This window comes from Altericroceibacterium spongiae (assembly GCF_003610805.1).
GTDB classification, from domain to species: domain Bacteria; phylum Pseudomonadota; class Alphaproteobacteria; order Sphingomonadales; family Sphingomonadaceae; genus Altericroceibacterium; species Altericroceibacterium spongiae.
The window spans coordinates 288,358-402,450 of the sequence record NZ_RAPF01000001.1; the positions used below are offsets into that span (position 1 = coordinate 288,358).

Annotated in this window: 107 protein-coding genes, 4 tRNA genes, 1 other RNA gene, 3 pseudogenes and 1 riboswitch (2 of these 116 cut by a window edge); of the genes and pseudogenes, 66 read left to right on the plus strand and 49 right to left on the minus strand. The window is 55.8% G+C overall.

Going from position 1 to position 114,093, the window contains the following annotated elements; all coding sequences use genetic code 11:
* Positions 1-496: the 3' portion of a TonB-dependent receptor domain-containing protein gene (locus D6851_RS01295; RefSeq protein ID WP_120323061.1), read on the plus strand. It extends 2,189 nt beyond the left edge of the window; 496 of the gene's 2,685 nt are visible here — the last part of the coding sequence; its start codon lies beyond the left edge, outside the window; its stop codon occupies positions 494-496.
* 118 nt (positions 497-614) lie between these two features.
* Here D6851_RS01295 and D6851_RS01300 read toward each other — a convergent pair whose 3' ends face one another.
* Positions 615-1,289, minus strand: a complete 675-nt coding sequence (locus D6851_RS01300; protein WP_120323062.1) for a response regulator transcription factor — start codon at positions 1,287-1,289, stop codon at positions 615-617.
* Between the two features lie 128 nt (positions 1,290-1,417).
* Entirely contained in the window at positions 1,418-2,053 is a 636-nt protein-coding gene (locus tag D6851_RS01305) for a queuosine precursor transporter (RefSeq protein ID WP_120323063.1), read from the minus strand.
* 123 nt (positions 2,054-2,176) lie between these two features.
* Between D6851_RS01305 and D6851_RS01310 the strand changes: the two genes are divergently transcribed.
* Both D6851_RS01310 and D6851_RS01315 read left to right on the plus strand, forming a co-directional pair.
* Entirely contained in the window at positions 2,177-3,502 is a 1,326-nt protein-coding gene (locus D6851_RS01310) for a NupC/NupG family nucleoside CNT transporter (RefSeq protein ID WP_120323064.1), read from the plus strand.
* A gap of 11 nt (positions 3,503-3,513) precedes the next feature.
* Positions 3,514-4,440, plus strand: a complete 927-nt coding sequence (locus D6851_RS01315) for an isopenicillin N synthase family dioxygenase (RefSeq protein WP_120323065.1) — start codon at positions 3,514-3,516, stop codon at positions 4,438-4,440.
* An 80-nt stretch (positions 4,441-4,520) separates the two neighbouring features.
* Here the strand turns inward: D6851_RS01315 and D6851_RS01320 are convergent, their stop codons facing one another.
* Genes D6851_RS01320 through D6851_RS01340 form a run of 5 tightly spaced genes read right to left on the minus strand, consistent with a single transcriptional unit; the run spans position 4,521 to position 8,184 of the window.
* Positions 4,521-5,438: a ketopantoate reductase family protein gene (locus D6851_RS01320; RefSeq protein ID WP_120323066.1), complete on the minus strand. Its 918-nt coding sequence runs from the start codon at positions 5,436-5,438 to the stop codon at positions 4,521-4,523.
* Positions 5,439-5,442: 4 nt separating this feature from the next.
* Positions 5,443-5,982 (minus strand): NUDIX hydrolase, encoded by a 540-nt coding sequence (locus tag D6851_RS01325; protein ID WP_120323067.1) that lies wholly within the window; start codon positions 5,980-5,982, stop codon positions 5,443-5,445.
* Positions 5,979-6,653 (minus strand): TPM domain-containing protein, encoded by a 675-nt coding sequence (locus tag D6851_RS01330; protein WP_120323068.1) that lies wholly within the window; start codon positions 6,651-6,653, stop codon positions 5,979-5,981. Before D6851_RS01330 ends, D6851_RS01325 begins: the two co-directional genes overlap by 4 nt.
* The gene (locus D6851_RS01335) at positions 6,653-7,528 is read right to left on the minus strand and encodes a TPM domain-containing protein (protein ID WP_238473881.1); all 876 of its coding nucleotides are present in this window, start codon (positions 7,526-7,528) and stop codon (positions 6,653-6,655) included. The genes D6851_RS01330 and D6851_RS01335 overlap by 1 nt, the downstream gene beginning before the upstream one ends.
* A complete protein-coding gene (locus D6851_RS01340; protein ID WP_120323070.1) occupies positions 7,525-8,184 on the minus strand; it encodes a LemA family protein in 660 nt (219 codons plus the stop codon). The genes D6851_RS01335 and D6851_RS01340 overlap by 4 nt, the downstream gene beginning before the upstream one ends.
* Before the next feature lie 138 nt (positions 8,185-8,322).
* Here D6851_RS01340 and mscL point away from each other — a divergent pair, with 138 nt between their 5' ends.
* Both mscL and ssrA read left to right on the plus strand, forming a co-directional pair.
* Positions 8,323-8,802, plus strand: coding sequence for a large conductance mechanosensitive channel protein MscL (gene mscL, locus D6851_RS01345; protein ID WP_120323071.1), 480 nt, complete (start codon positions 8,323-8,325; stop codon positions 8,800-8,802).
* Positions 8,803-8,828: 26 nt separating this feature from the next.
* Positions 8,829-9,171: a transfer-messenger RNA gene (ssrA, locus tag D6851_RS01350) on the plus strand.
* Positions 9,172-9,227: 56 nt separating this feature from the next.
* On the opposite strand, the gene D6851_RS01355 is transcribed toward ssrA, so the two are convergent.
* The 7 genes from D6851_RS01355 to D6851_RS01385 form a co-directional block, all read right to left on the minus strand.
* Positions 9,228-9,491, minus strand: coding sequence for a hypothetical protein (locus D6851_RS01355; RefSeq protein WP_120323072.1), 264 nt, complete (start codon positions 9,489-9,491; stop codon positions 9,228-9,230).
* Between the two features lie 243 nt (positions 9,492-9,734).
* Positions 9,735-10,748 carry an arginine N-succinyltransferase gene (locus tag D6851_RS01360; protein WP_120323073.1) on the minus strand — a complete coding sequence of 338 codons (1,014 nt, stop codon included), beginning with the start codon at positions 10,746-10,748 and terminating at the stop codon, positions 9,735-9,737.
* A complete protein-coding gene (locus D6851_RS01365) occupies positions 10,745-11,956 on the minus strand; it encodes a hydrolase (protein WP_120323074.1) in 1,212 nt (403 codons plus the stop codon). Before D6851_RS01365 ends, D6851_RS01360 begins: the two co-directional genes overlap by 4 nt.
* A 74-nt stretch (positions 11,957-12,030) precedes the next feature.
* Positions 12,031-12,858 carry a 16S rRNA (adenine(1518)-N(6)/adenine(1519)-N(6))-dimethyltransferase RsmA gene (rsmA, locus tag D6851_RS01370; RefSeq protein WP_120323075.1) on the minus strand — a complete coding sequence of 276 codons (828 nt, stop codon included), beginning with the start codon at positions 12,856-12,858 and terminating at the stop codon, positions 12,031-12,033.
* Positions 12,855-13,907, minus strand: coding sequence for a 4-hydroxythreonine-4-phosphate dehydrogenase PdxA (pdxA, locus tag D6851_RS01375; protein ID WP_120323076.1), 1,053 nt, complete (start codon positions 13,905-13,907; stop codon positions 12,855-12,857). The genes rsmA and pdxA overlap by 4 nt, the downstream gene beginning before the upstream one ends.
* Positions 13,908-13,922: 15 nt before the next feature.
* Positions 13,923-15,278 carry a peptidylprolyl isomerase gene (locus tag D6851_RS01380; RefSeq protein WP_238473882.1) on the minus strand — a complete coding sequence of 452 codons (1,356 nt, stop codon included), beginning with the start codon at positions 15,276-15,278 and terminating at the stop codon, positions 13,923-13,925.
* Between the two features lie 161 nt (positions 15,279-15,439).
* Positions 15,440-17,698 (minus strand): LPS-assembly protein LptD, encoded by a 2,259-nt coding sequence (locus D6851_RS01385; protein ID WP_238473883.1) that lies wholly within the window; start codon positions 17,696-17,698, stop codon positions 15,440-15,442.
* Positions 17,699-17,939: 241 nt separating this feature from the next.
* Between D6851_RS01385 and D6851_RS01390 the strand changes: the two genes are divergently transcribed.
* From D6851_RS01390 to ndk, 3 genes are all read left to right on the plus strand, one after another.
* Complete coding sequence (locus tag D6851_RS01390; protein WP_120323078.1) at positions 17,940-19,403, plus strand: leucyl aminopeptidase; 1,464 nt, start codon at positions 17,940-17,942, stop codon at positions 19,401-19,403.
* Positions 19,403-19,840 (plus strand): DNA polymerase III subunit chi, encoded by a 438-nt coding sequence (locus D6851_RS01395; protein ID WP_120323079.1) that lies wholly within the window; start codon positions 19,403-19,405, stop codon positions 19,838-19,840. The genes D6851_RS01390 and D6851_RS01395 overlap by 1 nt, the downstream gene beginning before the upstream one ends.
* A gap of 121 nt (positions 19,841-19,961) precedes the next feature.
* On the plus strand, positions 19,962-20,384 hold the full coding sequence (gene ndk / locus D6851_RS01400) for a nucleoside-diphosphate kinase (protein ID WP_120323080.1): 423 nt from the start codon (positions 19,962-19,964) through the stop codon (positions 20,382-20,384).
* A 75-nt stretch (positions 20,385-20,459) separates the two neighbouring features.
* On the opposite strand, the pseudogene purN reads toward ndk, so the two are convergent.
* Together purN and purM are read right to left on the minus strand one after the other, a co-directional pair.
* Positions 20,460-21,035 (minus strand): annotated as a pseudogene (gene purN, locus D6851_RS01405) (phosphoribosylglycinamide formyltransferase); the annotation flags it as partial.
* Entirely contained in the window at positions 21,028-22,146 is a 1,119-nt protein-coding gene (purM, locus tag D6851_RS01410; protein ID WP_120323082.1) for a phosphoribosylformylglycinamidine cyclo-ligase, read from the minus strand. The pseudogene purN and the gene purM, both read right to left, overlap by 8 nt.
* A 72-nt stretch (positions 22,147-22,218) precedes the next feature.
* Between purM and D6851_RS01415 the strand changes: the two genes are divergently transcribed.
* The 4 genes from D6851_RS01415 (at position 22,219) to D6851_RS01430 (ending at position 25,226) form a co-directional block, all read left to right on the plus strand.
* On the plus strand, positions 22,219-23,499 hold the full coding sequence (locus tag D6851_RS01415; RefSeq protein ID WP_120323083.1) for a heavy-metal-associated domain-containing protein: 1,281 nt from the start codon (positions 22,219-22,221) through the stop codon (positions 23,497-23,499).
* 10 nt (positions 23,500-23,509) lie between these two features.
* Entirely contained in the window at positions 23,510-24,109 is a 600-nt protein-coding gene (locus tag D6851_RS01420; protein ID WP_120323084.1) for a P-loop NTPase family protein, read from the plus strand.
* 62 nt (positions 24,110-24,171) lie between these two features.
* On the plus strand, positions 24,172-24,870 hold the full coding sequence (gene epsC, locus D6851_RS01425) for a serine O-acetyltransferase EpsC (protein WP_120323085.1): 699 nt from the start codon (positions 24,172-24,174) through the stop codon (positions 24,868-24,870).
* A complete protein-coding gene (locus D6851_RS01430; protein ID WP_120323086.1) occupies positions 24,870-25,226 on the plus strand; it encodes a DUF2794 domain-containing protein in 357 nt (118 codons plus the stop codon). Before epsC ends, D6851_RS01430 begins: the two co-directional genes overlap by 1 nt.
* A gap of 23 nt (positions 25,227-25,249) precedes the next feature.
* On the opposite strand, the gene D6851_RS01435 is transcribed toward D6851_RS01430, so the two are convergent.
* Complete coding sequence (locus D6851_RS01435) at positions 25,250-26,155, minus strand: SDR family NAD(P)-dependent oxidoreductase (protein ID WP_120323087.1); 906 nt, start codon at positions 26,153-26,155, stop codon at positions 25,250-25,252.
* Positions 26,156-26,326: 171 nt separating this feature from the next.
* Here D6851_RS01435 and D6851_RS01440 point away from each other — a divergent pair, with 171 nt between their 5' ends.
* Complete coding sequence (locus tag D6851_RS01440) at positions 26,327-27,697, plus strand: porin (protein WP_120323088.1); 1,371 nt, start codon at positions 26,327-26,329, stop codon at positions 27,695-27,697.
* 16 nt (positions 27,698-27,713) lie between these two features.
* Here the strand turns inward: D6851_RS01440 and D6851_RS01445 are convergent, their stop codons facing one another.
* A complete protein-coding gene (locus D6851_RS01445) occupies positions 27,714-28,388 on the minus strand; it encodes an HAD-IA family hydrolase (RefSeq protein ID WP_120323477.1) in 675 nt (224 codons plus the stop codon).
* Positions 28,389-28,449: 61 nt separating this feature from the next.
* Here D6851_RS01445 and glmU point away from each other — a divergent pair, with 61 nt between their 5' ends.
* The 3 genes from glmU to glmS all read left to right on the plus strand — a co-directional run bounded on the left by glmU (position 28,450) and on the right by glmS (position 32,392).
* Positions 28,450-29,811, plus strand: coding sequence for a bifunctional UDP-N-acetylglucosamine diphosphorylase/glucosamine-1-phosphate N-acetyltransferase GlmU (glmU, locus tag D6851_RS01450; RefSeq protein ID WP_120323478.1), 1,362 nt, complete (start codon positions 28,450-28,452; stop codon positions 29,809-29,811).
* Positions 29,808-30,464, plus strand: a complete 657-nt coding sequence (locus D6851_RS01455; RefSeq protein WP_120323089.1) for a hypothetical protein — start codon at positions 29,808-29,810, stop codon at positions 30,462-30,464. Before glmU ends, D6851_RS01455 begins: the two co-directional genes overlap by 4 nt.
* 104 nt (positions 30,465-30,568) lie before the next feature.
* Positions 30,569-32,392 (plus strand): glutamine--fructose-6-phosphate transaminase (isomerizing), encoded by a 1,824-nt coding sequence (gene glmS / locus D6851_RS01460; protein WP_120323479.1) that lies wholly within the window; start codon positions 30,569-30,571, stop codon positions 32,390-32,392.
* A gap of 80 nt (positions 32,393-32,472) precedes the next feature.
* Here glmS and D6851_RS01465 read toward each other — a convergent pair whose 3' ends face one another.
* Both D6851_RS01465 and D6851_RS17645 read right to left on the minus strand, forming a co-directional pair.
* Complete coding sequence (locus tag D6851_RS01465; protein ID WP_120323090.1) at positions 32,473-33,510, minus strand: threonine aldolase family protein; 1,038 nt, start codon at positions 33,508-33,510, stop codon at positions 32,473-32,475.
* A 57-nt stretch (positions 33,511-33,567) separates the two neighbouring features.
* A riboswitch (SAM-I-IV-variant riboswitch) is annotated at positions 33,568-33,674 on the minus strand.
* A gap of 52 nt (positions 33,675-33,726) precedes the next feature.
* Entirely contained in the window at positions 33,727-33,903 is a 177-nt protein-coding gene (locus tag D6851_RS17645; RefSeq protein WP_183029940.1) for a hypothetical protein, read from the minus strand.
* A 240-nt stretch (positions 33,904-34,143) separates the two neighbouring features.
* Here D6851_RS17645 and D6851_RS01470 point away from each other — a divergent pair, with 240 nt between their 5' ends.
* From D6851_RS01470 to D6851_RS17970, 3 genes are all read left to right on the plus strand, one after another.
* The gene (locus D6851_RS01470) at positions 34,144-34,827 is read left to right on the plus strand and encodes a Fe2+-dependent dioxygenase (RefSeq protein WP_120323480.1); all 684 of its coding nucleotides are present in this window, start codon (positions 34,144-34,146) and stop codon (positions 34,825-34,827) included.
* Between the two features lie 107 nt (positions 34,828-34,934).
* A complete protein-coding gene (locus D6851_RS01475; RefSeq protein WP_120323091.1) occupies positions 34,935-37,112 on the plus strand; it encodes a TonB-dependent receptor in 2,178 nt (725 codons plus the stop codon).
* A 20-nt stretch (positions 37,113-37,132) separates the two neighbouring features.
* The gene (locus tag D6851_RS17970; RefSeq protein ID WP_238473884.1) at positions 37,133-37,978 is read left to right on the plus strand and encodes an energy transducer TonB; all 846 of its coding nucleotides are present in this window, start codon (positions 37,133-37,135) and stop codon (positions 37,976-37,978) included.
* 124 nt (positions 37,979-38,102) lie between these two features.
* Here D6851_RS17970 and D6851_RS01485 read toward each other — a convergent pair.
* Both D6851_RS01485 and D6851_RS01490 read right to left on the minus strand, forming a co-directional pair.
* Positions 38,103-38,683: pseudogene (locus D6851_RS01485) on the minus strand (transposase); the annotation flags it as partial.
* Positions 38,684-38,829: 146 nt separating this feature from the next.
* Positions 38,830-39,624, minus strand: coding sequence for a Crp/Fnr family transcriptional regulator (locus D6851_RS01490; protein ID WP_183029941.1), 795 nt, complete (start codon positions 39,622-39,624; stop codon positions 38,830-38,832).
* A 900-nt stretch (positions 39,625-40,524) separates the two neighbouring features.
* Here D6851_RS01490 and D6851_RS01495 point away from each other — a divergent pair.
* A pseudogene (locus D6851_RS01495) lies at positions 40,525-40,911 on the plus strand (transposase); the annotation flags it as partial.
* A 51-nt stretch (positions 40,912-40,962) separates the two neighbouring features.
* Positions 40,963-41,139: a hypothetical protein gene (locus D6851_RS17650; RefSeq protein WP_183029942.1), complete on the plus strand. Its 177-nt coding sequence runs from the start codon at positions 40,963-40,965 to the stop codon at positions 41,137-41,139.
* Between the two features lie 394 nt (positions 41,140-41,533).
* Here D6851_RS17650 and D6851_RS01500 read toward each other — a convergent pair.
* A tRNA-Pro gene (locus D6851_RS01500) sits at positions 41,534-41,610 on the minus strand.
* A gap of 195 nt (positions 41,611-41,805) precedes the next feature.
* Here D6851_RS01500 and D6851_RS01505 point away from each other — a divergent pair.
* The 7 genes from D6851_RS01505 (at position 41,806) to D6851_RS01535 (ending at position 47,555) form a co-directional block, all read left to right on the plus strand.
* Positions 41,806-42,780, plus strand: coding sequence for a thymidylate synthase (locus tag D6851_RS01505; protein ID WP_147395401.1), 975 nt, complete (start codon positions 41,806-41,808; stop codon positions 42,778-42,780).
* A 129-nt stretch (positions 42,781-42,909) separates the two neighbouring features.
* The gene (locus D6851_RS01510; protein WP_120323094.1) at positions 42,910-44,190 is read left to right on the plus strand and encodes a 3-methyl-2-oxobutanoate dehydrogenase (2-methylpropanoyl-transferring) subunit alpha; all 1,281 of its coding nucleotides are present in this window, start codon (positions 42,910-42,912) and stop codon (positions 44,188-44,190) included.
* A complete protein-coding gene (locus tag D6851_RS01515) occupies positions 44,187-45,245 on the plus strand; it encodes an alpha-ketoacid dehydrogenase subunit beta (protein ID WP_120323482.1) in 1,059 nt (352 codons plus the stop codon). The genes D6851_RS01510 and D6851_RS01515 overlap by 4 nt, the downstream gene beginning before the upstream one ends.
* 4 nt (positions 45,246-45,249) lie before the next feature.
* Positions 45,250-46,644 carry a dihydrolipoamide acetyltransferase family protein gene (locus D6851_RS01520; RefSeq protein ID WP_120323095.1) on the plus strand — a complete coding sequence of 465 codons (1,395 nt, stop codon included), beginning with the start codon at positions 45,250-45,252 and terminating at the stop codon, positions 46,642-46,644.
* 235 nt (positions 46,645-46,879) lie between these two features.
* Positions 46,880-46,956, plus strand: a tRNA-Asp gene (locus D6851_RS01525).
* A gap of 85 nt (positions 46,957-47,041) precedes the next feature.
* Positions 47,042-47,118, plus strand: a tRNA-Asp gene (locus D6851_RS01530).
* A 107-nt stretch (positions 47,119-47,225) separates the two neighbouring features.
* The gene (locus D6851_RS01535; protein WP_120323096.1) at positions 47,226-47,555 is read left to right on the plus strand and encodes a hypothetical protein; all 330 of its coding nucleotides are present in this window, start codon (positions 47,226-47,228) and stop codon (positions 47,553-47,555) included.
* 63 nt (positions 47,556-47,618) lie between these two features.
* Here the strand turns inward: D6851_RS01535 and D6851_RS01540 are convergent, their stop codons facing one another.
* The 4 genes from D6851_RS01540 to D6851_RS01555 form a co-directional block, all read right to left on the minus strand.
* On the minus strand, positions 47,619-47,831 hold the full coding sequence (locus D6851_RS01540; RefSeq protein ID WP_120323097.1) for a DUF2842 domain-containing protein: 213 nt from the start codon (positions 47,829-47,831) through the stop codon (positions 47,619-47,621).
* On the minus strand, positions 47,831-48,415 hold the full coding sequence (locus D6851_RS01545) for a 5-formyltetrahydrofolate cyclo-ligase (protein ID WP_120323098.1): 585 nt from the start codon (positions 48,413-48,415) through the stop codon (positions 47,831-47,833). Before D6851_RS01545 ends, D6851_RS01540 begins: the two co-directional genes overlap by 1 nt.
* Before the next feature lie 240 nt (positions 48,416-48,655).
* A complete protein-coding gene (locus D6851_RS01550) occupies positions 48,656-49,003 on the minus strand; it encodes a cell division protein ZapA (protein ID WP_120323099.1) in 348 nt (115 codons plus the stop codon).
* Complete coding sequence (locus D6851_RS01555) at positions 49,000-49,203, minus strand: hypothetical protein (protein ID WP_120323100.1); 204 nt, start codon at positions 49,201-49,203, stop codon at positions 49,000-49,002. The genes D6851_RS01550 and D6851_RS01555 overlap by 4 nt, the downstream gene beginning before the upstream one ends.
* 212 nt (positions 49,204-49,415) lie before the next feature.
* Between D6851_RS01555 and tkt the strand changes: the two genes are divergently transcribed.
* Genes tkt through D6851_RS01580 form a run of 5 tightly spaced genes read left to right on the plus strand, consistent with a single transcriptional unit; the run spans position 49,416 to position 55,038 of the window.
* Positions 49,416-51,404, plus strand: a complete 1,989-nt coding sequence (gene tkt / locus D6851_RS01560; protein WP_120323101.1) for a transketolase — start codon at positions 49,416-49,418, stop codon at positions 51,402-51,404.
* A gap of 15 nt (positions 51,405-51,419) precedes the next feature.
* Positions 51,420-52,427: a type I glyceraldehyde-3-phosphate dehydrogenase gene (gene gap / locus D6851_RS01565; protein WP_120323102.1), complete on the plus strand. Its 1,008-nt coding sequence runs from the start codon at positions 51,420-51,422 to the stop codon at positions 52,425-52,427.
* 17 nt (positions 52,428-52,444) lie between these two features.
* Positions 52,445-52,900, plus strand: a complete 456-nt coding sequence (locus D6851_RS01570; protein WP_120323103.1) for an MOSC domain-containing protein — start codon at positions 52,445-52,447, stop codon at positions 52,898-52,900.
* Positions 52,897-54,096: a phosphoglycerate kinase gene (locus tag D6851_RS01575; protein ID WP_120323104.1), complete on the plus strand. Its 1,200-nt coding sequence runs from the start codon at positions 52,897-52,899 to the stop codon at positions 54,094-54,096. Before D6851_RS01570 ends, D6851_RS01575 begins: the two co-directional genes overlap by 4 nt.
* 42 nt (positions 54,097-54,138) lie before the next feature.
* On the plus strand, positions 54,139-55,038 hold the full coding sequence (locus tag D6851_RS01580; protein ID WP_120323105.1) for a fructose bisphosphate aldolase: 900 nt from the start codon (positions 54,139-54,141) through the stop codon (positions 55,036-55,038).
* Between the two features lie 78 nt (positions 55,039-55,116).
* Here D6851_RS01580 and D6851_RS01585 read toward each other — a convergent pair whose 3' ends face one another.
* On the minus strand, positions 55,117-55,545 hold the full coding sequence (locus D6851_RS01585; protein WP_147395402.1) for a hypothetical protein: 429 nt from the start codon (positions 55,543-55,545) through the stop codon (positions 55,117-55,119).
* Between the two features lie 74 nt (positions 55,546-55,619).
* On the opposite strand from D6851_RS01585, the gene thiE reads away from it, so the two are divergent.
* Both thiE and D6851_RS01595 read left to right on the plus strand, forming a co-directional pair.
* Positions 55,620-56,228, plus strand: coding sequence for a thiamine phosphate synthase (thiE, locus tag D6851_RS01590; protein WP_238473886.1), 609 nt, complete (start codon positions 55,620-55,622; stop codon positions 56,226-56,228).
* 67 nt (positions 56,229-56,295) lie between these two features.
* Positions 56,296-57,009: a M23 family metallopeptidase gene (locus tag D6851_RS01595; RefSeq protein ID WP_120323108.1), complete on the plus strand. Its 714-nt coding sequence runs from the start codon at positions 56,296-56,298 to the stop codon at positions 57,007-57,009.
* Positions 57,010-57,028: 19 nt separating this feature from the next.
* On the opposite strand, the gene D6851_RS01600 is transcribed toward D6851_RS01595, so the two are convergent.
* On the minus strand, positions 57,029-57,409 hold the full coding sequence (locus tag D6851_RS01600) for an elongation factor P (protein ID WP_120323109.1): 381 nt from the start codon (positions 57,407-57,409) through the stop codon (positions 57,029-57,031).
* 159 nt (positions 57,410-57,568) lie between these two features.
* Here D6851_RS01600 and efp point away from each other — a divergent pair, with 159 nt between their 5' ends.
* From efp to D6851_RS01640, 8 genes are all read left to right on the plus strand, one after another.
* Positions 57,569-58,132 (plus strand): elongation factor P, encoded by a 564-nt coding sequence (gene efp, locus D6851_RS01605; RefSeq protein WP_120323110.1) that lies wholly within the window; start codon positions 57,569-57,571, stop codon positions 58,130-58,132.
* A gap of 2 nt (positions 58,133-58,134) precedes the next feature.
* The gene (locus tag D6851_RS01610; RefSeq protein ID WP_120323111.1) at positions 58,135-58,530 is read left to right on the plus strand and encodes a hypothetical protein; all 396 of its coding nucleotides are present in this window, start codon (positions 58,135-58,137) and stop codon (positions 58,528-58,530) included.
* A 26-nt stretch (positions 58,531-58,556) separates the two neighbouring features.
* Complete coding sequence (locus D6851_RS01615) at positions 58,557-59,387, plus strand: inositol monophosphatase family protein (RefSeq protein ID WP_120323112.1); 831 nt, start codon at positions 58,557-58,559, stop codon at positions 59,385-59,387.
* Positions 59,388-59,455: 68 nt separating this feature from the next.
* Positions 59,456-59,540: transfer RNA gene (locus D6851_RS01620), tRNA-Leu, on the plus strand.
* A gap of 55 nt (positions 59,541-59,595) precedes the next feature.
* Positions 59,596-61,383: an SLC13 family permease gene (locus D6851_RS01625; protein WP_338014719.1), complete on the plus strand. Its 1,788-nt coding sequence runs from the start codon at positions 59,596-59,598 to the stop codon at positions 61,381-61,383.
* 79 nt (positions 61,384-61,462) lie between these two features.
* A complete protein-coding gene (locus D6851_RS01630; protein WP_120323113.1) occupies positions 61,463-61,741 on the plus strand; it encodes a hypothetical protein in 279 nt (92 codons plus the stop codon).
* A gap of 147 nt (positions 61,742-61,888) precedes the next feature.
* Positions 61,889-63,274 carry a TIGR03013 family XrtA/PEP-CTERM system glycosyltransferase gene (locus tag D6851_RS01635; RefSeq protein WP_120323114.1) on the plus strand — a complete coding sequence of 462 codons (1,386 nt, stop codon included), beginning with the start codon at positions 61,889-61,891 and terminating at the stop codon, positions 63,272-63,274.
* 197 nt (positions 63,275-63,471) lie between these two features.
* Complete coding sequence (locus D6851_RS01640; RefSeq protein ID WP_120323115.1) at positions 63,472-65,292, plus strand: tetratricopeptide repeat protein; 1,821 nt, start codon at positions 63,472-63,474, stop codon at positions 65,290-65,292.
* On the opposite strand, the gene D6851_RS01645 is transcribed toward D6851_RS01640, so the two are convergent.
* The gene (locus D6851_RS01645) at positions 65,277-66,326 is read right to left on the minus strand and encodes a DUF475 domain-containing protein (RefSeq protein WP_120323116.1); all 1,050 of its coding nucleotides are present in this window, start codon (positions 66,324-66,326) and stop codon (positions 65,277-65,279) included. The genes D6851_RS01640 and D6851_RS01645 overlap by 16 nt on opposite strands.
* 109 nt (positions 66,327-66,435) lie before the next feature.
* Positions 66,436-67,305 (minus strand): 3-methyl-2-oxobutanoate hydroxymethyltransferase, encoded by an 870-nt coding sequence (panB, locus tag D6851_RS01650; protein WP_120323117.1) that lies wholly within the window; start codon positions 67,303-67,305, stop codon positions 66,436-66,438.
* A gap of 170 nt (positions 67,306-67,475) precedes the next feature.
* Between panB and D6851_RS01655 the strand changes: the two genes are divergently transcribed.
* Positions 67,476-68,894, plus strand: a complete 1,419-nt coding sequence (locus D6851_RS01655; RefSeq protein WP_338014720.1) for a sodium-dependent transporter — start codon at positions 67,476-67,478, stop codon at positions 68,892-68,894.
* A gap of 95 nt (positions 68,895-68,989) precedes the next feature.
* Here D6851_RS01655 and nusB read toward each other — a convergent pair whose 3' ends face one another.
* Genes nusB through hisG form a run of 3 tightly spaced genes read right to left on the minus strand, consistent with a single transcriptional unit; the run spans position 68,990 to position 71,381 of the window.
* Complete coding sequence (gene nusB / locus D6851_RS01660; protein ID WP_120323119.1) at positions 68,990-69,436, minus strand: transcription antitermination factor NusB; 447 nt, start codon at positions 69,434-69,436, stop codon at positions 68,990-68,992.
* Positions 69,433-70,722 (minus strand): histidinol dehydrogenase, encoded by a 1,290-nt coding sequence (hisD, locus tag D6851_RS01665; RefSeq protein ID WP_120323120.1) that lies wholly within the window; start codon positions 70,720-70,722, stop codon positions 69,433-69,435. The genes nusB and hisD overlap by 4 nt, the downstream gene beginning before the upstream one ends.
* The gene (gene hisG, locus D6851_RS01670) at positions 70,722-71,381 is read right to left on the minus strand and encodes an ATP phosphoribosyltransferase (RefSeq protein ID WP_120323121.1); all 660 of its coding nucleotides are present in this window, start codon (positions 71,379-71,381) and stop codon (positions 70,722-70,724) included. Before hisG ends, hisD begins: the two co-directional genes overlap by 1 nt.
* 41 nt (positions 71,382-71,422) lie before the next feature.
* On the opposite strand from hisG, the gene D6851_RS01675 reads away from it, so the two are divergent.
* Positions 71,423-72,484 carry a DUF2332 domain-containing protein gene (locus D6851_RS01675; RefSeq protein WP_238473887.1) on the plus strand — a complete coding sequence of 354 codons (1,062 nt, stop codon included), beginning with the start codon at positions 71,423-71,425 and terminating at the stop codon, positions 72,482-72,484.
* Positions 72,485-72,606: 122 nt separating this feature from the next.
* On the opposite strand, the gene D6851_RS01680 is transcribed toward D6851_RS01675, so the two are convergent.
* On the minus strand, positions 72,607-74,034 hold the full coding sequence (locus D6851_RS01680; protein WP_120323122.1) for an aldehyde dehydrogenase family protein: 1,428 nt from the start codon (positions 74,032-74,034) through the stop codon (positions 72,607-72,609).
* A 100-nt stretch (positions 74,035-74,134) separates the two neighbouring features.
* A complete protein-coding gene (gene recG / locus D6851_RS01685; RefSeq protein WP_120323123.1) occupies positions 74,135-76,192 on the minus strand; it encodes an ATP-dependent DNA helicase RecG in 2,058 nt (685 codons plus the stop codon).
* Positions 76,193-76,253: 61 nt separating this feature from the next.
* Here recG and D6851_RS01690 point away from each other — a divergent pair, with 61 nt between their 5' ends.
* Complete coding sequence (locus D6851_RS01690; RefSeq protein ID WP_120323485.1) at positions 76,254-76,532, plus strand: FAD assembly factor SdhE; 279 nt, start codon at positions 76,254-76,256, stop codon at positions 76,530-76,532.
* A gap of 103 nt (positions 76,533-76,635) precedes the next feature.
* Here D6851_RS01690 and D6851_RS01695 read toward each other — a convergent pair whose 3' ends face one another.
* The 4 genes from D6851_RS01695 to D6851_RS01710 form a co-directional block, all read right to left on the minus strand.
* Positions 76,636-78,825, minus strand: coding sequence for a M3 family metallopeptidase (locus D6851_RS01695; RefSeq protein ID WP_120323124.1), 2,190 nt, complete (start codon positions 78,823-78,825; stop codon positions 76,636-76,638).
* 158 nt (positions 78,826-78,983) lie between these two features.
* A complete protein-coding gene (locus D6851_RS01700) occupies positions 78,984-79,646 on the minus strand; it encodes an HdeD family acid-resistance protein (RefSeq protein WP_120323125.1) in 663 nt (220 codons plus the stop codon).
* A gap of 137 nt (positions 79,647-79,783) precedes the next feature.
* Positions 79,784-80,326 (minus strand): RNA 2',3'-cyclic phosphodiesterase, encoded by a 543-nt coding sequence (gene thpR / locus D6851_RS01705; protein WP_120323126.1) that lies wholly within the window; start codon positions 80,324-80,326, stop codon positions 79,784-79,786.
* Positions 80,327-80,455: 129 nt separating this feature from the next.
* On the minus strand, positions 80,456-80,803 hold the full coding sequence (locus D6851_RS01710; RefSeq protein ID WP_120323127.1) for a DUF4168 domain-containing protein: 348 nt from the start codon (positions 80,801-80,803) through the stop codon (positions 80,456-80,458).
* Between the two features lie 274 nt (positions 80,804-81,077).
* Here D6851_RS01710 and uvrA point away from each other — a divergent pair, with 274 nt between their 5' ends.
* On the plus strand, positions 81,078-83,972 hold the full coding sequence (uvrA, locus tag D6851_RS01715; protein WP_120323128.1) for an excinuclease ABC subunit UvrA: 2,895 nt from the start codon (positions 81,078-81,080) through the stop codon (positions 83,970-83,972).
* Between the two features lie 43 nt (positions 83,973-84,015).
* On the opposite strand, the gene moaB is transcribed toward uvrA, so the two are convergent.
* From moaB to D6851_RS01730, 3 genes are read right to left on the minus strand one after another with little or no spacing between them, the layout of a single operon-like run.
* The gene (gene moaB, locus D6851_RS01720) at positions 84,016-84,543 is read right to left on the minus strand and encodes a molybdenum cofactor biosynthesis protein B (protein ID WP_120323129.1); all 528 of its coding nucleotides are present in this window, start codon (positions 84,541-84,543) and stop codon (positions 84,016-84,018) included.
* Positions 84,544-86,349, minus strand: coding sequence for a lytic transglycosylase domain-containing protein (locus D6851_RS01725; RefSeq protein ID WP_238473888.1), 1,806 nt, complete (start codon positions 86,347-86,349; stop codon positions 84,544-84,546).
* Positions 86,346-87,116, minus strand: a complete 771-nt coding sequence (locus D6851_RS01730) for a uracil-DNA glycosylase family protein (protein WP_120323131.1) — start codon at positions 87,114-87,116, stop codon at positions 86,346-86,348. The genes D6851_RS01725 and D6851_RS01730 overlap by 4 nt, the downstream gene beginning before the upstream one ends.
* Positions 87,117-87,194: 78 nt before the next feature.
* On the opposite strand from D6851_RS01730, the gene D6851_RS01735 reads away from it, so the two are divergent.
* From D6851_RS01735 to D6851_RS01760, 6 genes are read left to right on the plus strand one after another with little or no spacing between them, the layout of a single operon-like run.
* Entirely contained in the window at positions 87,195-88,841 is a 1,647-nt protein-coding gene (locus tag D6851_RS01735) for an electron transfer flavoprotein-ubiquinone oxidoreductase (protein ID WP_120323132.1), read from the plus strand.
* Between the two features lie 14 nt (positions 88,842-88,855).
* The gene (locus tag D6851_RS01740) at positions 88,856-89,668 is read left to right on the plus strand and encodes a 4-(cytidine 5'-diphospho)-2-C-methyl-D-erythritol kinase (RefSeq protein ID WP_120323486.1); all 813 of its coding nucleotides are present in this window, start codon (positions 88,856-88,858) and stop codon (positions 89,666-89,668) included.
* Positions 89,665-90,384, plus strand: a complete 720-nt coding sequence (locus D6851_RS01745; RefSeq protein ID WP_120323133.1) for an N-formylglutamate amidohydrolase — start codon at positions 89,665-89,667, stop codon at positions 90,382-90,384. The genes D6851_RS01740 and D6851_RS01745 overlap by 4 nt, the downstream gene beginning before the upstream one ends.
* Before the next feature lie 16 nt (positions 90,385-90,400).
* Positions 90,401-90,760, plus strand: a complete 360-nt coding sequence (locus D6851_RS01750; RefSeq protein WP_147395403.1) for a hypothetical protein — start codon at positions 90,401-90,403, stop codon at positions 90,758-90,760.
* On the plus strand, positions 90,744-92,135 hold the full coding sequence (locus tag D6851_RS01755; RefSeq protein WP_120323135.1) for an NAD(P)H-hydrate dehydratase: 1,392 nt from the start codon (positions 90,744-90,746) through the stop codon (positions 92,133-92,135). Before D6851_RS01750 ends, D6851_RS01755 begins: the two co-directional genes overlap by 17 nt.
* On the plus strand, positions 92,132-93,337 hold the full coding sequence (locus D6851_RS01760; protein WP_120323136.1) for a class I SAM-dependent RNA methyltransferase: 1,206 nt from the start codon (positions 92,132-92,134) through the stop codon (positions 93,335-93,337). Before D6851_RS01755 ends, D6851_RS01760 begins: the two co-directional genes overlap by 4 nt.
* Here D6851_RS01760 and D6851_RS01765 read toward each other — a convergent pair.
* From D6851_RS01765 to D6851_RS01780, 4 genes are read right to left on the minus strand one after another with little or no spacing between them, the layout of a single operon-like run.
* Positions 93,290-94,090: a hydrolase 1, exosortase A system-associated gene (locus tag D6851_RS01765; protein WP_120323137.1), complete on the minus strand. Its 801-nt coding sequence runs from the start codon at positions 94,088-94,090 to the stop codon at positions 93,290-93,292. The genes D6851_RS01760 and D6851_RS01765 overlap by 48 nt on opposite strands.
* A complete protein-coding gene (locus tag D6851_RS01770; RefSeq protein ID WP_238473889.1) occupies positions 94,087-94,752 on the minus strand; it encodes an alpha/beta hydrolase family protein in 666 nt (221 codons plus the stop codon). Before D6851_RS01770 ends, D6851_RS01765 begins: the two co-directional genes overlap by 4 nt.
* Before the next feature lie 15 nt (positions 94,753-94,767).
* Positions 94,768-95,070 carry an acyl carrier protein gene (locus tag D6851_RS01775; RefSeq protein WP_120323138.1) on the minus strand — a complete coding sequence of 101 codons (303 nt, stop codon included), beginning with the start codon at positions 95,068-95,070 and terminating at the stop codon, positions 94,768-94,770.
* A 25-nt stretch (positions 95,071-95,095) separates the two neighbouring features.
* Positions 95,096-96,082 (minus strand): GNAT family N-acetyltransferase, encoded by a 987-nt coding sequence (locus D6851_RS01780; protein WP_120323139.1) that lies wholly within the window; start codon positions 96,080-96,082, stop codon positions 95,096-95,098.
* Between the two features lie 26 nt (positions 96,083-96,108).
* On the opposite strand from D6851_RS01780, the gene D6851_RS01785 reads away from it, so the two are divergent.
* From D6851_RS01785 to D6851_RS01845, 13 genes are all read left to right on the plus strand, one after another.
* Entirely contained in the window at positions 96,109-97,629 is a 1,521-nt protein-coding gene (locus tag D6851_RS01785) for an acyl-CoA ligase (AMP-forming), exosortase A system-associated (RefSeq protein ID WP_120323140.1), read from the plus strand.
* Positions 97,626-98,852 (plus strand): pyridoxal-dependent decarboxylase, exosortase A system-associated, encoded by a 1,227-nt coding sequence (locus D6851_RS01790; RefSeq protein ID WP_120323141.1) that lies wholly within the window; start codon positions 97,626-97,628, stop codon positions 98,850-98,852. Before D6851_RS01785 ends, D6851_RS01790 begins: the two co-directional genes overlap by 4 nt.
* Before the next feature lie 183 nt (positions 98,853-99,035).
* Positions 99,036-99,677, plus strand: coding sequence for an XrtA/PEP-CTERM system exopolysaccharide export protein (locus D6851_RS01795; RefSeq protein WP_120323142.1), 642 nt, complete (start codon positions 99,036-99,038; stop codon positions 99,675-99,677).
* Positions 99,678-99,679: 2 nt separating this feature from the next.
* A complete protein-coding gene (locus tag D6851_RS01800) occupies positions 99,680-101,209 on the plus strand; it encodes an XrtA system polysaccharide chain length determinant (protein ID WP_120323143.1) in 1,530 nt (509 codons plus the stop codon).
* 9 nt (positions 101,210-101,218) lie between these two features.
* Positions 101,219-102,196, plus strand: a complete 978-nt coding sequence (locus D6851_RS01805) for a P-loop NTPase family protein (protein WP_120323144.1) — start codon at positions 101,219-101,221, stop codon at positions 102,194-102,196.
* Between the two features lie 10 nt (positions 102,197-102,206).
* Positions 102,207-103,880 (plus strand): TonB-dependent receptor, encoded by a 1,674-nt coding sequence (locus D6851_RS01810; protein ID WP_147395404.1) that lies wholly within the window; start codon positions 102,207-102,209, stop codon positions 103,878-103,880.
* Positions 103,881-103,900: 20 nt separating this feature from the next.
* Positions 103,901-105,040, plus strand: a complete 1,140-nt coding sequence (locus D6851_RS01815) for an XrtA/PEP-CTERM system-associated ATPase (protein WP_120323146.1) — start codon at positions 103,901-103,903, stop codon at positions 105,038-105,040.
* Positions 105,041-105,120: 80 nt separating this feature from the next.
* The gene (locus tag D6851_RS01820; protein ID WP_238473920.1) at positions 105,121-105,966 is read left to right on the plus strand and encodes an XrtA system polysaccharide deacetylase; all 846 of its coding nucleotides are present in this window, start codon (positions 105,121-105,123) and stop codon (positions 105,964-105,966) included.
* Positions 105,963-107,018: a FemAB family XrtA/PEP-CTERM system-associated protein gene (locus D6851_RS01825; RefSeq protein WP_420797072.1), complete on the plus strand. Its 1,056-nt coding sequence runs from the start codon at positions 105,963-105,965 to the stop codon at positions 107,016-107,018. Before D6851_RS01820 ends, D6851_RS01825 begins: the two co-directional genes overlap by 4 nt.
* Positions 107,015-108,247, plus strand: a complete 1,233-nt coding sequence (locus tag D6851_RS01830) for a TIGR03087 family PEP-CTERM/XrtA system glycosyltransferase (RefSeq protein ID WP_120323148.1) — start codon at positions 107,015-107,017, stop codon at positions 108,245-108,247. Before D6851_RS01825 ends, D6851_RS01830 begins: the two co-directional genes overlap by 4 nt.
* A 3-nt stretch (positions 108,248-108,250) precedes the next feature.
* A complete protein-coding gene (xrtA, locus tag D6851_RS01835; RefSeq protein WP_120323149.1) occupies positions 108,251-109,810 on the plus strand; it encodes an exosortase A in 1,560 nt (519 codons plus the stop codon).
* Between the two features lie 11 nt (positions 109,811-109,821).
* Positions 109,822-111,714 carry an XrtA/PEP-CTERM system amidotransferase gene (locus D6851_RS01840; RefSeq protein WP_120323150.1) on the plus strand — a complete coding sequence of 631 codons (1,893 nt, stop codon included), beginning with the start codon at positions 109,822-109,824 and terminating at the stop codon, positions 111,712-111,714.
* A gap of 231 nt (positions 111,715-111,945) precedes the next feature.
* On the plus strand, positions 111,946-112,911 hold the full coding sequence (locus D6851_RS01845; RefSeq protein ID WP_120323151.1) for a crotonase/enoyl-CoA hydratase family protein: 966 nt from the start codon (positions 111,946-111,948) through the stop codon (positions 112,909-112,911).
* A 49-nt stretch (positions 112,912-112,960) separates the two neighbouring features.
* On the opposite strand, the gene D6851_RS01850 is transcribed toward D6851_RS01845, so the two are convergent.
* Positions 112,961-113,662, minus strand: a complete 702-nt coding sequence (locus D6851_RS01850) for a pirin family protein (RefSeq protein WP_120323152.1) — start codon at positions 113,660-113,662, stop codon at positions 112,961-112,963.
* Between the two features lie 68 nt (positions 113,663-113,730).
* A protein-coding gene (gene zapE, locus D6851_RS01855) for a cell division protein ZapE (RefSeq protein ID WP_120323153.1) crosses the window boundary here: on the minus strand, positions 113,731-114,093 show its end. It continues 765 nt past the right edge of the window; 363 of the gene's 1,128 nt are visible here — the last part of the coding sequence; its start codon lies beyond the right edge, outside the window; the stop codon is at positions 113,731-113,733.

Sequence of the window (114,093 nt, forward strand, 5' to 3'; positions counted from 1 at the left end):
TAATATGGGGGGAATATTTACGAGCCGTCGTTTGTTCACGATAGCCAATTACACTTTTACCGATTCCAAGTTGAAAGTCGGACCGGATGATGTCGTTGTTCGTTATGGTTATGGCGAAACAGCAGCGTCCAATGTTTTTACTGACGGTACGCCCATGACCGGTCAGTCGGACCATCTGGCTAACCTGCAGTTCGGTATGGAAAGCACTGAAAAACTGTCACAGCAAACCATTTTACTGCGTTATTCCAGTGAGCGTGTGGTTGGCCGTGGTGATGGCACTTTTCCGGATATCGTAGAAAATCCGGGTTTGCAGGTCGATTTTGTCTGGCGCGAAGGAATAAATCTTCTAGGAGTGGATACCGAATGGAAGTTTCAGGCCCGGAATATTTTCGGCCAGAATCATGAGGAGTATCAGGCTAACGATCAGAATCGTATCGAGATCAACACATATGATCTTGGCACGGAGTTGAGCCTGTCCGTTTCCGCCAATTTTTAAGAGCCACCCACTTGGCCCGGCCGTTTCGTAGCGGTCGGGCCTTTTTGGGCTTATGGTAGCAAAAAAGGCCTCGCTATATGGCGAGGCCTTTGGGTTTAGTGATGACTGATAGAGATAGTCAGCCTGCGTCTAATACATAGCCCTTTGCATGGACTGTGCGTAGCAATTGTCCTGCTCCTACAGCCTTGAGGCCACTGCGCAGACGTTTGATCCAAACATCAACCGTCCGCAGATCAATCGGTTCGCCCTTTTTACCAAGCCCTTCTATCAGTTCTTCTCGTGAAAGAACGCGATCGGGATTTTCCAGCATGTAGCGAAGCAAACGGAATTCATTCGGGCGCAGTGAAATCGGATGCGATTGCCACCGTGCTTGCTCTGCCCCCAGATCGATCACGAAATCGCCCACCGAAATGACATGATGCGGATTGCGGAGATGACTCTGGGCATGAAGCGCCATTACCCGGTCGAGCAGCGTGTTCCTGTCTACCGGACCGATCATGTAATCATCTGCACCGGCTTTCAATGCGCGGCGACGATCCTCGGCGTTGTCTTGTTCCAGCACCATGGTGATATGAACGTCGCTCAGGCGCTGGTCCGCTCGCAGACGGCGACACATTTCCAGACCGGACAATTCCGGCAGAACCCAGTCGATAAATATCCATATCGGGCCTTCGATCAGCCCGCCTGGCCCTTCCGGCAGAAGCTCAGCAAAACTGAAATTCACATCATTATGAGTGAAGTTCGCGAAGTCCGCGCCACCCTTATCAGTCGTGTAGATTGTTACGCATTCCATCGAAGCATGCCCCCGGTATTACCCGGTGGGTCCTGCCGTGCCGATGTGACTGCTCTATGACTATTGTGGCCTTCCTGCGCGGCTTTTTGTCATTTCGCCTTTAAAGTTCAAGCGATCAGTGAACGGGGTTAGCTTAGCCGGCGGCCGAGACGGACGCACAAAGCGATAAGCGGCGGCACCAAGATGAGTGACAGCACTACTTTGGCAAGTGCCTGCCCGGCAATCAGATTTCCGATAGGGCGCACGCCGTAAAAGGCGACAGTGATAAAGATCAGTGTATCGACTACCTGGCTGAACATCGAAGCGACAGCGCCGGGCAAGGCCACGAACCGATTTTTGCCGGCGGTCAACTTGTCGAAAATATAGACGTTCAATGTCATGGACACGCCATAGGCGATAATCCCAGCGATCATCAGACGCCAGCTTTGTCCCAGCACGATGGGAAAAGCGTCCTTTGCGGGTTCATACATACCTTCATCGGTGGGAAGTTGCAGAACAATCCAGGTCAGGACGATGGCGGTGCCCAAAGGGATGAAACCGAAGCGGACCAGCCTGTTAGCAGTGTCACGGCCATATAATTGGGCGATCGAACTCGAGAGGGTGACAAGCAGCAAAAATGGGAAAATGCCTGCTTCTACGGCCAACGGCCCCAACGATACCTGCTTCGAGCCAAGGACGCCCGCGATGCAGGTCATGCCGCCGTAAAGGAGCGAATAGATGAACAGAGGGAGCGGGATCGCCGGAGCGGCATTCGAGTCGTGCATGGCCGCTCTGCTATTGTGTAGAAGCAAAAAAGGGAAGAACCCGTTAAAAAACGGGCCTTATCCTTTGACCTTAGCGTCGGACTGCGCAATGTGGCGCTTTACTAAGATTATCATCGGATTTTCATGCCGCCTCTGCTTGTCAACATTTTCGGCATTGCCGTGATCCTTTTGATCGCCTTTGCCCTTTCCACCGGGCGCCGCCGGATCAGCTTACGCATTACCGGGGCAGCTTTTCTTCTTCAGATATTAATGGCCGGGCTGGTTCTGCGAACGCCCTGGGGACGGGCAGCTATTCAGGCCATGGCTTACGGTGTAGCGGAGCTGCTGTCTTACGCCGATCAGGGCACGCAATTCCTGTTCGGTGCTAATGACGGCAATCCGCTGGCCAACAGCTTTGCGCTGGGGGCTTTGCCGGTGATCGTCTTCTTCGCGGCGCTGGTATCGATTTTCTATCATCTTGGAGTTATGCAGCGCGTAGTGCGCTGGGTGGGCGGCGCTATTGGCTGGATCACCGGCGTTTCGCGAGTTGAATCGCTGGGAGCGGCGGCCAATATTTTCGTTGGCCAGTCGGAAAGTCCGCTTGTGGTGCGTCCCTATCTTGCCGGGCTTGCGCCTTCGCGCCTGTTCACGCTGATGACTGTGGGCATGGCAGGTGTCGCCGGAACGATTTTGGCTGCCTATGCAAGCCTCCTGGGGCCAGCCTATCTGCCATATTTGCTGGCTGCTGCTTTCATGTCCGCACCGGGCGGCATTCTGATGGCGAAGATTATCATGCCCGATGAGACAGAAGCATCCGCGGCGGCGGAGGGAGATGTCGTCAATTTGCCTGAAAGCCGCATTAGCGGCGAAGGGCCGGCAGCTTTGCATGAAGCCGGTCAGCCGTCCCGTGAAGTGGAAATGGCGGAAACCTTCGAAGAAGGGCAGAAACCGGCCAATATCATTGAAGCGGCAGCCCAGGGGGCGCAGACGGGAGTCAAGCTGGCTGTTTCGGTAGGTGCCATGCTGCTGGCCTTTGTTGCGCTGGTAGCGCTGGCTAATGGTTTGCTGGGCTGGGTGGGAAGCTGGTTTGGCTATCCCGACCTGTCCTTTCAGCTCATTGTCGGATGGGTTTTTGCGCCCGTTATGTATCTTTTAGGCATCCCCTGGCAGGAAGCTCAGATCGCTGGTGGAATGTTTGGTACGAAGGTTGTTCTCAACGAATTCGTTGCTTTCATTCAACTCGGTCAGACTGGTGCGGATATATTGAGCGAGCGTAGCCGGGCGATTATCACATTCGCGCTATGCGGTTTTGCCAATTTCAGTTCCATCGCCATTCAAATGGCTGTAACGGGCGGTCTTGCACCTAACCAGCGTCCGGTTATTGCTAAATTAGGTCTCAGAGCACTCGCGGCCGGTTCGCTCGCCAATTTGATGAGCGCTGCTCTGGCCGGCATTTTCCTTCAGATATAAGATTTAAAACCATGTCCGATATTGCATCCGTTTCCCTTAAACGTTCGCTGGAAGAGATGGCTGACGAACTGGGCCATTCTTTCGGAGAATATGGTTTCGCTATCGTTCGCGACCATGGAATTCCCGGTGAACTGATTGATCGGGCCTGGGCAAAATGTACTGAATTTTTCGCACTGCCGGATAACGTTAAACAACGTTACTCCCTTGCAGGGCAGGGCGGTGCCCGGGGCTATACCCCGTTCGGAACGGAGCGGGCGAAGGATGCTGCGATCAACGATCTCAAGGAGTTCTGGCATGTCGGGCGCAGCTTGCCGAAGGGCGATCCTCTGGAAGAGTTCATGCCGCCCAACATCTGGCCGAGTGAAGTAGATGGTTTTCAGGAAACGTTCGAAGAGCTTTATCGGGCCTTCGAACAGACCGGGGAGCATATCCTCTCGGCCATTGCACTACATCTTGGTCTGGAGCGGAACTTTTTTGACCCGACGATCGCGAACGGTAATTCGGTAATGCGTCTGTTGCATTATCCACCAGTTCCGCAAAGCGCCGAAGGGGCTATTCGGGCTGCGGCGCATGAAGATATCAACACGATTACGCTGCTGCTAGGAGCGGAAGAGTCGGGGCTGGAGTTGCTTTCAAAAGAAGGCAAGTGGGTGCCGGTTCGGCCACCCGAAGGTGCACTGGCAGTTAATATTGGCGATATGTTGCAGCGTCTGACCAATGGCAAAATGCGCTCAACGACTCATCGTGTGGTTAATCCGGTAGGCGAAGCTGCGCAGCGATCAAGGTATTCCATGCCTTTCTTCCTGCATTTCCGGCCAGACTATCTGATCGATCCGCTGGAAAGCTGTATCGATCCGGAGAATCCCGAGGAACGTGAGGAAGCTATCACGGCGCATGACTATCTCATGCAGCGTCTGCGGGAAATTAATCTAATCTGATTCCTGGCGTTTTTGTTGGGAAAAGGGCGCGTGGATTATCGAATTTGCAGGCCCTTTTGCGTGTCGTCACACTTGTTGTGTCAGAGCTTGGCCTCTTCTAATTTTACCATGCGCCACAGAAATTCTGTCGCGGGAGCGGTGAGGCCGGTCTTGCGTGCAGCACGGACAATAGCGCCATCAATCGCATCGACTTCGGTGCGACGACCCGCTTTTATATCCTGCAACATGGATGGTTCGTGATCGGCATGATCTCTTGCGGAAAGCTCTGTCAGTTCGAGAATGGGTTCAGGCTCGATCAACACGCCATTGGCATTGGCTGTGGCGACTCCTTCGAGGACCACATCGCGAATGATAGCCCGACTTTCTTCATGTTCTCCAAGAAAGCCCGGTGTACGGCGAGTCAGGGTGCAGAGCGGATTCATGGCTGCGTTAAAGATTGCTTTTGACCAGATGGCTGCAGCGATGTCTGTATCGAGTTCTGCAGGCAATCCACCCTTTGTCAGCGCTTCGGCTACTTTGCCTGCAAAAGTGGTATCCGTGGAAAATGCGGGATAGAATTTCGAACGGCCTTCCCCATGCGAGCGAATGCGGCCGGGACCAAGCATATCGGACGGCAGCATGCTAACGCCGACGAGCACTTTGTCCTGCAGGATATATCTGGCAATAGTCTCATCGTTGCCGAGCCCATTCTGAAGGCTGAGAATGAAGGTCTCCGGCCCGATATGGTGAGCTATACCTTTCAGAGCGGCGTCCGTCTGGAAGGTCTTGGTGAAGATGACCACCAGATCCGCAATTCCGTCTACATCGGTTGGTTGTACCGCACGCAAAGGGAGCATTTCGATTCCGGAGCGCGTATCGACTTCAAGGCCATTGGCATTGATGGCGTCGATATGCTCCTTGTTCACATCCACCAGCAGGACGTTCCAGCCAGCCCGATGAAGGGCTGCACCGTAAAGGCAGCCCATGGCACCTGCACCCAAAATCGTTACATTCGTCATCGGATCATTTTGACAGCAAATAAGGGGCAAGCAAGAGCAACAGCTTCACGTCTATCGCGACATTGTCCTTGCGCTTTTCGGTAATAAACTCGCGAATATTCGTGAGGGGTACGCGATGGACTGTAATATTCTCACCCTCGACACCACCGCCTTCGCTAACTTTTTTGAGACCGGTCGCTTTGAGAAGCGTGAAACTCTCGCTTACCATGCCTGGAGAAGAGAAAAACTCTCCGCAATTCTCCCAATGTTCGGCATGGTAGCCAGTCTCTTCTTCGAGTTCTCTTGTCGCAGCGAGATCTGCACTTTCATCGCCATTCTCATGTGAGTCACCAACCAGCCCGGCAGGCAGCTCAAGGCAATTGCGTGAAAGCGGAATGCGGTATTGCTCGACGAGAATGACATCGCCATTGTCTATTGGCAGAATAACCGCTGCACGGATACCACGTGCGCGGCTCACATATTCCCAGCGCCCTCGTGTTTTGGCTGTGATCCAGTCCCCCTGCCATGCGATTTCTTCGGGAGCGTCGTGGTCGGGTGGCATCATAGTTCGATAAGCCGGTCGGGTAATTCATTTTCATCGTCATCAGCGCGCGGAAAATGCCGGGCCAGAATATCGCCCACACGATCAATTGCGGCGACCATACCTTCGGCAAGACGGCCGTTTTTCAGTTCCGCTAGCATGGCATTCATCGCATCGCCCCATACTTCGGCGTCTACCTTGGAGGCAATCGCTTCATCGGCAAGAATTTCCGCGCGGCGCTCGCTCATGGAGAGATAGATCAAAATGCCTGTGCGGCCCTGAGTACGCTTCTCGGCGCCGACCTTGAAGAGATCGATAGCCCGGTCCTGTACGCGCGCATCTTTGACCCGACCTGGAACCAGCGCAAAGCGCAGCGGCGTCCATAACTGAGCCAGCCAGACGAGCAGAAAGGACAGGATGCCGATTCCAGCAGCTATGGCGAAGACTTCATAGGGCAGCCATTCGGCATTCCATTCTCCATGCAAAGCTCCATACCAATGCAATACCGGTTCAGGGATAAAAATCAGTATAGTTATGAGTGCGAAGCTGACAATTGCAGCCCAAACCAGTGCGATATCGCTATAGCTATCCGATTGCTGCGTAGTGATTGTCACGATTTCGCCAGAACTTTTCAATTCTGCTGCGGCAACTGCTGAGGAAACCTGTTTGTGCTGTTTCTCGTCGAGAAAGATCATCACCAGCTCCCTCCGGCACCACCGCCGTTAAAGCCACCGCCTCCGCCGCCAAAGCCGCCGAAGCCACCGCCTCCGCCAAAACCACCTCCGCCGGAAAAGCCGCCAAAGCCACTACTTCTGCCAGAATGGCGGGCGATTTCACTGGCGCCCCAGATGGTAATGGGCAGGGCCGCTCCTCCACCACTGCGGTAGCGTCGACCGCGACCGCCACGCCCGAAGATAAGAGCAAACACGGTAATCAGGATGATCCAGAAGATGGCGCTGACAATTGTCCCGCCAGTGCTGCTTTCCGTTTTCTCACGCGCTGCCGCTTCTGCTTCGGCGATGGCTTCGGCTTGTGCAGGGTCCATATTGAGCACCTGAATGATGCTGTCGACGCCTGTTATGATTCCACCTGCCATATCACCGGCCCTGAAGCGGGGAACGATATCGTTGCGGATAATTCGTCCTGTCATCACGTCTGTCAGTGTCGTTTGTACACCGCGTGCTGTGGTAATCCATAATTCGCGCTCATTCGGGGCAACGAGAAAGAGAACTCCTTCTTCGGTTTTAGCGCCGCCAATATCCCAGTTCTCAGCCAATTGCCGCGTATAGGTGTCGATCGGCTGGCCATTGAGCGAAGGCACTGTAGCGACGATTACAGCCCGCCCGGTTGCTACATTATAATCGCGAAGCTTTTTTTCGAGTTCCTGTTCTTGCGCAGGGGCCAATACATTGGCTGAATCCAGAATCGGTCCGTCGGGGCGGGCAGGATAATCCTGTGCCCGGGCACTGACAGACATAAACAGTGCAGCCGAGGCTGCCAGGAGAACGGCGAGGCCAAACCGGAAAAAGCGAGTATCGAGTTTTTTACCGAGCATATTCAGGCGGCTCAATTTGCAGCCGTATCTGTATCAGTCGATGACGTGTCACCCGGCGTGTCTGCCCCAAAATCGAAATTCACACTAGGTGCTGTCTGCGCAGAAGGTTCGGCCGTAAAAGGTTCCATCGGTTCCGCACCATGAATCAGCTTGGCGCCGATAATGGACGGAAAAGTACGAATTTCCGTGTTATAATCCTGCACTGCTTCATTATATTTGGTGCGGGCATTGTCGATCCGGTTTTCCGTGCCTTCAAGCTGAGTCATCAGATCGGCGAACCGGGCCTGGCTTTGCAGCTGAGGATAATTTTCAACCACTGTGCGGAGCTGCCCAAGCGCCTGAGTGAGTTGGTTTTGTGCGTCCTGGAATTTCCGGAACTCTTCAGGGTTCGAAAGATCGTCCGTTGTGACATTGATTGAGGTGGCGCGTGCGCGCGCCTCGGTCACATTAGTCAGTATCTGGGTTTCTGACTGCGCTGCGGCTTTAACTGTAGCGACAAGATTGGGAACGAGATCGGCGCGGCGCTGATAAGCGCTCTGAACATCCGCCCAGCGCGCTTTGGCTTCTTCCTGCGCGGTGGGTACCGAGTTAATCCCGCAAGCCGAAAGACTGATCGCGGCAATGCAGATAGTCGCATAACGCATGACGCGTGTGAGCGGCGAACTGGCCATGATAATCGTAATCCTCCTGTCAACGGCATAATGCCGCAAAGTGTATTGTTGAAATAGCACACCAGTCATGGCTTTCAAGCGCTTGGCGACAAGGTCTTTCCGTGGCATCGGTTTGGAAGTGAGCGGGAGGTAGCGAAAGTGGGTCTTTTCAACGAGTTCAAGAAATTCATCGCCCGGGGGAATGTTCTCGATCTGGCGGTCGGCGTGATGATCGGTGCGGCTTTCGGCAAAATCGTGACGTCTTTGACGCAGAGCGTGCTGATGCCGGTGATTGGCTGGATTTTCGGAGATATCGATTTTACCAATTGGTTTATTCTTCTTGGGAATATTCCGGAGAGCTTCTCGGGGAATGCAGACAATTATGCCGAACTGAAGGAGGCCGGGGTGCCGATGATCGGTTACGGCGATTTCCTGACACAGCTTCTCGACTTCTTGATTGTCGCTCTTGTCCTGTTCATGTTGGTTAAAGCCGTCAATCGTATTCTTGATGAAATGCTGGAAAAACAGAAGGAAACAGAGGATAGTGCGAAATCTTCTGAAGTTCCGACCGATCCGCAGCTCGATGTTCTAAAAGAGATTCTGCATGCGGTGAAAGAGCGAAATCCCAAAACGGACTGAGATGCGGGGCAGGAAGCGATGTACGATCTCTTCACATCTCTGTCGTAATCCCTATATAGGGCTCGCTGGCTTCGGCTGGCTATGGCGATAAAGTGTGGTGTGCAATAGGCGCAGCGGACCCGGGGGCAGTACCCGGCGGCTCCACCAGAAACCCCGCTTTGGCGGGTGTCCTGACGGGGCCGAACCAGGATCGACGTGTGTTGAAAGACATCGCTTTCGCCCGGGCTGAGTAACCCGTTAAAGGCTCATAACACACAAGTGCCAACGATAACGAAGCACTCGCAATCGCTGCGTAATTTTACGTCCTAACGGACCGAATTTACAAAGCTAAAGCGCGGTTGGACCCACCGGGCAACAGAAGGGATACCAGGGGCTCGGGGTGAGCCTGGCAACAGAATCACCCCACTTCTCAAACACAGTTATTGTCAGGTACTCGGGTGCGTTTGCTTTTTCTGAGGCTGATTGCTGTCTGTCTGCATTCTTTCATAACGCACGCAATCGAGGATCTTGGCTCCGGCCATGAAGACGGCTGCTGTGCAGGCGAGGAATAGCAATCGTCCACCCCATCCGGGAAATTCGCTCAGATAAGCAGTGCCACGCTCTACAGCGCCGAGCGCAAGCGCATAGATAATAAGAAAAGCTTCGAAACGAGTTTTAATGATGAAAAGTCGTCGGATCTTTTCAAACACGCCAGCCTCCTTAATCCCTTACTTAGCAACTCCTATGCCGCCGATATCAGTACGCCGTTTTAAACGTTAAGAAAAGAACGGTTGTAGTTTTCAAATACTGAGAGTGAGTATTTACGGCAATCCTGCCATATATGCGGCATCAGCAATTTCTCACGTGTTTCTGACAGGTTGAGGAGAGCAGTACCGCTAAGGTTTAAGGTCCTATAAGTTAAAACGATTTGTTAAAATCCACTTTCACCAAGCTCATCGCGGAATATTCCAGATCATGTCACCTTGATTGACCTGTAATAGTTCAGCCGACAGTGAATCGATGGAGATACCTTTGTCATCCACTTCATATGCCCCATAGCAGCAGCGGAAATCTGCCAGATGTCCTGTGGCGAGCAGTGCTTTTTCGCCGCGTTTGCAGTCCATTTCTGTGACAGGTCGCGACTTGGCATTCTGGATGCTGCGAACATTGTCGACCCGTGCTGTCATGGTCGGCCCACCATCAAAGATGTCTACATAACCTTCATAGCTGAAGCCTTCGTTCTCCAGCATACGCATAGCAGCACGCCCGTTCGGATGAGGCAGGCCAATGACCTTGCGGGCACTTTCATCCAGCATTGCCGTGTAAACAGGGTGTTTGGGCATTAGATCTGCGATAAACTGGTTGCCGTGAATAGCGTTGAAATAATCTGCTTCCTGAAAGCTCATTCCGAAGAAGCAGCCCCCTACAGCGTCCCAGAAAGGCGATCCGCCCCGTTCATCGATAATCCCGCGCAATTCTGCGAGTATTTTGTCCGCAAAACGAGGTCTGTGCGCGGCGATGAATAGATAACGGCTACGGGCCAGTAACAGACCCAGTCCGCCAGCGCGTTCATTGGGATGGAGGAACAGTCCGCCCACTTCGCTTGACCCTTCGAGATCTGTTGTCAGGCTTAGTAATTCGGCGCGTACAGTCCGGTCCAGCTCCTTTGAATGCTGTGTCAGCATAGTCAGGCGATAGGAATAGAAGGGCCAATTCTGTCCGACTTTGGTGAAAAGTTGTGATGTGCCCCGAACTTCGCCGGTTTTTGTGTTTTCGAGCACGAGGACAAAGAGATCGTCACCCAGAGTGTCATCTTCACGCGCGTAAGCTGCTGCTGAACGGTCCAGCTTGGCCTGAAGTGAATTGCGGTCGGGCGGAAGATTCGTGAATCCTCCGCCAGTTAGCTTTGCCATTTCATAAAGAGCCTGAAGATCGGATGGCTTTGCGGCGCGAATAATGAAGCTCATACCAAGGCTCCTATGGCAAGGCGGTGGAGAACGAGAGCGGAAAGGGAGGCCCTTTCGGCGAGAGACGATACGATGAGGAATTCATCAGATGAGTGAATCGAACCGCCGCGCACACCCATCGTATCGACCACCGGCACGCCACAGGCTGCGATATTGTTTCCATCGCAAACACCGCCCGTATCGCGCCAGCCAAGATCCTGGCCAAGCCCGGCAGCCGTATCCTTCACCAGATTAAATAGCTGTGCGGTTCGTTGATCGACTGGTTTGGGAGGGCGGGAAATACCGCCATGGCACTTTATAGCCACGTCATGTTCTTTGCTAACTGACTCAATCAACGCCTTTAGATTGTTCGGAAAGGAGGAGGCAACATCACTGGTTTTCGGGCGTATGTTGAAACGAAGAACTGCGTGATCCGGTACGACATTATTGGCACTGCCGCCTTCAATGCGTGCCGGATTGATAGCGATGGCATCGCTCTGCATCTCTTTTAGGGAAAGAGCCAATGCAGCCGCCGCCACTATCGCGTTGCGCCCATCCTGCGGATTTCGCCCGGCATGGGCGGAGCGACCGGTAACAATCAGGCTGTAATTCCCGCTTCCTCCCCTTGCATGAGCGAGTGTGCCATCTGGCAGAGCTGAAGGCTCATAAGTTAGAGCGGCGTGGTTGCCCTGTGCCAGTTCGGCGATCAGGTCTGAGGAAGCCAGAGAGCCAGTTTCCTCATCTGAGTTTATCATCACATCATAACCCAGCGACGCTGCCACTTCACTGGTTTCAAACGCTTTGAGCGCGGCGATAATAACTGCGATGCCGCCTTTCATATCGGCGACCCCTGGTCCGTTCAAAGTATCCTCATCGAGCCAGCGCTGGTCCTGAAAGGAATGATCTGCTGGAAACACCGTATCCATATGGCCGGTCAGAAGAACACGGCGAGACACTTCCGGTCGCACATTCAGAACCAGATGATGGCCATGTGGCTTTTCAAATTCATGGCCATCCGCATCGATCGCGGTAACCGGTGCCGGATCGATAAAGCGCAAAGAGCCAGGCAGGTCATCAAAGGCTGCGGCGAGTTCTTCTGCCTGACGGGCCAGCCCCTCGAGATTGCCCGTACCGCTGTTGATAGCACTCCAGCGCTGGACTTGCGCCAGCATTTCGGATGAGTCGATCGGCTCGATCAGAGCCTGTTCCTGAGTGTTGAGCTTTTTCATGTGTAACCAACCTAGCCCGCCATTGTCGACGCTCCAAGCCTGCCTATGGTGCGGCAGGTGGATTAGTCGGGTATTCAGCGGGAAAGCTGGCGAGCGATGGCAATAAACTCATCGACCGACAACGTTTCGGCGCGACGTTGCGGGTCTATTCCAAGCGTTGTCAGTGCTTCGACTGCGCCATTGAGTGATTTGAGGCTTTGTCGGAGCATTTTCCGGCGCTGACCGAAAGCGGCTTCGGTAATGCGCTCCAGCATGCGGGCTGAGACATGTTCAGGCATGGTTCCAGGTGTGACATGGACTATGGCGCTCATGACCTTGGGGGGCGGCGTAAAGGCGCTGCGATGCACTTTCATGGCCAAATGCGCTTGTGATCGCCACTGAGCCAGTACAGCGAGACGGCCATAGGTTCCGTTGCCGGGACGGGCGACGATACGCTGAGCAACTTCCTGCTGGAACATCAATGTCAATGAACGCCATTGAGGAGGCCAGTTCTCGCCGGACAACCAGCCGATAAAGAGGGCTGTCCCCACATTATAGGGCAAATTGGCAACTATGTCGTAGGGTGCATCGAACAGCCCCGCAGGATCGATAGTAAGGGCATCACCCTCGATCACCGTCAACCGGGCGGGAAATGCCTCAGACACTTCGGCGAGGGCTGGAAGGCATCGCGGATCGCGTTCGATAGCAGTCACTCTGGCACCAGCCCTCAGCAGAGCGCGAGTGAGACCGCCCGGCCCAGGACCGATCTCGAGTACATTGCGTCCTGCCAGATCTCCCGGAATAGCGGCGATGCGATCGAGCAACTTCTCATCGAAAAGGAAATTTTGTCCCAATGCTTTCGACGCGCTCAGGCCGTGTCTGGCGATTACTTCACGCAAAGGGGGAAGCGCAGGCGACACTATGCGAGACTTTGCTCGGCGCGCCGCAGTGCGGCTTCTCCCGCCAGGCTGATAGCTGCCACGGTGGCTCCGGCATGGGCTTTGCCCCTCGCGGCGATATCGAATGCGGTCCCGTGATCGGGCGAAGTACGGACGATCGGCAAGCCAAGCGTCATATTGACACCAGCATCGAAATCGAGTGCCTTAATCGGGACCAGTGCCTGATCGTGATACATAGCGATTGCGACATCGTAACCGTCACGCGCATGAGGAGCAAAAAGCGAATCAGCCGGATGAGGGCCGGTCACATCGATACCTTCGGCACGTAATGTGGCAATAGCAGGGCTGATCGTTTGCTGTTCTTCCAGCCCCATACGACCATTTTCCCCGGCATGGGGGTTAAGGGCAGCGATTGCGATGCGTGGAGCTGGTAGGCCGAAATCGCGTTGCATCGCCCGATGCACGATACGGGTCCGGCGGCAGAGCAGCTCCTGCGTAATGCGTCCGGGAACTTCTGCCAGCGCGCAATGCACCGTCAGTGGAACGGTGCGCAATTGAGGTCCGGCAAGCATCATCACGGCGTCCTCCGCGGCTATGCCACAGGCATTTGCAACGAATTCGGTCTGGCCGGCATGAACGAAGCCGACTTCGGCGAGCAGTGACTTTGCGATAGGGCCTGTCACCACTGCGCTAGCCTCACCGGATTTTGCCAGAGCAGTGGCTTGTTCAAGCGAATGCAGCGCCAGTCTGGCCCCTTCGGGTTCCGGAATGCCGGGACGATATTTACCGTCTACTCCCGTCAATACGGGCAGGGCCTGAGCAAAACAATCAGCGGCTTCGGAAGGATAGGTAATCTGCTGTATCGGGATGTCCAGATCCCGCATTCGGGCTGCCTGCTGGAGCAATTCAAAGCCACCTACTGCGAAAAAGGGGGGTAATCGATCTGCTTCGCGTGCGGCCCAGGCAGCGCAGATCAGTTCGGGACCGATGCCGGCAGGATCGCCAAGCGAAAGGGCCAGCGGTGCAATTCTCCCGCCAGCCCTGTAAATTCCTGCCTTGTCAGATGGCCTCATTACAGCCCTATCGCTTTAGTTATAATCGATGACAGCGTCACGACGAAGGTCACGCAAATAGCGCTGGGCTCGACGATTGACGCGCTCATTTTCCATCTGGTTCATCAGTTGATCACGCGTTGGGCCGGAATCGACCTGAGGATCGTCGCGTCCGCATAGCATCAATACACGAACGCCTTCTTCAACCGAGCCGAAAGGCGGTGTGGCTTCGCCCACATTGAGCTTCAGGAGAGCTTGTTGCAGCGCATCGGGAAGCGACCGGACCCGAATCTGGTCGTTGGTGACCACATCGGCCCCGATCTTGGCTGCTGCGGCGTCCGCTTCGCCACAGCCCCGGATGGCGTCAACAGCTTTGGAGAACGCATCGACCTTTGCTTTTGCCTGAGCCTGAGTGGCATCCTTGGCCAGCGTGATGGAAATTTGTTTAAGACTCATCACAGCATCGCGAGGATCGGCCATGCCGACCTGCCGCTTGTCAATCAGATACAGGATCGAGAAACCGCCGGGAATTTCGATTGGCCCGACAAGCTGCCCGGGGCTCATATCCTTCGCTACGGTTTCAAGCTGAGGATTCTGAAGCTGGGCGAGGCGAATCCAGCCGAGGTCTCCGCCGACCGCTGCGGTAGAAGCTTCGGAATATTGCCGGGCATAACCCACAAAGCTGCCGCCCTGCTGCAATTGCTCAACAATTTGCCGCGCATTGTTGAAAACCTGCTGCTTGTTAGCTGGCGTGGCGGACAGATAGATTTCACCAAGGCGGTATTCAGCCGTTCCACGTGACTCCTGAAGCCTGTCATATAGATCGTCCACTTCTTCCGAAGCGACGTTGATGAAAGGTTCGACATTACGGCTCAACAGCCGGTCCCAGGCAAGTTCACCTTCAATCTGGCGCTTGAGCGAAGCCGGAGAAGAACCTATCGAAGCGAGATAGGTCTTCATTTCTTCTGGCGTTCGGCCAAAGCGTTGCGTGGCCAGACGGTTATAGGTCTGATCTACTTCATCTTGCGTGACCGTCATTTCCTGTGCTGCAGCTTCCTGAATCTGCAGAGTCTCGTCAATCAGATTGCGCAGAATCTGAAGGCGCAGGCGTTGTTCTTCCTCTGGCGAAATTTTTTGTTCATTGGCTGCCAGAATAAGCGCCAGACGCTGATCGACATCCGTACCGGTGATGACGGCGCCATTGACGGTGGCCGTTGCCCGGCGCACATTCGGGTCGCTATTCCCCAGCATCGTGATGTTCTCGGGAATGTTGAAAATATCTGCGCCAGAATCCGCCGAACTTTGTGCCTCCACCGGAATGGAACTGAGACATAAAGTAGAAATCAGGGCTATCGACCCGACTTTCCAGAGATTCTTGGATGTTTCGATCACACGTTCATTCCTGTAAGCGATGCCGCTTGCGCATCTGTTTCATTGGTGTCTGACTGCCTGTTTCCAGCTTAACCAATACTGAGTGCCGTCGGATAGCGCGATCAGGCTATGCTGCCAACCATAGGAAAAACAATGGGCATGATTCCGCCAAAATTTCAATTTCAACGGAAGCCCAGATTGCGCAAAGAGAAGTAAACCTGAAATGTGTTGCCGCTTCGCGCATCGGCCACCCTGACATAATCGCGCCGCCAGGTTACACCGAGTTCGAGGCAATCATCCGAATAAGCGATGCCGAGCCGGGTGCGCAAGGGTTCGAACCCGTCAGAAGCAAGGGTCGGATCTTCGCGTCTATCGGTCAGATTGATGACTGCAGAGCCGAAAACCGACCAGTAATTGGCGAAAGCGATCCGGCCCGCTGCACGCAGCTCCTCACGATCCTGAAGGTCTTCATTGCTTTCGATGTTCCGATCGAGGCGCAGATAGCCGATCTCAGCATAAGTGCGGTCTGTACCGACAGTGGCGTCCACCTCGTTGCGCCGGACTGCAAGACTGTCTTTGTCCAGCCGGAAACGATGAGTGAACTTCACGAAATCCCGCAAGCGGACTTCCGTGCGGCCGACGAAATCGGAAAACCGATTGGAAAGTCCGGTTCCGTTAGGGAAGAGGCTCGGCTTGTCCGTCAGGCGATAGGATTGGCCCACCGTGGTGCTGATTTGCAAACCGGGGCGCTGGAATTGCCAGTCGAAACCATAAGTAAAGCGCACCCCGTCTTCCACCCGGTCATAGCCAGGGAAGCGGTTAAGCGAAAACAGATTGCTGTCTTCAAGCTCGATAGCACGCGCGTCCTCATTCGGAATATCGAGATTCTTTACGTTAGGGCTGGCAACAAGTTGCGCTCGCGGCGTGAAAATCTGCGATCCATCGAGAAATTTGCCTATCAGCGGCCATTTGACATCCACCGCTGCCAGAGCAATACCGCGTGTTTCCCAGCCTTCCAGCCCACGATAGCTTGCCGTTTCGGTCGTCAGGTTTTCATCTGAGTGATAGACATCCCCGCGCACGAGACCAGTCAGGGTAATTTCCTGTCCCATGCTGGTAACGGTTCGCATATCCCATTGGGCTTTTGCGAAAGCGCGCTGGGTATCCTGCCCGGCTGTGCGTGTGATGGCGAGGCTGTTCGCCTGCAATTGCAGCTTGCCCCCGGCAATCGGGTCTTTGAAGCGATAGCGGTAATCGATCAGCGGGAGAGCGATCGGAACCAGGTCCTGATCCTGATCGGTCAGCAGGACCTGCGTCGCCCAGCCGGAAATCGACAGATAAGAATTGTCGTCAATCCGCTCAACGTCAATATTGGAGCGCAACCGATCATCGCGGCTGATATCGTAACGCCGCAGAAATGTCCGGTCAGTAGCTCTCCGAAGCGAGCCGGTTACGGACCAGTATTCATCCAGCTGAAAACGTCCGTTCGCCGCGACATATCCACGCCAGTCGCGTTCTCGCACATCGCTGTCTGAATTGACCTGCATACGTGATGAGCGGGTCAGATAGCCGGTCACTTGCAAAGCACCGGCATCGGTCAGCAGGCGATATTGCGCTGACCCCATTGGCGGTGCATCGCTATATATGAAACCTTTCAGTTTCAGATCCTGATTTTCCGCGAGGCTGAGATAATAACTGTCGCTTACTTCTACGCCATTGGAAGCGGTGACGCCGAAATCGGGCAACAGGAGGCCGGATACGGCTCGATTATCTGTTGTGACCGCCATCCCGGGCAGAGGTAGCAGGCGCACACCGAACAATTCCAGATGCGCCCCCTTGAAGCGGATTCGCTTTTCATTCTGATCGTAGATCACGCGCTTTGCGGTAATCCGCCAGCTAGGTTTCTTCGGGCATCCATCTGGTGTTTCGACACTACAGGCCGAATAAGCCGCGCTGGTGAGAAGAACATCGCCGGATTCATCGCGCTGGCCCTCCCGAGCCGCGAGCCGGCCGCCTTCACGCAGAGCCAGCAGCAGATTCTCCATTGCACCAGTCTGTAATTCGTCGGTGAGTTCGAGCCTGTCTGTAAAGAGCTGATTCCCGTCTTCATCGACAAAGCGAATATTGCCTGTGGCTACGATTTGTCCTGTTGTGCGATCCCAGGTGACATTGTCTGCCCGTACCGACTGGCCTTCGGACCGCATAATAACATTGCCGCCAGCTGTGACGGTATCGGTGTCGCTGTTATATTCGAGCGTATTGGCTTCAAAGCCGATCTCGCGCCCGTCCGCAGTATTGTCAGGAAGGGTATCGGTTGTGTCTTGTTTCTCTTCCTTGGCATTGACCGGAGGAAGCGATTTTTCCGGCAGCTCATTTGCCCGTTTTTCCAGCGAAGCAGGAGGCGGTGTTTCCTGTGTTGACGGATCGTCCCTCCCTGGCATCGCGGAACTGCCTGTTCCATCTTGCGCAAATGCCGAAAAAGGGCAGGTGCTGACCGCGAGAGCAAGCACGGCTCCGCCAGAGCGGAGGCTGCGAATAAGATACTGACTGATAGGCAGCATTGGCCGCGAAAGAGGGTGCATGACTTGCCTATCGCATCGCCCGCTCCTAACTGCAACGGGAGCCATCGCTAATGCACGGCATTTCAGCCGGACAGCGACATTCAGATCACTCGGAGCTATCATGAAGATTACCTTCCAGAACAATGCCAGCACCTCTCCCTCGCATTTGCTTGTGCGAATCGTAAGCGAACAGGATTTGCCTGCTGGACTGGAACGGAGCTTTGTTGAAGGGGCAAAAGCGGCGCGGTTCGAAGGCAAGGCCGGTCAGCTTTTTGAAAGCTTCGTGGAGCGCGATAGTAATGTGTTTCGCGCAGCCCTTGTCGGAACCGGCAAAAGCGACAATGCAGATCGCATCGCCAATCTGGAAAAAGCGGGTGCCGCTGTTGCTGCCAAATATCTTACTTCGGGAGAGCAGGAGCTTACACTCGATCTGAGCGATAGCGGACTGTCGGCCGAGGAGGTCGTTGCGTTGCTGACCGGTCTGCGCCTACGCTCCTGGCGCTATGACATCTATCGTACCAAGCTGAAAGATGCGCAGAAAGTATCGCTTGCCGAAGCTGTCATTCTCAATGCACCCGCTGGCACGGATGAAGCATGGCAGCGCGAATCCGCCGTTGCCAAAGGTGTCGAGTTTACGCGCGAGCTGGTGACGGAACCGGCCAATATTCTCTATCCGGAAAGCTTCGTGGAACGATGCCGCGAACGGTTTGCCGGTATGGATGTAGAAATTACGGTGCTCGACGAAAACGACATGCGTGAACTGGGGATGGGTGCATTCCTCGGTGTGGCCCAGGGTGCAACACGTCCGCCGCGCTTGCTGGCGCTGCGCTGGGCAGGCGGTGCGTCGGATGAGGCCCCAACAGTGTTTGTGGGCAAAGGCGTGACATTCGATAGTGGCGGCATTTCGATCAAGCCTGCCGCCGGTATGGAAGATATGAAATGGGATATGGGCGGTGCAGGCGCCGTTGCCGGGGCTATGCTGGCTATTGCCGGGCGCAAAGCAAAAGCCAACGTCGTCGGTATTTGTGGCCTGACCGAGAATATGCCGGACGGCAATGCTCAGCGTCCGGGAGATGTCGTAACTTCTATGTCAGGTCAGACTATCGAGGTTATTAATACCGATGCGGAAGGTCGTCTGGTGCTGTGCGATGCGCTGACCTGGGCTCAGAAAGAATATAAACCTGCGCGGATCGTCGATCTCGCTACGCTGACTGGTGCAATGATCATTGCCCTTGGTCATGAACAGGGCGGCCTTTTCTCCAATAACGATGAACTGGCCGGTCAACTTGATTCGGCTGGCAAAGTCAGCGGCGACAAACTGTGGCGCCTGCCGCTCGGTCCTGCTTATGACAAGCTGCTCGACAGTCCGATTGCAGATATGAAGAATGTCGGAACGCGGGCCGCCGGTTCGATTACAGCCGCTCAGTTCCTGCAGCGCTTCATTGAAAACGACACGCCCTGGGCGCATCTCGATATTGCCGGCATGGCATGGTCTGCATCTGCAGGCGCGACTTGGGACAAGGGGGCCACCGGTTTCGGCGTCCGGGTTCTGGATCGTTTAATCCGGGATGTTGCTGAAGTCTGATGCAGGTCGACTTCTGGCAGCTTAGTGAAGATCCGGTGGAACGGGTCATACCGCTGATCGCCCGCCGTACCAGACAGGCGGGCGAAAAGCTGCTGGTTGTATCCTCCATGGGAGAGCAACTCGAAAAGATTGACAGGTCCTTGTGGGAAATGATTCCTGATGCTTTTCTCGCCCATGGCTATGCACATGCCTCACATGCCGCCCGTCAACCGCTTTTGCTATCGCAAGAATGCACGGCGCCTAATGCCGCACAGTTCATCGCTTTTGCCGATGGGCAGTGGCGCGAAGAAGCTTTGCAGTTTGACCGGGCTTTTCTGCTTTTTGGGGATGAACAGCTCGAGCATGCCCGTGATTGCTGGCGCATGTTGGGGAAGCGGAAAGAGCTTCAACGCCGGTTCTGGAAGCAGGAAAACGGGAAATGGCGGGAGGGACCGTGAACATAACGGCCTGAGATACTAAACAGCGATAAGCACTCTTGCCCGAGGACGATCATCCCGCTAGTTGCGCGCGCAGAATTTTTCCAAAAACCCCTATCATTCATTCGCAAGGAAACGTCCCATGGCGGTTACCCGTACCTTTTCGATCATCAAACCCGATGCCACCCGTCGTAATCTGACCGGCGCGGTCACCAAAAAACTGGAAGATGCCGGTCTGCGTGTTGTGGCTTCAAAGCGCATTCAGATGACGAAGGAGCAGGCTGAAGGTTTCTATGCCGTCCATAAGGAACGCCCCTTCTTTAATGATCTCGTTTCCTTCATGATCTCCGGACCGGTCGTGGTACAGGTTCTTGAAGGTGAAGATGCCGTCAAAGCCAATCGCGACGTGATGGGTGCGACGAATCCAGCCGATGCTGCTGAAGGCACGATCCGCAAGGAATTCGCTGAAAGCATCGAAGCGAACTCGGTCCACGGTTCGGATAGCGACGAAAATGCCAAGATCGAAATCGACTTCTTCTTCAATGAAGACGAAATTGTCGGCTGATCGGCACGATCTTTTCGTAAGACGAAAGGCCGCCTTCCGAGGCGGCCTTTTGTTTACCATCTTCAGCGCAAATCAGCGGGTTACGAAATCTCGCAGCATTTGCGGGTAAAGCTGATATTCTGCCAGTAGAACTCTTGCAGCGAGGCTTTCTGGCGTATCATCAGGCATAATCCTGACTGGTATCTGGCCGAGAATGGGGCCGTCATCGAGCTCGGGGGTTACTTCGTGAACGGTGCAGCCGCCATAACAGTCGCCTGCTTCCAGCGCCCGCTTATGGGTTTCAAGACCCTTGAATTTTGGCAGAAGGGAAGGGTGCGTGTTAATCATCCTTCCCTGCCAGCGGCTCACAAAAGAGGCGCTGAGAATGCGCATATAGCCGCATAAAGCGACATAATCGACGCTAACCCCGCGTAGAGCGGCATCCATAAGCTCTTCATGATCTTCGCGCTTCAAACCCCGATGCGGATGAGCGAAGGTTTCGATGCCTTCGGCTCGGGCAATTGCCAGGCCGCGCGCATCGGGTTTGTTGCTGGCCACCAGAACGATCTCATACGGGCAGTCCGGCAGACGGGACGCATAGAGCAGGGCAGACATGGTCGTGCCATTGCCCGATAGCATCACGGCAACGCGCGCCTTTTTCGTATCAGGCATCGTGACGGGCTTCCCAGCTTTGCGAAACGTTCCAGCAGCCGGCAGAGCCGCGCACAGTGCAGCCGCGATTGCCTTCTTCGATCTGTCCGATCGGAACGGCCCGTTCTCCGGCTTCAGCGAGGGCGGCAATCACATCCTCGGCATATTGCGGCTGAACAGCCAGCACCATACCAATGCCGCAATTGAAAGTGCGGGCCATTTCTCCCGGTTCGATAGCGCCCTGTTCCTGAAGAAAGCCCATCAGACCCGGTTGTTCCCAAGCATCGGCATCGATGACGGCGTGGGTACCCTCGGGCAAAACGCGTGGAATATTCTCGAGCAGCCCGCCACCGGTAATATGCGCCAGCGCATCGATTTGCCCGGTGCGGATGACCGGGAGCAAGGTGCGGACATAGATGCGTGTCGGCTCCATCAATGCGTCGATAAGGCTTCGCGACGTATCGAAGGGGGCAGGCTCATCGAGCTTCCAGTTCATATCGTGTGCCAGACGACGTACCAGAGAAAAGCCGTTGGAATGAACGCCTGAGCTGGTCAACCCGAGCAGCATATGGCCGGCTGCGACTTTTTCGCCCGTGAGCTGCTCGCCCCGCTCGACCGCACCGACGCAGAAACCGGCCAGATCGTAGTCGCCCGGTGCATACATGCCGGGCATTTCCGCTGTTTCTCCGCCGATCAGAGCGCAATGGGCAATCTTGCAACCTTCAGCTATTCCGGCCACAACGCTCTCAGCCACACCGTTATCGAGTTTTCCGGTGGCGAAATAATCGAGGAAAAAAAGCGGTTCGGCGCCCTGAACGATCAGATCGTTGACGCACATGGCGACAAGATCGATTCCCACGCCGTCATGGCGGTCATGATCGATAGCGAGCTTGAGCTTCGTGCCTACCCCGTCATTTCCGGCTACCAGCAACGGATCCTTATAACCGGCAGCTTTGGGATCGAAGAAGCCGCCAAAACCGCCAATCTCGCCATCTGCACCTGGCCGCCTTGTGGCCTTCACTAATGGGCCGATCGCTTTGACCAGCGCATTGCCGGCATCAATGGAAACACCCGCCTGAGAATAGGTGTAGGGTGTCTTTTCGTTAGTGGGAGGGGATGTGTCTGAAGCCATAGATTACGCTCTTTAGTCTTTCCCGCTTGGATTTCCACTCGCCTTTAGGCAAAAGGCAATCGGTTTTCCCCGATGATGACAATAACACTCCCTCTCTCCCGCTCGCTTTCCCGCTCCCGTATGATGGGTGCCGGACTTGGTGCAATCGCTCTCGCGGCCGTGGCCGGAACTGCTCTCTTTGCGCAGGTTTCCGGTGATCGCGGCATCGCGCCGGTGGCTTCCAGCACCGATATCGTGGCCAATAACATCACGGTAGATGTTCATGGTAAGACGGCGGAGGAAGCCCGTCAGACCGGCTGGCGCGAAGCGCAGCGTAAGGCATGGGAAAAGCTGGGTGGCCCCGATCTTCCGGATTCGCGAATCGAATCGATGGTGGCTGCTGTGGTCATCGACCATGAGCAGCTCGGCCCGCGTCGTTATATTGCAACGCTTGATATTATCTTCGATCGTTCGCGGGCAGGATCTATGCTGGGCGGTGGAGGCAAACAGTCTCATTCCGCACCTATGCTTACTCTGCCTGTGCTGATCGACGGTGGCGCTGCCACCATGTTCGAAACGCGCAACCCCTGGCAGCGGGTCTGGGCTAATTTCCAGGCCGGTGGCAGCGCTATCGATTATGTACGTCCGGCCGGTGCCGGCGGCGAATCCCTGTTGCTTACCTATGGACAGACCGGTCGTCGCAGTCGTTTATGGTGGAACACTATTCTGTCCGAATTCGGAGCAGCGGACGTCATTATCCCTATTGCTCGTTTGCAGCATGAATGGCCGGGCGGACCGATTACCGGCACTTTTACAGCACGATATGGCCCCGATAACCGTTTGCTTGGTGAATTTACCTTGCGGGCAGAGAATGACTCCGAACTGGAGCCTATGCTGGAAAGGGCAGTGCACCGTTTCGATGATCTCTTCGCGAGCGGTCTTGCAGAGGGCAAATTGAAACCCGATCCCACGCTGGAAAGCGAAAGGATTGAAATCTCGCCCGAAATCCGGCGTCTGATCGAGGTGTCGCGTCAGGCAGAGGCTGCTGAACAGCAAGAACGCACCGAGCAGGCCGAGGCAGAGAATCCTGCCGATCTGGAATCTTCCACCGCACCGCAGCAGACAGAGCAGCAGGCTGTTTCAAACTTTGCGGTGCAATTCACAACGCCTAATGCCGCAGCGGTCGATGCGGCTTTGGCGGCGGTGCGTAGTGCACCGGGGGTACGCGGAGCTGCGACCAGCAGTATCGCTATTGGCGGCACATCGGTCATGCGGGTAAGTTATGCCGGTGATCTTTCCGCGCTTGCTGCAACTCTGCGCGCTCGCGGCTGGAACGTGACCGAAGGCAGCAACGCTCTCAGTATTTCACGTTAGACGGGGCACCATGTTCCAGTTCGCGCTGCCATTTCGCCCTGGGAGCGGGGAAGGCCCGCCCCGTATCGTGATCGGCGATGCTAATGCTTCTGTCGCTGAAGCTTTGCACAAAACCGAAGACTGGCCTTTCCGTACCGCAATCCTCACTGGCCCGCGATTATCGGGTAAATCGCTATTCGCTCGCTGGTTCGAAGAAAGCGGACGAGGGGAGGCGATCGACGATGCGCCGCAAATGGATGAGCATTTGCTGTTCCATCGCTGGAATCGGGCGCAGGAATTGGAACAGCCGCTTTTGTTGATCGCCGGGCCTGAGCCATGGAATATCGCGCTGCCCGACCTCAGATCTCGCCTCGGTGCAGCTATGCAGCTTGAAATCCAGCCGCCAGACGACAACATGGCAGCGGAACTGCTATTGTCTCTTGCTCAGGAAAGGAGCCTGCCCTTGGGCCCCGATGCAGCGGCTTATCTGGTTCCTCGCGCACCGCGGGGCTATGCTGAACTGGTGGATCTGGTCGCTGCGATTGACCGCATCAGCCTGGAACGCAAGGCTGCTCCAACGCTTGCCATATGGCGGGCTGCTCTTGAAGAGTTGCATGGCAGAGCGGGCTGAACTTGCCTCCGGGCTGGTTTGGTGAGACAATACAATATGACGATGATGCGGGAATATACGCCATGATGAACGGGCTGGTATCCTATCTCGACTCTATTAGAGCGCGCGACCCTGCGCCGCGTTCGCGTTGGGAAATATTGCTTTATCCGGGCGTATGGGCGCTGTTTTTCCATCGCATTGCCCATTGGCTGTTTAACGGGCAGATGTTTTTCTTCGCCCGTTTCGTGAACCATTTGTCCCGCTGGCTGACTGCGATTGACATCCATCCGGGCGCCAGGATCGGCAAGAACTTCTTTGTCGACCATGGATTTACCGTTATCGGGGAAACCTCGCTTATCGGCGATAACGTTACGATTTATCAATGCGTGACACTGGGCGGTTCCAATCCGACTAATGGCAAAGGCGGCAAGCGCCACCCAACATTGGAGGATAATGTCATTATCGGGTCCGGTGCGCAGGTGATCGGGCCGATTACCGTGGGGGAAAGAGCGCGCGTCGGCGCCAATGCTGTGGTGACCGACGATGTGCCTGAAGGGGCGACCATGATCGGTCTCAAAGCGCGCTCTACTCTGGTGCCTGCCGAAACCTGGCTGCGCGAATTTATTCCCTATGGCACACCTTGTGACGAACCGTGCGAGCCTACCGGCAATATTGAACGGATTGACAGCCTTGAAGAAGAACTGGCGAATCTGCGTGCTGAATTGGATGCTTTGCGCGTCGAGCGTGAAACTGTCAGCAAGAAGAGTGGTACGGATAATTGATGAAGCCAAACGAGGTCACGGGAAACATCGTCGCCTTTCCGGGCAAGAAACCGCAGCAAATCGGCTTCGACCGGATGGAATTACAGCGCATTCTCGATCTCTATGGCCGAATGGTCGCAGCTGGTGAATGGCGTGATTACGCTATGAATTTCACCAGAGAGTGCGCTACCTTTGCAGCTTTCCGCCGGACGGCCGATGTGCCGCAAATGCGCCTCGAAAAACGGCCTGCTCTGCGTAACCGGCAAGGTATGTGGGCTTTATTCGGGGAACAGGGGCAAATCCTCAAGCGTGGCCATGAACTGGCCGGGGTTCTCGCCCCGATTGAAAGGCGGCTGGTCAAGGCTGTCGATGACTGACGCCCGAGGCGTTTCTGGCTTTGTCAAACCCGCGGATTGCCGAGGGCGGAGAGGAGCGCTGCACTTTGTTCCGCACTCGATTTAGGAGAGCGCGTATCGCGCCTTTCAGCTATGCGTTTCCATGCGGCTGCAAAACCTTCTACACTCATATTGTCCGGTGCCAAAGTAACCGGTTCGTTCATGACCATCCAGGCGCTGTGAAAAGCCCCAGCCCCAGCCCCGACAATCGCGCCGCCCGGTGCATCTTCGCTGACGAGAAAAAGTGCAGCGGGCAAAATTTTCTCAGGCGTAAACTGCCGAAAAGCTTCCTCCGGCAAGATATCTTCCGTCATCCGCGTCGAAGCGAGCGGCGCTAGCGTATTCACCCGGATATTATATTTCGCCCCTTCAAGCTGGAGCGTTTTGGCCAAGCCGACAAGACCCAGCTTGGCTGCGGCATAATTGGCCTGCCCAAAATTTCCGAAAAGCCCGGTTGAGCTGGATGTGACCAGAATGCGGCCATAGGCCTGTTCACGCATGACGCCCCAGACGGCATGCGAGATATTAGCGGTTCCGATCAGGTGAGTCTGGATTACATCGCTGAAATCCTCAATCGCCATTTTGCCGAAGCTCTTGTCGCGCAATACCCCTGCACTGTTCATGAGAATATCGATTCTGCCCCAGCGGGCTTTGGCTTCGACGACGAGAGCCTGCATGGCAGCGTAGTCAGTTACCGACGCGCAATTGGCGAGGGCTTCCCCTCCTGCTGCCTCGATTTCCGCGGCAACCGTCTCAGCAATATTGCATTGCCCGGTGCCATCGCGCTGGCTGCCAATATCATTGACCACCACGCGCGCACCGCGTCGTGCCAGTTCAAGTGCATACACCCGACCTAGTCCGTTTCCGGCTCCGGTCACAATGGCAACCCGGTCTTTAAAGGAAATGCTCATTGTTCGACATCCCATCGCATTGTGCAGCGATGCCACTGGCAGACGTCTCATACAAGGTGAAGAAAATCGAATGCTGACGGGTTTTGTCACATAAAAGTCATTTAATGGACCTAAAGGCGTCACCCAATTGACATAAAGTCTTCAATTTGTCGTATTGGTAAAGGGTCGGGAATGAAGAAGCATTATTTGACAAGCGCGGCGGTTGCCCTGTCGCTCCCGTTCGGCTGGGCACCGGATGCTTTCGGGCAAGATGCTGCCGATGAGCAAGATCAGCTCCGCGCCGAACTGACCCAGATGCGTGCGCAGATGGCTGCCATGGCGGATCGTATCGATTCGCTGGAAGACCAGCTCGAAGCTGCCGATGCTAAAGCCGAACAAGCTGTTGCGCAGGCTGGTGAAGCACAGGTGGCGGTTCAGGCCACCACCGTTTCGCAGGTTCCCGAACTGACCAAAAAGGACGGTGTGACCTTCACACCTTTCGGTCGTTTGCAAGTCGATGCCGGTATTGTGAACGGACCCGATGAAATTAACGATCCCGGTCTTGGTTTCGCGCATGAAATCCGTCGTGTACGGATCGGCTTCAAGGGCGATATTCCTGGCGGCTTCGGTTATAAGATGGAAGTCGATTTCGCGAGCGGCGATCTCGATCTCTATGACGCTTACATGGAATATGCTGCAGGGGACGCGACCTTTAAGCTGGGGCAGCACAATAATTTCCAAGGGCTTGAAGAGCTGACCAGTTCGCGGTTCACTTCTTTCATGGAGCGTGCTGCTTTTACCGATGCTTTCGGCTTTGAGCGCAAAGTCGGCCTGTCTGCCGAATATGCGAAAGCCGACTGGATGGTGCAGGGCGGTGTTTTCAGCGACAATCTCGAAAATCTTCAGCTAGATGAGAACAATAGCTGGAGCGCGGACGCTCGTACGGTTTACGCTCCTAAAATTGGCGAAGCGCAGTTGCATATTGGCGGCTCGGTTCATTATCGTGAATTCAACGATGCCAGCGATGTGACACGCTATCGCCAGCGCCCTGAATTGCATGTGACCGATACGCGCTTCATGGATACGGGTAATTTCTCCGCTACCAGCGAACTGGGATACGGGCTTGAAGCGGCGGCCGTTCTCGGTCGTTTCCATTTTGAAGGCGAAACTTTCTGGCAGCATGTCGGCCGTCCCGCCGCACTGGCGGATCCGACCTTTTTTGGCGGTTCGGCAGAGATGGGTCTGTTTCTCACCAGCGGCGATAAGCGAAGCTATAAAGGGTTCAAATTTGACCGGGTGAAACCGGCTCATCCATTGGATCAAGGCGGTTTCGGTGCATTGCAGGTCAATCTGCGCTACGACTATCTCGATCTGAACGATGCGGACATTCGGGGCGGTATCCAGAATGCCTATGCCGCTTCACTTGTCTGGACGCCGACCGATTTCACACGCCTGATGCTTGAATATAGCCGGATGGAATATGATGACATGCCTATTCTGGCCGGCACGCAGGATGATTATGGGGTCGATTCAATAGGTATGCGTGCGCAGGTTGATTTTTGAACCAGACAGGAGGGGCTCACAGCCCCTCCAGCGCAGGTATCAATTCGTCATAATGGTCGATCACGCGGTCGGCACCGAGCTGATCGGCCGGTGCATCATTATATCCGAAACTGAGGGCGATGCTGGGTACTCTGGCAGCAGCGGCAGCGCGCGTGTCGTAAGTCGAATCGCCGATCATCGCGAAACGCCCGCTACCCTGGCAGCGTGAAATGGTTTCCTCGATCATATCGGGAGCCGGTTTCGAACGGCCCGGCTCAAGTGTGTCGCCACCCATAATGCTGGCGAAGCGCCGGGTCATGCCAAGTTGATCGAGCAGCTTGCGTGCCAGATCTTCGGCTTTGTTTGTAATGACAGCCAATGTGCAACCACGTTCCGCAAGCTGATCGAGCGCGGGAAGACACCCTTCAAAAGGGACGGTGTGATCTGCAATATGAGCCTGATAATATTCGATATAATGGCTGTACAGACGTTCAATTTCATCTTCTTCAACCGGATCTCCGGTCAGCTCCATGGCGCGCGCCAGCATCAGTCTGGCTCCGCCTCCGATGAGCTGGCGTGTGGCTTCCGCAGTCACCGGTTCGCGTCCCGCAATATGGAGTGTATGATTGAGTGCGGGGAACAGGTCGCGATTGCTGTCTACCAGCGTTCCGTCGAGGTCGAAGCCGATTATGGCGAAAGGAAAATCAGTCATGATGCGCTTCGATGCCGGAGCCGTATGGAAACCGCAATGAAATGATGGCATGGCCAAAGACATGACAGACGCGCGACCAATTGCCGCCATAGTCCTTGCTGCGGGCAAGGGTACCCGAATGAAGAGCCAGCGCCACAAGGTGCTGCATCCAATAGCCGGGAGGCCAATGATCGAGCATCTGCTCGAATCGCTTGCTCAGTTGCAGCCAGAACGGATGGTCGTGATAGTCGGTGACGGGCGCGATCAGCTCGAAGCGCAATTGGGCAATCGCGCCGAGTTGGCCTTGCAGGATCCGCAATTGGGAACTGGCCATGCCGTGCAACAGGCTCAGGCTGTGCTGGGCGATTTCTCTGGCGATATTCTGATCCTGTACGGTGACGTGCCTTTTGTTCGGCCGGAAACCATGCAGGCGATGATCGAGCGTTTGCATAGGGATGATGATCCGGATGTGGTCGTGCTGGGCTTCGAACCTGAAGACGGTCTTCAATATGGCCGGATCATCGCCGAGGATGGCCGCATTGCTAAAATGGTCGAATTCAGGGATGCCGATGCGGCGGAGAAAGCCTGTCGTCTGTGCAATTCGGGCCTGATGGCTGTACGAGGAACCGCTTTGTTCGATTTACTGGACAAGGTTGGCAACGATAATGCGCAAGGCGAATATTACCTTGTGGACATCGTTAATGTGGCCAATCGTGAAGGCCGGTATTGCGCAGTCATTTCAACCGATGACGAACATGAAGTGGCTGGAATTAATTCACGGATAGAGCTGGCGAGTGCGGAAAGGCGCTGGCAGGGTCGGCGGCGTGCACAGGTCATGGCGGAGGGTGCCACGCTGACGGCGCCTGAAACGGTGTTCTTTTCCTGGGATACTGCACTTGGCCAGGATGTGCTGATCGAACCGAATGTGGTTTTCGGGCCGGGTGTCTCAGTAGCCGATAATGTGACGATCAAGGCATTTTCGCATGTGGAGGGAGCGCGTCTCGCCCAGGGTGTGGAGATCGGACCCTATGCACGTTTGCGACCGGGGTCGGTATTGGAAGAAGATGCCAGAGTCGGCAATTTCGTCGAGATGAAGAAAGCGGTTCTGGGCAAGGGAGCCAAGGCCAATCATCTGACCTATCTGGGCGATGCCGAAGTCGGCGCCGGGGCCAACATCGGTGCTGGCACGATCACCTGTAATTATGATGGCTATTTCAAACACAAAACCCGGATTGGCGCACGGGCCTTTATCGGTTCTAACAGTGCTTTGATCGCTCCGGTGAATATCGGGGCCGATGCCATTGTTGCAGCGGGTAGTGCGGTGAGCCGCGATGTCGGTGACGGTGAATTGCGTCTTGTCCGGGCCGAGCAGCTCGTCAAGCCGGGCTGGGCCGATCGCTTCCACGATGCGATGAAGAAAAAGAAAAAGCTGGAAGGGCAATGATCCGTAAGGCCTGCCTCGCGGCGCTGATTTTCTGGACCGTCTCCGGATGTTCAGAAAATGGTCAGTCCTACACTGACAGTGTAGTGGAAACAGGTGGCGATAATGCAGCCGCAGAGGCGGCACATGAAGACACCGCGTTAAATACGGGGCCAGATCAGGGTGTCGAGCATGACGGGGCAACAGGGCAACGAGCGGAATGCAGCGTCGATGAAGAGCCGCTTTTCGCCTGTCCGCTGGAGAACGGGAAAAAGGTTGCCGTCTGTCTGGTTGACCGGCCAGACGGGCAAAGCTTTGTCCAATATCGCTATGGTGAAGCCTGTAAGACAGCGGAGCTGGCCTGGCCGGAGAAACCGGGCACAGAGCAACTGCGTTTTGCGTCTACTCCCTATTCGGGGGGAGGAGAAGCGCAGCTTTCCTTCGCGCGTGGCCACACACGTTATGTCATCTATAGTCGCGTGGTGCGTACCAATTTCAAAGCGGGTGAACCCAATAACCCGAAATTCGAAGATGGCGTCATGGTGCTGCGCGACAGCAGGTTGCAAGCGGACTATAAATGCCGGGACGGCGAAGCGCCCATACCGGTCGATTATAATCTCGCTGATGAACATTTGCCTGAAAATGCAGATGGCATTTTTTATCCCGACGAGGATTGATCTCCTGGGAAAAACAGCCGGACGGCACGAAAGACGAAGGATTTTGTGGCATCACTTCTGCCTGTTTAAATCCCTTATATGTATGCATTGAGGAAGTTGGCTATATGTGCGGAATTATCGGCATTGTCGGAACACAGGCCGTAGCGGATCGACTGGTGGATGGTCTGCGCCGGATGGAATATCGTGGCTATGATAGTGCTGGTATCTGTACGCTCGATAACAATGAAATGATCCGCCGTCGGGCCGAAGGCAAGCTGAACAATCTTGTTAGCGAAGTGGCGAGCCATCCCGCTCCGGGGATGACCGGCATCGCGCATACGCGCTGGGCCACGCATGGCGCACCGACCCAGAATAATGCTCACCCTCATGCGACGGACGAAGTTGCGTTGGTCCATAATGGCATTATCGAGAATTTCCGCAGCCTTCGTAAAGAGCTGGAAGCGCGCGGTCGGCATTTCGAAAGCGAGACCGATACCGAAGTGGTCGCCCATCTTATTTCCGAACAGATAGAAGCAGGCAAATTGCCGCAGGATGCTGTGCAGACCGTTCTGCCGCAATTGCGTGGTGCTTTTGCGCTGGCCATTGCATTTCGCAAATATCCCGATCTGCTTATCGGTGCGCGTCTCGGTTCTCCGCTGGTACTCGGTTATGGCGAAGGGGAAACTTTTCTTGGTTCCGATGCGCTTGCGCTGGCCCCGCTGACGCAAAGGATATCCTATCTCGAAGAAGGGGACTGGGTTGTCGTCACGCGAGATAGTGCGACGATCTATGATAAAGACAATCGGGAAGTGATCCGGGATATCACAATGTCCGGTGCTTCGGCCGCGGCTATCGAAAAGGGCAATTATCGCCACTTCATGCAGAAGGAGATTTTCGAGCAGCCCACCGTCGTTGCACAGACGCTGCAGTCCTATATTCGTCCCTTGGAACAGACTGTCGCCCTGCCGCAGATCGATTTTGATATTTCGGCAGTCAACCGGGTGACCGTCGTGGCTTGCGGGACCAGCTATTATGCCGCAATGGTGGCCAAATACTGGTTCGAACAATTTGCCCGCGTACCAGCCGATATCGATTATGCCAGCGAATTTCGTTATCGCGAACCAGTGCTGGAAAAGGGCGGGCTGGCGCTGTTCATTTCGCAAAGCGGTGAGACGGCCGATACACTGGCAGCGTTGCGCCATTGCAAGGCTGAAGGGCAGACTATTGCAGTGGTGGTCAATGTGCCGACCAGCTCTATGGCACGTGAAGCGGATCTTTTATTACCGACTCATGCAGGCCCGGAAATCGGTGTCGCATCGACCAAGGCTTTTACCTGTCAGCTCGCGGTTCTGGCCGCGCTGGCGGCTCATTTTGCCGTTCGTAAGGGCTGCCTTGATCCCGCAGAAGAGGCCGATATTGTCCGCCATTTGCTCGAAGCACCAGCTTGCCTCAATGCTGCACTCGACCATGACGATGAAATTGCGGCTATGGCCCATCTGATAGCTCCGGCACGCGATGTGCTATATCTGGGACGTGGGCCTGACTTCCCACTGGCACTGGAAGGCGCGCTAAAGCTCAAGGAAATCAGCTATATTCATGCCGAAGGCTATGCTTCGGGCGAAATGAAGCACGGGCCGATTGCACTGATCGATGAATCGGTGCCGGTGATCGTTCTGGCGCCTTCCGGGCCATTGTTCGAAAAAACCGTTTCCAACATGCAGGAAGTGCGCGCTCGGGGCGGTAAGATCGTGCTGATATCCGATGCGGAAGGTCTGGCCGAAGCGGGCGAGGGATGTATGGCGACGATTGAGATGCCCAAAGTTCACCCGCTCATCGCACCGCTGGTTTATGCCGTGCCGGTACAATTGCTTGCTTATCATACGGCGTGTGTAAAAGGCACCGATGTGGATCAGCCACGCAATCTCGCCAAGAGCGTGACAGTGGAATAAAGGCTGGCAGTCGGCTTGTAGCGGCAAGGCTGGTCTGGCTGGAGCTGGAGAAAAGCGTCGCCCCTCGTTGACCGATCGTCTTATCCGGACACGGCCTGGCGAATATCGTTGGCTAGTTCCTGCACACCTGCCGGGTCTGTGTCCCAGGCGAACATGAAGCGCGCACCGCCGCCGATGAAGGTGTAAAAACGCCATTCTTTGGCGCGTAAAACATCCAGCATTTGCTCGGGGGCGTTAAGGAAAACGGCATTGGATTGCACAGGAAATAGCAGGTCCACCTCAGGCAGGTCCTGAATCTGCCGGTAAAGCTGCAAGGCGCAGGCATTGGCGTGGCGCGCATTTTTGAGCCATGCGCCGCTTTCCAGCATGCCAATCCACGGAGCGGTGAGGAAGCGCATTTTGGAAGCGAGCTGACCTGCCTGCTTACACCGATAGGCGAAATCCTCAGCCATGGCCCGGTCGAAAAACAGGATTGCTTCGCCAGCGGCCATGCCATTCTTGGTCCCGCCGAAACACAGTACGTCTACCCCTGCTTTCCATGTGATGTCAGCGGGGTTGCAATCGAGTGTTGCACAGGCATGCGCGAAGCGGGCGCCATCCATATGCAGGCGCAGGCCAAGCTCGCGACAAGTGGCGGACAGCGCTTTGATTTCCGCTATCGTATAGACTTGTCCTGTCTCGGTCGGCTGGGTGATCGTTACCACGCGCGCTTTAGGGAAATGGATATCGGACCGTCCGGTGGCGAGCCGATGTACCGCTTCAGGCGTAAGTTTGCCATCGTTAGAAGGAGCTACCAGCAGTTTGGAACCGTTGGAAAAAAATTCCGGTGAGCCGCATTCATCGGTTTCGACATGCGCGGCGGAAGAGCAGATGACACTGTGATAAGAGTGGCAAAGCGATGCAAGCGCGAGCGAATTGGCTGCTGTGCCGTTAAAGGCGAAATAGACATCGCAATCGGTGCCGAACAGTGTGCGGAGACTGTCGGCTGCCAGCTGGGTCCACCGATCCTCTCCATAGGCAATGGCAGAGCCGCTATTGGCCCTTTCCATGGCGGCCCATGCTTCGGGGCAGATACCCGCATAATTGTCGCTGGCGAATTGCTGGCTGTGCTGCGTCATGTCTGTCGGCCTTGTCGATTCTTGTTTGTTTGCAAGAAGTCAGGTCGACACGTGGCGTTTCATCCCGTTGGTTGCCGGTCCGGCCACATCCCCTCGCGAAAAGGGCACCACCTTGCTCGGGAGCAGGTTGGTGTCAGGCGTCTGCCCGACTCTTGATGATGGGCGTGCAGGTAGATCCACCCGGCTGTTGAGTCAAATCGGGAATGAAGTTCTTTTTTACCGACGGAAGTGACCCGATGTATCGAGCAGAGGAGCATGGCCGAGGCGGCGAAGAGACAAAGCGAGACCGGCGCAGGCCGGCAGGGCATGGCGACTGGCGCCGTCCTTTTGGGCGAGTCTTTCGGCACATCCCGAGCTTTCATATCGCCGGTTGAAAAAGGGTATCGCTGACATGACGATCTCTCCGATTCATCGCTAATGAGAATAATTATCATATAATGGCTGAGCCTTCTCATGCGTATTGTCAAGTGGTTAGGGTGATTTGTGCTATTGATCTTTATTCGCAATGTGAGCAGAAGCATGGCCCGAAAAGAAAGGGGGGAGGCGCTGCTTCTCGGCAGTTTAGCTACGGCTGTCCCGTGTCGGCGCCTGAGAAAGATGCGGCCCGGTATGGCCGAAAGGATACAATCAGCGATGATGCTTAAAGTCGAACAGGTGCTCGATGCCGATAATGTCTCAAAATTGCGGAGAATTATCGATTCTGGCCCATGGATAGACGGGAATGAGACATCGGGCCATCAGTCGCGCCTGGCGAAACGCAATCAACAGCTGAAGCAGGGGTGCGATGAAGCTGCACAAGCTGGGCGGCTGGTGCTTGAAGCATTGGGGCAAGCACCCGAATTCGTGGCAGCGGCTCTACCGCTCAAAGTGTTTCCGCCGTTATTCAACCGTTATGAAGGCGGGGAGGAATTCGGCATTCATGTGGATAACAGCATCCGCCGGATCGCAGGGACTGAATTTCGTATTCGCAGCGATTTGTCCTGCACATTATTTCTCGAAGAACCCGAAGATTATGACGGCGGTGAACTGATCGTGGAGGACCTCTTCGGGGAACATCGTGTGAAACTGGCGGCGGGCGATATGGTGCTCTATCCCAGTTCCAGCCTGCACCGGGTTACTCCGGTAACGCGCGGGGCCCGCACAGCGTGTTTTTTCTGGCTGCAAAGTATGGTGCGCGACGATGGCGACCGGGAAAAACTCTATCGTCTTGACCGGAGCATCCGCAGCTTGAGCGCCGAACGCGGCGGCACCGATGATGTCGTGATGGAACTGACCAATCTTTATCATAATTTAATGCGCCGATGGGCGGACGCTTAACACGCCATGCAGAAATGCGAATGGTTTGCATTATTCTTGACACGGTGCGAATGATTCCTAATAGCGTCGCTTGATTCTACATTAATCAGAACCAAGCAGGGGGAATCATGACGTCCAACCGTTCGAGAACCGCTCAGCGCGGTGCAGCCAGTTTTGTCGCGCTGGGCTGTGTCGGCTTTATCGCCAGTGCGCCTGCCATGGCGCAGGATCAGGAACCGACGCGCCTGCAGGGCGTGACCGTGACAGATACCGCCGTGGAAGACAGCTATACTGTCGAAGAAGTGTCTTCGCCGAAATATACCGCGCCGCTGGTGGATACGCCGCGAACGGTCAATATCATCACAGAAGATGTGCTGAAGGATACCGCTTCATTCTCTTTGCAGGACGCGTTTCGTAACGTCCCCGGTATCACACTCGGTGCCGGCGAAGGTGGAACGGCCAGTGCCGATATTCCCTTTATTCGCGGCGTTGATGCCACCGGCGATGTATTTGTCGACGGCGTGCGCGATGTTGGCTCGCAGACTCGTGAAGTCTTTGCGCTTGAATCCGTGGAAGTAGCGAAAGGGCCGAATATGGATTTCGGCGGGCGTGGTGCTGCTGCCGGTGCGATCAATCTTGTAACCAAGGCTGCACGGGCCGGGAATTTCGGTTCCGTTTCCGCCACTGGCGGCACCTCGGATCTGGTTCGTATCGTTGGTGACATCAACCGTGAAGTGAACGATCAGGTCGCTGTGCGTCTCGTCGGCATGTATCATGATTCTAAGACGCCGGGCCGCGATCATGTTCATGATGATCGCTGGGGGATCAATCCCTCTGTAAGCTGGGGGCTCAACAGTCCGGTCAGTCTGACGCTCGACTATTACCATCTCGAGGGTGACAAGATCCCGGATTACGGTCTGCCACTGACCGGCAGTTTCGGCACGGAGCGTCATCCTGCCGATGTCGACCCGGACAATTTTTACGGACTGCTGTCGCGCGATTTTCAGAAGACTAATGTCGATGCCTTCACGGCTAAATTCGAAGCGGATCTTTCAGACAGCGTCACGCTGTCCAACATCACCCGCTACAGCGATACGACCAATCGCTATATCGTTACCAATCCCGATGACAGTCGCGGGAATGTGGCGGATGGCTATGTCTGGCGAAACACGAAAAGCCGCGGATCGCATCAATATGGCATCGTCAGTAACACTAATCTGAGTGCGATTTTCAATACCGGTTCGATACAGCACAGTCTGGCAACCGGCTTCGAATTTAATGATACCGATTCACGCAATGCCAATTACAGCGTCGATACCGGCAGCAGTGATTGTGCAACTGCCGGTCTTGGCGATTATAACTGTACCGATCTCTATAACCCCGATCCGACCGACCCCTGGGCCGGCGAAGTTAGCCGGAATACCAGCCCGAGTAAGGCCGGGGCGACCGAATACAGTCTCTATGCCTTTGACACGATTACCATTGTGCCTGCTTTCATGCTGAATGGCGGTGTGCGCTGGACAAGCTTTAAAGCAAGTGGCTCTGGCAGCGGTCGCGGCGGTCCTTACGACGTTTCGAATAAGAGCGATTTCTGGTCCTGGCAGGGCGGGGCGGTGTTCAAGCCCACCGAGAATACAAGCCTGTATTTCTCCTATGCCGATTCCAAAACACCGCCGGGCACATCGGTAGGAGAAGGATCGGATAATATCGGCTCAAACAATGCGCTTTACGAACCCCAAAGCACGGAAAACTGGGAAGTCGGGGCCAAGGCCGAATTGTTCGAACGGGCACTGCTTCTTTCCGCAGCGGCCTTCCGTGTCAATCGCAGCAATATTCAGCAGCGCGATCCGACGGGCGATGTAACTGAAATTTTCGATTCAGCGCGTCTGGAAGGTTTCGAAGTGAGTGCGACTGGCACGGCGGGACCAGTCTCGATGATGATCGGTTACACTTATGTGGATAGCGAATTGCGTGATGAGTCGGTCAATTCGGGCAATTATTTGCCACAGACGGCCAAGCATAATTTTGCCGGGACGATCGACTGGCAGGTTACGCCGCAATTCAGCATTGGCGGCGGTGCCAATGGCGTATCCAAGAGGTATGCCGATGCCGGCAATCTGGTTAGTGCCGATGGCTATGTCCGTTTCGATGCGCATGCGGAATATGAGATCAATGATACATTTGGCGTGCGGGTGAATGTGAACAACATCACAGACAAGCGCTATATCGTGAAGCTGCGCAATCCGCATTTTGCGGTGCCGGCAGCCGGTCGTCAGGCAATTGTGACCCTGACGGCACGCTATTGATCTGAAATGAAGCAGGTCTCGTGAACGCCTTCAAAACGATTGATTTTGACTTGCAACATCAATCGCATGAGCGGATGATGAAGCTTATGGATCAGGGGGCAATAGCGAGACCTGCAGACTGGAACGAGTCGGGTGCGGATGTATCTGGCCCGTCTGCTGATGCTTCGCCGCGCCTGGCATTGCTTGAAGGCGGCGCGGTGTATGAGCGTTCCGCTTACGGAGCTGACCGGCGGCTGCGCTGGCCAGTTCTCGTGGGTATTGTGGTTGCCCATATCGCCGTTATCGTCATTCTGCTGACCGTGCATTATGAAGTGCAGCGGCGCGACAGGGTCGATCAGATTACCACCTTTTCGATCAGCGAGCCTCTACCGGCCGCACCGCCTCAGCCTGATCCTGAACCGGTTAGCGAAGCGCAGCCTGTTACAACGCCGCAAATTGTGCCCGAGCCACGCATTCAGCTCGACAGGAACCGTGAAACACTTGCCATTTCGGATGTTTCGCCGGCCCCGGTTGATATGCCGATCATGCATGTAGTGGTCGACGCGCCGACTATGGCGGCCAAGTCGCCGCCCGCTCCGGTCCCTGTCACCCCGCCCGATTTCTCTGCCGCCCAGCTCAACAATCCTGGGCCGTCCTACCCCTATCTTTCACGCAAGGCGAAAGAGGAAGGTGTGGTTGTGTTGCGTGTGCTGGTTAGTGCAGAGGGACGGGCGAAGTCTCTTCGGATCGAAGAGACGAGTGGGTTTGACCGGCTGGACAAGGCTGCGCTGAAAACGGTTAAGAAATGGCGCTTTGTGCCGGCCAGTCAGGCCGGTAATCCTCGCGAAGCCTGGGTGCTGGTCCCGATTACCTTTTCTCTCGGGTAAAATGCGCCGGTTGGAACGTCGCATTGGTTCTATGAACTTGATTCACCGGTATATGGACTATGGGCTGGTCTCAGAGTCGGTTTCGGTTGATCCGTGCGAAGAAGTGTTCGAGGATCCAGTGTCATGGCAGAACGACGAAGCCGGTCTGTCCGGTGATCTTGTTGACGATCTCGACCTTGATGCTGGTGGCCTGGATGATGCGCTTGTGGTTGTAGCCGCAATCGGCCCAGACCTTCCCGATGAACGGGAACCGGCTGCGCGAGATTTGCAGCACTGCGTCGCCGCCGTTACAATCTTGGACATCAGCGGTGTGAGTTCAATCAACAGCGTCCTGCCATCGGTATCGAATAGGTCCTTGATCTTCTTGCCCGCGGCATAGCCCCGTGGGTCGTCGCTTTCCGTGGTTTTGGCGCTCTGGCTGTCGATAATAGCTGCCCTCGGACTGGCTTCGCATCCCACGCGTTGACGATCCGCCATAACCAACGGTTCATCCGCTCGAACACGGTCTTGTCGCGCAGGCGGGCAAGCCAGCGATACACCGTCTGTATGCGGAAAGTCTCTCGGCAGCAACTGCCAAGCGATCCTGCCGCGCAGAACGTAAAAAATAGCGTTTACGATCTCGCGGATCGGCCATTCGTGTCGTCGTCCAGTTGAACCGGGCAGCGGCAGAAAAGCCATAATCAACCGCCACTCCGCGTTGCTCAAATCCGTCTGGTATCACTTTGAACCCCGCCTATGCTGCGCGGTTGGCTGGGGTTCACATGGCTGTCTTCGAGATGTCTGCAAACTCCCGGAATACATGTGTCTCAGCCGGTTACCCCCTTTCGAAACGGCCTTCAAAGTTGTAATCATCAAAAATTACGACATAAAAATATGTTGTTATTTAAAGTTTTATGATTCAAATCGAGATAGTTAGGGTCGAATCCAACATAGTTAGATAATTTATGTATGTCTTCTATAAATACTCTTCGTCCAGAAATTTCCAACATACTCATTGACTTTAATATTTTTAAGCTTCTGTTTGTGTGAACTGGGCTTAATCCTACTGTGTCGGCTAAATCTATTTGAGTAAGAGGCAAACGAAACTCGACATTTCGAGCGTCGGTAATGGCTTTGGAGCGGATAGCAATTTCCAACAAGAGATTGCCTATCTGTTCGACCCCGGTCCGTTGTCCTAAATTAATGAGCCATTCCTGAGCGATGGCAAACTCCTGAGCAAACTCTTGCCACAAAATATGCGCCCATTCCGGGCAGCTCTTTGCAAGAGTTGCCAGCTCGGAGGTCTGAAAACTTAGTGCAATACAATTTGTATGAGTATGCAATTCATATTCACCTGAATCCGAAAAAAGGCTTGATAAATTTACAAATTCATTTGGAAAATAAAATGAAGTTATATGCCTTTTTCCATCTCGACTAAGTCTAAATTTACTAATCAACCCATCGATTATAATTAGACACTTTCGATTTAATTCTTTTCTAGTCGATAGATTTTTATTAGCTCTAAAGAAAATCAAATCAACATTTAAACTTTCGAATGCGTATTTAGATTTATTTGATAAAGAAAATCTATTAGAAATTTTTTCGCATATTATCTTATGCTCTTTAACAGGATCAACAAGTTGATAGTCATTTTCTCTTCGATGCACTGTATTATTTTCCAAAAATTTGAAAAATACTGAAATTTAATATTATTTTATATTTTTAATTTAAAATAATATTAGCGGTTTAATATGTTTGAGATCCTGAGTCACAATATATGATTGCTTTTCTTTTTATATTAACAAAAGATATGAGAAAAAAAGTTTTCGATATACAAATGTTAATGGCTTAAATTTTTAATTTAAATATCAAAAACATTCTATTGTTAAATTTTATGTTAATTATTTTAGCTTTAAAGGATCATGATTATGGCAAGAAGGTTTCTTTGCCTTTTAAAAAAGCATAAAGTAAATAGGAGGAAGGTTTGGTTTGATGGAATTAATTACCGTACAAAATGTAATAATTGTCATGTAATGTTGATAAGAGATCTACATGGTTGGCGCGAGTTCTCAGAGGAAATTGATCATAACACATTAAGAAAAGAAATTTCTCTCATGAAAAACAAGAGTAGCTGACTTAAATGTTAATTAATTTTATTTTTATTATAAAAACTTTTTGATCATTGTCTGAAATATCGTCAATGCTAAGCGACTATGCTGTTCCATTTAGAGATTTTTGTCGAAAAGTAGTTGATTTTTAATCAAATATATTTAATATTTGTTAGATTTATTGTGCAATTTTAGTTGTGAGTTTCCTGTTTTCATATATATATTACAAGTACTTAGCTACTATATATTCGTGCGATTTTGTTTGAGCGATCTGTTTGCGCGCGGGGCTCAATAAACTCTGTAGGTCGGCTGAATTTGGCGCTACTTTGGCAGAGGTATAATTTTTGTGTTTCCCATATCGGTGATTGCATGATCGGCCTCCGTGCAGCTTCGCTTTTATGGAGGCTGGCGATGGAAGAGGGCTGGCAGGCGGATCTTGAGCGGTGACTCGCGCCGTATCTGGAAGGCCTGGGTAACAAAACGCGGCGCCGGATGTGCCCAGCCTATATCGTATATCGTAGGCCTGAAGGACGCCGGTGATCGATTGCAAGAGCATCCAGCCCATGGTCGCCCGCTCGAATGCGATCTCTTATGACCGGCTTCATCATTTCATTGGGGTGGGTCTGTGGGACTGCGTCCCGCTGGAAGCGACCTTGTGGAAGAAGGCGGACGAATTGGCTGGCGGTGACGGAGCCTGGTTGATCATCGGCGATACCGCTCTGTCCAAGAAGGGCAAGGCTTCGGTTGGCATTCCCCTTCCCATACGCCACAGCGCTGAACAAAAATGCGAACTGTCAGACACTGATGTCGGTGACGCTGGCCTTAGGCGAAGTTCCCTTCATGCTGTGAGCTAGCGGCTGATGCTGCGTGCACGGACGAGGCGGGTGCCCTACCTATTTGCAGGAATACCGCATCAAGCCCGAAATTGCGATTTCAGCACCTGTGCTGATGAAGGAGGTCGGCATGGATGGCTCTTTCAATGGATTTGCGCACTCGGATCTTGGCAGCGGTGGATATGCGGCCACTCTGGACCTGACGTGGGATCGTGTGGATTTCACTACGCTGGCAAATTGATTTTACGCCTGAGGGCCATGTGCGAACGGTAAAGCGCCGACTGTGGTTGCAGTGGGAGAAACGCTGCTGGCTGCACTTCAGGAGGCATATGCTGGACGGACCAGCAATTAGGTGATTGAGCGCGGGGCAGCCCGTAAAATCTGTGAAGAAAGCGTTTCACGCAGTGTCGCAAAGGAGTGCTGTCTATGCGACACCTTACACACTGTGCACAGGTGCGGTTTGGGCTGCGGAAGTGGGCGTAAAAATGTCAGAATTGGCGCAAATAATAGTTCGGATCATCTGCGTGCGGTGGCTGAAGCAATCGAATTACGTGCCTTAGGTTCAATATGAACCTCGGAGTGCTGTAGCTTGACCAACAATTGTCGTATAAATGGCTAAATTCAAGGGAACTTAGTGGTCGGGGAGAGAGGATTCGAACCTCCGGCCCCTGCCTCCCGAAGACAGTGCTCTACCAGGCTGAGCTACTCCCCGACCGGTGCTGCCGCCCGACCCGAAAGTCATGGCGGCGCGAGGCAGGTGGGCCCTATAGGAGGGGCTTCGCGCTCTGGCAAGCACCCTTTTGCAGCAGATGGGAAGATTGTGGATAAGAAGCGCGCCAATGGCGTGTTTTGGCTACTTTTTTGGCAGAAGCGAAGTCTGTTCAAACACTCTTCCGCAGGATTTCCCATGGTCAGTGCAGCATCGACTCCTGAAAATCATCGGTCCGCGCCTGATCATTTTGAATGGCAATACCTCGATCTGATGCAACGAATCCGGGAAAACGGAAGTGAACGGCGGGACCGGACCGGAGTGGGAACACGCTCGCTTTTTGGGGCGATGATGCGGTTCGATCTGTCGGACGGACGGATGCCGCTGATTACGACTAAGCGGGTCTATTGGAAAACCGCCACGCGGGAAATGCTGTGGTTTCTGACAGGCGATACGAATATCCGGGTTTTGCTGGAGCAGGGAGTGCGGATCTGGAGCGACTGGCCGCTGGCGCATTACCGGGAAGTGACGGGTCTGGAGATTTCTCAGGATGCGTTTGAACGACGCATTGTGGAGGATACGGCTTTTGCTGCGAAATGGGGCGATCTGGGGCCGGTTTATGGCAAGCAGTGGGTGGACTGGCCAAGTTTCGAACCGGTCGATGAGTCGTCTGGAGAAGGGCTGTTCCGGCGCGGAAACGGTATCAATCAGGTTGCGCAAGTTGTTGAAAGTTTAAAGAATAATCCCGGAAGCCGGCGCCATATTATCGAGGGCTGGAATGTCGCCGAGCTGGAGCGGATGGCGCTGCCGCCCTGCCACAAGACCTATCAGTTCCATGTTGCCGAAGGACGTCTCAACGGGCTGCTTTATCAACGCTCCTGCGATGTCGCTCTGGGGCTTCCTTTCAATTTGTGGTCAGCGGCTCTGTTGCAAAGGATGCTGGCGCAGCAGACCGGGCTGGAACCGGGCGAATTCGTGTGGATGGGCGGCGATGTGCATCTCTATCTCAACCACGAAGCGCTTGTGAAAGAACAGCTTTCCCGGGAACCGGCGGGCATTCCACGGCTTGAGATAAAGAGACAGCCAGAGTCGATTTTCGACTATCGGATCGAGGATTTCGAAGTGACCGGTTATGAGCCTAAGGGGGCCATAAAGGCCCCTATCGCGGTCTGACAGGAGCCGAACAGAGCCATAAAGCGGCCGAACAGAACCTTACCATCCGAATAATTGACTGTTTCGCTAAAGAGCAATAATATGTCTTTCTAATAAAGATATATTCCATAGCGAGCGGGAGAGACTCGAATGGCGAAGGAAGGCCACGGAGCCGGGAGCAATCGTCCGCGATTGTCTCTTCACGTGCCCGAACCGAAAGGCAGGCCGGGCGATCCGGCCAATTTTTCCGATCTCAAAATCCCGGAGGCCGGTGCGCAGCCGCGGCCCGACGAGCATTGCGCCCCGAAAGAGACCTTTCCGCTCTGCGACGATCTGATCCGCGTGCTGGGTGACGATAATTTTGCGCACGGCCTATGGGACCCGCAGCTCCACCCTGACAAGCTCCGCGCAATCCTGCGCGATATGGCGCTGGTGCGGGCCTTCGACGACCGGCTTTATCGCAGCCAACGTCAGGGCAAGACCAGCTTCTATATGAAATGTATCGGGGAGGAAGCAACCTCGGTAGCGGCGACACATGCGCTCGATTTCGAGGATATGACATTCCCTTCCTATCGCCAGCAGGGCATTTTGATTGCGCGCGGCTACCCGCTGGTCGAAATGGTCAATCAGATCTATTCGAACCGCGCCGATAAGCTGAAAGGGCGCCAGCTTCCGATCCTTTATTCGAGCCGCGAATACGGTTTCTTCACCGTGTCGGGCAATCTGACGACGCAGGTGCCGCAGGCGGTGGGCTGGGCGATGGCCAGTGCCATTCGCAATGACAGCCGTATTTCGGCGAGCTGGACGGGTGAGGGCTCAACGGCGGAAGGCGATTTCCATTCTGCTATGACTTTCGCCACCGTCTATAATGCGCCGACGATCTTCAACATCGTCAACAATCAATGGGCGATTTCGAGCTTCTCGGGCTTTGCCGGAAGCGAACGGGCGACATTTGCCGCACGCGCCATCGGCTATGGCGTGGCGGGGTTGCGCGTCGATGGCAACGATCCGCTGGCGGTTTATGCGGCCGAACGCTGGGCGGCGGACCGGGCGCGCAGCAATCACGGCCCCACGCTGATCGAATTCTTCACCTATCGCGCCGAAGGCCATTCCACTTCGGACGACCCATCTGCCTATCGTTCCGCGCAGGAGCGCGAGGAATGGCCGCTGGGCGATCCGGTCATGCGGTTGAAAGACCATCTTATCGCGATTGGCGAATGGTCCGAAGAGCAGCAGGAAGCGATGGATAAAGAGCTGGCCGAACAGGTCCGCATGGCGACGAAGGAAGCCGAAAAGAACGGGATTCTGGGCCATGGCCTGCATCACCCCTTCCACACCATGTTCGAAGATGTGTTCGAAGAACTGCCGTGGAATCTGAAAGAACAGAGCGAAGCGGCTCTGCGCGAGAGGAAGCTGAAATGGCCGGAATGATCCATGAAGAAGACGATCCGGTAAGTCTGGCCGATGCGCCCACCCGGCGGCTCAATATGATCGAAGCGATCAACGATGCGCTCGACATCATGCTGGCGCGTGATCCCGATGTGGTGATTATGGGCCAGGATGTCGGTTATTTCGGAGGTGTCTTTCGGGCCACTGCCGGTTTGCAGGAGAAGCATGGCAAGACCCGTGTGTTCGATACGCCGATCACCGAATGCGGCATTATCGGCGCGGCTGTGGGGATGGGCGCTTACGGGTTACGCCCGGTGCCCGAAATCCAGTTCGCCGACTATATATATCCCGGTCTCGATCAACTGGTGAGCGAAGCGGCAAGACTGCGCTATCGTTCGGCAGGAGAGTTTATTTCCCCGATGACCGTGCGCACACCCTTTGGCGGTGGTATTTTCGGCGGGCAGACGCATAGTCAGAGCCCGGAAGCGCTCTTCGCCCATGTTTCGGGGCTGAAAACGGTGGTGCCTTCCACGCCCTACGATGCCAAAGGGCTGCTGATTGCGGCAATCGAAGATAACGATCCGGTGATCTTCTTCGAGCCCAAGCGGATCTATAACGGCCCGTTTGACGGGTATTATGACCGGCCCAGTAAGCCGTGGAAGGCCCACGACGCTTCCGAAGTGCCTGAAGGCTATTACACTATCCCGCTCGGCAAGGCACGCATGGTCCGTGAAGGCGAGACGCTGACCGTGCTGGCCTATGGCACGATGGTACATGTGGTGGAATCGGTCTGCCGGGAAAAGGGCGTCGATGCCGAAGTGCTCGATCTGCGCACGCTGGTGCCGCTCGACATAGAGGCTGTGGAAAAATCTGTGAAGAAGACGGGGAAATGTCTCGTCGTGCATGAGGCGACCCGCACAGCCGGTTTCGGAGCGGAGCTTTCGGCGCTGGTGCAGGAGCGATGCTTCTATCATCTCGAAGCCCCGGTCCAGCGTGTGACCGGTTTCGACACACCCTATCCGCATAGTCTCGAATGGGCCTTCTTTCCCGGCCCGATCCGCATCGGCGAGGCAATCGATATGTTGTTGAGCGAGTAAGCCCATGGCCCGATTTACATTCAACCTGCCCGATATTGGCGAAGGCATTGCCGAGGCTGAAATTGTCGCCTGGCATGTGAAAGTGGGCGACATGGTGGAGGAAGACGGCCGCCTTGCCGATATGATGACCGATAAGGCCACGGTGGAGATGGAAAGCCCGGTGGCTGGCCGAATTCTCGAAGTGGCGGGGGACGCGGGCGATGTGGTCGCCATCGGTTCTCCGCTGGTGGTGATCGAAGTGGAAGGCGCCGTGCCCGAAGATGTGGCGGAGGCGAATGCCGAGACGGCGGAAGAGGCCGCACCGGCTCCGATGCCGAAAGATCCCGAAATGGAACAACGGATCGAGGCTGAAGCACCTGAACTTTCCAATGTCAGGGATGCCGTGGACGCTGCCGGGCAGACAGAACCGGCACCAGAGCCTGCTTCCGCGCCTGTGCCAAAGCCGGCACCTGCTCCGAAACCGGTTCCGAAAAGTGCCAGTCCGGCTCATCGTCCGGCTCCCAGCGCACCCGTTGCCAGTTCGCGCAAAGTGCAGGCCAGCCCGGCTGTGCGCCAGCGGGCGAAGGATCTGGGGATCGACCTCGCTGATATCCGCCCCGCTCAGGACGGGCGGATCCGCCATGGCGATCTCGATGCCTTTATCTCTTACGGCGATAGCGAGGGCTATGCGCCGGTTGGCGGCGGGACACGAGACGACGATGTGGTGCGGGTGATCGGTATGCGGCGGCGCATTGCCGAGAATATGGCTGCATCGAAGCGGAATATCCCGCATTTCTCCTATGTCGAGGAATGCGATGTCACCGATTTCGAAAAGCTGCGCAGCGATCTGAACGGCGATCGGGGGGAGCGCCCCAAACTGACCATGCTGCCGTTGCTCATCGCCGCTATCTGCCGGGTGTTGCCCGATTATCCGATGATAAATGCCCGCTATGACGATGAGGCCAACACCGTTACGCGCCATGGCGAAGTGCATATGGGCATGGCCGTGCAAACCGACGCCGGGCTGATGGTGCCGGTGATCCGTAATGCCGAAAGCCGCAATCTGTGGCAGCTTGCCAAGGATATTGCGCGACTGGCCGATGCAGCGCGTAATGGCACGGCCCGGTCCGAAGAATTATCCGGTTCGACTATGACGATCACTTCGCTCGGGCCGCTGGGCGGTGTGGCGAGCACACCGGTTATCAATCGGCCCGAAGTGGCGATTATTGGCCCCAACCGGATCGTGGAGCGGCCCATGTTCATGCCTGACGGGATCGGCGGGGAACGGATTGAAAAGCGCAAGCTGATGAACCTGTCGATTTCCTGCGATCACCGGGTGGTCGATGGTTATGATGCGGCGAGCTTTGTGCAGGCTGTCAAACGGCTGATCGAAACCCCGGCGCTGATTCTGGCGCGCTGAGGAGAGGGCGTTCATCACCGCAGACGCGCCTGCCGGGGCGCCAGGGTTTTGGTGCCCGGGTTTGGTGACAGTTTCGGACAGGGGAAGAAAAGGCACAAACCCACGTAATTGCACGAGTCCGGCCGGTACTGTGGATAGTTTTTCAGAGAAAATGTCACTTTGCATTTCTGCGCCGTTGACAGCTTCTCTTTGCTGACATAGAGGCGCTGCACCCAAGCGGACAACACGCTATTCAGCGGGTGTAGCTCAGTTGGTTAGAGCGCCGGCCTGTCACGCCGGAGGTCGCGGGTTCGAGTCCCGTCACTCGCGCCACTTGGGGATCGAGCAATCGATCAGGGGGAGCCGGTTCCCAGGTCCGGTTTTTCCCGATTGCCCGAATTTAGCGCAAACACCTTAAGCGGGTGTAGCTCAGTTGGTTAGAGCGCCGGCCTGTCACGCCGGAGGTCGCGGGTTCGAGTCCCGTCACTCGCGCCACTTGGGATCAGATAAAGCAAGTGAAAGCGGCGCCCCTGAGGCGCCGTTTTTCGTATGTTCATACGTAGTGTGACACAAGTCTCTTCAGGATGTTGAAGAGGTTTCCGATGACGCGTTATTGTCTGTTACTGGCCAGTACTCTGACCCTTGCCGCCTGTTCCGCCAATACCGGGCTGGAGCAATCGGTGACCGATATGGGTGGCAAATGCGACGCGGTCATGACCTATGATATCGACTTCGATCGTTTCGATGAAACCGCGCAGCAGATCGCTCATGGAACGGGCTGTCATATCACCGCAGACCTTGCCGATCTGGGGGCGGTGGAACCGCAACCCGTCAAGGGCGTGATGACCCCGCGCGCCGCACTGGCCGAAGCGATCAAGGGAACACGGATTGCGGTTGTCGAGCAGAAACCCGATGAAATTGTCGTGAAGTGAAGGCTGGTATTGTGCCGGCATCGCGCCGGCATCGCGTCGGTTCAGGGCCGGGCGGGCGCTATATTACCCCCAGCGCCCGGTCTCCATCCAGATAAGGAAGCGCCGCAGGGGCAGCAGCCAGGCGATACCCAGCACGATATAGACCACGGTCTGCACCAGAACGGGCAGGGCTCCGATCCAGGGGGACAGCATCATCACTGCCAGCGCATAGATTGTCAGGAAGGCCAGCAGACCCAGAATCCCGAGCGGAATGCGCAGGGTCGGCTTCCGGCGCATCAAAAAGGCCCGTAAAGCCGGGTCGGGGTGATGATGGCGCGGAGCGGCCGGTCATGCGGCTCGGTCGGCAACTGGTCCACTTTCTGCACATCCCAGGCCATGCCGATGGCGATCGTATCGGGATGGTTTTCCAGCCAGCGGTCGTAATGTCCGGCGCCCTGTCCCATCCGGTCGCCATCCTCGGTAAAGCCGACCAGCGGAACCATCAGCACTTGCGGGGTAACCTGTTCGGCATCGGCCAGAGGCTGTTCGCCGAAGGGGCCGCTTTCGAGGTAGTCTTCAATATGCGGATTATCCCAGAGGCGAAATTCCATCGGCGCCATCGCATCGGCGAAATAGGGCAGGGCAATGCTGTAGCCATTCTCGAAAAACCAGGAGGCATAGCGCGATGTGGGCGCTTCTCCGGGGATCGAATGATACAGCCCGATCGTCGCGCCGATCGGCAGCAGATCGACGATCGCGGCCGGCGGGCGGTTGAAGACGAGACCCTGCATGGCCGGTGGCAGCGCTGCGGCATGGTCGATACGCCGGGCACGCAATTCGCGCCGGAGCTGTTTCTTTTCCTCGATCACCTTGTCGCCCATCGCCGTTGCCCTCCTTTTCGGCCAGCGGCGCATAGAGCGCCGTTTTGTCGGGGTGACGGGACCACCATGGGTCGTTTGCCGGGAAATCCTCTGACGCCTCAACGTCAGGTGGGCGCCGTAAATGCATCAGGCCGCAGGACGAACCTACCAGCCCGGGCAGGGACAGCTCCCTTGGATTGCTTATAGCCTCAGGGATATTCTCTAACAGCTCGTACCGGGCAGTACCCGTCGCATTCCTATCTAGGCGATCGGTTCGGCTTCCTCAAGATGGCTTGCAGCGCTTTCCAGTCTTTGGGCCAGCTTTTCCAGAGCTTCGGCAATCTCCGCTTCCAGTTGGGGCGGCATATCCGCAGCGGGCGGTGCAGGCTGCGTTTCCGCCTCGGCGAGGCGTTTATGCAGTTCCTGCACCTGATCGGCGAGAATAAGCGACGCATAGAGGAAGGCGCGCGCCTCGGACTGGCCTGAAATCGCCACCTGTGACAGCGCTTCGTCGATCAGCAGGCCGAGCTTGCGGATATGGCCTTCCTGCCCCGGTGCACAGGCGATCCGCTGCGGACGGCCACCGATTGTCAGCTCGATATTGCTCACTTTTCGAGGCCTTCTATCAACCGGTCGAGATCGCCGAGCGTTGACGCGACATCCGACCGCAAGGTTTCATATTTCTCTGCCAGAACCGAATCCTGCGACGGTGCACCGGCTATCCCGGAACGATTATGCGCAGCGTTCTCCAGCCGGGCAGCGGCCTGGTCGATGCGGGCAAGAGCCTGTGTGATGCGCTGTGTGGTCATTGGTCCCTTAAATATGGAAAAGAGTCAGTTCGGGCAAAGGCTTGGCCATCAAAGCTGTTAACATATGTTGAATAGAGGGTGATATGCTGTCTGACAGCGCAATCAGTCGGGTGGGCTGCTTGACGTATCGAAGTGGGTCCGCAAGAGAGGCGACGCGCCGATTCGCCACCCAGAAAACCTCGTAACCCGGCGCCACGCAGGAGCCTACATTCATGAGCCTTGATCCCGCCCGCCTCGCGCCCATGGCCAACGCCATTCGAGCGCTGGCGATGGATGCGGTGCAGGCCGCTAATTCCGGTCATCCCGGCATGCCGATGGGCATGGCCGACGTCGCCACCGTTCTCTGGTCCAAATATCTCAAATTCGATCCTGCCGCGCCGCATTGGCCGGATCGTGACCGTTTCGTGCTGTCTGCCGGTCACGGCTCGATGCTAATTTATGCATTGCTGCATCTGTCGGGTTACGAAAAGCCGACCATGGATGACATCCGCAATTTCCGTCAGCTCGGCAGCCCTTGCGCCGGCCATCCGGAAAATTTCATGCTCGATGCTGTCGAATGCACCACCGGCCCGCTGGGGCAGGGGCTGGCGATGGCGGTCGGCATGGCGATTGCGGAACGCCACCTCAACGCCGAATTCGGCAGCGAACTGGTCGACCACCATACCTGGGTGATTGCCGGGGACGGCTGCCTGATGGAAGGTATCAATCACGAAGCGATCGGCCTCGCCGGACATCTCAAGCTCGGCCATATGATCGTGCTGTGGGACGATAACCGGATCACGATCGATGGCAGCACCGATCTGTCCACCAGCGAAGATATCAAGACGCGTTACGAAGCGACCGGCTGGCATGTGGTGAGCTGTGACGGGCATGACCCGGCTGATATCGAACGCGCTATCGATGAAGCGGTAGCCGATAGCCGCCCCTCGCTGGTGGCCTGCCGCACGATTATTGGCAAGGGCTCACCCAATAAGCAGGGCACCTCGGCCACGCATGGTGCAGCGCTTGGCGACGATGAAGTCGCTGCGGCACGTAAGGAACTGGGCTGGACAGCCGCACCTTTCGAAATTCCCGAGGATATTCTCGCTGACTGGCGCGCCACGGGTGAAAAGGGCCGTCTGGCACATGCCGCCTGGCAGGAACGTCTCGCCGGCGATGCTCGTGGCGCCGATTTCACCGCACGCATGACCGGCGATCTGCCCGCGCTCGCCAACTGGGCGGATTACAAGAACGGCCTTGCCAGTGAACAGCCCAAGGTAGCCAGCCGCAAGGCCAGCGAAAATGCCTTGCAGGTTCTGACTGCTGATGTTCCCGCGATGGTGGGCGGCTCGGCCGACCTGACCGGTTCGAACAACACCAAGGCCAAGGCGACCACGCCACTGAGCGCGGAGGATTATTCCGGTCGCTACATCTATTACGGCATTCGCGAATTCGGCATGTCGGCTGCGATGAACGGCATGGCGCTGCATGGCGGTGTGATCCCCTATGGCGGGACCTTCATGGTCTTTTCCGATTATTGCCGCCCGGCCATTCGTCTGTCCGCCTTGCAGGAAATCCGTGTCGTTTATGTGATGACGCATGATTCCATCGGGCTGGGTGAAGATGGTCCGACCCATCAGCCGGTCGAGCATCTTCAGTCTTTGCGCGCGATGCCCAACCTGCTGGTTTTTCGTCCGGCCGATGCGCTGGAAACGGCAGAAGCGTGGGAAATCGCGCTGCGCGAAACGAGCCGCCCCTCGCTTTTGGCTCTTTCCCGTCAGGGGCTGCCCGCCATTCGCGACGATGCAAGCGAAAATCTTTCTGCCAAGGGCGCCTATCGCGTCAAATCCGCATCCGCCGGTCGCAAGGTCATCCTGCTGGCCACCGGGTCGGAAGTGTCGCTCGCTCTCGAAGTGGCGGCGGTACTGGAAGAACAGGGCATTGGCAGCGATGTGGTTTCCATGCCATGTACTGAATTGTTCGATGAACAGGATGCAGATTACCGCGCTGATATTCTGGGCGATAATTCGTCCGACGCGATTTTGCGTGTATCCATCGAAGCGGGCACGACATTTGGCTGGGAACGCTACACCATGACTCATGGCCTTAATATCGGGCTCGATCGTTTCGGAGCCTCGGCGCCGGCAGGCGACCTGTTCAAGCGCTTTGGTTTCACCGTGGACGCGATCGTTCCGCAAATTCTCGAAAAATTAGGACGTTAAGAGGAGTTTGTTACAATGACGACGAAGGTTTCGATCAACGGTTTCGGTCGTATTGGGCGTCTTGTGGCGCGTGCTATCCTCGAACGTGACGATCACGATCTGGAACTGGTGGCGATTAATGACCTCGCCGATGCGAAAGAAAATGCACTCCTTTTCCAGTATGACTCCACTCATGGCCGCTTCCCTGGCGAAGTGACTGCCGATGCCAGCTCTATTACCGTAAACGGCAAGACCATTGCTGTGACCTCGGAGCGTAATCCGGGCGATCTGCCGCATAAGGAAATGGGTATCGACATCGTGCTCGAATGCACGGGTTTCTTCCAGTCCAAGGAAGCCTGCCAGCCGCATCTCGATGCCGGTGCAAAGCGCGTACTGATTTCCGCGCCGGGCAAGGGGGCTGATCGCACAGTCGTGTTCGGCGTGAACCACAAGGATCTGACAGCGGAAGACATCGTCGTTTCCAATGCCAGCTGCACCACCAACTGCCTTGCGCCTGTGGCCAAGGTTCTCAACGACACATTCGGTATCGAACGTGGTATGATGACCACGATCCATAGCTATACCAATGACCAGCGCATGCTCGACCAGATGCATAAGGATATGCGCCGGGCCCGCGGCGGTGCGCAAAATATCATTCCGACCACCACCGGCGCTGCCCGTGCGGTTGGTCTGGTTCTGCCCGAACTCAACGGCAAGCTGGACGGCAGCTCGGTTCGCGTGCCGACACCGAATGTCAGCCTTGTGGATCTCACTTTCGTTCCTGCGAAGGAAACCTCTGTCGAGGCTATCAATGCTGCGCTCAAGGCGGCTGCCGACGGGCCTATGAAGGGTGTGCTCGATTATACCGATCAGCCGCTGGTTAGCTCGGATTTCAACCATTATCCGGCCAGTTCGACGGTAGACAGCCTTGAGACCGCCGTAATGGAAGGAAAGCTTGGCCGGGTTGTTTCCTGGTACGACAATGAATGGGGCTTCTCCAACCGGATGATCGACACAGCCGGAGTGATGGCTGGCCTGCTTTAAGGCGCGGGAGGCAGCCGATGCACGGCAGCCTTCAGGGAATTGCGCGGCATTCTGAGCCGCGCGGCGAAATCGAGGTGCTTTCGAGCGCCTCGATCTCTCCCGAAACCGGAATTTCAGGGGATTTTCGCGGTGGCCTCAAACCGGGGCGCAATCGCCGCCAGGTCTCTCTTATCAGAGCGGAAGACTGGCGCAGCGCCACCGGAGAGCTGGGTGTTTCTCTTCCCTGGTGGAAGCGCCGCGCCAATCTTCTCGTTGAAAATCTCGACATACCGAGAATGGAGGGTGTGCTGATCCGGATCGGCCCTTCCTGTCTTCTCGAAGTGACCATGGAATGTGACCCATGCGCGCGCATGGATGAAATCGCCGCCGGCCTGCAGGCTGCGCTGGCGCCCGGCTGGCGTGGCGGTTTCCTCACCCGCGTGCTTGAAGGCGGGCCTGTCGCGCTGGGCGATGCAATAAGGATCGAAGCATGAGTGAATTTCGCAAGCTGGACGATATCGCAGACGTCAAAGGCAAGGTTGTGCTGTTGCGCGTCGATCTCAACCTGCCGATGCGGGATGGGGCGGTGACCGATCTGACCCGGGCGCAGGCAGTTGCACCGACTATTCTGGAGCTGGCCGATGACGGCGCCAAAGTGCTGCTGCTTGCCCATTTTGGGCGCCCTAAAGGGGAACGCAATCCCGATATGTCGCTGAGTCTCGTTCAGGGTGCGGTGCAGGATGTGCTGGGCCGGGAAGTGATGTTCGTGTCCGAAGTCTATGGCGATGTGGTGCGCGATGCCATTGCCAAACTGCCTGATGGCGGCATAGCCCTGCTCGAAAACACCCGGTTCTGGAAGGGTGAAGAAGCCAATGATCCGCAATTCGCCAAGGCGATGGCGGAAAATGCCGATCTTTACGTGAATGACGCTTTCTCGGCTGCTCATCGGGCTCATGCGAGCACGGAAGGGCTGGCCCATCTGCTTCCGGCCTATGCCGGGCGCGCAATGCAGAAAGAGCTCGAAGCGCTCGAAAAAGCTCTGGGTAATCCTGAAAAGCCGGTGGCCGCTGTGGTCGGCGGCGCGAAAGTTTCGACCAAGCTTGCCGTGCTCGAACATCTTGTCAGCCGGGTCGATCACCTTATTATCGGTGGCGGCATGGCCAATACGTTCCTTGCGGCGCGCGGTGTCGATGTCGGTAAATCGCTCTGCGAACATGAACTGACCGGCACGGTTGAAAAGATTATGGACGCTGCCGACGAAGCCGGTTGCACCGTTCATCTGCCTTACGATGTCGTGGTGGCGAAGGAATTTGCCGAAAACCCGGCCAGCCTGCGCATCTGCAATGTTCATGAAGTGGCCGATGATGAAATGATTCTCGATATCGGCCCGCAGGCCGTGGAGGCACTGGGCGATGTACTCAAGACCTGTCGCACACTGGTCTGGAACGGTCCGCTGGGCGCTTTCGAAACTGCACCTTTCGATGAAGCGACGGTGACGCTGGCCAAAACGGCAGCGGCGCTGACCAAGGAAGGATCGCTGATCTCGGTAGCCGGGGGTGGCGATACGGTGTCCGCACTCAATCATGCTGGCGCAGCAGGTAATTTTTCCTATATTTCAACGGCAGGGGGGGCTTTCCTCGAATGGATGGAAGGCAAGGACCTGCCGGGCGTCGTCGCATTGAAAAAATAAAAACAGATAGCTCCAACCGCCAAATCAAGGGTGACTGATCCGATGAATGACCAGGACATGACCATAAAGATTGCCGAGGGTGACGGTTTTATTGCCGCGCTGGACCAGAGCGGTGGCTCGACGCCCAAGGCATTGCGGGCCTACGGCGTGGCCGATGATGAATGGAATGGCGAAGAGGAAATGTTCGCCAAAATCCATGAAATGCGCAGTCGTATCATCACCGCGCCCAGCTTTAATGGCGACCGTGTGATCGGTGCTATCCTGTTCGAAAGAACAATGGATGGCATGGCCGACGGCAAACCCGTTCCGACTCTGTTGAAGGAACGCGGTGTCGTGCCTTTCCTCAAGGTCGATAAAGGGCTGGAAGACGAGGCCGATGGCGTTCAGATGATGAAGCCGATCCCCGGCCTCGATGCGCTTGTTGCCCGGGCGAAGGATCTGGGTGTGTTCGGCACCAAGATGCGCTCGGTTATCAATTCGGCATCGCCCAAGGGCATCGCCGCTATTGTCGAGCAGCAATTCGAAGTCGGTAAACAGATTCTTGCCGGTGGCCTGATGCCGATCCTCGAACCTGAATATTCGATAAAGGCGGAAGACCGTGCCGAGGGTGAAGTCATTCTGCGCGATGAAATTCTCAAGCAGCTCGAAGGGCTTCCCGATGGCCAGCAAGTGATGCTGAAGCTGTCGATTCCAGCCGTTCCCAACAATTACAAGGCGCTGGTCGATCACCCCAAAGTGTTGCGCGTTGTGGCCTTGTCGGGCGGTTACACCCGCGATGAGGCATGTGACGAACTGGCGAAGAATGACGGTATGATCGCCAGCTTCTCGCGCGCATTACTTGAAGAATTGCGTGCGCAGATGAGCGACGATGAATTCGATGCCGCTCTGGCCGAAGCCATTGCCGCTATCTACACAGCTTCAACGCAAAAGGTTACTGCCTGACGCCTGACAGTAGCCGTCTTTAACGCCGATAGCGTGACAAGCCCTCTCCGGAAACGGGGAGGGCTTTTTGCTACCCGTTCAGATGCCGCCGGCGAAAGTGAAGCCGAAGCGATAATCCTGGGGTGCGGGAGGCTGACTGGACACCCTGACGGGCGTGACGCTGACCAGTTCAAGCGTTCCATCGGCGACCTGTCGGCGATGAGCGCCATTCCGTTCCGGCCATGCGAATTCACGAAACTCGCTGCCCGATCCGAGATCGATCCGTACTTTTAGCCTTACCTGCCCCGCCTGAATGCACTGAACATCCTTCGGGCAGCGGCTGTCTTCCAGCACTTCGAGCGGTGTCACCTGCGGGCCGTCGACATAGACCGTTTCGCCGATCCGGGCATAGGCCGTGCCGGGATGGTCCGAGGGGCCGGCAGGAGCGGAAGCGGGACCGGTTGCAGTGCAGGCGGTGAGCATCAGGACAGTGGCCGCAGCACTCGGGAAAAGGGGTAATCTGGTCATCCGGCGCATTTAGGCGAGGATCTGCGACAATGCCATCTTGGCGCGGCGCTCCCTTCGGGATAAAGACGCGCGCCATGTCCGATTGCCAACTCTATCTGATTTCGCCCCTCGATGTGACCGGTGACTTTCCGCAGCGGCTTGAAAGAGCACTCGATGCCGGGCCGGTCGCGGCCTTTCAGTTTCGCGTGAAGGATGTCGACCAGCATGAAGCGGCCCGGCTTGCAGAGCCGCTTCAGACGATTTGTGCTGCGAGAGACGTGGCTTTCATCGTCAACGATTCGATTGCGCTGGCGAAACGCCTGGGCGCAGACGGTGTCCATCTGGGGCAGGGCGATGGCGAAGTGGCCGAAGCGCGCGACATGCTGGGGCGCGATGCGCAGATCGGCGTTACTTGCCATGCGAGTCGCCATCTGGCGATGGAGGCAGGAGAGCAAGGTGCAGATTATGTCGCCTTCGGTTCCTTCTTTCCGAGCGAAACCAAAGCCAGCGAGCACCGCCCCGAGCCTGAATTGCTGAACTGGTGGCAGGGGCTGTTCGAAATCCCCTGCGTGGCGATCGGCGGTATTACACCGGAAAACTGCACTCCGCTGGTGGAAGCTGGCGCGGATTTCCTCGCCGTCAGCAGCGCTGTGTGGAAAGGTGACGAAGCCGAAGCTGTACGCAGTTTCGCCAGGGTGCTGTAAGCGCGCTTTGCGCATGGTGGATATAAGGGGGCTGGCTCATGAGGCAGCGTGTCTATAGTCTGCCGATATGGCACTGCATTTTTCCGATCGGCTTCTGACCATCGTCGTGACCGCCACGCTGACCTCGGCAGTATGGATCGTGGTTGGCAGTTTCTCGCTGGTCGGGCAAGACGAGGCGGATGACCGGGCTTCCGCCGCTGCGCGGAGATCGGGGGACGAAAGTCCGGGAGTGGAATCGCTGGCTGGTTCGGCGGGGCCCTTATCTTCGGCATCCGGCGGGCAGAGCGATACGGTTTCCCATGCCGACGAGATCACAGAGCCGGTTAGCGGCGAAATGCGCAACCTGATGATTCCGGTGCTCAATGTCCGTCCGGCCGATCTGGTCGATAATTTTTCGGATGAAAACACGCCTGACAAGAGATTGCACGAAGCGATCGATATTATGGCGAGTGAAGGCACATCAGTCGTATCCACCGCGCCCGGCCGGATCGAACGGCTGTTCCATTCGCAGGCAGCAGGTAATTCGATCTATGTCCGTTCGGAGGATCGGAAAACGATCTATTATTATGCCCATTTAGCCGAATTTGCGCCCGGCCTGCAGGAAGGGCAGAGGATCAGGCGGGGGCAGCGTCTCGGGACGGTCGGATCGAGCGGTAATGCCGATCCCGATGCACCGCATCTTCACTTCGCTATTTTCCGGACTTCTCCAGATGCCATGTGGTGGGAGCCGGGGACGGCACTTAATCCCTATTCGCTGCTGACCGACCGCAGCACAGGTTAATCCTTGCTTCGTTCTCCCCCTAAAGCGGCCTGTCGCTGGTCAGATGAACGCAGCGTAACGGTCCGGGCGTGCCGTCGTTTTTGAGCTTGCGGACGATTCGCGCGGATCTGAGGTGATAGCGCTGCCCTTTTTTGGGCCCGCTGGTCATCAGAATTTGTTTGCCGCGTCGCAGATAGGTTCCGATTTTCCCTTCTGCCCCCTGATAGCGGGACGCGCTGAGAATGATGAAATTCTCTTCTTCCTGCTTTATTGTAAAAGTTCCGGCCACATCGCCGGGCAACTCACAATGCCACTTGCCACGCGGCAGAGTGCCCAGCTTTTCGGCGAATGCCGTCCCTGGAAGCGACAGCACAGCGAAGGCCAGAATCACGGAAAAGGAAGTCAGGGCAGGGTGGAACATGATGTCTCCTGGGGACAGGCGGAGGCAGAATGCGCAACAGACTGAATGGAGGCGCCGCCTAACACTGTCCAACCGAATGTACCAGCCCGCTTGCTCCGATGGCGCGGAACGGCTAGGGCGCGCCTTCATCCCGATAAGATCTGTAAAGAGCGGTATCCCATGAAGATCAGTGGTGTGGACATTCGTCCCGGCAATATCCTGGAATATGAAGGCGGCATCTGGAAAGTTGCCAAGATCCAGCATACCCAGCCCGGCAAGGGCGGGGCCTATATGCAGGTTGAAATGAAGAACCTCGTCGATGGCCGCAAGACCAATACCCGGTTTCGCAGTGCCGACACGGTTGAGAAGGTTCGCCTCGATACGAAGGATTTCCAGTATCTCTATGAAGATGACGATAAGCTCGTCTTCATGGACAAGGATACCTATGAGCAGATCATGCTCGATGCCGATCTGCTCGGTGATGCCAAGGCATTCCTGACCGACGGCATGGATGTGACGCTGGAACTGTATGACGAAAAGCCAATCTCCGTGCAGCTTCCCGAACAGGTGGAAGCCATGATTGTCGAAGCGGATGCGGTGGTAAAAGGCCAGACGGCCAGCTCCAGCTACAAACCGGCAGTGCTTGAAAATGGCGTTCGTGTCATGGTCCCGCCGCATATTGAAAGTGGCACGCGGATCGTTGTGGATGTCTATGCACGCGAATATGTGAAAAAGGCAGACTGATTATGCGTAACCCCGCCAAGCTCCTCCCTGCGTCTCTCGCTCTGGCCATGCTTTCCATGAGCGCGGCTCCGGCCCTTGCACAGGATGAAGGCGCTCAGGCCGGGGCAGGCGATACGGCGCAGCCCGGAGACAGTCCGGAAGATGTTCGCCGTGGCGCTGTCATCCTGCGTGCATTCAATCAGGTTCTCAATTCAGAGGACACACCGCAGGAGGTGCGGGCGCAGCTTTTGTCATGCCTGTATAATAACAGCCTGCGCAATGTGAGCGTGGCGGCCGGTAAGGTGGTTGCCGAGCAGGAACAGCTTGCCGACGATAACCCGCAGCATGTATTCATCGCTGCCTCAGCAGTGTGCGGCGTTCAGCCGGCACAGGAAGGCGAAGCGGACGAAAGCCGCTGACGCTCATTCAAGGATAGAACACGGTAATGGCACTTTCCGGCCTCATTCGAGTGATGGAGCGCGCTGCGCGCAAAGCGGGCGGGCGGCTGCGTCGCGATTTCGGCGAAGTCGAACATTTGCAGGTCAGCCGCAAAGGCCCGTCGGACTTCGTGTCCAAGGCGGATCGTGCGGCTGAGCGAACGATTTATGACGAATTGCTGCAGGCCCGGCCCGATTGGGGCTTCGTGCTGGAAGAAGCTGGTGAGATCGAAGGCGATCCTGCCAAGCCGCGCTGGATCGTCGATCCGCTCGATGGCACCAGTAATTTTCTGCACGGTATTCCGCATTTCGCGATCTCCATCGCGGTGCAGGAACCGAAGCTGGATGGCAGCGGCTGGGGCGATGTTATTGCCGGGGCGGTTTATCAGCCTTTGACCGATGAAACCTTCTGGGCCGAGAAAAGCCGTGGTGCCTGGCTGCACGATGCGCGGCTGCGTGTGTCCGGTCGCCGCACTCTCTCCGAAGCGCTGATCGCCACCGGTACCCCGTTTCAGGGCCATGGCGACTTCGGTGAATGGACGCGCATTTTCAGCGCAATCGGCCCGCAGGTCGCAGGTATTCGCCGTTATGGTGCCGCGTCGCTCGATCTTGCCTGGCTGGCTGCCGGGCGCTTCGACGGTTTCTGGGAAAGCGATCTGTCGCCCTGGGATACAGCGGCCGGTTGTCTGCTCGTTCGCGAGGCTGGTGGTTTCGTGAGCGATTATCGTGGCCGCTCGCTGCCAATTTGCGACAAGCAGGTCGTCGCCGGTAACGATCCCCTGCATTCCCGCTTGCACAAATTGCTGGTGGGTGCTCTGAAGGGGCCTGAAGTTAAGTAAACTTTTTTCCACCGTTCTTACTGCTTGAAGTAAGATAAGAGCTCGGCTAATCGGCCGTTCGTGTGAGGGCCCCTGTGGCGGAATTGGTAGACGCGCTCGACTCAAAATCGAGTTTCTTCGGAAGTGCCCGTTCGAGTCGGGCCAGGGGCACCACCGCAATTTTGTCATTCCCGGTATCGAGGCCTGAAGGCTGATGGAGATGCCCGGAATGCCATCCTTCCACGCCATGGCGGCTATGGCTTTGACAACGGCCATGTTCATTGCTTTCGCGCGTGGACGATTATCGACCGAGATTGTCTCTCTGCTGACCATCGCCGTGATTGCGGTGGGGCTGTATTTCTTCCCGCTCCCTCACACAAAGCCGACAGACGGGCTTCAGCTCGCTTTTTCGGGCTTTGGGCATTATGCACTCATCACGATTTGCGCTTTGATGATTATGGGGCGCGGGCTTGTGGTGACGGGGGCGCTCGATCCCGCATCGCGCTTTCTTGAAAGAATCTGGAAAGTCCACAGCTCCTTCGGTCTGCTCATGTCGCTGGGCATCGCTTCTTTTCTGTCGATGATCGTCAATGACACGCCGATTCTGGTGCTGTTGCTGCCTATTTTTGTCAGCCTTGCCGCGCGTGGCGCGATGCCCGCCTCGAAAACACTGATTCCGCTGAATGCCGCTGTGCTGATCGGCGGTATGGCAACGACGATAGGCACGTCGACCAATCTTCTGGTGGTATCCATTGCGCGCGATCTGGGTATGCCGCAGATGAATGTGTTTCATTTCACGCCTATCGTGCTGGCGGCGGGCCTTGTGGCCTTTCCCTATCTGTGGCTTGTCATGCCGCGCTTGCTGCCCGATAACAGCACTGCGGAGCGCCAGAAACCACGGCGCTTCACAACCCGTTTGCGTGTGCCGGCAGGTAGTGAGCTGGTTGGTAAGACCTATAAAGAGGTCATGAAATTACTGCCGGGTGATTTCAGTATCGACGATAAAACCGACGGACCGTTCGAAGCCGGTCAAAGGCTCAATATTTCGGGCACGCATGAATCGCTCGAAGAAGCGCTGCGTTTGCTGAAAGGGCAGGTGGCACCAGGCTGGATTGTCGATCGGATCCGCCGCAATGCCTCGCGTGAGAGTGAGGATGTGCAGGTTCTGGAAATGGTGGTGACGGCGGACTCTCGTCTCATCAACCGAACGCTTTCCACTTCGGGTATTGCCGATCTCTATGGCGTTGCAGTGCTTGGTATTCATAAGCCTGAACGCTTGCTGCAATTCGACCGGGACCAGCAGACCGGCGACATTCGCATTGCGGAAGGGGATGTGTTGCTGGTTATGGGGCTGCCCGGCAGTCTGCAGGAATTCGCCCAGACGGACAGTCTGCTTCAGCTCGAAGGCGGCAAAGTGATGCCGCGCCGCTCCAAGGCGGTACTGGCCGCCGCTATCATGTTCGGATCGGTTGGTCTGGCTTCTGTCGGTCTATTGCCTATTGCGATTGCTGCACTGGGCGGCGCCATTCTGATGTTTGCGACCGGCTGCGTGAAGTTCGACCGGGTCGGTCGGGCCTTGTCTGCCAAGGTCATCGTGCTGGTGGCGGCCAGTATTGCGATTGGCAGGGTCATTCTTGAAAGCGGGGCTGCCGCATGGCTGGCTGAAGCCCTGGCAGGCGGCTTGCAATATATGCCGCCTGCGGCCGTACTCGCTGCGATCATGCTTTTCGTGACATTGCTGACCAACTTCGCGTCAAATGCCACGGCGGCCACGGTAGGCACACCTATTGCGTTCAATATCGCCAATCAGCTTGGCCTGCCGCAGGAGCCGCTGATTCTTGCTGTGCTGTTCGGTTGTAATTTGTGTTATGCCACGCCGATCGCTTATCAGACCAATATGCTGATTATGGCTGAAGGCGGGTATAGTTTCGGCGATTATCTGCGCACCGGTCTGCCGCTGGTATTGATTATGGTGGCGACGCTTTCGGGTTTGCTGGTGCTGACTTACGGCATGTAACGGGCGGGCTGACCGCAGACTTTTCGGAACCCTTCAGAGCGGACGACAGTTTAAGTCCCCGATCTGAAAGGAGTATTCTATGAGCGAAGAACGTATCACGGAAGTCGAAGCGCCTGATGGTAAAACCCATACGCATACGACAGTTATCACCGATAAACCGCGATCAGGCGGCTCATGGGTTGTCATTGCACTGGCTCTGCTCGTGGTGGCTGTCATCGGCATATGGGCGGTGTCGAGCCTTGGCGGTGCGGAAGTGGCCAAGGACAACGCCATAGCCGAAGCCGCCGATGAGGTGGGCAATGCTGCCGGGCAGGTAGGTGATGCTGCGCAAAATGCCGCTAATAAACTCGGCGACTGAGCGCCTGATGCAATAATACCGAACTCACCGGCAAAGGCGGGCGGCCCCTTTGCCGGTGAGTGCCCGATGTAAATTTACCGAGATTTCATTTATCGGTTATAGGCCATGACCTGTCTCGGGTGAATTCACCGACATCAACGGGGAAGCATGGTCCGCCTTTTTAAACATTATGTGCCGCGAGCGGTTTTGTTTCTCGGCGTGGTTGATTTTGTTCTGCTTCTTGCAGCTAACGATATTGCCTGGCAGGTGAGAGCGTCACAGATCGGGATCGATCTCAGCCCCATGCTTGATCGGGTCGGGGCTATCAGTGCATTCGCCGTTGTTGTGATGCTGGCGATGGTCTCAGTCGGTGTTTACGGGCCGGATGCTCTGCGTTCGCTGCGCTATGCTGCTGCACGATTACTGATTGCGGTCAGCCTCGCCGTTCTCTCACTCGCTTTTATCGATTTTATCATTCCCAGTGAGACATTCTGGCGTTCCACGCTTTTGTATGCGATGGGCATCACGATCATTCTTCTTATGATCAACCGTTTGATTCTCGGTAAAATTCTTGGGAATTCTGCCTTCCGCCGCCGGGTCCTTGTGCTCGGTGCCGGAGCACGAGCGGAGCGGTTGAATGCAATCGCGAAACGACTGGAAAGCGGTTTCGTGATAGTCGGATTTGTCGGCATGGGCGAAGAAGGAGAAGTGATCGCGGGAAAACGGAATCGTGCCGATATCCCCGACCTGTCTGCCTATGTCCGCGAACTTGAAGCAAGCGAAGTGGTGCTTGCCTTGCAAGAGCGGCGCAATGCTCTGCCGTTGCAGGACCTTCTGCGCATCAAGACGGAAGGCGTATACGTGACCGAGTTTTCAAGTTTCGTCGAACGCGAAACCGGCCGTGTCGATCTCGAAACGGTCAATCCGAGCTGGTTGATTTTTTCCGACGGTTTTTCCTCCGGGCACAGGCTTTCCAAAGCCATCAAGCGCGTGTTCGATATTGTAGTGAGCAGTGTACTGTTGCTGCTGACTTTCCCCATTATCCTGCTTTTTGCCGTCCTCGTTAAGATCGACAGCAAAGGGCCCGCCTTTTATCGCCAGCAGCGTGTGGGGCTGTATGGTCAGCCATTCGACGTCATCAAATTGCGCTCCATGCGCATCGATGCGGAAAGAGACGGTGCCAAATGGGCGGAAAAGAACGATCCGCGCGTGACAAGGATCGGACGCTTCATTCGCATGGTGAGAATTGATGAATTGCCGCAGACATGGAGCGTTCTGAAAGGCGATATGAGCTTCGTCGGGCCGCGCCCCGAACGCCGACAATTTGTGGACGAACTTGAACTGCATCTGCGTTATTATGCTGAGCGGCATATGGTAAAACCCGGCATTACGGGGTGGGCCCAGATCAATTATCCCTATGGAGCTTCAATCGAAGATGCGCGGCAAAAGCTGGAATATGATCTCTATTATGCCAAGAATTATACGCCCTTTCTGGATCTGCTGATCATTCTGCAAACCTTGCGCGTGATATTATGGCCCGAAGGGGCGCGTTGATGCGCATGCACCGCGCCTCGGATGATCTTCCAACGGTTATAAATAATCACAGCTTCTGGCCGGGCAGAGGCTAATGGAGCAGAATATTATCTGCCATGACTATCTGCGAGGGGCTGGCGTATCCTCAAGAGGGCATTTCGAACGTGACGAAATTGCATGGTATCAGTTGATAACCTTCTTCGGTCTGCCAAAACAATATGACTGTCAGACTTGATCGCTGGCTCACCGTCCCTGTCTTCGCCGCATGTCTTATGGCTTTGCTCCCTGCGGCTGCAGATAGTGCACCTGACCGTAATCCGGTCACCGTTGCCAGGGATGCGCTCGATCAGGGCGATGCCATTACAGCCGAGATCGAGGCGCAGCAGGCGCTCAGGAGTGGCGCGGATCGCCGGGACGTAGCGGCTCTGCTGGGGCAGGCGGAATTGTTTCAAGGCAATTTCGACAAGGCTCGCCAGTGGCTGGAACCGGGCCGGTTTACGAAGGAAGACCATGAACGTGGCTTTCATGCGCTGGCGCAACTGGAATTGGCCGAAGGACATCCTGAGAAGGCGGCTAAAGCCTTCGAACGGGCACTCGAACATAATGGCGGGAGCGCTCTGCTGTGGGTCGATATCGGACGGTTTCGCTATCAGATCGGTGAACAACGCCTTGCCGTGACGGCAGCACGCAATGCTGTGAAGAAAGATCCTGACAATCCACAGGCGCTGGTATTCATGGGTCAACTGGTGCGCGATACGGATGGGCTTCAGGCGGGCCTCCTGTGGTTCAGGCGCGGGATCGATCTGCATCCCGAGAATCTCGATCTGCTCGCGGAATATGCCTCAACGCTGGCCGAACTTGGGCAATATAAGGAGATGCTGCGCGTCACACGCGATATGCTGACAATCCAGCCGGGCAACAGCCGTGCCTATCTTTTGCAGTCCGTGATGGCAGCCCGTGCGGGTGAAGGGGAGCTGGCTCAGCGATTATTCTGGCGAACGCGTAACCAGTTCGATGCCGTTCCGGCGGGAATGCTGATTGCCGGTGTAATGGAGCAATATGGCGGTAACCGGGTGGCTGCTGCACATGTGCTGAACGATCTCGTTCGTCGTCAGCCGGATAATCTTCCGGCTCATATCGTATTGGGGCGGGCTTTGCTGACAAATGGCGAAACCGGTGAAGTGGTGGATGATCTGAAGCCACTGGCAAAGAGGGCTTCTGCTTCAGCCTATATGCTGACTTTGCTAGGGCGGGCGCTTGAACAGCGGGATGACAGGCAGGCGGCAGCCATCTACCTCGATCGCGCAGCCGGGATCGGGAGGCTCGTCCCTCCAGCAGTGGAAGCAATTCCATTGAGTGAAGAAGGCGCTGTCACGATCTATCGCTGGCAGGACGACCCCGACAGGCTGGATGCCGGTATCGCTCTGATCCGGCAAATGCTGGGGGAAGGACAGGAAAGAGCGGCACTTGCCAAGGTCGCAGATCTTCGGGCCCGTTATCCTGCTTCGATTGATGTCGAAATTCTCTCGGGCGATGTGGCGGCTTTGACCGAGCAGGAAGAAGAGGCTTTGAAATATTATCGGCAGGCAGCACAGTTGCGGCTCAATGCCGATCTGACACAAAGGATCGTTTATACTCTGCTGGCCATGAACAGGCAGGCCGAAGCCGAACGGTTGCTGTCCGATTATCTGCGCGAAAATCCACGTGCTCTCGAAGCGGTATTGATGCTGGCAGATCTGCGCCTGAAGGATAGCGAATGGCATAAAGCCGACTTGCTTCTGACCTATGCCAGGCAATTGCCGGGAGGCGCCCGCGATCCACGATTGCTGGCTCATCTGTCTGAGGCCTGTTTGCAGCAAGGTAAGATAGGGCAGGCGATGGATCTGGCGATGGAAGCCTATCGCATCCAGCGCGCCGGCACATTGCCGACGCTGGCTTTGGGGCGGGCTATGGCAGCGGCAGGGCGGCGGAAGGAAGCCGCTGTGCTGATGGAAAAATATCGTGCGATGGACGGGGCGGCGGATCAGCCTTCCGCCTGACGGGCCTCAGCCTTGTTATGCCGGATAGACCACCACAGAGAAATGCCGATCAGCGTGGCACCGATCAGGCCGGTCACCGTTTCGGGTATATGGAAATGAGCTGATAGCAGCATAATCGCTCCTAGGGCGATAATTGCCCAGAATGCACCATGTTCGAGATAGCGATATTCAGCCAGAGTGCCTTTTTTAACCAGCATGATCGTCATCGAACGAACGAACATCGCGCCGATGGAAAGGCCCAGTGCAATCACGATCATATTATTCGACAGGGCGAATGCGCCGATTACACCGTCAAAGCTGAAGGAACTGTCCAGCACTTGCAGATAGAGAAAACCGCCAAGGCCTGAGCGAATGACTTCACCACGCGCTTTGGCAGCTTCCTCGCGAAGCTGGAGCACGGTTCCGATGGCTTCCACCGCAATGAAAGTGACGATGCCGAGCATTCCGGCAATCACGAAACTGAGCGCTTCGGCTTCGGGCAGAAGATGCGAAATGCCCCAGATGGCCAGAAGCAGGAAAGCAATTTCCGCAGAAGGGATGGCGGAGAACCGCGCCAGCCGCGATTCCAGCCAGTTGATCCAGTGAATATCCTTCTCGCCGTCGAAGAAGAATTTGAGCCCCACCATAGCCAGGAAGGCGCCGCCAAAGCCTGCAATACCGACATGAGCCGATGATACGATACGTTCATATTCATCCGGCTGATTAAGCGAAAGGTGAATGGTTTCAACCGGGCCTAAACCGGCAGCAATAGCGACAATGGAAAGGGGAAAGATCACCCGCATTCCGAAAACCGCAATGGCCATGCCCCAAGTGAGAAATCGTTTCTGCCAGATCTCATCCATATTTTCGAGCACTGTGGCATTGACCACTGCATTGTCGAAACTGAGCGAAATTTCGAGTACCGACAAAACCGCCACGATCCACAGAATCTGCAAGGTATTCTCGATATTGCCGGTCGAAGCATAACCGTACCACGCGGCTAGCCCCATACAGACGATGGTGAAGATAATCGAGCCGCGGAAATAGCGAAACACCGTGAGACTATCCTGTCGAAATGAAAGGGAAGGCGGGAGGGTATGGAGGCTGTTCTGTACCGCCGCTAGGCCACTTGCTGAGTGGGTTCAAGCTAACATGGGCAACTTACTATTTGGGCTGATAGGTCTGATCCGGGCCGGGAAAACTCCTGTCGCGTACTTCTCTGGCATATTGTTCAGCTGCCTGGGAGATCGCTTCAGCCATATTACCATAGCGTTTTACGAAGCGCGGAACGCGTTCGAACATGCCCAGCATATCTTCAGCCACGATGACCTGGCCGTCGCACTGAGCGGAGGCGCCGATGCCGATGACCGGGCAGGAAAGGGCCTGAGTGACGGCAATGGCGATAGGTTCCAGTACCCCTTCCAGCACGATGGCAAAAGCGCCTGCTTCATCCAGCGCTTGTGCATCCTGCATAATTTTTTCGGCTTCGGCTTCATCGCGGCCGCGTGCTCCGTAGCCACCAAGAACGTTGACCGCCTGTGGTGTCAGCCCGACATGGCCGACGACCGGAATACCGCGCTGGACGAGGAAAGCCACCGTTTCCGCCATGACCTCGCCGCCTTCGAGCTTGACCGCCGCTGCTCCGGTGGCCTCCATGATCCGTGAAGCGTTTTCGAAGGCCCGCTGCGGAGAGGCTTCATAACTGCCGAAAGGCATATCCACGACGACCACAGAGTGATAACTGCCGCGAACCACTGCGGCGCCATGCGCGATCATCATATCCACAGTGACGGGTAGAGTGGACGGCAGGCCATAGATCACCTGACCCAGCGAATCCCCGACAAGCAGAATATCGCAATGGCTGTCGAGCAATTGTGCCTGTCGTGCCGTATAGGCGGTAAGCATGACAATCGGTTCTTCCACCTTGCCATTCATCTTGCGCTGGCGAATGGCTGGTACGGTCAGACGGCGCATAGGGGCAGGGGTGGGATTGGCGCGGCTGGTTGCGGTATCGAGCTGAAAATTGGTAGACATGCAACATCTCTAGGCAAATCCGGGGATAGGGGGAACCGCTTTTCGTCACTTTGACAGTCTGCTTCGCGGTGGGAACGTGACATTCGCGTAAGACGCCCTCTCGACGAGAGAGCCGAAACACTGCACAAGAAATCGTATTATATTTCTATAAGCTGCGGGGACGTGAATAAGTGGCATTGGAGTCTCAGGGAAGTGGTCGCGATGGCTGGTCATCGCGATCGGCATTTATTCTGGCGGCTATCGGGTCGGCCGTCGGTTTGGGAAATCTCTGGAGATTTCCTGCTGAAGCCGGAGCCAATGGTGGCGGCGCCTTTGTCGTCTTCTATATTTTGTGCGTCGTTCTGATCGGATTACCGGTTCTGTTGTCCGAAACGCTGATCGGTCGGCACGGTCAGTCTTCCGCACCCGAAAGTGCCCGGCGCCTGGCGCGGGAATCGGGAGCCTCGCGCCATTGGAGCATTCTTGCATCGCTGGGTGTGTTTTCGGCTTTCATGATTGTCAGTTTCTACTGCGTCGTCGGGGGCTGGGTGCTGCATTATATCTGGGTTTTTATCAGCGACCTTTTCCAGACCGGTCTGACAGGCGGCGCTTTTCAGGGGCGTGATCCGGCCGAGATCGAAGCCATTTGGCCCAGTCTTGCCGGCAATGGCGCTCTGACCGTCGGACTGGATTTCGCTTTTCTGGCGATCACACTTTTTTTTGTGGCGCGGGGCGTTTCCTCGGGGATCGAGATTATGGCGGTCTGGCTCATGCCTGCCTTTTTCATCCTTTTGATCGCCATCACCATTTATGGTTCGTTCGGCGGAGCCTTTTCTGAAACAGTGGACTATCTGTTCACTTTCGAGCCGGAAAAGCTGACCGGTCCGGTGATGCTGGCAGCCGTCGGGCAAGCCTTTTTTTCGCTCTCACTGGGTGTTTCGGGAATGATTACCTATGGGGGGTATGTCGGTCGTAACGTCAATCTGGCGGGAACCTCGGTGATTATCGCCAGTGCCGATACTTTCGTTGCGCTGGTTGCGGGCTTGTGCATTTTCCCGATTGTCTTCGCTGCCGGACTGGGCGCCAATGCCGGGCCGGCCCTGATGTTCCAGACATTGCCTCATGCGTTTCAGTCCATGCCGCTGGGTTCGGTAATCGGTATCTTGTTTTTCGTGATGGTGGGCGTGGCGGCTCTGACCAGTTCGGTTGCGCTGCTCGAAGTTCCGACGTCATGGCTGATGGAAAAGACCGGGCTGCGCCGTGTTCCGGCAGCCTGCACGATAGCTTTCGGTGCTATGATCCTGGGCGCTCTTTCGGCTTTGTCGACCAATCAACTGGCTGATTTTTACCCGCTGAACTTTATCCCGCTATTTGAAGGACAGGGCGTATTCGATGTTCTGGACGGCCTGACCAGCAAGATCTTCATGCCTGTGGCGGCCATTCTGACCACGATCTTCGTGGGGTGGGTTGCGGATCGCCGGCTGATCGATTCCGAAACGGGGTTGAGCGGCGGTTTACAGGTAATCTGGCGCTTTCTGGTTTGCTGGTTGTGTCCGCTGGCCTTGCTGGCCATTCTCGCTGTCGGGATATTCCCGGATAGTATAGGCTAAAGAAAAAGGGGGCCGGTTTTCAGCAGGCCCCCTTTTGTACGTTTCCGAGCGTAATCTCGATCCGCATCGGTATTTTTCGATAAAAAGCCAGGTGGTCAGTCGCGCGCGTCCTTGGCGACCGCGTCGAGCACGCCATTCACGAATTTGGCTTCGCGGGCATCGAAAAAGGCATGGGCGACATCGACATATTCGCTGATTGCGGTCGCCTTGGGGACATCCTGCCGGGCAACCAGTTCATAGGCTCCCGCGCGCAGGATTTGCAGCATGGTTTTGTCGAGCCGTTTCAGCGTCCAGCCATCGGCCAGCTTGCTCTGCACCAGCTCGTCGATCTCTTCCATGCGCGATATAGTGCCGCGCACGATATCGTCGAAAAAGGGCTGATCGGCCTGATTATACTGATCCTCCTCGATCTCCTTACCCAGGCGATGCTGGTGAAATTCGTCGAGTAGCTGGATCAGCCTGCTGCTTTCCATTTCGTGCTGATAGAGCGCCTGCACGGCAGCGAGGCGAGCGGCGGAACGGGCCTTGGCATTGCTTGTCATTTCAAACGGACTTTCACGGAATTGGCATGGGCGGGCAGCCCTTCGACTTCGGCCAGTGCAACTGCGGCAGGGCCGATAGCAGCAATCGAGCTCTCGTCCAGCGAAATGAAGCTGGTGCGCTTCATGAAGTCGAGCACGGAAAGCCCGCTGGAAAAACGTGCCCGGCGCCCTGTGGGCAGAACATGGTTTGGTCCGGCCACGTAATCGCCCACTGCTTCCGGTGTATAGCGACCCAGAAACACACTGCCTGCGTGGCGCAGCCGGCTGAAGAGTGCATCGGGATCGTCTACGGCCAGTTCGACATGTTCAGCGGCGAGACGATTGGCCAGAGCAGGAGCTTCGTCGAGACTGTTCACATGTATGATGACGCCATTGTCGTCCCAGCTCTGTCGCGCGACTTTGCTGGTCGAGAGCAGAGCGCATTGCACATCTACGCGATCTTCCACACGCTCGGCGAAAACCGGGTCGTCGGTAATTAGAATGGATTGCGACGAAGGATCGTGTTCGGCCTGACTGAGCAGATCGGCGGCGATCCAGTCTGCATCGTTTTTCCCATCGGCAATGACGAGAATTTCGCTCGGTCCGGCCACCATATCGATACCGACCACACCATAAAGCTGGCGCTTGGCCTCGGCCACCCAGGCATTGCCGGGGCCGGTAATGACATCGACAGGGCTGATCCGGTCCGTGCCGTAAGCGAGAGCTGCTATGGCCTGCGCACCCCCGACGCGCCAGATCTCGTCCACTCCGGCAAGATGCGCTGCGGCGAGAACAAGATCGTTTACTTCGCCTTTCGGGGTAGGTGTGGCGATAACGAGCCGTTCTACTCCGGCAACTCTGGCGGGTATCGCATTCATCAGAAGTGAAGAGGGGTACGCTGCGCGGCCACCGGGAACATACAGGCCCGCGGCATCTACCGGATTCCATCTGGCTCCCAGGCGAACGCCGGTATCATCGCGATAATCGCGATCGGCGGGGAGCTGGGCTTCATGATAAGTGCGGATACGGCTGGCAGCGAGTTCCAGCGCTTTGCGCAATTCGGGATCAAGCGCATCGAAAGCGATTTTGCAGGCTTCGCGCGAAATTATCCAATCCGCATCCGTCGCCAGCGTGTAGCGGTCGAAACGGCTGGTATAATCGGCCACCGCTTCGTCTCCGCGCGCTTTCACACGGGCAAGGATATCACGCACCGTTTGCGCGATATCAGCATCGCTTTCCCGGCGCTCATTGACCACACGGTTAAATTTGCGCGCAAAATCCTTATCGCTGGTGGAAAGCCGTTGCATCAGGCTGCTTCCTGTACGGTCAGGGCACGAAAGGCGTCGACAAGTTCAGCCACACGCGGATCGGTCTTGAGTGCCGCCCGATTGACGATCAGCCGCGCCGAGATCGGCATGATCTGTTCCTTCTCAACCAGACCGTTTTGTTTGAGAGTACGCCCGGTGGACACCAGATCGACGATCCGTCCGGCAAGGCCGAGTGTCGGGGCGAGTTCCATCGCGCCGTTCAGCTTCACACATTCCGCCTGAATGCCTTTCCGTTCGAACCAGCGGCTGGTGATATTCGGATATTTTGTGGCGATGCGAAGATGGCTGGCATTGGCCACCGGTTCGGCTCCTGCACCTTCCACTGGCTCGGCAACCGACAGGCGGCAATGGCCGATATCGAGGTCTACCGGTGCGTAAAGCTCAGAATAATTGAACTCCTCGATCACGTCGGAGCCCACAATTCCGGCCTGGGCAGCACCGAATGCCACGAAAGTTGCCACGTCGAAAGCGCGCACGCGGATGATCCGCATATCGCTGTTTTCGGTTGCGAAACTGAGGCTGCGGTTGGACTTGTCGTGGAAGCCGCTTTCCGGCACCACGCCTGCGCGAGCCATGACTGGCAACGCTTCGTCGAGAATACGCCCTTTGGGCACGGCAAAGGTCAGCGGCTTGGTCATAGGCGCGCATGTAGGCTGACGTAACGAAAAGGGCAATGTCCATGGGCGATCGTGCAGTAATGGAAATCACGGATGTCAGGGAAGCGATAGACTGGCAGGCCAACCATTGCGAGAAAGCCAACGCCCCTTGCACTGCACGAGTGATCCGGGCGGAACTGGCTATTCTCGAAGGAAATAGCGCCACCGGGCGACGAATTGCCAATTGGCAAGGGCTATCGCTGGAAGATGCCCTCCCTTTGCGTGTGGCAGCAGGGCTACACTATCTGTTTCTTTCCGGAGAAGATAAACGCCTTGAGCCGATTTATGCCGGGCTGACGAGCGATCAGAAGGCGATCGATGCGCTGGTGGCGGAAATGGCCGAGATGTACGATGCACGGCTCATGCCCTGGCTCGACAGTCCGCCGCAGACCAATGAAGCGGGGCGCTCGGCCAGTATTATAGCCGGACTCTTGTGGTTATCCGAAAGATTGGGGCCGTGTTTCGAACTGAATGAACTGGGGGCCAGTGCCGGCGTCAATACGATGATGGAGCGTTATCGGTACGATCTGGGAGGCGTATCGGTTGGGCCTGAACGAACGCCTATGCAGATAAGGCCCGAATGGCGCGGGTCTGCCCCGCCACGGGTGCCGCTGGAGATTACGGCGATTCGCGGTTGCGATGTGGCACCGGTGGATATTTCGGACCCGGTTCAGGCATTGCGCCTCAAAAGCTATGTCTGGCCCGATGCGACCGAACGGCTGGCCCGGATCGATGCGGCAATCACTCTGGCGGCGGATAATCCACCTGATCTGGTTTCGATGGATGCCGGCGATTTCGTGGAAAACTGTCTTGCAGCTCCGCAGAAAAAGGGTGTTACCCGAGCCATTTTCCATTCCGTGATGTGGCAATATATGTCTGTTGAAACGCGCGACCGGATCACTGCGGCAATGGAAGAGGCCGGAAGCAAAGCCACTGCCGATAAACCGCTCGCATGGCTAAGGCTGGAAACCAACCGAGAGACATTCCGGCACGAATTAAGAGTCCGCTACTGGCCGGGGCATGAGGAGTGGGTTCAGCTCGCCGAGGCACATCCTCATGGTGCATGGATAGAATGGTACGAATAATTGTTTTGGCAGACGGCTTTTCGGATTGATGATTCTAAAAGAGCGGGAAGCTCCTGAGTAATGGGCATAAAAAGGGCGGCCGCTTCCGGGCCGCCCTTCCTCTATAAGGTGGTGTGAAAGGCTCAGGACGGAATATCGCCGATCAGAGCCTTCTTCTCCATGAATTCTTCGAGGCCGAATTTGCCGAATTCGCGACCGTTACCCGACTGCTTGTAACCGCCGAAAGGTGAGGCGAAGTCGAGACCGCCGGAATTGATGAACACAGAGCCGGCACGGATCTTCGGTGCTACCTTGACGGCGACTGACGGGTCACCGGCAATATAGGCACCGAGACCATAAGGCGTATCATTGGCGATTTCGACAGCCTGATCGATGTCGTCATAAGGAATGACGACCAGAACCGGGCCGAAGATTTCTTCACGAGCCGGCGTCATGTCATTGCTGACATTGCCAAGGATCGTCGGCTGAACATAATAGCCCTTGTCGAGACCTTCGGGACGGCCAAGACCACCCACGGCAACCTTGGCACCTTCTTCAATGCCTTTCTCGATCAGGCCCTGAATCTTGTCATACTGGCTCTTATTGACGACCGGGCCGATATGTTCACCCGATTTGGACGGATCATCGACAGCTTTGGAACCGAAAATATCGGCCAGCATCTTCACTGCATCGTCATACTGATCTTTGTGGATCAGGAAACGTGTCGGGGCAACGCAGCTCTGGCCAGAATTAAGCAGCATACCACCAGCTCCGGCCGGAAGCGCCATTTCGAGAGGCGTGCCGGGCAGAACGATGAATGGTGATTTGCCGCCAAGCTCCTGATGGACACGCTTCACCGTGTCGGCAGCATTCTTGGCCACCTGAATACCGGCACGGGTTGAGCCGGTGAAGGAAATCATATCGATATCCGGGTGCTGAGCCAGAGCTGTGCCGACGCCGGGGCCATCGCCCTGAACGAGATTGAAGACACCGGCCGGAACGCCGGCAGCATCGAGTACTTCAGCGAAAATCTGCGCCGAACCGGGTGTCTGTTCCGAAGGCTTGAGGATAACGCAATTGCCGGCGGCAATGGCCGGGGCCACTTTGGCGACAATCTGGTTCATCGGCCAGTTCCATGGCGTAATCAGCGCCACGATGCCGGCGGCTTCATAAACCACCCGGTTATCGCCGGTTGATTCGACCATTTCGAAATTTTCAAGTGCATTGATCGTTGAGGCGATATGGCCAAGGCCAGAGCCTGACTGGGCCGTGCTGGCCACATCGATCGGGCAGCCCATTTCTTCCGAAATCGCCTTGGCAATATCGGGAACGCGCTTGGCATATTCTTCCTGAATTTTCTTCAGCAGGGCAAGGCGCTCTTCCTTACTTGTCTGTGAATAGCTCGGGAAAGCCTTCTTCGCGGCCTGTACGGCTTTGTCGACATCGCCAGCCGTGCCGAGAATGACTTCGCTGACAGCTTCCTCAGTGGCCGGATTGATGACGGTTTTCGTTTCGGAACCGTCGGAATCGACCCACTGGCCGCCGATATAATGCTGGAGGTATTTGTTCATGCTGGCATCCTCATTGAATGGAACTGATTTTGCGCGGGTTTCATATGGGAAGAACAGACCTGTGTGCCACCCCTTTTCGTTGATTCTGTCTTAAAAATTTTTATCCGCCCCGCAAGAGCTGAACGCCCCAGTCACGTTCGAAGAGATAGAGCAGGATGCGCGCGGCGGCTCCGCGCGGACTGTCGAGCCCGCCATCACGTTCGACAAGCAGTCTGGCATCGTCATGGGCGACAGGCAGAAGTTGCTGGATCTGTTCGAGACTGGCCACATTGAAGGGACTATCCCCAGACTGGCGCGTACCCAAAAGCTCACCGCCGCCGCGCAGGCGCAAGTCCTCCTCTGCCAGTCTGAACCCGTCTTGTGTGGCGCGCATGAGGGCAAGCCTTTCACGGCCGGTTTCGGACAAATTTTCTCCCCGGATAAGCAGGCAGACAGACTTTTTCGAGCCGCGCCCCACCCGTCCGCGAAGTTGGTGAAGTTGTGCAAGCCCGAAACGTTCGGCCTGTTCGATAACCATCAATGTGGCATTGGGAACGTCCACCCCCACTTCAATCACCGTGGTAGCGACGAGCAGCTTCGCATCGCCTCTGGCGAAACGTTCCATCGCGGCGTCTTTTTCTTCGGATTTAAGCTGGCCGTGGACGAGCACCACATCGTCGCCCAGCCGTTCTTTCAGCCCGGCGTAACGAGCTTCGGCAGCGGCGATATCCTCATTTTCGTTTTCGCGAACCATGGGACAGACCCAATAGGCCTGATTGCCTTGCTGGAAATGCCGCTCCAGCCCGGCCACAACATCACCGAGTCGTTCGCTGGAAATAACTCGCGTATCGATGGCCTGCCTTCCCGGTGGCAGCTCATCAAGGCGCGAGACATCCATCTCTCCATATTCGGCGAGTGTCAGCGTACGCGGAATGGGGGTTGCCGTCATGGCAAGACAATGCGGTGTTACGCGGCCTTTGCGGGTGAGCATCAGCCTTTGCCCGACACCGAAGCGGTGCTGCTCGTCAATCACCACCAGAGCCAGATTGCGATAGGTCACGGCATCCTGAAAGATCGCATGGGTGCCGACCACAATATCGATCGATCCGTCCATTAATCCCATGAGGATCGATTCGCGCGCCTTGCCTTTATCGCGTCCGGTGAGGAGTGCGATTTGCACACCGGTCGGAGCCGCCATCTGCCGCAATGTCTCGTAATGCTGGCGGGCCAGGATTTCGGTGGGTGCCAGCATCGCTCCTTGTGCACCGGATTCTACCGCAATCAGCAAAGCCTCCAGCGCCACCACGGTTTTCCCGGCGCCGACATCGCCCTGTAGGAGGCGCAGCATCGGCGATGTCTGACCGAGATCACCTTCCACTTCGGCTATGGAGCGTTTCTGGGCTCCGGTGAGCGGGAAGGGTAGTTCGAGTTTCCGGCGCAGATGACCGTCACCCGAAAGGGGTTGCCCCTTGCGCTGACGATTGGCGGCACGCACCAGCATCAGCGCCAGACTATTGGCCAGCAATTCATCATAAGCCAGACGGTCCCGTGCGGGTTTATCCTCTGCTTTATGGGCTCGCAACAGTGCTTCTTTCCATGCCGGCCAGCCCTGTTTCTGCATCACACCGGATTCGATCCATTCGGGCAGGTCGGGCAAATGCGACAGGCTCTGCCCGACAAGGGCGGCCATGCGCGGTTGGGTCAGCCCCTCGGCGAGCGGATAGATCGGCTCGACAAGCTTGCCCATCGCCCCGGCGCTATCTTGTGCAACATGATCGGGATGAACGATCTGGAGCATCTGACCATATTGGTCGAGCCGCCCTGCAATCCAGCGCTTCTCGCCCGTCGGAAGCTGTTTCCTCGCCGTATAGGATGCGCGACCGAAATAGGTCAGGGCACATATATTGCCTGCCTCATCCTGAGCCATCACCCGGAATGGCCCGCGTCCGGCGCTGGCTTTATGCTCGATAGGAGTGAGCGGAGCGACAATCTGTTCACCCACCGTGGCGTCGTCGAGTGTCGAAACCGAATGGCGTTGCACGAAACGGTCGGGCAGATGATACAGGAGATCGCGCAGGCGGGTGAGCCCCAGCCGGGCAAGCGGTTTGCGCAGTTTCGGGCCGACTCCGTCCATGCTTTCCGTGTCGGCGAAGAGGGGATTGAGCAATTCGGGACGCATAGGGCTGCTATAGACGCTTGCGCACAGATGACGAGTGTCTTACCGCGCGGACATGGTCGATATGTCCGAACAAACCAAGCCTGACAGGCAAGCCCGCATTGCTCGCTGCCGCTTCCGTGCATGGCATCGCGGTACGCGCGAAGCCGATTTCATGATTGGCGGCTTCTTCGACAAATATCATGCCGGGTGGAACGAGGCGGATCTCGCCTGGTTCGAGGCTTTACTGGACGAGAATGATGTGGACATCATGGCCTGGGCGCTGGGTGTTCAGCCGGTTCCGCCGCTTTATGTCGGTCCGATGATGGAGCGCATGAAGGTCATCGACTACGTTACAATCTGATCGTAGCTTTTGCCAAAACGGTCAATCGCTGGCTTTTGAGCAGGTGGATTTGAAAAGGGGCGGATCGTCGGATCCGCCCCTTTTCGTTGTCTGATTGCCAGCCTTACTGTGCGGTGTTTTCGCCCGTAAGACCACGCGATTCGAGCATCGGCTCAACCTGCGGATCATGTCCGGTGAAGGCGCGATACATCGGCAGATAGTCCTGCGTACCGCCCTTGCTCAGCACCGTCTGGCGGAAATGGTCACCATTCTTGCGGCTGAGACCGCCATTGTCCCGGAACCATTTGCTGCCATCCTTGGCGAGCATTTCTGTCCAGAGATAGGAATAATAGCCAGCCGCATAGCCATTGGTGAAAATATGGCGGAAATAGGAGCTGCGATAGCGTGGCGGAACGAGTGCGGTTTCCAGTCCCAGACTGCCAAGCGCCTGCTTTTCGAAAGCGTCTACATTCACACTGGCGGCCTGATCGGCGCTGAGCGAATGCCATTTCATATCCAGCATGGCGGCTTCCATGGTTTCGCCCAGCGCATAGCCCTGATTGAATTTGGCAGCTTCCTTGATCTTGTCGATCAGTTCGGTGGGGATGGTTTCGCCTGTCTGATAGTGCTTCGCATAATGCGCGAGCACTTTCGGATTGCTGGCCCACATTTCATTGATCTGGCTCGGGAATTCTACGAAGTCGCGAGCCACCGCTGTGCCCGACAGGCTGGGATATTTCTGATGGGCGAAGAAACCGTGCAGCGCATGGCCGAATTCGTGGAACATGGTTTCCACATTGTCGAAGCTTACCAGCTGCGGTTCACCATCGGGCGCTTTCGGAATGTTCAGCACATTATAGATCACGGGCTTGTCCCCGAAAAGGAAGCTCTGATCCACAAAGTTGGACATCCACGCGCCGCCGCGCTTGCTGTCCCTCTGATAGGGGTCGAAATAGAACAGGCCGAGCTCGGAACCGTCTTTATCATAGACGGTGTAGGTCCAGACATCGGGGTGATAGGTCGGAATATCGGTGCGCTGCTTGAAAGTCAGGCCGTAAAGCTGATTGGCAGCATAGAATACACCGTTTTCCAGCACGCTTTTGATTTCAAAATAAGGCTTGGTGGCATTTTCATCGAGATCGTATTTCGCCTTGCGCACCTTCTCCGAATAGAAATTCCAGTCCCATGGCTTAACTGTGAAGTTCTTACCGTCGGCCTTGATCGCTGCATTAAGTTCCGCCGCTTCGGCGCGTTGCGAGGCGGCAAGCGCCGGAACCATCTGCTCCATGAAATTCATGGCCGTTTCAGGGTCCTTGGCCATACGATCATACATCACATAGCTGGCCCAGTCGGGTTTACCGAAAAGAGCGGCCTTCTGGGCACGTAATTCGGCAATTTCCTTGATAAGTCCGCGTGTATCGTTGGCATCGCCTTTTTCCGTGCGTGTCCAGCTTGCATCGAACAATGCTTCGCGTGTGGCACGATCGGTCAGATCTGCCAGTTGCGGCTGTTGCGTGGTGTTTTGCAGCGGGAGGACATATTTGCCAGCCATACCGCGCTTTTCAGCCGCTTTGGCAGCAGCGGCGATATCGCCGTCGGACAGGCCTGCGAGTTTGGCCTTGTCGCTTACCACCAGCGCACCATCGGTCGTCGCTTCGGTCAGGCGCTGGGAGAATTGCGTGGTGAGAGTGGAAAGCCGGCTGTTAAGCTCCTTCACTGCCTGCTTCTGGGCGGGCGAAAGCAATGCGCCGGCATGGACCATGTCTTCATAAGTCTTTTCGAGCAGAGCGGAATCTTCCGGCGTCATGCTCATCGCTGCGCGATTGTCATAGACCGCTTTCACACGGGCGAAGAGGTCGGGGTCGAGCATGATCGCATCGGAATGCGCAGCCAGTTCGGGCGAGATTTCCGCATCCACGGCATCGAGCGTGTCATTGGTATTGGCACCGATCACACCGTAGAAAGGTGCCAGCACACGATTTAGCATGCGGCCGGACTTTTCCAGTGCGACAATGGTATTGTCGAAGGTCGGAGCTGCAGGGTTATGGGTGATGGCGTCCACTTCGGCCCGATGAATAGCCATTGCCTGCTTTATGGCGGGCAGATAGTCGCTATCCTTGATCTTGCTGAAATCGGGAGCATGGAACGGCAGGCTGGACGGCTGCGCGAAAACCCCGGTTGCTTTGGGGATAGTAACTTTTTCGGTTGCGTTGCTGGTTTCCATTGCATTGTCGTCCATGGCTGTGCCGCCGGTGGTGGTGCAGCCGCTCAGCACCAGTCCCAATGCGGTTGTGGCCAGAATTGGTCTAATCATCGCTAACTCCCTGAGGTTGCCGTCAGACTGGCAACCAATGTTTCAATAGAAACTGAATAGCTGGCCACGATATCAAATGCCAAGAGTGAGAGACAGAAAGTTCCGGTAATATTTCTTTCTGTCTCTCATCTTTCTCTGTGTATTATATTCAAGTAGTTTTATTGGTTTGAATTGGCATGTTTGCGAAGCTTGAATGCCAGCACCAGGAGGGTGATCCCGCTCATGAAGGCGTAAAGGGCAATGAGCCAGGCGACCGACAGAATGGTGATCGCGGGATTGGCAAAGACCAGCCAGAGCAGCGCCAGCCCCAGCAACACGGAAAACACACCGGACAGGGCCATCAGCCATTCGCCTTTCACTTCTTTGCGCAATTGCATAGAGGCGGCGATTTCCAGAACGCCCGTCAGCAGCGCCCAACCGATGATGAGCATTACCGTCAGCAGCGCATAGGCAAAGGTTGTCGCAAGCGGCCAGACGATAAAGAGCACACCCACGGCAACCCCGGCCAGACCGGACAGGATCAAAGCCCACCAGCGGCCGGAATGCGTATTGGGCCGGCGAAAACCGGTTATCAGCATCGCGATACCGTCCACAAAGCTGAAAGCCGCAAAGACCAGAGCGAAAGCAAACAGCGTGAAGCCAGGGGCGAACAATGCGGCGATGCCAAGCAACAGGGCAAATACCCCGCGGACCGCAATCCATGACCAGTTATGACCGCTCAACCCCAGAAAGCCGCCGACGAAAAAGCTCTCACCATAGGGAGGCTTATCGTCCGGACCGGTTTTTGGCCGCAATGGATCGGAGGATGGAATATCGGACATTGGCTGCTCCCTGCAAGGAAATATACTTCTATGAGAAAACATAGGGCAACTGGCTCTGTTCCAGTCAAGAGGTGCCGTCCCTCTTTAAAGAAAGATGCCATGTAATGCCTTGTAAAATATCTGCAATCGTGGATCTTTTATTTCAGAGAGTAACGCATAACCGCTTCGTACATTGATCCGTTGCGTGAAAGATGGCTTTCATACAGAATAATATGGTCGACCATGAAGGGCGGACTTTGCAGGCGGGCATGGTTTGCCAGAAAAGGCGCTATCGGGCCAGTTGCGCTGTTCAGGCGAGCCAGAGTGATATGCGGCGTGAAACGTCGGGTTTCGGGTTCGAGGCCGACGAGCTGACACACACGCTCGACCTTTCTTTGCAGAACGAGCAGGTCAGGCGAAGGGGACAGACCGGCCCAGAGTGTATGGGGCTTTTTCTTGCGTTCGAAATGGCCGACACCGTCTATGGCAACGGGGAAAGCCGTGCTTTCCGCTGCCACCATGCGCAGCCGGGCGGCCAGATCGTTGGCCAGCGGGGCATCCACATCGCCGACAAAGCGTAAGGTGAGATGGAGTTGATCTTCATCCTGCCAGCGGGCGCCATCCAGCCCTTCCATACAGTCGATCAACAGATCTTTGACCCGGAGCGGCAGAGCGATCCCGATAAAAAGGCGATGGGACATAGCGGGCTTATAGCCGGATCTTTTCAGCGATCCTAGGCAGGGGCTGGGGATGGCGTGAAAACGAGGTGCAAATGAAAAGGCCCGGACGTAAAGCCCGGGCCCTGACAATCGTTATATAGCGGGAAAGGGTTACTGACCCTGCATTTGCCCTGCCGTTTCCTGAATTTTCTGAGCCAGTGCCGGGTCCGACTGGGACGCCTGGCCGATTTCGTTAAACTTTTCGGGTGTCAGGCCGGCCGCCTCGATGGCGTTGACCATGGCAGACTGTTTTTGAGTCTGATCCATGCTGGTGTCCTGATTGATTTCCTGCACCTTCATGAAAGCCTGGACAAAACCCTGAATTTCCGCATCGCTATAGGAGGAAGCCCCCGGCGCGGCTTGCTGTGCCGGTGCCGCGGGAGACGCTGTCTGCGCGATGGCGGCGGTGCCCATGCCGAGCGAAAGAATACCGATGGTGGCAAAAGCTGCGCGTTTCATAATAGCTCCTTACATATGCTTGGGGAGAGCAGGGCTTCATTTCGCGATAGGATGCCGATCCACAAGCAAAGAGCGGGCGAGCAGAGCTGCATTTAGGGTGAATATGGATGGATGTGGCTCTCATGCGGTGAGCTGAGACCAAACGGGCACATGAAAGCGCTTCGGACCGGTCATTGCATTATCAGCCATGCGACCCACATGCTTGGGCATATTCCTTGCGCGGCATGCTCAATGCCTCTTGACCAATACGAACATTTGCGGAACATCTGCCTGTATGTCGCTCACAAAAATTTCCGTTCGGGGTGCCCGGGAACATAATCTCAAGGGTATCGATATCGATCTGCCGCGCGATGCGCTGATTGTCATTACAGGCCTTTCCGGCTCGGGTAAGTCCAGTCTCGCTTTCGATACGATCTATGCTGAAGGGCAAAGGCGCTATGTCGAAAGCCTCAGCGCCTATGCCCGGCAATTTCTCGAAATGATGCAGAAACCCAATGTGGAGCATATTGAGGGGCTTTCACCGGCCATTTCGATCGAACAGAAAACCACCAGCCGTAACCCGCGCTCCACCGTGGCTACGGTGACCGAGATTTACGACTATATGCGCCTGCTCTGGGCGCGTGTAGGTGTGCCTTATTCGCCGGCGACCGGCCTGCCGATCGAAGCGCAGACAGTATCGAATATGGTCGACCGGGTCATGGCTCTGCCCGAAGGGGCGCGGCTTTACCTGCTCGCTCCGGTGGTCCGGGGGCGCAAAGGCGAATATCGCAAGGAACTCGCCGAATGGCAGAAAGCCGGTTTTACGCGCGTGCGTATCGATGGCGAGATTTACGAGATTCAGGACGCTCCGGCGCTGGACAAGAAATATAAGCACGACATCGAAGTGGTGGTCGATCGCCTCGCCGTGCGCGAGGGGATCGAAACCCGACTGGCGGACAGTTTCGAAACCGCGCTGAAACTGGCGGATGGTTTGGCTTATGTCGATCTGGCTGACGGCGCCGTACCGGGGCGTGAAGAAGAAAATGAAAGATCGGGCAATCTGAAAGGTGCGGGGCTCCCCGCCAACCGGATCGTCTTTTCGGAAAAATTCGCCTGTCCGGTTTCGGGCTTTACGATCGAGGAAATCGAACCGCGATTATTCTCCTTCAATGCGCCGCAAGGGGCCTGCCCGACCTGCGACGGGATCGGTGAAAAACAGCTTTTCGACCCGCAGCTGGTGGTGCCGAATGACACTTTAACGCTTAAAAAAGGCGCCATCGTTCCCTGGGCAAAAAGCAATCCGCCCTCGCCATATTATATGCAGGTGCTTTCCAGCCTTGCGACGGCTTACGATTTCGATCTCGAAACGCCCTGGGCCGAGATGAAAAAGGAGCATCGCGATATCATCCTGTTCGGCACGAAGGGCCGGAAAGTGCCGCTGACTTTCAAGGATGGCCGCAAAAGCTATACGGTCGAAAAAGCATTCGAAGGTGTGATCGGCAACCTCAATCGCCGGATGATGCAGACCGATAGCGCATGGATGCGTGATGAACTGGCCCGTTTCCAGACGGCACAGCCTTGCGAAACCTGTGGTGGTGCTCGTCTCAAACCCGAAGCACTGGCCGTAAAGGTGGCGGGCGAAAGCATTTCCGGGCCGGTCGCTCTTTCCGTGGCTTCGGCATATGAGTGGTTCGCCGGGCTCAATGAAAAGCTGACCGATCAGCAACAACAAATTGCCAAGGCCATTCTCAAGGAAATCAATGAAAGGCTCGGTTTCCTCAATAATGTGGGGCTGGATTATCTTAATCTGGACCGGACATCAGGCACGCTGTCCGGCGGCGAAAGTCAGCGTATCCGGCTGGCCAGCCAGATCGGCTCGGGTCTGTCGGGCGTGCTATACGTGCTCGATGAACCCTCGATTGGTCTCCATCAGCGCGATAATGACCGTTTGCTCGAAACGCTGAAGCGCCTGCGCGATCTCGGAAATACAGTGATTGTCGTGGAGCATGATGAAGATGCCATCCGCAGTGCCGATTATGTGGTGGACCTTGGCCCCGGTGCCGGTGTGCATGGCGGCAGCATCGTGGCCGAAGGGACGCTCAAACAGGTTCTGAAGTCGAAAAAGTCGCTGACCGCTCAATATCTTAACGGGTCGCGTGCTATCGATGTGCCGAAAAAACGCCGCAAGGGGAACGGTAAAAAGCTGACGGTGCATGGCGCGCAAGCGAATAATCTCAAGGATGTAACCGCCAGCATTCCGCTGGGTACATTTACCTGTATCACCGGTGTGTCGGGATCGGGCAAATCCTCTTTCACTATCGACACGCTCCATGCGGGGGCTGCGCGGCAGTTGAACGGTGCACGGATTGTCGCCGGGAAGCATGACAGGATTACCGGCCTCGACCATTGCGACAAGGTAATCGAGATCGATCAGTCACCGATCGGCCGGACACCGCGTTCCAATCCGGCGACCTATACGGGTGCGTTTACCAATATCAGGGACTGGTTCGCCGGGCTTCCTGAGGCGCAGGCACGCGGTTACAAGCCGGGACGGTTCAGCTTCAATGTGAAGGGGGGACGCTGCGAAGCCTGTCAGGGTGACGGGCTTATCAAAATCGAAATGCACTTCCTGCCCGATGTCTATGTCACCTGCGAAGAATGTGACGGCAAGCGCTATAATCGCGAAACGCTCGAAGTGCGATTCAAGGGTATGAGTATTGCCGATGTTCTCGACATGACGATCGAGGATGCAGAAGAATTCTTCAAGGCTGTGCCGCCGATCCGCGACAAGATGCATATGCTCAATGAAGTGGGGCTCGGCTATGTGAAGGTCGGTCAGCAGGCGACGACCCTGTCGGGCGGGGAAGCGCAGCGCGTCAAACTGGCCAAGGAACTGGCCCGCCGTTCCACAGGGCAGACGCTTTACATTCTGGACGAACCGACCACCGGTCTCCATTTCGAAGATGTTCGCAAACTGCTCGAAGTGCTGCACCGCCTTGTCGAACAGGGCAATACAGTAGTGGTGATCGAGCATAATCTCGATGTTATCAAAACAGCGGACTGGATACTCGATATGGGGCCTGAAGGCGGTGTGCGGGGCGGGGAACTCGTCGCTTCCGGTACGCCCGAAGATGTCGCCAGAGAGCCGCGCAGTTTTACCGGGCATTATCTCAAACCGATGCTGGGATGAGATGGCTGAGGCGAACGCGCCTGCGTGGCGCTTCGCCTTCCGGTCAGACTTCCATGAGGCGCGGCATCAGTTCCACGAAATTGCAAGGCCGGTTCCGGCTGTCGAGCTGCTCGGAAAGAATACCGTCCCAGCCATCTTTCACCGCGCCGTTGGAGCCGGGCAGGGCGAAAATATAGGTTCCCTGCGCGACCACGGCACAGGCGCGCGACTGGACCGTGCTGGTGCCAATCGTATTATAGCTGATCCAGCGGAACAATTCGCCGAAACCGGGGATGTCCTTAGTCTTGACGCGTTCCAGCGCTTCGGGCGTTACATCGCGGCCGGTCAGGCCGGTTCCGCCGGTTGAAACGACCGCATCGATCATCGGATCGTCAATCCAGCTCTGGAAACGTCTGGCGATGATGTCTGCATCGTCTTTTTCGATGACGCGCGCTGCGAGTGTGTGCCCGGCTTTTTCGATCCGCCTGGCCAGAACATCGCCCGATGTATCCTCATCAGGGCCGCGAGTGTCGGAAACGGTAAGCAGAGCAATCCGGATAGGCTTGAAAATTCTGTCCTGATCGATTGCCACTTAGTTCAAGCTCCCATCCGTATCCTGCTCAGCCGAGGCTGAAAGATAGACCCGCCCATTATTGCTATCCGATGCAGTGCCGGTCGGGAAGAGCGGCCAGTCATTCTGGGCCAGCGCCACCCGGCTCGTCGAATCCGCCTGCGCCTGCCTCTCATACATCCAGTAATTGCGCATGACGATGGCCACATAGCCGCGCGTTTCCCAATAAGGGATCGATTCCATATAGAGCAGCGGATCGCCTTCGTCGTTAATTTCGGTATTCCACCGTGTGACGGGCGACAGGCCGGCATTATAGGCCGCCATAATCTTGGGCAACTGGCCATGGGTGGCCGGTGCATCGCGCAGCATTTCCAGATTTTGCTGACCGAAAGCCAGATTGACCTGCGGATCGCTCAGATCGACATGGCTGGCATTCATTTTAAGCGCCGGTGCATGTTCGCGCACCGTGATCGGGGTAATCTGCATCAGCCCCTTGGCATCGGCCGGGCTGACGACATTGGGACGGAAGTTCGATTCCTGCAATGTATGCGCATAGGCAAGCGCCGGATCGACCTGCCATCCCGTGACTGGCTGCCATTTCGGAGTGGGATAACGCGAGGCCGGATCGGCCTGAGACCCCGGAGGGGCATTATAGGCCATGTAAAGCTGGGTCGAAGGCATGCCGAGATCGCGGGCGAGCCGCGACAGCGCGCCATAATCCTGCGGATTGCCGATCTTGGCCTGATGTATCAGGACCTGACTGGCCAGATTGTCCCGCCCGATTTCCATAAGGGCCACAGCAACGCGGACATTGTTGATATTTTCCAGCTCACGCCAGTCATCGCGGCTGAAATCGGAATGATCCACACGTCGGGGCAAGGCTTTGCCCAGTTGCTCGCTGGCCAGCATGCCATAAAGTGTTTCGTCTTCCCGCGCGGCGCCGCGGAGCAATTCCGCAGTGCGTTCGGGCTGGCGACAGCGCAGGGCTGAACGGCTGGCCCAGTAGAAAGCGGCAGAGCGCAATTCGGGATTGGTCGCTTTATAAGCCGCGCGGTCGAAAGATGCGAGGGCGGTATCGCAGTCCTGAAGCCGCCATGCGGCAAGCCCGGCGACCCATTCGCCTTCTGCCACCCACGGGCCGCTTCCCGCGCTGACGGTCTGCGCCATCGCAAGCGCCTGTGGGTCCATATTTTCGATATAATAGCTCCAGGCCACGCGCTGGCGCCATTCGGCGCGAGCGTCGGAACTGAGCGAAGCATCGATACCATCGAGCAACTGACGAGCTCCGTCGGGATCGTCGTTCACAATCCGGTCGAGGATCCGGGAGCGGATCGAATCCGGCATGGTGCCGTCACTGATCGTGCGCGGGCGGGTGCGCTTGGGGATCGTATGCTGCGATACGAAACGTTGTTCTTGCGGCAGATCGGGCATCGTACCGAGACCGCGCGTCAGGCCCAGCCGGGCCATCTGCGCGGCTTCGGGAAGGTCGCGCCCGGTGCGCAGCCAGTCTTCGATCTTGTCGAGCTCTACCCGCGGAGAATTGGCCGCCAGATAATATTCGGCTCGGGCGATAGGATGAAGCAGCCCGTCCTGCTTTTGCGCAAAGAGACTCTCGACTGTGCTCCAATCTTGCCGGTCTATCGCGTTGAAAAGATCGGTGTAATAGGCTGTATCTTCGCGGTCGAGCTGTGTAGGCGCGCCGTTCTGCGTCGCATGCGCAACGAAATATTCCCTTGCGGACCTTGCCTGAGCGGGCTGCGCACAGAGCGCAGTCGCGGATATCGCCAGAACGCCAAGCCCCAGAAAACCACGTGTCTGTCTGGTCACGTTTTGCCCTCCGTCCAATCGAGCCAGCATTGCCAGAGATGGCCCTGTAACCGTGGGTGTCTCAGCAACATACCCGGGTCCATGCCTGCAAGTGTTGGCATTTCTACCCCTTGAAGGGTAATTTCTGCAAAACGTGCAGTGTGTTGCGTTGTGTCGTGTCCAAGTAGCGACAAAATGTTGCGACCGAGTAAAAGAACCCTTTCGGGAACTACCAGATTGATGTGATGGCGTAATATATCGCCCATGCCGGCTCGCCCCAGACCGCTCCAGTCCGCCAGCGGTGTATGCCGCGGAAGCGCCGTTGCAAAATAGGTCTCTTCCGGTGTCAGCCCTGCCACCAGAAGGAAGTTCTCGATCAGCCTGCCATGCGGGCCGCTGAGGAGCTTTTCTTTGTCGTCGATTTCGGGTTCGGGAACGACGATCATCAGACGCGCCCCGGTGCTGCCGCGTGGAGCTATGCGTGGATAGGCACCCCCTTCATCGAGAGTCGATTCGGTGAGCCACCAACTCTGGAAATCGGCCAGCTTTTCCGGCCATTTCTCCCGGTTTCCGCCAACAGAAGGCGTTTCGTTCCGGGTTTTTGCAGCTGCCAGCTTAGCTGCCTGAGCCTTCTTTGCCTGAGCCAGTGCAGCCTGCCTGTCCTCTGTCGTATCGGCGAGCCAGGAAGCGGGCTGTTCGCTAAAATCTTCCGAAACACCGGCCAGCCGCCACCATTCTTCGAGAGCGGCGAACTGGTCGGACAGAGGGGGGGCTGGGTGATGATCCATTGCTGCACTAAGCCTTGACCTGCCAGGGCTCAACGATCAAGGCCCAATAGCACAATATCGTTTCAACGGGGATCGAGTGTGAGCGAACGCGAATCTATGCCTTACGACGTGGTGATTGTCGGTGGCGGCCCGGCCGGGCTTGCCGCTGCCATCCGCCTCAAACAGGTGAATGACGAGCTGGAAGTCTGTGTCCTTGAAAAAGGGTCGGAAATCGGTGCGCATATTCTCTCCGGCGCCGTTGTCGATCCGCGCGCTCTGGATGAGTTGCTGCCCGAGTGGCGCGAGCAGGATTGCCCGCTGGCCGAAGTGCCGGTGACGGAAAACCATCACTGGATGCTGTCGCGCTCGGGCAAGTTCGATATGCCGCATTTCGCTTTGCCGCCCTTCATGTCCAACGATGGCAATTACACCGGATCGCTTGGCAATCTGTGCCGCTGGCTCGGCGAAAAGGCCGAGGAAATGGGCGTCGAAATCTTCCCCGGTTTTCCGGCATCGGAAGTCCTGTTCGATGAAAACGGCGCGGTGATGGGCGTGGCGACGCAGGATATGGGTGTGGCGGCCGATGGTTCGCAGAAGGCCGATTATCAGCCCGGTATGGAACTGCATGCCAAATATACGCTCTTTGCCGAGGGCGCACGGGGGCATCTCACCAAGCGGATGAAGGCGCATTTCGATCTCGAAGCCGAATGCCAGCCGCAGGTCTATGGCCTCGGCATCAAGGAATTATGGGATATCGACCCCGCCAAACACGTGCCGGGGCGCGTGATTCATACACAGGGCTGGCCGCTGTCGGAAAGCGATAGCTGGGGCGGCGGTTTTCTCTATCATCAGGCTGGCGGGCAGGTTGCGCTCGGTTTCGTGACCGCCCTCGATTACGCCAATCCCTATGTTTTCCCTTTCGAGGAATTTCAGCGCTGGAAGCATCATCCGGCGATCAGAGAAGTGCTCGAGGGCGGTAAGCGCGTGTCTTACGGCGCGAGGGCGATCAATGAAGGCGGCTGGCAGTCCGTCCCGCAACTCGCCTTCCCCGGTGGTGCGCTGATCGGCTGTTCCGCAGGCTTCGTGAATGTTCCGCGGATCAAGGGCACGCATACGGCAATGAAAAGCGGTATGCTGGCGGCGGATGCCGCGGCGGCGGCTATCGTCGGTGAACGGGAAAAGGATGCGCTGGACGAATACGATACGGCTGTGCGCTCGAGCTGGATTGCCGATGAATTGTCGAGAGTTCGCAATGCGCAACCGCTGGTGTCGAAATTCGGCGGCGCGCTGGGTACGGTTCTGGCAGGTGCCGATATGTGGATGCGTACGCTGAAGATCGGCCTGCCTTACACGATGAAGCATGAGACCGACGCTGCGAAAACGGGCCGTGCCGATCTTTACAAGAAGATCGAATACCCCAAGCCCGACGGTGTTATCAGCTTCGATCGCCTGTCTTCGGTGTTCCTCTCCGGCACCAATCATGAAGAAGACCAGCCCTGCCATCTGGTGCTGAAAGATCCGACAATACCCGAAAAGGTCAATCTGCCGGTCTATGCCGGGCCGGAAGCGCGCTATTGCCCCGCCGGGGTCTATGAATTCGTCGAAGACGATAACGGGATAGAGCAGCTGGTTATCAATGCGCAAAACTGCGTTCATTGCAAAACCTGCGACATTAAGGACCCGACGCAGAATATCGAATGGGTGACGCCGGAAGGCGGGGGCGGGCCGAACTATCCCAATATGTGAGTCCGGCCGCGCTCATGGCTCTTACCGAAATCGCTTATGCCAAGATCAATCTCGCGCTGCATGTTCGCAGGCGGCGCGAGGATGGCTATCACGAACTGGAAACGCTGTTCGCCTTTGTCGATGACGGAGACCGGCTTTCGGCCCGCCCGGCAGATCGGGACGAATTGCGTATTCAGGGCGAATTTGCCGCAACGCTGAGCGATCCTTTCGATAATATCGTGGCCAAAGCGCTTGGCCATTTGCCGCATCGGCAAGGGCTGGCCATCGCGCTGGAAAAGCGCCTTCCTGTGGCCGCGGGGCTGGGCGGCGGTTCTGCCGATGCCGGAGCCGTGTTTCGCCTTATCCGGGAAACGGAAGGCCTTCCCGATGACTGGGCGGAGCGCGCCGCGCAGCTCGGCGCGGATGTTCCCGCCTGTGTCGGGAGCCGCGCCTGTATCGGGCGGGGGACAGGAACCGAACTGGTCGCGGTCGAAAACGATCTCGCGGGTAAGGCCGTTCTGCTGGTCAATCCGCGCGTGCCGCTGGCGACCGGGCCGGTTTTTAAGGCGTGGGACGGTTTGGACCGGGGGGCGATGCCCGATGGCCCGCCTTCGGCCATTGCACGAACAGGGCGTAACGATCTCGAAGCGCCGGCAATTGAAATCTGCCCGGTTATTGCCGAAATATTGTCTGTGTTGCGTGAAACGCAAGCGGATATCGTTCGCATGAGCGGCTCGGGAGCGACCTGCTTTGCGCTCTATCGTGACGATGAGGCGTTGCGCGACGCAGCCGCACAATGTGCCGCCAGCCATCCCGACTGGTGGCAGATGACAGGACATTTGAGATGAGTGAAAGCCCCTTCAAACAAATCGGAACACCGCAGAAGGGCGATATTGTGGCGATTTGCGATCATGCTTCGAACCATGTGCCCGCCGATATCGATCTCGGGATCGGGCCGGAGCTTCTGGAAAAACATATCGCCTATGACATCGGCACCGAAGGTGTGGTGGATCGCCTTGCCGTGCGTCATCACGTTCCGGTGCATCACGCGCTGGTCAGCAGGCTTGTTATCGATCTTCATCGTGAAGAAGATTCGCCCGGCCTCATTCCGGAAACCAGCGATGGTCATCTCATCCCCGGCAATCTGGGGGCGGACCGGGAAGGGCGCATTGCCCGTTTCTACAAGCCCTATCATGAGGCTTTTGCCCGCTGGATTGCACCGGCGGAGCCGCGCCTGCTGCTCTCCATCCACAGTTTCACGCCCGATCTCGAAAGCAAGGCGGAAGACAGGCCGTGGGAAGTTGGGCTCCTCTACAATGAGGATGATCGTGCCGCTCGTCATGCCATTCGTATGTTTGCGCAGCAGGGCTGTGTGGTGGGCGACAATGAACCCTATTCGGGCAAATTGCTCAATGCGACGATGAACCGCCACGCCGAGGCGCATGGCATTCCCTATCTCGCCATAGAGATACGCAACGATCTGATCGCCCATGAAACGGGCCAGTCCCGCTGGGCCGCGATGATACACGATATTGCTGGCAGGGTTGCGCTGGCGCTGGACTAGGTGCAGGGCTCTGGAAATGTATCAACGGTTAGTGCCCTGCTTCTTCGTCCTGATGCTGACGGCGTGTTCCGGCGGCGATGGGCAAGCCGATCCGGTCGGCGAGCCGATTGCCTGTGCTCTGAATGGCGCCGATGATTTCACGAGCGATTGTTTTGTCGAACGCAAGCAGGTCGATGGCGTTCTGACACTGATCGTTCATCATCCCGATGGCGGTTTCCGGCGGTTCGATGTGCAGGCAAATGGTTCCGGCCTTGCCGCGTCGGACGGTGCGGATATGGCCGTTACGAAAATGGCGGATAACGGTATCGAAGTGACGCTCGATGGCGACCGCTATCAATTTCCAGCCAGGATTGAAGGCGATGCACCGTCCAGTTGATCCCATTCTTACGGTTGCGCAGATGCGTGCAGCTGAGCAAACCCTTATCGACAGCGGCGAAACGGTCTGGACCCTGATGCAGCGTGCCGGGCATGGCGCGGCCGATATTATATGGCGAATTTGTGCCGGTCGTTCGGTGACCGTGCTGACCGGCCCCGGCAATAATGGCGGTGACGGTTATGTGATAGCCGAAAGTCTGCGCCGTCGGGGTGCCCCGGTAAAAGTGATCGCAGCTTTCGATCCGAAGACCGAAGCCGCACAGCAGGCGCGGGCCGAATATCAGGGTGAATTTGCCGAGGGTGCCGAGGGTGAAGTCTTTGTGGATAGCCTGTTCGGCAGCGGTTTGACTCGCGGTCTGGGGACGGAACTGGCGGATCGTGTGCGGCATCTGGCCGCCCGCCACCGCCTTTGCGTGGCGATCGATCTGCCCAGCGGTGTGGAAAGCGATCATGCCGCACCGCTCGATCCCGACCTTCCGCATTATGATTGCACCATATCCCTGGGGGCATGGAAATGTGCCCATTGGATGATGCCCGCGATGGAAATGATGGGGCGCCGCGAACTGGTTCCCATTGGTATCGGTGAGACCGAGCATGTGGCACGGCTGTTCCCGAAGCCGGAGCTCACCGTCCCTTCGCGTAATGCGCATAAATATAGCCGCGGACTGCTCGCTCTGGTGGGCGGCGAAATGCCCGGGGCCGGTGTGCTGGCTGCGCAGGCTGCCATGCGTAGCGGTGCGGGTTATGTTAAATTGTTCAGCGACACCCCGCCGTCTTCGCTTCCGGCGGAGCTGGTGATCGACCGAAGCGATCTCGATGAGGCGCTGGACGATCATCGTCTTTCCGCCCTGGCCATCGGACCGGGGCTTGGCAGAAGCGGACGGAGCCGCAATCGTCTGGCTGCAACGCTTGGCCGCGATGTGCCGACTTTGTGCGATGCCGACGCTCTGGTGCTGTTGCGCCCCGCCATGCTGGAAGGGCGCAAATCACCGGTCATTTTTACGCCGCATGCCGGGGAGCTGGACCGGTTGTTCACCAGTTTCGATACGCCTGAAGGGGGCCGACTGGAACGCCTGCTGTCTCTCGCGCGGGCAAGCGGGGCGGTTATTGTGGCCAAGGGGCCCGATACGATCGTCGCGGCGCCGGATGGCCGGGTAGCGATCTCTCCGCCTGCACCGAGCTGGCTGTCGGTGGCCGGAACGGGCGATGTGCTGGCCGGAATTATCGCCAGCCGTCTGGCGACGGGATGCAGCGCCATGGATGCCGCCTGTCAGGGCGTGTGGCTGCATGGCGAGGCGGCCTGTCAGGCCGGAGCGGTTTTCACGGCAGGGGAGCTTGTGTCTGCGATCCGCAGCGCCTACGCGGCCTGTTTGTGAGCGACATTGAAATCATTGAACGGGTAGCTGCCAAAGGCGACGGCGTCACTGCCACTGGCCGCCATATTCCCATGACCGCACCGGGCGACCGTGTGATGCCGGACGGCACAATAGAGCCGGGGCCGCATCATGCTGCGCCGCCCTGCCGCCATTTCGGTATATGCGGCGGGTGCCAGCTACAGCATCTCGACGATGAAGCGCTGTCCCAATTCGTCCATGACCGGGTGGTGCATGCGGCCAGAGGGCAGGGGCTGGAGCCTGAGATTGTCGGGGGCACACATCTTTCCCCTCCTTTGAGCCGACGTCGGGCGAGCCTGAAAGCGGTCAATGGCGGCGGACGGCCGCTGATCGGTTTTCGCGAAGCGGGTTCTCACAAAATCGTCGATTTGCGCGAATGCCATATTCTTGTGCCTGAACTTTTCGCACTGGTGGCCCCTCTCAGGGCAATGCTGGCGAAGCGCAAGGGCAAATATGCGCTTGAGATCGAACTGGTGCTGACCGATCAGGGTGTCGATTGTGCGATAAAGGGTCTGTCGCTCGAAGGTCTCGAGCAGACCGAAGCCGTGCTCGATTTTTGCCGGGATAATGGCATTGCGCGGATGACGCTCGATCAGGGTTACGGGCCCGAAGCTTTCTGGGAGCCCGATCCGGTTACCGTATCGCCGGGCGGTGTTCCCGTTCCTTATCCGGCTGGGGCCTTTCTTCAGGCCACGCGCGATGGCGAAGATGTACTCGCCGCAGCGGCGCGCGAATGGCTGGAGGGCGCGCGGGTGATTGCCGATCTGTTCGCAGGGCTTGGTACTTTCGCTTTCGTACTGGCCGATCCGGCACGGGTGCTGGCTGCCGAAGCGGCGCGCGATGCTCATCTGGCCTGCCAGCAGGGCGCGGCACGCAATCGCAAGCCGGTAAAGAGTTTTCATCGCGATCTGTTTCGTAATCCCTTGCGGGCGGAGGATCTTGGGCGGTTCGATGGCGTTGTGCTCGATCCCCCACGGGCCGGCGCGCGGGAGCAGGTCGCGCAACTCGCTCAGAGCGGAGTGGAGCGGATCGTTTATATCAGCTGCAACCCATCGAGCTGGGCACGCGATTGCAAGACATTGATCGAGGCGGGCTATCGGCTGAAGGAATTGCGTCCGGTCGGCCAGTTTCGCTGGTCAACGCATGTCGAGCTGGCGAGCTTCTTCATCAAGGATAGCGATTAAGCGATAGGTCAGCCACTCGCGTGCACCGCTTTCCACAAAGGCATGGCTGGCGCCCGGGCAGATCGCTATCCGCTGATCCTGCCCGTTCCAGACAGCCATAAAGCTTTGTGCTGTCCGATCTCGTTCCGCGATCAGAATATGCACCGGTCGCGCCGTGTCTGAAAGAGCTTCTGTCAATCGGTGTGCCAGAGACGATGTCCGAGGTTTGCTCCATAACCCATTGAAAAAGCTTTTTAAGGACCGCGTGATCGATATCCGGCCCGTGAACAGACGGCGCCACTCCGCCGGTCGGCGCAGCTTGGCGACATAACGCTGGCGAATAGCGTGGGGCGGCAATTCGCCGGTATCGTTCTCGATGATCCAGGGATTGGCGAGCACCAGACTGTCGCATTTGTCCCGGGCAAACAGGGCCAGAGCGCTGGCTGCATCGCAATTGCCGAAAGCGACCAGAGCAGTAACTTGTGGGCATTCCTTGCGAAAAATGTCGCATGCAGCCGCGATATCGGGGCCGCTGCTTGCAAAACCCCGATTATCGCCTTCGCTATCGCCAATTCCCCTGCGATCGAAGCGAAAACAAGGATAGCCTTGGCGGGCAATCCGCGCTGCCAGATCGGCCTGTCCACCAAACGGGCCGGATCGAATTTCATTTCCCCCCGAAACGATCAACAGGCCGACCCGGCCGGGGGCATGGTCCAGAGTACCGGCCAGCATTTCTTCATTACAGGTGAAGGTCAGGTGCTGCCTGCCGGTCATTGGCCGGCAGCTTTTGTGATGTAGTCTGTAAGGCTTTGTGCCTCTTTTTGGTTACTGTCTGGCTCTGTTCGGTGCCAGAGAGGTCCCTCTTGAAGTTGCGAATGAGGGATTTCGATGAGATTTCCGGGCCGCGCAGTCCCGGTGCGGGACAGTTGCTCGATCATCGCCGGGCCAAGGCGATAGCCAGCCAGTTCGAGCCCTTCGCTCCGGCCCCGGATCATCAGGTCCTCCCGCTTTTCAGCGATGCCTGTTTCTCGCTGCCCGATAATACGGCTGCGGATCATTTTGCGTAAAATAGAGGGGCCATCGACAGGGGCGTAAGACCAGCCGCTAAAGTGTTGTGGTGCCAGTAAAATTCCACCGCGAATGGTGAGAATATCCGTCGCGCGGAAATATGTTGCTGCGGCATCGGCCGCCTTTTGCCAGGAGCTCAAAGTCTGCTCAGTCAGTGGTGCGAGACTTTCATTGCATCCCGGCAAATCAGGCAGAAAACTGTCGATTCCAGCTTTATCCAGACAGTGCATTATCAGAATGGTCTGGTGTCGCAGCAAATTCGCTTCCGCGAATAGAGCAGGCAGGATCAGCAGACGCTGCGGGCGCTGCCGGTCCAGACTGACAACCATTTCCGTATCGCCGGTGGGGGCTGGCCATGCGGAAATCATGAATGGGCAATCAGGTCACCGGCTCTGCTTGGCTTCGATAAAAGCGAGCAGGGCGCCATAGGTTTCAAGCATTTCGCCATCGATTTCATCATCTTCAATAATGATAGCGAAGCGATCTTCCAGTTCCGTTAACAGGCTCGCTACAGCCATGGAATCGAGTTCCGGCAAATGCCCGAAGAGGCCGCTTTGTGAAGTGAAGCCTGCTACACGGCCTTCGTCCAGCGCGAGAACGTCACGCAAAACGGCTCGCAAAAGGCGATCTGTATTTTCGTTGCTGGCGACAGCACAATCTTCGCCGGTTTCGGGATGGCTGCTCATGGTTCTCCCTTTCATGCCGTGCTCCCTAACCAGCACGGCTGCGCAAAACAAGCTTGCGCAAGACCTGTCGGCCAATTTGCGGCCAGTTTTGTGGGAGTTCCGGCCGATAACAGGTCACTCGAAAACGGGGACGCGTGGCATTCATCCAGTCTGCTTTATAAGCATCGTCACCGGTCCCGAAATCCACCAGGTCCACATGGTCTTCGTCAATGACATACCGCATCATAGCAGCGGTTAGGATGGAACCTGAAGAAAGTCTTTTAAAATCATCATCATAGGCCAACTTATGAATATAGGCCGTGCCATCTTCTACAGTCCAGAACTGGGCTGCGATGACATTCCCTTTATAACGTGCCAGCCCTATTCTGATATGGCCAAGCCGGGATTCCGTTTCGGCAAAAGCTTTGAGCAGCGCGGGATTTCCTTCCGAGCCTTTCCAGCTCTTCTCATAGACATCATCGTATAATGACCATATATCATCTTGAAAATGAGTGATAATCTCTGTTTCAATACTGGAAGTTTTACGTTTCAATGTGGACCGTAAGTGACCGGGAAGCGAGGTGTAATAGTCTTCATAAGAGCGTCCGCCGACACGCAGAAGGTGATTGATATCGCTCGTTTCGCAGAAACAGAGCCAGCCTGCCCGGCGATAGGCATCTGTGAGCAGGTCAACGCTGCCATCTTCACCGGGCAGTTTGTCGAATATAATACGCGTAAACTTTCCGCGCATATCGCGAGCAAGCGAGCGCAAGAGCGACTGCCGGTCAGCTCCTTTTGTGGCAAGGGGGGCCCAGGTGAAACTGTACCAGTTGGCAAGAATATTTGTTGCATATTTGCCTTGATATAGCGGCAGGGCAAGTGCTTCATTTTTTTTATAGGCCAAAGCAATCAATGGCTTATAGTCATAATGTTCCAGAAGTTTGAACCATTCAAGCCGGGAAAAAGGGCCTGATGAAAGGAATGGCAGGTCTTGCACCTTGTCGCCCCTGTCGTGATAGCTGATATCAACCACAGAAATTCCGATCTTTCTGAAAGCTCATGCCCGTTTCACTCGACCCTATACCTGTTCCGCTCGATCATTGTGTGTTGTCTGGACACGACGATGACACAGCGCTGATCCTGCGTGATCAGACGCTGAGCTACAAGACGTTAAGATTGCGTGTGGCGCAACTTGCATCCTGGCTGGCTTCGCAGTTGCCCGAGAAAGGGGCAAGGGTGGCCAGTTGGGGAGCAAAAGATCTTGTAACCTGCCTTATGCCGCTGGCCGCAGCCCGCGCAGGGCTGGTCCATATACCGATCAATCCGCTGCTGAAACATACACAGGTCGCCCATATCCTTGCCGATAGCGGGGCGCAGCTTCTGCTCGGCACGAATAGCCGGCTCGATACGCTTGAATCCGAAGATATTCCGTCTACTTGCCGTATTGTGGACGTTGCCGGCATTCCTGGTGAACTAGATGGAGAAGGGTTGCCCCTGTCCACTGTCGATCCGCAAGATCTCGCTGCGATTCTTTATACGAGTGGTTCAACGGGTAAGCCCAAAGGCGTAATGCTTTCCCATGCCAATATGTGGCTCGGTGCGGTAAGTGTAGCGCATTATCTCGGACTGGAATCCGACGATGTGGTACTGGCTGTTTTGCCCCTGTCCTTCGATTATGGGCAGAACCAGCTTCTTTCTGCCTGGCGGGCTGGAGCGGCGGTGGCGCCCCTCGACTATCTTATGCCGCGCGATGTGATAAAGGCCTGCGTTCGTAATGGTGTGACCACGCTTGCTGCCGTCCCGCCGCTATGGGTGCAGCTGACGGAGCAGTCATGGCCGGATGCTGCTATTCATTCTATGCGCCGCCTGACAAATAGCGGAGGTCCGCTGACGCTCGATTTGATTTCGAATTTGCGGTCTATCTTCCCGCAAGCAGACATTTTCCCCATGTATGGTCTGACTGAAGCGTTTCGCTCAACCTATCTTGATCCGAAACTAGTGGCAGATCACCCGGCATCGATGGGGCGGGCAGTCCCTTTTGCCGAAATTCTGGTCATAAACGATGATGGTGAGGTGGCGGAGCCTGAAGAGGAGGGAGAACTGGTTCATTGCGGGCCTCTTGTCGCGCAGGGTTATTGGCAGGATGCGGAGAGGACTTCGGACCGTTTTCGCTCTGCACCTGCTGAATCGCATTATGGGGGCATAGCCGTCTGGTCAGGCGATCGTGTAAAGCGCGACAAGCAAGGGTTGTTATATTTCGTCGGACGACGCGACGCGATGATCAAATGTTCAGGTGTGCGGATCAGTCCGCAGGAAGTGGAAGATGCTGCTTTAGCAAGCGGGCTCGTGGCCGAAGCTGTAGCGCTTGGTGTGGCGGAAAAACGTGTCGGACAGGTGGTGCATCTGGTTGCACGGGCATTGGGTGATCGGGAGCGAGCGGAAAAAGCCCTCCCTGCCATTCTAGCGCATGATCTGCCTAATTTTATGAACCCAAGAGTGATCCATTGGCGCGACACGATGCCTTTGAATCCCAATGGCAAGATCGATCGAGTCAAGCTGGCGCGGGAGATCGAAGCATGAAACCGCTTGGCCCCATTCCGCACGGGTTCGAGACTGTCAATGGTCAGCTGGCAGTTGCAGGGCAAACAGCTGAAATGCTCGTGAAACGAGCTGGCGATACACCGCTTTTCGTTTATTCGAGTGCAATCATTGCAGATCGTGTCGACAGTTTACGAAAGGCTATGCCTGAGCGCCTGCGAATCCATTATGCTGTAAAAGCAAACCCTTACCCTGATATTCTCAAGGTGATGGCAGGCTTGGTGGATGGGTTCGATATCGCTTCGGCCGGAGAGCTCGAACAGGCTCTGGCGGCGGGACAACGAGCTGCCTGTATCAGTTTTGCCGGACCGGGCAAACGAGATCGTGAATTGCGTGCAGCGATCCTCGCTGGTGTAACGCTTAATTGCGAATCCGAACAGGAAGTCCGCAGGGCGCTGATGATCGGGGAAGCGGAGAATATCGCGCCGCGACTTGCCATTCGCGTCAATCCTGATTTTGAATTGCGTGGATCAGGGATGAAGATGGGAGGAGGACCCAAGCCTTTCGGCCTTGATGCCGAGCGCGTTCCTGCTCTGGCTCGTGATATCTTGGCGGCAGGAGTGGAATGGCGCGGTTTGCATATCTTTACTGGTAGCCAGGCGCTCGATGCCGGGGCAATAAGTGAAACACAAGGGAAAGTCCTGTCCCTGGCATCGCAACTCACTGAAGAAATTGGCGTTGCTTTGCCTCATCTGAATATGGGTGGCGGTTTTGGTATACCCTATTTTCGTGGCGATACGCCGCTCGATATCGGCCGAATTGGTAATTCTTTGGAAGATCAATTCGGGAAATTACCCGATAATCTAGCTGAAACTGAATTTTCTATCGAACTCGGGCGTTATCTTGTGGGAGAAGCCGGTGTCTATCTGACGCGAGTGATTGACCGCAAAGTGAGTCATGGCATGACGTATCTCATCACGGATGGTGGATTGCATCATCAACTGGCCGCGTCGGGCAATTTCGGAACGGTGGTCCGGCGTAATTATCCGGCAGCGATTGCAAGCCGGTTCGATTCCGATGCGGTTGAGGAAGTCAGCATTGTAGGCTGCTTGTGTACGCCGCTGGACCGGCTGGCCGATCAGGCCATGTTGCCGCGAGCAGATGTGGGCGATCTGGTTGCCATATTTTGTGCCGGGGCATACGGCGCCACTGCAAGTCCATCTGCCTTTCTGGGACAGGGACCGGCACGCGAAATTCTCGTGTAATGAATGCCTGTTGATTGTTTCAAAATGGGACGGTGCCCGTAAAACCGCTCTCGAATGCGGTCTTACGAGAGAAGGCTAACGCAATATTCACGCTTTTTATTGCATCAGGGCGCGAACCCGAGGGGAATAGGTGTGTGCCATGTTCTGCATGGCAGCCAGTATTGAGGAATAGAGGACGCGTTAATGCGCAAAAAACATGTCGCACGGTTTGGGATGGCAATGGCTCTGGCCGGGCTGATGCTGACAGGCTGCACGACAGCCAATGATCCGCAACTTCCGCCAGCGAGCTTTGTCGCCATGCAGGAAGGTCCGGGCGAAGAATATGTGATTGGCCCGCTGGACGAATTGACTATCCACGTCTGGCGCAATGATGAGTTAGGCGCCAAGGTACAAGTTCGGCCCGATGGACGCATTACGACACCACTTGTTTCTGATATGCCCGCTGTCGGGAAGACGCCGACCATGCTGGCGGAGGATATTCGGCTCCAGCTTTCGCAATATATCTCAGATCCGATCGTGACGGTCATTGTCAACAAATTCGCCGGTACTTTCAGCCAGCAAGTGCGCATTGTCGGTGCCACGGAAAAGCCGGCTTCAATCCCTTATCGAGCGAATATGACCCTGCTCGATGCCATGATTGCGGTAGGTGGACTGTCCGAATTCGCTGCAGGCAATCATGCCAAGCTCATTCGGTTCGACAAGGAAAGCGGCAAGCAGGAAGAATATGCTCTTCGGCTTAGCGATTTGCTCAAGAAGGGCGATAGTAAGGCGAATGTTATGCTGAAACCCGGCGATGTGATTATCATTCCCGAAAGCATGTTCTGACGATGAGCCTTAACGCTCTCTTAGAAGAAATGCGTGCAGCACTCTGGACGGTCTGGAATCGCCGCTGGATTGCTCTGGCAGTGGCCTGGGGTATCTGCCTGCTGGGCTGGCTGGCAGTGGCATTGGTGCCTAATTCTTATCAGTCTAATGCGCGTATCTTCATTCAACTTGATGATGTTCTGGCTCAGCAGATCGGTATTGGTTCAGGTAGCCGTCAAAAAGATATTCAGCGTATTCGCCAGACATTGACCAGTGCAGTCAATCTGGAGAAGGTCGTTCGTTCTACCCGTATCGGAGACACGGTGACTTCGCCGGTTCAGATGGAAACGGCAGTTAATGTGCTTGCTAAGGAAATACAGGTTTCCAGTCAGGGCGATAATCTTTTTGAAATAACTGCGACTAGCGGGCGTGGCGATTTATCCGATAGCGAGAACGCGCAACTGGCGCAGGAGATCGTGCAGCGCATGATAGATATTTTCCGCGAGGAAAATCTGGGTGGATCACGCGGAGAAATGCGTGAGACACTGTCTTTTCTCGACCAGCAGCTGGCAGAGCGTGAAAAACAGCTCGCTGATGCGGAACAGCGGCGGCTACAATTCGAGGCGGAAAATCCCGAGTTGATTGGCGGGGCGCAGGCGATTGCGACCAAACTGAGTTCGTCGCGCGCCGAATTGCGCAGTGTGGAAGCAGATCTTGCTGCCGCACGAACGGCGTTGGCAGCCATCGACGGGCAATTAGCCGATACACCCCGTATTTTGACAGGGCAGGGCGGTACGGGACCTGCCGCCGCTTTAGCTCAGGCTCAGGCGAGTCTTGCAGGAATGCAGGCCCGAGGTTTGACAGATGAACATCCTGACGTAATTGCGGTAAAGCGTCAGATCGCTGCGTTGCAACAGCAGGTCAACAATATGGGCGGAGCGGCAACCGGCGGCACACCTAATCCGGCTTATAGCTCCCTTCAGGCCATCCGTGTGGAGCGGCAGGCGAATGTGCAGGCCCTGCAATCGCGGGCTTCTGCCTTACGTTCCGAAATCGCTTCGATCAGTACCGATCAGGTGAACGAGCCAGGGGCAGCAGCTGAGGCTCAGCGGATAAGCCGCGACTATGACGTGCTTCGCAAGCAATATGACAAGTTGTTGCAGGATCGTGAGGAGCTGCGCTTGCGTGGGCAGGTCGAGAATGAACGCAGCGCTATCAAGTTTGAAGTGATCGATCCGCCTTCCAGTCCCAGAACGCCTTCTGCCCCCCATCGGCCTTTATTGCTGGCCGGTGTATTGATCGTTGGCATGGGTGCAGGTTGCGCAGTGGCTTTTGCTTTAGGGCAGATCAACGGTTCTTTCGCAACTGCCGCCAAGTTGGAGCGAAATATCGGTTTGCAGGTAATTGGCACGATTTCGAATGTACTCACCGATGCGGCAAAAGAACGCAGGGCCAAACAGTTGCGATTGTTTGCGGGCGCTTCGGCCGCATTGGGAGGTCTTTTTGTGATATTGCTGGCGGTGGAGTTCTTCCAGCGTGGCATGGTGGCATAGGAGTACAGGGTGACAGATCAGAAAAAAATCCCGCTCCCGCCGGAAAATAAGAAATCTCGCAAGTCGTTGTTTGAACAGGCTGAGGACACTTTTGGGTTGAAAAAGCTCAAAGCCGCTCCAGTGCCTGAGAAACTGGCGGAGGGACGTGTTAAGCGCCCTCAGGGTGTCCAACATCAAAAGCCCGCTGATAGTGAACAGGCGGCTTCGGCACCGGCCGCTCCGCCACCACCGAGGCCATTATCATTCTCGCGGAAACGCCAGCCGATTAATCGTGAATTACTGCTGGAAGATGGCATGATTGTGCCGGGCGGCCCGACAACGACTTTGCTGGAGGAATTTCGCATTGTGAAGCGCGAAGTTCTGCGCAAAGTTCGGGAGAATGAACGGCAGGGCCTGTCTGCCGCCGCGCAGCGTGTACTGGTCTGTTCGCCTTTGCCCAATGAAGGGAAGACATTCTGTGCGACGAACCTGGCTCTCGCTATCGCAGCCGAAAAAGACAGCGAAGTGCTGCTGGTTGATGCCGATTTCGCTAAGCCGTCAATTCTTTCCACCCTTGGTCTGACCAGTTCAGGGCCGGGGCTGATGGATGCACTGGCCAACCCGCTTATTCGTGTAGAAGACTGTATTCTGGCTACCGATGTGCCGGGTTTGTGGGTTTTGCCGGCAGGCAATCAGAGCAGTGCAGACAGCGAATATCTATCAAGCAACAAAACGGCGGCTTTGCTTGATCAACTGACCGCCGGTGCACCGCACCGGATGATTATTTTTGATTCTCCACCCGCTTTGGTTGCCTCGCCAGCAGCTGAACTGGCTAAATATGTTGGTCAGGCACTGGTCGTGGTGCGGGCAGACAAGACGGGGCAAAGCGCTCTTGAGGATGCCTTGTCGCTTCTGTCGCATTGTCCCGATGTGAAATTGCTCCTTAATGGAGCCAATTTCAGCCCGAGTGGTCGACGTTTCGGCAGCTATTATGGCTACGAGGGATAACCCGATGGGGATGAGCTATGCATCTCTGACAGTCATTACTTGCGCCTGTTTGGCGATGCCTTCGCTCGCTCTCGCGCAGGATGATAACTTGTCGGAAGGGCGAGAAACTCCGGGAAGCGATAGCGGCCTCCCAGGTGCAGCATCGCGGCCGGTGGATATCAGGCCCTATATCGAAGCTGCGCAAGTGCTGAATACGGAATTGTCGCCAGGTGATGATGTGGTGACCTATACGCGGCTGGCAGCGGGCGTCGATGCACTGCTTCGAGGACGCAACACCTCAGCCGCTGTATCGCTGCGTTATGAAAGACGGATAGACTGGGGAGATAATAGCGGCAATGATGGTGACACGCTGAGCGGTTTGGCGCGTGTTTCCGCCTCCGTTATTCCGCGTACCCTGAGTATCGAGGCCGGAGCGATGGCTTCACGCCAGACCTATGGTGACAATGGTGCTGCTACTGCCGGGGGACTGGTTGATAGTGACTGGACTCGACAAATCTATTCGGTCTTTGCTGGCCCATCGTTCACTACCAATGCTGGTCATGCGCAGGTTGAGGCGGGGTATCGTATCGGATATACGCGTGTAGATGAGCCATCGGGTGTGACTGCCGCCAACAATGCGACGCTGGTGGATTCCTTCGATGACAGTGTGACCCAACAGGCCACAGCACGGATCAGTACGCGGCCGGGCAAGATATTGCCGGTTGGTTTGGGACTGACCGGTCAGTGGGCGCAGGAAGACATATCCAATCTCGATCAACGTGTGCGTAACAATTATCTGCGCGCTGATGTGACTGTTCCGATTATCCCTGAACTGGCCGTGATCGGTGGCGTGGGCTATGAAGATGTCAAAGTGTCAAGCCGTGATGTCTTGCGTGATGAGAATGATAATCCGGTAGTAAATTCCAAAGGGCGCTACGTTACCGATAAAAGTGAACCGCGCCAGATATCCTATGATGCGGATGGTCTGATCTGGGACATCGGGGTGCAGTGGCGCCCGAGTTCGCGAATGTCGTTGGAAGCCCATTACGGCCATCGCTATGATTCCAGCACCTATTATGGCAGTCTCAGTTACACGCCTGACAGGCGGAGCCATATAAATCTCTCGGTCTATGATACGATTTCAGGTTTTGGCGGCGAGCTTAGTGACGGCATAAATTCGCTATCGACTGATTTTGTCGCTTATCGAAATCCGATTAGTGGTGATTTGTCGGGCTGTGTCACAGGTGAGGAAAGCGGCGGCAATTGTTTGATTGGTGCATTGGGACCGATCCGTTCGCTAACCTATCGGACACGAGGCGCAATTTTCAGCTATTCGCTCAATCTTGGGCGAACGACGACCGGCCTTGGCTTCGGTGGTGAAAGTCGTAAATATATCACGCCGGAAGGCCCGATCTTTGCCGACTACGCTGGACTGGTCGATCGCACTTATTGGGTCTCGATCTTCGCATCACGCCAACTTGACACTCGCTCAAACTTACGTGGTGATATCTATGCCAACTGGTTAGATAGCGGTCTTCCCATGACCAGCGATGGCGTGGGATGGAGCGCATCGCTCGCCTATTATCGTAATCTGATGAACGGACTGACCGGAACCGCTGCTCTCGGGCTGGATGGTTTCACGCGCGAAGACGCAGCCGACTACCTTGTCGGTTCGGCTTTGCTGGGTTTGCGCTATTCATTCTGAAGCCCTGAGGAGATACGACTATGTTCGAAGAATTTTACGGGCTGAAAGGCAAGCCTTTTCAACTAACGCCTGACCCGGCGTTCTTTTATCGCTCCATCACGCATCGTAAAGCACTGTCCTATCTTGGATATGGCCTCGCTCAGGGCGAGGGGTTTATCGTCATCACAGGTGAGGTCGGGTCGGGCAAGTCTACGCTCGTTGCTCATTTGGTGGATACAGTCGATCCCGAGCAACTTACCGTTGGTCAGGCCTATACCGGGAAGCTGGACAGCGAAGATATTGTTCATATCGTTGCGCAAGGTTTTGGCCTTGCTGTTGAAGGAATGGATAAGACATCCACTCTCACAGAGATTGAAGCTTTCTTGCATGAAGAAGCGCGTGAAGGACGGCGTTGCCTGTTGGTCGTCGATGAAGCGCAAAATCTCTCTGTGTCGGCGCTTGAAGAATTGCGAATGCTGTCGAACTTCCAGCTCGGCAACCATCCGCTTTTGCAGACGCTTTTGTTAGGACAGCCTGAGTTTCGTAAAACGTTGCAAACCGATGCTTCGCTTGAACAATTGCGTCAGCGTGTGATCGCCGCGCATCATCTCGATGCAATGCAGGAAGAGGAACTGGAGCCCTATATGACACACCGCCTGACGCAGGTCGGGTGGAATGGATTGCCGTCATTTGAGCCCGATGTGTTCCACAAGCTTTATCGGGCCAGCGGTGGTATACCGCGGCGTATCAACCAGATTGCTAATCGCTTGCTATTGCAAGGTGCGCTTGAGGAACAGTCTCACATTGAGGGCGAAATGCTCGATATCGTGCTTGACGATATGAAGTCGGAGAAATCTGCGGAAGATGTGAACGGTGAACAGACGCCGGTATGGGAAAGCGCCAATCAGCCCGCTGCACAGCTTGATCCCAAGCTGGTCGAAGACCTTCTAACGGAACGCGATGCAAAGATAGCTGAGCTGCAAGAAGCTGTTTTGCAGCTTGCCAGCCAGCAGAAGGCCGATGAAGAGGTTATGCAGACGGTGCGCGAAAATGACGAATTGCGTCAAAAAATTGCACGCATCGAAGCTAAAATGTTCGAGCAGGAACGGACCATTCGCCAGACATTGACCATGTTGATCGAATGGATTGAAGCGGAAATGGATGAAAGCCAGGCAGCCTGATCTTCTAAAAGGAAAATCGGCTGATGAATATGGCCTCATCAAAACACCACGTACAGCACAAACAGAGGCTTGTGAGTGGTATGTCCGTGGATATCGAGGACTGGTTTCAGGTCGGTGCTTTCGAGAAAGTAATTGACCGGAGAGACTGGAACGGACTGAGCGACAGGGTCGACCGCAATGTCAGGCTGATCCTCGATCTGTTCGATGAGGCTTGCGTTAAAGCAACATTTTTCACGCTAGGCTGGGTGGCTGCGCGGCATAACTCATTGATGCAGGAACTGGTTGCTAGAGGCCATGAGGTTGCGAGTCATGGCTGGGATCATGAGCGGGTTTTCACTATGGATCGCGCACAGTTTGCGGCCGATATTGATCGCGCGCGCAAGCAGATAGAGGACGCTGGCGGGGTAAGAGTGCAAGGCTATCGCGCACCAAGCTTTTCGATCGATTCACGCACACCGTGGGCTTTTGAGGTGCTTGCGGAGAAAGGTTATCGTTATTCGTCCAGTGTAGCACCTATCAGGCACGATCACTACGGTTGGGCTGAAGCACCGCCTTTCGCCTTCCACCCACTCGAAGGGCAGGATCTGATCGAAATACCCGTAACCACAGCAAAATTGGGATCTCGGCGTCTCGGAGCCGGGGGAGGTGGTTTTTTCCGCATATTGCCCTATCATTTCAGCCGCTGGGCTATTTCTCAAAACATATATAAATTCGAGCGGCCCGCTGTGTTCTATTTCCATCCATGGGAAATTGATCCTGACCAACCACGTGTGGCTGCAGCTCCTCTGCGTTCGCGATTGCGCCACTATACCAAGCTGGAACATATGGCGGGCAAGTTGCGGCGTCTTTTAAAGGAATTCTCCTGGGGGCGCATGGATGAGTTGGCGCAGGTGGAAAAAGCACGGCTGGAAAGCGAGGCCGTGTGAATTTCCTGATAGCTGAAGGCGGCGCGGTGTTACGGGAAGCCGTTTTGCACGACCCCCTTGAAGCTCAACGGATAGAGCAGTTTGTTGCGTCTCGTAAGGGAACGCTTTTTCAGCGTCCTGCATGGCTATTCGGTGTTGAACAAGGCACCGGACAGACGGCGCGCGGTTTGCTGCTCGAACGGAATGGTGAGGTCGCCGCATGGTTGCCAGTCAGCGAAGTGCATTCACCTATTTTCGGTCGAATGCTAGCGTCCAGCGGTTTCGCAGTCGGCGGTGGTGTGCTGGGGAAAGAAGCAGATGCGATAATTCTATGCCGTGCAGCTGAGATTCTGGCTGAGCGCTTGTCTTGTCCGACAATCGAATTGCGTGGTGGAACTGCGCCGAAGAACTGGAGCTGGCGCCGCGAAAGCCATTGCGGTTTCGTTCGCCTTCTGGCTACTGATAATGAAGCGCAGTTGATGGCCATTCCGCGTAAGCAGCGCGCAGAAATTCGTAAAAGCCTGAAGATCGATTTGCAGATTACAATTGGCACTGAGGAAGAAGATCGCGCGGCTCATTATGCCGTTTATGCTGAAAGTGTGCACAATCTAGGAACACCGGTTTTTCCGCGCAGCTTGTTCGATGCCATGCTGGCCAGGCTAGATAGTGATGTCCTAACAGTATGGCATGAGGGTGTGCCTGTCGCCAGCGTTCTTTCTTTTTATCACGATGGAGCCGTGATGCCATACTGGGGTGGCGGGACATATGCTGCACGTCGGTTGCGTGCCAATGACCGAATGTACTTTGAATTGATGTGCCATGCTCGCGAAAGAGGATGTGAACGCTTCGATTTCGGTCGTTCGAAGACACAAAGTGGCCCTTATTTCTTTAAGAGGAATTGGGGATTCGAACCACAATCGCTCGCATATGCAAGCTGGACTGCACCAGGGGAAAAAGCGCGTAACGCCGATCCGACCAGCAAACGCCATGCTGCGCGGATCGCTTTGTGGAAGAAGTTGCCTTTACCCATTGCAAACCGGCTTGGGCCTTGGATTGCGAGAGGCTTGGGATGACCGGTGAAGTTCTTTTTTTGGCACATCGTATTCCCTTTCCGCCGGATCGCGGAGATAAAATTCGTTCGCATCATCTGTTGAAGCACCTGGCGCAGCTTGCCCCTGTCCATGTGGCTTGTTTTGTCGATAATAGCAGCGATATGGCGCATGAAGGCGATCTCGCTACTATCGCGAGAAGCTATCGATTGATTGATCGCAAGAAGTCGCTGCCGTTGGCGGGACTGGAAGCGTTAGTGAAGCGGGAAGCTGTTAGTCTTGCAGCATTTCGTTCTCAGTCGCTGAAAGATTACGTTGCGAAACTTTTGTCTGAGCGCCCCATCGAGACGATCTATGTTTTTTCAGGGCAGATGGGGCAGTATGTTCCTGAAGGCTTCGCCGGTCAGGTTATTCTTGATCTGGTCGATGTCGATTCTGCCAAGTTTGAAGCGTATGCTCCGGGCATGTCGCAGCCAATGCGTTGGATCAATGAGCGGGAAGGTCGTTTATTGAAAGAGGAGGAGCAGCGCTTGGTTGAAAGAGCCGATGAGGTTCTTCTTGTGAGCGATTCTGAAGTGGAGTTATTGCGCAGACGTTTGCTGGCACCGATTGCCGGTTCGAACAAAATTCGGGCGCTGAGCAATGGTATAAATTCGAATTTTTTTAATCCGGCATTGGTTGCGCCTGAGCCGGAATTAGCTTCCAGCCGTGGGCCGCATTATGTCTTTACAGGGCAGATGGATTACCCTCCCAATGTTACTGCGGCTCTTCGAGTGATTTCTCGATTACTGCCCGCCATTCGGGAGGTTATGCCTGAAGCACAATTTCATATTGTCGGTCGAAACCCTGTCCCGAAACTACGTGAGTACGATGGTGTGAAGGGGTGTCGTGTTTGGGGTGAGGTTGAGGATATCAGGCCGTTTCTTCTTAGCGCCGATTGTGTGTTGGTTCCCTTGGAAATCGCTCGCGGCGTCCAGAATAAAGTGTTGGAAGCTATGGCAATGGGCTGCGCAGTTGTACTGAGCAAACAGGCTGCCACCGGTATCGGAGCGACTGATCAACTGCACTTTCTCGTTGCTGATGGTGATAAACCATTTGTTCAGGCAGCTTTGCAGGCAGTCAAAGAGGAAAACCGAATTTCTCTAGGCGAAGCTGCGAGACATTTCGTGGTTGAAACGAAGAGTTGGCAAGCCATGCTCGAACCGCTTGCCGACCTGGTTAAAGCCGGACTTCGTAGGCGGCAAAGGCTCTGAGCCATGGCGAACGGCAGTTCGATATCACACGTCCAATTAGGTAGATTGGCCTTCATCCCAATTAAATGGCAAGGTCCACTTTTACGCCTTTTGCTGGCATGGATAGGGTTGATTGCGCTGTTTTTCCGCGATTGGGCGGTAATGGTGGGTCAATGGTGGAATTCCTCCAGCTATAACCACATTCTCCTTATCCCGCTGATCTTGATATGGCTGGTATGGTTGCGCTGGCCGGAATTGCGTAAACTGGTGCCATTCGGCTGGTGGCCGGGTCTGTTATTTCTTGCTGCTGCCGCGTTGATCTGGATGTTAGGCGCCGTGTCAGGGCTCAATCTGCTGATGCAGGTTGGCATTGTTGGCATGCTGATTGCCAGTGTGATGGTTTTTTTGGGGCCGTGTGTCGCGGCAGGATTGTTTTTTCCTCTTTGTTATATGGCGCTGCTCGTGCCCTTCGGCGAAGAACTGGTGCCAACGCTCCAGCTTGTTACCGCTCGTCTGGCTATTGCATTGACACATTGGAGTGGAGTGCCAGCCTATGTAGAGGGTGTTTTTATCGATACCCCGGTTGGGCTATTCGAAGTGGCCGAGGCATGTTCAGGTGTCAAATTCCTGATAGCGATGGCAGCGCTTGGCTTGCTGGTGGCACATGTCTGTTTCCAAAGCTGGTGGCGGCGAGTAACTTTTATGACTGTTGCAGTTATCCTGCCAATCATCGCCAACGGTGTTCGCGCTTGGGGGACAATATATGTAGCACAATTCAAGGGTGTCGAATTTGCAGCCGGTTTCGACCATATTTTCTATGGCTGGATATTCTTTGGTCTGATTATGGCCTTACTGCTCGGTATAGGATGGCATTTCTTTGACCGGCCAGGAAACGATTCTTTCATCCATGCGGAAGCCATCACTAAATCACCTTTATTGAGGCGCTTTGCGCTATGGCGCATGGCGGGATGGCGGTTATTCGCAATTTCTATGATTGTGGTTGGGAGTGTTCATCTGTGGACTGACCACATCATGCAGTTGGAAGCAGATTTGCCTGTGCAGATCAGTTTGCCTTCAGTATCAGGCTGGCACCGGGTAGATTACAAGCCGAGTGTATGGTGGGAACCGCGTGCGGCAGGCGCGGATCATCGTTTGCTTGGCAGTTATGCAGATAACAAAGGACATCAGCTGGATGTGTTTGTTGCATTGTATGCCAAGCAGGAAGATGGCCGCGAGGCAGGCGGCTATGGGGAAGGTGCGCTAACGCCCGGCACGATTTGGCGCTGGCTGGAACCTGGAGCGCCCGTTCAGGGTGCAAAGGCAGATTGGTTGCAAGCAAATGGACAGACCCGTAGACTTGCCATGACTTGGTATCGGACGGGCGATGTACTGACCGGCAGCAATTCGCGGCTTAAGCTTGCCAACATTAAGAACCGTCTGCTTGGGCGCGATAAAACGACTATGACGCTAATCCTTTCGGCGGAAGATCGTCCCAATCATTCAGCTGGTGCGGCAATAATGGCTTTTCGTGATGCGATTATGCCGCTTGAAGAATGGATGGATGATATTGCCCAGAACCCGTAAGAGACATTGATATGTGCGGCATAGCGGGTATTTTTCATTGCGGGACTGTTAAGCCCGTTGAGCCTTCTCGGGTTGAGCGTATGTGTGATGCGCTGGCGCATCGAGGGCCGGATGGCTGCGGCGTTTGGATAGGGCCTGGAGTAGGGCTGGGGCATCGCCGCCTGTCGATTATTGACCTCGCCGGATCGCCACAGCCAATGGCTTCCGCCGATGGACGAGCAGTGATTGTCTTCAATGGCGAAATATATAATTTTCGCGAGTTACGCAAAGAACTTGCTGTGAGTGGCGCCCAGTTCCGCACAGATGGCGATACGGAAGTCATACTTGCAGCCTGGCAACGCTGGGGTCCGGAGTGCCTTAGTCATTTGCAAGGCATGTTTGCTTTTGCTCTCTATGATAGCGAGCGGCGAGAACTGTTTCTTGTAAGAGACAGGCTAGGGGTGAAACCGCTCTATATCGCACATCTTAGCGATGGTAGTTTAGCCTTTGCTTCCGAAATGAAAGGACTGATGGCGCATCCGCTGCTGCGACGCGATATCGATCCCCTGGCAATAGAAGACTATATGACTTGGGGTTATGTCCCCGATCATCGCGCCTTTCTCAAAGGTGTCGAAAAGTTGCCCGCTGGACATTTTTGTTTGCTCCGACATGACGCACCGCCGGCCGCGCCGCGTTCTTATTGGGATGTATCTTTCACTGAGCGCAGCCAGCATGGCGAAAAGGAGCTTCGGGATGAATTGCTTCATATTATGCGTGAGGCAATACGTTCCCGCATGGTGGCCGATGTACCATTGGGCGCCTTTCTTTCTGGTGGGGTAGACTCTTCCAGTGTCGTAGCGCTTATGGCTGAAGCCAGCACGGATAAGGTGCAATCCTGCTCGATTGGTTTTGATGTCGGGGCGGTTGATGAAAGCCTCTATGCTCATGAAGTAGCTGAACTGTTTCACACGGATCATCATAGCCGTGCGATTAGTGCGGATCAGTTTTCCGAAATTGGCTGTCTGGCAAGTATTTTTGATGAACCATTTGCCGATGCCTCCGCGCTGCCGACTTTACAGGTTTGTAAATTGGCTCGTGAGACAGTAACAGTTGCACTCTCCGGCGATGGTGCTGATGAGGCAATGGCTGGCTATCGGCGGCAGGTCTTCCACCGGCATGAAGAGCGGTTGCGTGGTGTCCTTCCTGCCATATTGCGAAAGCGTGTTCTTGAACCCTTGGGGCGCATTTATCCTAAGGCAGATTGGGCTCCGCGTCCGTTACGCGCCAAAAGCACTTTGCTTGCTCTCGCAACTGATGGCGCGGAAGCATATGCTGCTGCTCTGTCCACTACCTCCGTTGAATTACGTAATCGCCTCTATACACATGGTTTCAAAAGAGAGCTTGGAGGGTATCGCGCGGAGGATCCGTTAATCCGGTTAATGCAGCAGGCACCTGCGCGCACTGGTCTGGACAGAGCTCAATATGCAGATCTTAAGTTCTGGTTACCGGGCGATATTCTCACCAAAACAGATCGCACCAGTATGGCGGTTGGCCTGGAGGCGCGGGAGCCTTTGCTCGATCATCGACTGATTGAGTTTTCAGCGCGTTTGCCTGATAGGATGCGGGTAAACGGAAGACAGGGCAAATGGCTTATGAAGCAGACCATGCGTGCCTATTTGCCAGATAAGATTCTGTTTCGTCCCAAACAGGGATTTGTGACGCCGATAGCTCAATGGATGCGGGGGCCACTAGTGGATGAAGTCAGGGCAATTAGCAAAAATGCACATATCGCCCAAGCAGGTTGGTTCGAGTCGCGTGAACTCGCCAGTCTTGCCGAGGATCATATTTCAGGTCGTTCAGATCATTCGCGCTTATTGTGGCAATTGCTCATGCTGGAAAAAAGCCTGACACGGCTGGCCTCTTAATCATGGCAAGAAATTGACGAAAACACGGGGCTTAAGCCTTTAAATTTTCAAATTCGGCCCGTTTTGGCACTATCTTATTCGCTCTACCGCGTATTGGTTGACTGATGCATTCGTCTGCCTCATTTTCATTATGGTAAATAATTCGTTGCGAAACTTATCAACGAATGGTTTACTTATTGTGCGCCGCAGCAGGCCAATGGGGCGGGCGCTGTTTCGTGAACTGAGGACGAGATGGATCAATTGGCAGGGCGATTGAACAGGACTGAAGTCCAGGAAACCAATTCTTCCGATAGTTCTTCTATCGGGTTTGGTGACAGAGAAGACTATTTTGTCGAAGACAGTGAAAAGCATTTGTCTATCGATAAAGAGTTATTCAACCTTAAGGAACTGGAAGTCCTTTACGAATCTCGAACACAGGCTCTTTGGACATATATGTGTCCTGAAGGGCGTCCCAGTTTCACTCCTAACATGCTGCATGATTTTGAATATTGGCAGCGTCTTATCTGCGATAGCTTCGGGCCCGGGAAAGTGCCTTTGCGTTATCTCATTCTTGGCAGCCGCTCACCGGGCGTTTTTTGCTTCGGGGGCGATCTTTATTTGTTTCAGAAGCTGATTAAGCAGCGCAATCGAGAAGCCTTGGTCCATTATGGTCATCGCTGTGTGCAGATTTTGCATCGGAACATGAAAGCGCTGGACCTGCCGATACTTACAGTAGGCCTTGTAGAGGGCGCTGCGTTAGGTGGCGGGTTCGAAGCTTTAATGTCGTTCGACCATATCATCGCCGAGCGTACAGCGACTTTTGGTCTGCCGGAGGTTTTATTCGGCCTGTTTCCCGGTATGGGTGCGCATGCTTTTCTAACACGTAAGCTCGGTGCTGCGGCGGCTGACCGTATGATTACGTCGAACCGAACCTATACAGCAGAGGACCTTTACGATTTGGGTTTGATTCATCAGATTGCCGAACCGGGAGAAGGGCTGGAAACCTGTCGCGATTTCATAGCGCGATCCGATCGGCGGCATATAGGGTTGGTCAATGCCCGTCGTGCGGCGCGCCTTGCTTCTCCATTACATGTTTCGGAATTGGAACGGATTACTGAAATTTGGGCTGATACGGCGCTCGAGTTGAGCGATCAGGATTTGAAGATTATGAATCGCCTCACCCGTGCGCAAGATCGCGTTGCGGCTAACGCTGCCTGAAAAAGAGAATAATCCGGATAAGGGCAAGTCTTTCCCGGATTATTTCATATTATCTGCTATCCACCATCACCAATTCGGCATGATCCAGTGCCTCGACGGTCAGCATGTTTTCGCCCGTTATGGCCACTCCATCGCGCGTTTCCGCTCCGATGTTATTAATCCGGATGCGTCCGCTATTAGGCACAAGATACTGATGGCGTGCCGGGTCTGCACGATAGGTGAGACGCTCTCCTGCTTTCAGTGTAGCTGCCAACACCTTGGCATCGGCCCGGATCGGGAGTGCATTATCCTTTTCCGGTGAACCGCTGGCCAGACTAACCCAATGACCTGCACGATCTTCTTGGGGAAACTGGCGTAGCTCCCAGTAAGGATCCCCTCCCGGTTGATCGGATTCGATCCAGAGCTGAAAATTAGTTTCCGGGTCATCTTGCATGTTATATTCTGCATGGACAATGCCATTGCCGGCGCTCATTACTTGTACATTGCCGGCATCAGTATGCCCAATATTGCCCATACTGTCTTTATGGGACAGGGTGCCGCTTCTCACGAAAGTGATGATTTCCATATTTCTATGCGGATGAGGGGGAAAGCCTGAATGAGGGCCTATCCAATCATCGTTCCAGACGCGCAAACGGCCCCAGCCCATTCGATCGGGATCGTAATAGTCGGAAAAGCTGAAATGATAGCGTGTATCGAGCCAACCGCCATGCGTTGCGTGCCTCAGATGGCCAAAGGGGCGAAGTTCAATCATCGATTTTCTCACTTCGGCGGGAGGTTAGCGCCGGAATTACCGGCAATTTGGGCGGTTTAATCTAGTTTTTAACCATCTTCGCCATGACCAGCGGCCATGTAATCCTCGCTCTGCATTTCTTTCAGTCGACTCACTGTGCGCTCAAACTCGAAACTACCATCACCTGCCTGATACAGATCTTCGGGTTTTGAAGCGGCAGTGGCGAAAAGTTTGACGTGATTTTCATAAAGCGCATCAATCAAAGTGACGAAACGGGCAGCTTCATTCCGCATATCCGGGCCCATTTGCGGAATGCCGACAATAATAACCGTATGATAAGCTTGCGCGATAGCCAGATAATCTGATGCGCCACGAGCTTCGCCGCATAGCCTTTTGAAGCTAAAAACACCGACACCCTTTAAGCTTTTGGGGACGTGTAATTTCCGATTTCC

What these genes read in the sequence shown, in the direction of transcription:
- D6851_RS01820 (WP_238473920.1), top strand. Translation starts at nt 105,121, where the DNA reads ATGTCCGTGGATATCGAGGACTGGTTTCAGGTCGGTGCTTTCGAGAAA.
- D6851_RS01320 (WP_120323066.1), bottom strand. Translation starts at nt 5,438, where the DNA reads ATGACGAATGTAACGATTTTGGGTGCAGGTGCCATGGGCTGCCTTTAC.
- recG (WP_120323123.1), bottom strand. Translation starts at nt 76,192, where the DNA reads ATGCGTCCCGAATTGCTCAATCCCCTCTTCGCCGACACGGAAAGCATG.
- D6851_RS01330 (WP_120323068.1), bottom strand. Translation starts at nt 6,653, where the DNA reads ATGATCTTTCTCGACGAGAAACAGCACAAACAGGTTTCCTCAGCAGTT.
- tkt (WP_120323101.1), top strand. Translation starts at nt 49,416, where the DNA reads ATGAGCCTTGATCCCGCCCGCCTCGCGCCCATGGCCAACGCCATTCGA.
- D6851_RS01435 (WP_120323087.1), bottom strand. Translation starts at nt 26,155, where the DNA reads ATGAGCATTTCCTTTAAAGACCGGGTTGCCATTGTGACCGGAGCCGGA.
- D6851_RS01470 (WP_120323480.1), top strand. Translation starts at nt 34,144, where the DNA reads ATGATGCTTAAAGTCGAACAGGTGCTCGATGCCGATAATGTCTCAAAA.
- D6851_RS01815 (WP_120323146.1), top strand. Translation starts at nt 103,901, where the DNA reads ATGTTCGAAGAATTTTACGGGCTGAAAGGCAAGCCTTTTCAACTAACG.
- D6851_RS01385 (WP_238473883.1), bottom strand. Translation starts at nt 17,698, where the DNA reads ATGCCAGGGAGGGACGATCCGTCAACACAGGAAACACCGCCTCCTGCT.
- D6851_RS01850 (WP_120323152.1), bottom strand. Translation starts at nt 113,662, where the DNA reads ATGATTGAACTTCGCCCCTTTGGCCATCTGAGGCACGCAACGCATGGC.
- D6851_RS01775 (WP_120323138.1), bottom strand. Translation starts at nt 95,070, where the DNA reads ATGAGCAGCCATCCCGAAACCGGCGAAGATTGTGCTGTCGCCAGCAAC.
- D6851_RS01615 (WP_120323112.1), top strand. Translation starts at nt 58,557, where the DNA reads ATGGCACTTTCCGGCCTCATTCGAGTGATGGAGCGCGCTGCGCGCAAA.
- D6851_RS01520 (WP_120323095.1), top strand. Translation starts at nt 45,250, where the DNA reads ATGGCCCGATTTACATTCAACCTGCCCGATATTGGCGAAGGCATTGCC.
- D6851_RS01300 (WP_120323062.1), bottom strand. Translation starts at nt 1,289, where the DNA reads ATGGAATGCGTAACAATCTACACGACTGATAAGGGTGGCGCGGACTTC.
- D6851_RS01800 (WP_120323143.1), top strand. Translation starts at nt 99,680, where the DNA reads ATGAGCCTTAACGCTCTCTTAGAAGAAATGCGTGCAGCACTCTGGACG.
- D6851_RS01475 (WP_120323091.1), top strand. Translation starts at nt 34,935, where the DNA reads ATGACGTCCAACCGTTCGAGAACCGCTCAGCGCGGTGCAGCCAGTTTT.
- D6851_RS01690 (WP_120323485.1), top strand. Translation starts at nt 76,254, where the DNA reads ATGTCCGAACAAACCAAGCCTGACAGGCAAGCCCGCATTGCTCGCTGC.
- D6851_RS01795 (WP_120323142.1), top strand. Translation starts at nt 99,036, where the DNA reads ATGCGCAAAAAACATGTCGCACGGTTTGGGATGGCAATGGCTCTGGCC.
- gap (WP_120323102.1), top strand. Translation starts at nt 51,420, where the DNA reads ATGACGACGAAGGTTTCGATCAACGGTTTCGGTCGTATTGGGCGTCTT.
- D6851_RS01390 (WP_120323078.1), top strand. Translation starts at nt 17,940, where the DNA reads ATGAAGATTACCTTCCAGAACAATGCCAGCACCTCTCCCTCGCATTTG.
- D6851_RS01360 (WP_120323073.1), bottom strand. Translation starts at nt 10,748, where the DNA reads ATGAGCTTCATTATTCGCGCCGCAAAGCCATCCGATCTTCAGGCTCTT.
- D6851_RS01840 (WP_120323150.1), top strand. Translation starts at nt 109,822, where the DNA reads ATGTGCGGCATAGCGGGTATTTTTCATTGCGGGACTGTTAAGCCCGTT.
- D6851_RS01310 (WP_120323064.1), top strand. Translation starts at nt 2,177, where the DNA reads ATGCCGCCTCTGCTTGTCAACATTTTCGGCATTGCCGTGATCCTTTTG.
- thpR (WP_120323126.1), bottom strand. Translation starts at nt 80,326, where the DNA reads ATGTCCCATCGCCTTTTTATCGGGATCGCTCTGCCGCTCCGGGTCAAA.
- D6851_RS01315 (WP_120323065.1), top strand. Translation starts at nt 3,514, where the DNA reads ATGTCCGATATTGCATCCGTTTCCCTTAAACGTTCGCTGGAAGAGATG.
- ndk (WP_120323080.1), top strand. Translation starts at nt 19,962, where the DNA reads ATGGCGGTTACCCGTACCTTTTCGATCATCAAACCCGATGCCACCCGT.
- D6851_RS01510 (WP_120323094.1), top strand. Translation starts at nt 42,910, where the DNA reads ATGGCGAAGGAAGGCCACGGAGCCGGGAGCAATCGTCCGCGATTGTCT.
- D6851_RS01625 (WP_338014719.1), top strand. Translation starts at nt 59,596, where the DNA reads ATGCCATCCTTCCACGCCATGGCGGCTATGGCTTTGACAACGGCCATG.
- D6851_RS01365 (WP_120323074.1), bottom strand. Translation starts at nt 11,956, where the DNA reads ATGAAAAAGCTCAACACTCAGGAACAGGCTCTGATCGAGCCGATCGAC.
- D6851_RS01730 (WP_120323131.1), bottom strand. Translation starts at nt 87,116, where the DNA reads ATGGATCATCACCCAGCCCCCCCTCTGTCCGACCAGTTCGCCGCTCTC.
- D6851_RS01570 (WP_120323103.1), top strand. Translation starts at nt 52,445, where the DNA reads ATGCACGGCAGCCTTCAGGGAATTGCGCGGCATTCTGAGCCGCGCGGC.
- D6851_RS01395 (WP_120323079.1), top strand. Translation starts at nt 19,403, where the DNA reads ATGCAGGTCGACTTCTGGCAGCTTAGTGAAGATCCGGTGGAACGGGTC.
- pdxA (WP_120323076.1), bottom strand. Translation starts at nt 13,907, where the DNA reads ATGAGGCCATCTGACAAGGCAGGAATTTACAGGGCTGGCGGGAGAATT.
- D6851_RS01600 (WP_120323109.1), bottom strand. Translation starts at nt 57,409, where the DNA reads ATGTTCCACCCTGCCCTGACTTCCTTTTCCGTGATTCTGGCCTTCGCT.
- D6851_RS01580 (WP_120323105.1), top strand. Translation starts at nt 54,139, where the DNA reads ATGAATGACCAGGACATGACCATAAAGATTGCCGAGGGTGACGGTTTT.
- D6851_RS01755 (WP_120323135.1), top strand. Translation starts at nt 90,744, where the DNA reads ATGCACCGTCCAGTTGATCCCATTCTTACGGTTGCGCAGATGCGTGCA.
- D6851_RS01630 (WP_120323113.1), top strand. Translation starts at nt 61,463, where the DNA reads ATGAGCGAAGAACGTATCACGGAAGTCGAAGCGCCTGATGGTAAAACC.
- D6851_RS01750 (WP_147395403.1), top strand. Translation starts at nt 90,401, where the DNA reads ATGTATCAACGGTTAGTGCCCTGCTTCTTCGTCCTGATGCTGACGGCG.
- efp (WP_120323110.1), top strand. Translation starts at nt 57,569, where the DNA reads ATGAAGATCAGTGGTGTGGACATTCGTCCCGGCAATATCCTGGAATAT.
- D6851_RS01790 (WP_120323141.1), top strand. Translation starts at nt 97,626, where the DNA reads ATGAAACCGCTTGGCCCCATTCCGCACGGGTTCGAGACTGTCAATGGT.
- D6851_RS01765 (WP_120323137.1), bottom strand. Translation starts at nt 94,090, where the DNA reads ATGACCGGCAGGCAGCACCTGACCTTCACCTGTAATGAAGAAATGCTG.
- D6851_RS01535 (WP_120323096.1), top strand. Translation starts at nt 47,226, where the DNA reads ATGACGCGTTATTGTCTGTTACTGGCCAGTACTCTGACCCTTGCCGCC.
- D6851_RS01455 (WP_120323089.1), top strand. Translation starts at nt 29,808, where the DNA reads ATGATCCGTAAGGCCTGCCTCGCGGCGCTGATTTTCTGGACCGTCTCC.
- D6851_RS01695 (WP_120323124.1), bottom strand. Translation starts at nt 78,825, where the DNA reads ATGATTAGACCAATTCTGGCCACAACCGCATTGGGACTGGTGCTGAGC.
- nusB (WP_120323119.1), bottom strand. Translation starts at nt 69,436, where the DNA reads ATGACAAGCAATGCCAAGGCCCGTTCCGCCGCTCGCCTCGCTGCCGTG.
- D6851_RS17645 (WP_183029940.1), bottom strand. Translation starts at nt 33,903, where the DNA reads ATGTCAGCGATACCCTTTTTCAACCGGCGATATGAAAGCTCGGGATGT.
- D6851_RS01540 (WP_120323097.1), bottom strand. Translation starts at nt 47,831, where the DNA reads ATGCGCCGGAAGCCGACCCTGCGCATTCCGCTCGGGATTCTGGGTCTG.
- D6851_RS01680 (WP_120323122.1), bottom strand. Translation starts at nt 74,034, where the DNA reads ATGAACAAATACCTCCAGCATTATATCGGCGGCCAGTGGGTCGATTCC.
- D6851_RS01305 (WP_120323063.1), bottom strand. Translation starts at nt 2,053, where the DNA reads ATGCACGACTCGAATGCCGCTCCGGCGATCCCGCTCCCTCTGTTCATC.
- thiE (WP_238473886.1), top strand. Translation starts at nt 55,620, where the DNA reads ATGTCCGATTGCCAACTCTATCTGATTTCGCCCCTCGATGTGACCGGT.
- D6851_RS01585 (WP_147395402.1), bottom strand. Translation starts at nt 55,545, where the DNA reads ATGACCAGATTACCCCTTTTCCCGAGTGCTGCGGCCACTGTCCTGATG.
- xrtA (WP_120323149.1), top strand. Translation starts at nt 108,251, where the DNA reads ATGGCGAACGGCAGTTCGATATCACACGTCCAATTAGGTAGATTGGCC.
- D6851_RS01675 (WP_238473887.1), top strand. Translation starts at nt 71,423, where the DNA reads ATGGGCGATCGTGCAGTAATGGAAATCACGGATGTCAGGGAAGCGATA.
- D6851_RS01505 (WP_147395401.1), top strand. Translation starts at nt 41,806, where the DNA reads ATGGTCAGTGCAGCATCGACTCCTGAAAATCATCGGTCCGCGCCTGAT.
- glmU (WP_120323478.1), top strand. Translation starts at nt 28,450, where the DNA reads ATGACAGACGCGCGACCAATTGCCGCCATAGTCCTTGCTGCGGGCAAG.
- D6851_RS01445 (WP_120323477.1), bottom strand. Translation starts at nt 28,388, where the DNA reads ATGACTGATTTTCCTTTCGCCATAATCGGCTTCGACCTCGACGGAACG.
- D6851_RS01555 (WP_120323100.1), bottom strand. Translation starts at nt 49,203, where the DNA reads ATGACCACACAGCGCATCACACAGGCTCTTGCCCGCATCGACCAGGCC.
- D6851_RS01325 (WP_120323067.1), bottom strand. Translation starts at nt 5,982, where the DNA reads ATGATGCCACCCGACCACGACGCTCCCGAAGAAATCGCATGGCAGGGG.
- D6851_RS01440 (WP_120323088.1), top strand. Translation starts at nt 26,327, where the DNA reads ATGAAGAAGCATTATTTGACAAGCGCGGCGGTTGCCCTGTCGCTCCCG.
- D6851_RS01810 (WP_147395404.1), top strand. Translation starts at nt 102,207, where the DNA reads ATGAGCTATGCATCTCTGACAGTCATTACTTGCGCCTGTTTGGCGATG.
- D6851_RS01700 (WP_120323125.1), bottom strand. Translation starts at nt 79,646, where the DNA reads ATGTCCGATATTCCATCCTCCGATCCATTGCGGCCAAAAACCGGTCCG.
- D6851_RS01420 (WP_120323084.1), top strand. Translation starts at nt 23,510, where the DNA reads ATGTTCCAGTTCGCGCTGCCATTTCGCCCTGGGAGCGGGGAAGGCCCG.
- D6851_RS01430 (WP_120323086.1), top strand. Translation starts at nt 24,870, where the DNA reads ATGAAGCCAAACGAGGTCACGGGAAACATCGTCGCCTTTCCGGGCAAG.
- D6851_RS01830 (WP_120323148.1), top strand. Translation starts at nt 107,015, where the DNA reads ATGACCGGTGAAGTTCTTTTTTTGGCACATCGTATTCCCTTTCCGCCG.
- D6851_RS01610 (WP_120323111.1), top strand. Translation starts at nt 58,135, where the DNA reads ATGCGTAACCCCGCCAAGCTCCTCCCTGCGTCTCTCGCTCTGGCCATG.
- D6851_RS01770 (WP_238473889.1), bottom strand. Translation starts at nt 94,752, where the DNA reads ATGATTTCCGCATGGCCAGCCCCCACCGGCGATACGGAAATGGTTGTC.
- panB (WP_120323117.1), bottom strand. Translation starts at nt 67,305, where the DNA reads ATGTCTACCAATTTTCAGCTCGATACCGCAACCAGCCGCGCCAATCCC.
- D6851_RS01575 (WP_120323104.1), top strand. Translation starts at nt 52,897, where the DNA reads ATGAGTGAATTTCGCAAGCTGGACGATATCGCAGACGTCAAAGGCAAG.
- D6851_RS01545 (WP_120323098.1), bottom strand. Translation starts at nt 48,415, where the DNA reads ATGGGCGACAAGGTGATCGAGGAAAAGAAACAGCTCCGGCGCGAATTG.
- D6851_RS01595 (WP_120323108.1), top strand. Translation starts at nt 56,296, where the DNA reads ATGGCACTGCATTTTTCCGATCGGCTTCTGACCATCGTCGTGACCGCC.
- purM (WP_120323082.1), bottom strand. Translation starts at nt 22,146, where the DNA reads ATGGCTTCAGACACATCCCCTCCCACTAACGAAAAGACACCCTACACC.
- glmS (WP_120323479.1), top strand. Translation starts at nt 30,569, where the DNA reads ATGTGCGGAATTATCGGCATTGTCGGAACACAGGCCGTAGCGGATCGA.
- D6851_RS01710 (WP_120323127.1), bottom strand. Translation starts at nt 80,803, where the DNA reads ATGAAACGCGCAGCTTTTGCCACCATCGGTATTCTTTCGCTCGGCATG.
- D6851_RS01785 (WP_120323140.1), top strand. Translation starts at nt 96,109, where the DNA reads ATGCCCGTTTCACTCGACCCTATACCTGTTCCGCTCGATCATTGTGTG.
- D6851_RS01740 (WP_120323486.1), top strand. Translation starts at nt 88,856, where the DNA reads ATGGCTCTTACCGAAATCGCTTATGCCAAGATCAATCTCGCGCTGCAT.
- epsC (WP_120323085.1), top strand. Translation starts at nt 24,172, where the DNA reads ATGATGAACGGGCTGGTATCCTATCTCGACTCTATTAGAGCGCGCGAC.
- hisD (WP_120323120.1), bottom strand. Translation starts at nt 70,722, where the DNA reads ATGCAACGGCTTTCCACCAGCGATAAGGATTTTGCGCGCAAATTTAAC.
- uvrA (WP_120323128.1), top strand. Translation starts at nt 81,078, where the DNA reads ATGTCGCTCACAAAAATTTCCGTTCGGGGTGCCCGGGAACATAATCTC.
- D6851_RS01465 (WP_120323090.1), bottom strand. Translation starts at nt 33,510, where the DNA reads ATGACGCAGCACAGCCAGCAATTCGCCAGCGACAATTATGCGGGTATC.
- D6851_RS01515 (WP_120323482.1), top strand. Translation starts at nt 44,187, where the DNA reads ATGATCCATGAAGAAGACGATCCGGTAAGTCTGGCCGATGCGCCCACC.
- D6851_RS01745 (WP_120323133.1), top strand. Translation starts at nt 89,665, where the DNA reads ATGAGTGAAAGCCCCTTCAAACAAATCGGAACACCGCAGAAGGGCGAT.
- D6851_RS01340 (WP_120323070.1), bottom strand. Translation starts at nt 8,184, where the DNA reads ATGGCCAGTTCGCCGCTCACACGCGTCATGCGTTATGCGACTATCTGC.
- D6851_RS01415 (WP_120323083.1), top strand. Translation starts at nt 22,219, where the DNA reads ATGATGACAATAACACTCCCTCTCTCCCGCTCGCTTTCCCGCTCCCGT.
- D6851_RS01640 (WP_120323115.1), top strand. Translation starts at nt 63,472, where the DNA reads ATGACTGTCAGACTTGATCGCTGGCTCACCGTCCCTGTCTTCGCCGCA.
- D6851_RS01845 (WP_120323151.1), top strand. Translation starts at nt 111,946, where the DNA reads ATGGATCAATTGGCAGGGCGATTGAACAGGACTGAAGTCCAGGAAACC.
- hisG (WP_120323121.1), bottom strand. Translation starts at nt 71,381, where the DNA reads ATGACCAAGCCGCTGACCTTTGCCGTGCCCAAAGGGCGTATTCTCGAC.
- D6851_RS01635 (WP_120323114.1), top strand. Translation starts at nt 61,889, where the DNA reads ATGGTCCGCCTTTTTAAACATTATGTGCCGCGAGCGGTTTTGTTTCTC.